The sequence below is a fragment of the Gellertiella hungarica genome, from assembly GCF_014197145.1.
Taxonomy (GTDB): domain Bacteria; phylum Pseudomonadota; class Alphaproteobacteria; order Rhizobiales; family Rhizobiaceae; genus Gellertiella; species Gellertiella hungarica.
Map to the genome: position 1 here is coordinate 112619 of NZ_JACIEZ010000003.1, position 111653 is coordinate 224271.

119 protein-coding genes, 1 tRNA gene and 1 riboswitch (2 of these 121 running past the window's edge) are annotated in these 111653 nt (G+C 62.6%); of the genes, 69 read left to right on the top strand and 51 right to left on the bottom strand.

What is annotated here, in order from left to right; translation table 11 throughout:
• The 4 genes from GGR23_RS09025 to ttcA all read left to right on the top strand — a co-directional run.
• Nucleotides 1-1451 carry the 3' portion of a glycosyltransferase family 39 protein gene (locus tag GGR23_RS09025; protein WP_183365888.1) on the top strand. 37 nt of this gene lie to the left of the window's left edge, so the window shows 1451 of its 1488 coding nt (coding positions 38-1488); its start codon lies off the left edge, out of view; it ends in the stop codon at nucleotides 1449-1451.
• A gap of 96 nt (nucleotides 1452-1547) precedes the next feature.
• Entirely contained in the window at nucleotides 1548-2507 is a 960-nt protein-coding gene (locus GGR23_RS09030; protein ID WP_183365889.1) for a glycosyltransferase family 2 protein, read from the top strand.
• Entirely contained in the window at nucleotides 2504-3319 is an 816-nt protein-coding gene (locus tag GGR23_RS09035; RefSeq protein WP_183365890.1) for a ChbG/HpnK family deacetylase, read from the top strand. The genes GGR23_RS09030 and GGR23_RS09035 overlap by 4 nt, the downstream gene beginning before the upstream one ends.
• Nucleotides 3316-4191 (top strand): tRNA 2-thiocytidine(32) synthetase TtcA, encoded by an 876-nt coding sequence (gene ttcA / locus GGR23_RS09040; protein ID WP_183365891.1) that lies wholly within the window; start codon nucleotides 3316-3318, stop codon nucleotides 4189-4191. Before GGR23_RS09035 ends, ttcA begins: the two co-directional genes overlap by 4 nt.
• 39 nt (nucleotides 4192-4230) lie before the next feature.
• Here ttcA and GGR23_RS09045 read toward each other — a convergent pair whose 3' ends face one another.
• Entirely contained in the window at nucleotides 4231-5478 is a 1248-nt protein-coding gene (locus GGR23_RS09045) for a multidrug effflux MFS transporter (protein WP_382339971.1), read from the bottom strand.
• A 101-nt stretch (nucleotides 5479-5579) separates the two neighbouring features.
• Complete coding sequence (gene grxD / locus GGR23_RS09050; protein WP_183365892.1) at nucleotides 5580-5915, bottom strand: Grx4 family monothiol glutaredoxin; 336 nt, start codon at nucleotides 5913-5915, stop codon at nucleotides 5580-5582.
• A gap of 280 nt (nucleotides 5916-6195) precedes the next feature.
• Between grxD and GGR23_RS09055 the strand changes: the two genes are divergently transcribed.
• Nucleotides 6196-7335: a hypothetical protein gene (locus GGR23_RS09055; protein WP_343066647.1), complete on the top strand. Its 1140-nt coding sequence runs from the start codon at nucleotides 6196-6198 to the stop codon at nucleotides 7333-7335.
• Nucleotides 7336-7368: 33 nt separating this feature from the next.
• On the opposite strand, the gene GGR23_RS09060 is transcribed toward GGR23_RS09055, so the two are convergent.
• The 3 genes from GGR23_RS09060 to GGR23_RS09070 all read right to left on the bottom strand — a co-directional run bounded on the left by GGR23_RS09060 (nucleotide 7369) and on the right by GGR23_RS09070 (nucleotide 11434).
• Nucleotides 7369-7602, bottom strand: coding sequence for a BolA/IbaG family iron-sulfur metabolism protein (locus tag GGR23_RS09060; protein ID WP_183365893.1), 234 nt, complete (start codon nucleotides 7600-7602; stop codon nucleotides 7369-7371).
• 22 nt (nucleotides 7603-7624) lie between these two features.
• A complete protein-coding gene (gene purL, locus GGR23_RS09065) occupies nucleotides 7625-9865 on the bottom strand; it encodes a phosphoribosylformylglycinamidine synthase subunit PurL (RefSeq protein WP_183365894.1) in 2241 nt (746 codons plus the stop codon).
• A 147-nt stretch (nucleotides 9866-10012) separates the two neighbouring features.
• Nucleotides 10013-11434, bottom strand: coding sequence for an aminotransferase-like domain-containing protein (locus GGR23_RS09070; protein WP_183365895.1), 1422 nt, complete (start codon nucleotides 11432-11434; stop codon nucleotides 10013-10015).
• An 82-nt stretch (nucleotides 11435-11516) separates the two neighbouring features.
• Here GGR23_RS09070 and GGR23_RS23185 point away from each other — a divergent pair, with 82 nt between their 5' ends.
• Nucleotides 11517-11774, top strand: a complete 258-nt coding sequence (locus tag GGR23_RS23185) for a DUF1127 domain-containing protein (RefSeq protein ID WP_246365170.1) — start codon at nucleotides 11517-11519, stop codon at nucleotides 11772-11774.
• Between the two features lie 6 nt (nucleotides 11775-11780).
• Here GGR23_RS23185 and GGR23_RS09080 read toward each other — a convergent pair whose 3' ends face one another.
• From GGR23_RS09080 to purC, 5 genes are all read right to left on the bottom strand, one after another.
• Nucleotides 11781-12191, bottom strand: coding sequence for a hypothetical protein (locus GGR23_RS09080; protein WP_183365896.1), 411 nt, complete (start codon nucleotides 12189-12191; stop codon nucleotides 11781-11783).
• 69 nt (nucleotides 12192-12260) lie between these two features.
• On the bottom strand, nucleotides 12261-12932 hold the full coding sequence (gene purQ, locus GGR23_RS09085; protein ID WP_183365897.1) for a phosphoribosylformylglycinamidine synthase subunit PurQ: 672 nt from the start codon (nucleotides 12930-12932) through the stop codon (nucleotides 12261-12263).
• An 82-nt stretch (nucleotides 12933-13014) separates the two neighbouring features.
• The gene (locus GGR23_RS09090) at nucleotides 13015-13272 is read right to left on the bottom strand and encodes a hypothetical protein (protein ID WP_183365898.1); all 258 of its coding nucleotides are present in this window, start codon (nucleotides 13270-13272) and stop codon (nucleotides 13015-13017) included.
• A 12-nt stretch (nucleotides 13273-13284) separates the two neighbouring features.
• Nucleotides 13285-13527 carry a phosphoribosylformylglycinamidine synthase subunit PurS gene (purS, locus tag GGR23_RS09095; protein WP_183365899.1) on the bottom strand — a complete coding sequence of 81 codons (243 nt, stop codon included), beginning with the start codon at nucleotides 13525-13527 and terminating at the stop codon, nucleotides 13285-13287.
• A gap of 16 nt (nucleotides 13528-13543) precedes the next feature.
• Entirely contained in the window at nucleotides 13544-14308 is a 765-nt protein-coding gene (gene purC / locus GGR23_RS09100; protein ID WP_183365900.1) for a phosphoribosylaminoimidazolesuccinocarboxamide synthase, read from the bottom strand.
• Nucleotides 14309-14593: 285 nt separating this feature from the next.
• Between purC and GGR23_RS09105 the strand changes: the two genes are divergently transcribed.
• Nucleotides 14594-14908 (top strand): DUF1476 domain-containing protein, encoded by a 315-nt coding sequence (locus tag GGR23_RS09105; RefSeq protein ID WP_183365901.1) that lies wholly within the window; start codon nucleotides 14594-14596, stop codon nucleotides 14906-14908.
• Nucleotides 14909-14982: 74 nt separating this feature from the next.
• Here GGR23_RS09105 and GGR23_RS09110 read toward each other — a convergent pair whose 3' ends face one another.
• The 7 genes from GGR23_RS09110 to GGR23_RS09140 form a co-directional block, all read right to left on the bottom strand.
• Nucleotides 14983-17529 (bottom strand): sensor domain-containing protein, encoded by a 2547-nt coding sequence (locus GGR23_RS09110; RefSeq protein WP_246365173.1) that lies wholly within the window; start codon nucleotides 17527-17529, stop codon nucleotides 14983-14985.
• 110 nt (nucleotides 17530-17639) lie between these two features.
• A complete protein-coding gene (locus tag GGR23_RS09115) occupies nucleotides 17640-18200 on the bottom strand; it encodes an RBBP9/YdeN family alpha/beta hydrolase (protein ID WP_183365902.1) in 561 nt (186 codons plus the stop codon).
• A gap of 59 nt (nucleotides 18201-18259) precedes the next feature.
• The gene (locus GGR23_RS09120) at nucleotides 18260-18631 is read right to left on the bottom strand and encodes a PilZ domain-containing protein (protein WP_183365903.1); all 372 of its coding nucleotides are present in this window, start codon (nucleotides 18629-18631) and stop codon (nucleotides 18260-18262) included.
• Nucleotides 18632-18775: 144 nt separating this feature from the next.
• Nucleotides 18776-20089, bottom strand: coding sequence for an adenylosuccinate lyase (gene purB, locus GGR23_RS09125; RefSeq protein ID WP_183365904.1), 1314 nt, complete (start codon nucleotides 20087-20089; stop codon nucleotides 18776-18778).
• Between the two features lie 59 nt (nucleotides 20090-20148).
• Nucleotides 20149-20601: a hypothetical protein gene (locus GGR23_RS09130; protein WP_183365905.1), complete on the bottom strand. Its 453-nt coding sequence runs from the start codon at nucleotides 20599-20601 to the stop codon at nucleotides 20149-20151.
• 83 nt (nucleotides 20602-20684) lie between these two features.
• Entirely contained in the window at nucleotides 20685-21353 is a 669-nt protein-coding gene (gene rpe, locus GGR23_RS09135) for a ribulose-phosphate 3-epimerase (protein ID WP_183365906.1), read from the bottom strand.
• Nucleotides 21354-21473: 120 nt separating this feature from the next.
• A complete protein-coding gene (locus GGR23_RS09140; RefSeq protein ID WP_183365907.1) occupies nucleotides 21474-22550 on the bottom strand; it encodes an ABC transporter substrate-binding protein in 1077 nt (358 codons plus the stop codon).
• A gap of 210 nt (nucleotides 22551-22760) precedes the next feature.
• Here GGR23_RS09140 and GGR23_RS09145 point away from each other — a divergent pair, with 210 nt between their 5' ends.
• Genes GGR23_RS09145 through GGR23_RS09175 form a run of 7 tightly spaced genes read left to right on the top strand, consistent with a single transcriptional unit; the run spans nucleotide 22761 to nucleotide 28468 of the window.
• Nucleotides 22761-23252, top strand: coding sequence for a flavin reductase (locus tag GGR23_RS09145; protein WP_382339983.1), 492 nt, complete (start codon nucleotides 22761-22763; stop codon nucleotides 23250-23252).
• 25 nt (nucleotides 23253-23277) lie between these two features.
• On the top strand, nucleotides 23278-24210 hold the full coding sequence (locus GGR23_RS09150; protein WP_183365909.1) for an AAA family ATPase: 933 nt from the start codon (nucleotides 23278-23280) through the stop codon (nucleotides 24208-24210).
• A gap of 1 nt (nucleotide 24211) precedes the next feature.
• The gene (locus GGR23_RS09155; RefSeq protein ID WP_382339986.1) at nucleotides 24212-25474 is read left to right on the top strand and encodes a vWA domain-containing protein; all 1263 of its coding nucleotides are present in this window, start codon (nucleotides 24212-24214) and stop codon (nucleotides 25472-25474) included.
• Between the two features lie 19 nt (nucleotides 25475-25493).
• Nucleotides 25494-25817, top strand: coding sequence for an XdhC family protein (locus GGR23_RS09160; RefSeq protein ID WP_183365910.1), 324 nt, complete (start codon nucleotides 25494-25496; stop codon nucleotides 25815-25817).
• On the top strand, nucleotides 25814-26521 hold the full coding sequence (locus GGR23_RS09165; protein WP_183365911.1) for an XdhC family protein: 708 nt from the start codon (nucleotides 25814-25816) through the stop codon (nucleotides 26519-26521). Before GGR23_RS09160 ends, GGR23_RS09165 begins: the two co-directional genes overlap by 4 nt.
• Nucleotides 26518-28146 carry an NTP transferase domain-containing protein gene (locus tag GGR23_RS09170; RefSeq protein WP_183365912.1) on the top strand — a complete coding sequence of 543 codons (1629 nt, stop codon included), beginning with the start codon at nucleotides 26518-26520 and terminating at the stop codon, nucleotides 28144-28146. Before GGR23_RS09165 ends, GGR23_RS09170 begins: the two co-directional genes overlap by 4 nt.
• Before the next feature lie 4 nt (nucleotides 28147-28150).
• On the top strand, nucleotides 28151-28468 hold the full coding sequence (locus GGR23_RS09175; protein WP_183365913.1) for a TfoX/Sxy family protein: 318 nt from the start codon (nucleotides 28151-28153) through the stop codon (nucleotides 28466-28468).
• Here GGR23_RS09175 and GGR23_RS09180 read toward each other — a convergent pair.
• The 5 genes from GGR23_RS09180 to bcp form a co-directional block, all read right to left on the bottom strand.
• Nucleotides 28441-28911, bottom strand: coding sequence for an NUDIX domain-containing protein (locus GGR23_RS09180; protein WP_183365914.1), 471 nt, complete (start codon nucleotides 28909-28911; stop codon nucleotides 28441-28443). The two genes, GGR23_RS09175 and GGR23_RS09180, sit on opposite strands and share 28 nt — an antisense overlap.
• 8 nt (nucleotides 28912-28919) lie before the next feature.
• Complete coding sequence (locus tag GGR23_RS09185; RefSeq protein WP_183365915.1) at nucleotides 28920-30401, bottom strand: DEAD/DEAH box helicase; 1482 nt, start codon at nucleotides 30399-30401, stop codon at nucleotides 28920-28922.
• A gap of 214 nt (nucleotides 30402-30615) precedes the next feature.
• A complete protein-coding gene (locus GGR23_RS09190) occupies nucleotides 30616-31908 on the bottom strand; it encodes a peptidoglycan DD-metalloendopeptidase family protein (RefSeq protein ID WP_183365916.1) in 1293 nt (430 codons plus the stop codon).
• A 128-nt stretch (nucleotides 31909-32036) separates the two neighbouring features.
• On the bottom strand, nucleotides 32037-32864 hold the full coding sequence (locus GGR23_RS09195) for a ferritin-like domain-containing protein (RefSeq protein WP_183365917.1): 828 nt from the start codon (nucleotides 32862-32864) through the stop codon (nucleotides 32037-32039).
• Between the two features lie 39 nt (nucleotides 32865-32903).
• Nucleotides 32904-33383, bottom strand: coding sequence for a thioredoxin-dependent thiol peroxidase (gene bcp, locus GGR23_RS09200; protein WP_183365918.1), 480 nt, complete (start codon nucleotides 33381-33383; stop codon nucleotides 32904-32906).
• 144 nt (nucleotides 33384-33527) lie between these two features.
• Here bcp and GGR23_RS09205 point away from each other — a divergent pair, with 144 nt between their 5' ends.
• Nucleotides 33528-36896: a YhdP family protein gene (locus tag GGR23_RS09205; protein WP_183365919.1), complete on the top strand. Its 3369-nt coding sequence runs from the start codon at nucleotides 33528-33530 to the stop codon at nucleotides 36894-36896.
• A 225-nt stretch (nucleotides 36897-37121) separates the two neighbouring features.
• Here GGR23_RS09205 and tyrS read toward each other — a convergent pair whose 3' ends face one another.
• On the bottom strand, nucleotides 37122-38375 hold the full coding sequence (tyrS, locus tag GGR23_RS09210) for a tyrosine--tRNA ligase (protein ID WP_183365920.1): 1254 nt from the start codon (nucleotides 38373-38375) through the stop codon (nucleotides 37122-37124).
• 96 nt (nucleotides 38376-38471) lie between these two features.
• On the opposite strand from tyrS, the gene GGR23_RS09215 reads away from it, so the two are divergent.
• Nucleotides 38472-39593, top strand: coding sequence for an anhydro-N-acetylmuramic acid kinase (locus tag GGR23_RS09215; RefSeq protein ID WP_343066654.1), 1122 nt, complete (start codon nucleotides 38472-38474; stop codon nucleotides 39591-39593).
• A gap of 187 nt (nucleotides 39594-39780) precedes the next feature.
• Here the strand turns inward: GGR23_RS09215 and GGR23_RS09220 are convergent, their stop codons facing one another.
• The gene (locus GGR23_RS09220) at nucleotides 39781-40458 is read right to left on the bottom strand and encodes an alpha/beta hydrolase (RefSeq protein WP_183365921.1); all 678 of its coding nucleotides are present in this window, start codon (nucleotides 40456-40458) and stop codon (nucleotides 39781-39783) included.
• Nucleotides 40459-40673: 215 nt separating this feature from the next.
• Here GGR23_RS09220 and GGR23_RS09225 point away from each other — a divergent pair, with 215 nt between their 5' ends.
• The 12 genes from GGR23_RS09225 to GGR23_RS09280 all read left to right on the top strand — a co-directional run bounded on the left by GGR23_RS09225 (nucleotide 40674) and on the right by GGR23_RS09280 (nucleotide 49647).
• Nucleotides 40674-41837 carry a cysteine desulfurase family protein gene (locus GGR23_RS09225; RefSeq protein WP_183365922.1) on the top strand — a complete coding sequence of 388 codons (1164 nt, stop codon included), beginning with the start codon at nucleotides 40674-40676 and terminating at the stop codon, nucleotides 41835-41837.
• A gap of 144 nt (nucleotides 41838-41981) precedes the next feature.
• On the top strand, nucleotides 41982-43451 hold the full coding sequence (gene sufB, locus GGR23_RS09230) for a Fe-S cluster assembly protein SufB (protein WP_183365923.1): 1470 nt from the start codon (nucleotides 41982-41984) through the stop codon (nucleotides 43449-43451).
• A complete protein-coding gene (locus GGR23_RS09235) occupies nucleotides 43451-43828 on the top strand; it encodes a nucleotidyltransferase domain-containing protein (RefSeq protein ID WP_183365924.1) in 378 nt (125 codons plus the stop codon). The genes sufB and GGR23_RS09235 overlap by 1 nt, the downstream gene beginning before the upstream one ends.
• Complete coding sequence (locus GGR23_RS09240; RefSeq protein ID WP_183365925.1) at nucleotides 43825-44256, top strand: HEPN domain-containing protein; 432 nt, start codon at nucleotides 43825-43827, stop codon at nucleotides 44254-44256. The genes GGR23_RS09235 and GGR23_RS09240 overlap by 4 nt, the downstream gene beginning before the upstream one ends.
• 50 nt (nucleotides 44257-44306) lie before the next feature.
• Entirely contained in the window at nucleotides 44307-45062 is a 756-nt protein-coding gene (sufC, locus tag GGR23_RS09245) for a Fe-S cluster assembly ATPase SufC (RefSeq protein WP_183365926.1), read from the top strand.
• Nucleotides 45063-45109: 47 nt separating this feature from the next.
• Entirely contained in the window at nucleotides 45110-46381 is a 1272-nt protein-coding gene (gene sufD, locus GGR23_RS09250; protein WP_183365927.1) for a Fe-S cluster assembly protein SufD, read from the top strand.
• Nucleotide 46382: 1 nt separating this feature from the next.
• Nucleotides 46383-47624, top strand: coding sequence for a cysteine desulfurase (locus tag GGR23_RS09255; protein ID WP_183366371.1), 1242 nt, complete (start codon nucleotides 46383-46385; stop codon nucleotides 47622-47624).
• Nucleotides 47625-47636: 12 nt separating this feature from the next.
• Nucleotides 47637-48011, top strand: coding sequence for an SUF system Fe-S cluster assembly protein (locus GGR23_RS09260; RefSeq protein WP_183365928.1), 375 nt, complete (start codon nucleotides 47637-47639; stop codon nucleotides 48009-48011).
• A gap of 76 nt (nucleotides 48012-48087) precedes the next feature.
• The gene (gene sufA / locus GGR23_RS09265; RefSeq protein WP_183365929.1) at nucleotides 48088-48483 is read left to right on the top strand and encodes a Fe-S cluster assembly scaffold SufA; all 396 of its coding nucleotides are present in this window, start codon (nucleotides 48088-48090) and stop codon (nucleotides 48481-48483) included.
• 57 nt (nucleotides 48484-48540) lie between these two features.
• Entirely contained in the window at nucleotides 48541-48783 is a 243-nt protein-coding gene (locus GGR23_RS09270; RefSeq protein WP_183365930.1) for a BrnT family toxin, read from the top strand.
• Nucleotides 48783-48965, top strand: a complete 183-nt coding sequence (locus GGR23_RS09275) for a hypothetical protein (RefSeq protein WP_183365931.1) — start codon at nucleotides 48783-48785, stop codon at nucleotides 48963-48965. The genes GGR23_RS09270 and GGR23_RS09275 overlap by 1 nt, the downstream gene beginning before the upstream one ends.
• A gap of 52 nt (nucleotides 48966-49017) precedes the next feature.
• Nucleotides 49018-49647, top strand: coding sequence for a LysE family transporter (locus GGR23_RS09280; RefSeq protein ID WP_183365932.1), 630 nt, complete (start codon nucleotides 49018-49020; stop codon nucleotides 49645-49647).
• A 56-nt stretch (nucleotides 49648-49703) separates the two neighbouring features.
• On the opposite strand, the gene gcvP is transcribed toward GGR23_RS09280, so the two are convergent.
• From gcvP to gcvT, 3 genes are read right to left on the bottom strand one after another with little or no spacing between them, the layout of a single operon-like run.
• Nucleotides 49704-52568, bottom strand: a complete 2865-nt coding sequence (gene gcvP / locus GGR23_RS09285) for an aminomethyl-transferring glycine dehydrogenase (protein ID WP_183365933.1) — start codon at nucleotides 52566-52568, stop codon at nucleotides 49704-49706.
• The gene (gcvH, locus tag GGR23_RS09290) at nucleotides 52568-52930 is read right to left on the bottom strand and encodes a glycine cleavage system protein GcvH (protein ID WP_183365934.1); all 363 of its coding nucleotides are present in this window, start codon (nucleotides 52928-52930) and stop codon (nucleotides 52568-52570) included. The genes gcvP and gcvH overlap by 1 nt, the downstream gene beginning before the upstream one ends.
• Nucleotides 52931-52960: 30 nt before the next feature.
• A complete protein-coding gene (gene gcvT, locus GGR23_RS09295; RefSeq protein WP_183365935.1) occupies nucleotides 52961-54100 on the bottom strand; it encodes a glycine cleavage system aminomethyltransferase GcvT in 1140 nt (379 codons plus the stop codon).
• 151 nt (nucleotides 54101-54251) lie between these two features.
• Nucleotides 54252-54339: riboswitch (glycine riboswitch) on the bottom strand.
• A 170-nt stretch (nucleotides 54340-54509) separates the two neighbouring features.
• Here gcvT and GGR23_RS09300 point away from each other — a divergent pair.
• Both GGR23_RS09300 and GGR23_RS09305 read left to right on the top strand, forming a co-directional pair.
• A complete protein-coding gene (locus tag GGR23_RS09300) occupies nucleotides 54510-54887 on the top strand; it encodes a hypothetical protein (RefSeq protein WP_183365936.1) in 378 nt (125 codons plus the stop codon).
• Nucleotides 54888-54969: 82 nt separating this feature from the next.
• Entirely contained in the window at nucleotides 54970-55959 is a 990-nt protein-coding gene (locus GGR23_RS09305; protein WP_183365937.1) for a copper chaperone PCu(A)C domain-containing protein, read from the top strand.
• A gap of 73 nt (nucleotides 55960-56032) precedes the next feature.
• On the opposite strand, the gene GGR23_RS09310 is transcribed toward GGR23_RS09305, so the two are convergent.
• Nucleotides 56033-56305 (bottom strand): hypothetical protein, encoded by a 273-nt coding sequence (locus GGR23_RS09310; RefSeq protein ID WP_183365938.1) that lies wholly within the window; start codon nucleotides 56303-56305, stop codon nucleotides 56033-56035.
• A 168-nt stretch (nucleotides 56306-56473) separates the two neighbouring features.
• Between GGR23_RS09310 and crcB the strand changes: the two genes are divergently transcribed.
• The 14 genes from crcB (at nucleotide 56474) to GGR23_RS09380 (ending at nucleotide 68244) form a co-directional block, all read left to right on the top strand.
• Nucleotides 56474-56851, top strand: a complete 378-nt coding sequence (crcB, locus tag GGR23_RS09315) for a fluoride efflux transporter CrcB (RefSeq protein WP_183365939.1) — start codon at nucleotides 56474-56476, stop codon at nucleotides 56849-56851.
• 110 nt (nucleotides 56852-56961) lie between these two features.
• On the top strand, nucleotides 56962-57951 hold the full coding sequence (locus GGR23_RS09320) for an RluA family pseudouridine synthase (RefSeq protein ID WP_183365940.1): 990 nt from the start codon (nucleotides 56962-56964) through the stop codon (nucleotides 57949-57951).
• Complete coding sequence (locus GGR23_RS09325) at nucleotides 57948-58604, top strand: HAD-IA family hydrolase (protein WP_183365941.1); 657 nt, start codon at nucleotides 57948-57950, stop codon at nucleotides 58602-58604. The genes GGR23_RS09320 and GGR23_RS09325 overlap by 4 nt, the downstream gene beginning before the upstream one ends.
• A gap of 7 nt (nucleotides 58605-58611) precedes the next feature.
• A complete protein-coding gene (locus GGR23_RS09330) occupies nucleotides 58612-59397 on the top strand; it encodes an ATP12 family chaperone protein (protein ID WP_183365942.1) in 786 nt (261 codons plus the stop codon).
• A 168-nt stretch (nucleotides 59398-59565) separates the two neighbouring features.
• Nucleotides 59566-59886 carry an FtsB family cell division protein gene (locus GGR23_RS09335; RefSeq protein ID WP_183366372.1) on the top strand — a complete coding sequence of 107 codons (321 nt, stop codon included), beginning with the start codon at nucleotides 59566-59568 and terminating at the stop codon, nucleotides 59884-59886.
• A gap of 145 nt (nucleotides 59887-60031) precedes the next feature.
• Nucleotides 60032-61078: a pyruvate dehydrogenase (acetyl-transferring) E1 component subunit alpha gene (gene pdhA, locus GGR23_RS09340; protein WP_183365943.1), complete on the top strand. Its 1047-nt coding sequence runs from the start codon at nucleotides 60032-60034 to the stop codon at nucleotides 61076-61078.
• Between the two features lie 21 nt (nucleotides 61079-61099).
• On the top strand, nucleotides 61100-62482 hold the full coding sequence (locus GGR23_RS09345; RefSeq protein WP_183365944.1) for a pyruvate dehydrogenase complex E1 component subunit beta: 1383 nt from the start codon (nucleotides 61100-61102) through the stop codon (nucleotides 62480-62482).
• 16 nt (nucleotides 62483-62498) lie between these two features.
• The gene (locus GGR23_RS09350) at nucleotides 62499-63872 is read left to right on the top strand and encodes a pyruvate dehydrogenase complex dihydrolipoamide acetyltransferase (protein ID WP_183365945.1); all 1374 of its coding nucleotides are present in this window, start codon (nucleotides 62499-62501) and stop codon (nucleotides 63870-63872) included.
• Nucleotides 63873-63875: 3 nt separating this feature from the next.
• Nucleotides 63876-64520, top strand: coding sequence for an SGNH/GDSL hydrolase family protein (locus tag GGR23_RS09355; protein ID WP_183365946.1), 645 nt, complete (start codon nucleotides 63876-63878; stop codon nucleotides 64518-64520).
• 91 nt (nucleotides 64521-64611) lie between these two features.
• Complete coding sequence (locus GGR23_RS09360) at nucleotides 64612-64854, top strand: HP1242/YdcH family protein (RefSeq protein WP_183365947.1); 243 nt, start codon at nucleotides 64612-64614, stop codon at nucleotides 64852-64854.
• Between the two features lie 78 nt (nucleotides 64855-64932).
• Nucleotides 64933-66378, top strand: a complete 1446-nt coding sequence (lpdA, locus tag GGR23_RS09365) for a dihydrolipoyl dehydrogenase (protein ID WP_183365948.1) — start codon at nucleotides 64933-64935, stop codon at nucleotides 66376-66378.
• Nucleotides 66379-66530: 152 nt separating this feature from the next.
• Nucleotides 66531-66776 (top strand): GlsB/YeaQ/YmgE family stress response membrane protein, encoded by a 246-nt coding sequence (locus tag GGR23_RS09370; protein ID WP_183365949.1) that lies wholly within the window; start codon nucleotides 66531-66533, stop codon nucleotides 66774-66776.
• A gap of 16 nt (nucleotides 66777-66792) precedes the next feature.
• Nucleotides 66793-67770: a lipoyl synthase gene (gene lipA, locus GGR23_RS09375; protein WP_183365950.1), complete on the top strand. Its 978-nt coding sequence runs from the start codon at nucleotides 66793-66795 to the stop codon at nucleotides 67768-67770.
• Between the two features lie 21 nt (nucleotides 67771-67791).
• A complete protein-coding gene (locus tag GGR23_RS09380) occupies nucleotides 67792-68244 on the top strand; it encodes a type II toxin-antitoxin system RatA family toxin (RefSeq protein WP_183365951.1) in 453 nt (150 codons plus the stop codon).
• Nucleotides 68245-68523: 279 nt separating this feature from the next.
• On the opposite strand, the gene GGR23_RS09385 is transcribed toward GGR23_RS09380, so the two are convergent.
• Both GGR23_RS09385 and GGR23_RS09390 read right to left on the bottom strand, forming a co-directional pair.
• Nucleotides 68524-69018, bottom strand: a complete 495-nt coding sequence (locus tag GGR23_RS09385) for a CinA family protein (RefSeq protein ID WP_183365952.1) — start codon at nucleotides 69016-69018, stop codon at nucleotides 68524-68526.
• Nucleotides 69015-70220 (bottom strand): bifunctional 2-C-methyl-D-erythritol 4-phosphate cytidylyltransferase/2-C-methyl-D-erythritol 2,4-cyclodiphosphate synthase, encoded by a 1206-nt coding sequence (locus tag GGR23_RS09390; RefSeq protein WP_183365953.1) that lies wholly within the window; start codon nucleotides 70218-70220, stop codon nucleotides 69015-69017. Before GGR23_RS09390 ends, GGR23_RS09385 begins: the two co-directional genes overlap by 4 nt.
• Nucleotides 70221-70379: 159 nt before the next feature.
• On the opposite strand from GGR23_RS09390, the gene dusB reads away from it, so the two are divergent.
• The 9 genes from dusB to GGR23_RS09435 all read left to right on the top strand — a co-directional run bounded on the left by dusB (nucleotide 70380) and on the right by GGR23_RS09435 (nucleotide 80912).
• Nucleotides 70380-71402, top strand: a complete 1023-nt coding sequence (dusB, locus tag GGR23_RS09395) for a tRNA dihydrouridine synthase DusB (RefSeq protein WP_183365954.1) — start codon at nucleotides 70380-70382, stop codon at nucleotides 71400-71402.
• Nucleotides 71399-72562 carry a two-component system sensor histidine kinase NtrB gene (locus GGR23_RS09400; RefSeq protein ID WP_183365955.1) on the top strand — a complete coding sequence of 388 codons (1164 nt, stop codon included), beginning with the start codon at nucleotides 71399-71401 and terminating at the stop codon, nucleotides 72560-72562. The genes dusB and GGR23_RS09400 overlap by 4 nt, the downstream gene beginning before the upstream one ends.
• Entirely contained in the window at nucleotides 72559-74013 is a 1455-nt protein-coding gene (ntrC, locus tag GGR23_RS09405; RefSeq protein ID WP_183365956.1) for a nitrogen regulation protein NR(I), read from the top strand. Before GGR23_RS09400 ends, ntrC begins: the two co-directional genes overlap by 4 nt.
• A 160-nt stretch (nucleotides 74014-74173) precedes the next feature.
• A complete protein-coding gene (locus GGR23_RS09410) occupies nucleotides 74174-76438 on the top strand; it encodes a sensor histidine kinase NtrY-like (protein WP_183366373.1) in 2265 nt (754 codons plus the stop codon).
• Entirely contained in the window at nucleotides 76428-77792 is a 1365-nt protein-coding gene (gene ntrX / locus GGR23_RS09415) for a nitrogen assimilation response regulator NtrX (protein WP_183365957.1), read from the top strand. Before GGR23_RS09410 ends, ntrX begins: the two co-directional genes overlap by 11 nt.
• A gap of 49 nt (nucleotides 77793-77841) precedes the next feature.
• Nucleotides 77842-78705 (top strand): D-amino-acid transaminase, encoded by an 864-nt coding sequence (locus GGR23_RS09420; RefSeq protein WP_183365958.1) that lies wholly within the window; start codon nucleotides 77842-77844, stop codon nucleotides 78703-78705.
• Nucleotides 78706-78818: 113 nt separating this feature from the next.
• A complete protein-coding gene (gene hfq / locus GGR23_RS09425) occupies nucleotides 78819-79061 on the top strand; it encodes an RNA chaperone Hfq (RefSeq protein ID WP_183365959.1) in 243 nt (80 codons plus the stop codon).
• A gap of 212 nt (nucleotides 79062-79273) precedes the next feature.
• A complete protein-coding gene (hflX, locus tag GGR23_RS09430) occupies nucleotides 79274-80608 on the top strand; it encodes a GTPase HflX (RefSeq protein WP_246365255.1) in 1335 nt (444 codons plus the stop codon).
• Nucleotides 80609-80660: 52 nt separating this feature from the next.
• Complete coding sequence (locus tag GGR23_RS09435) at nucleotides 80661-80912, top strand: antitoxin PaaA2 family protein (RefSeq protein ID WP_210296918.1); 252 nt, start codon at nucleotides 80661-80663, stop codon at nucleotides 80910-80912.
• 397 nt (nucleotides 80913-81309) lie between these two features.
• Here the strand turns inward: GGR23_RS09435 and mazG are convergent, their stop codons facing one another.
• On the bottom strand, nucleotides 81310-82137 hold the full coding sequence (mazG, locus tag GGR23_RS09440) for a nucleoside triphosphate pyrophosphohydrolase (protein ID WP_183365960.1): 828 nt from the start codon (nucleotides 82135-82137) through the stop codon (nucleotides 81310-81312).
• 13 nt (nucleotides 82138-82150) lie between these two features.
• Entirely contained in the window at nucleotides 82151-82738 is a 588-nt protein-coding gene (locus tag GGR23_RS09445; protein ID WP_183365961.1) for a deaminase, read from the bottom strand.
• Between the two features lie 249 nt (nucleotides 82739-82987).
• On the opposite strand from GGR23_RS09445, the gene cysG reads away from it, so the two are divergent.
• The 5 genes from cysG (at nucleotide 82988) to GGR23_RS09470 (ending at nucleotide 87995) form a co-directional block, all read left to right on the top strand.
• On the top strand, nucleotides 82988-84436 hold the full coding sequence (gene cysG, locus GGR23_RS09450; RefSeq protein ID WP_246365181.1) for a siroheme synthase CysG: 1449 nt from the start codon (nucleotides 82988-82990) through the stop codon (nucleotides 84434-84436).
• Nucleotides 84429-84743, top strand: coding sequence for a DUF2849 domain-containing protein (locus GGR23_RS09455; protein ID WP_183365963.1), 315 nt, complete (start codon nucleotides 84429-84431; stop codon nucleotides 84741-84743). Before cysG ends, GGR23_RS09455 begins: the two co-directional genes overlap by 8 nt.
• 8 nt (nucleotides 84744-84751) lie before the next feature.
• Nucleotides 84752-86425: a nitrite/sulfite reductase gene (locus GGR23_RS09460; protein WP_183365964.1), complete on the top strand. Its 1674-nt coding sequence runs from the start codon at nucleotides 84752-84754 to the stop codon at nucleotides 86423-86425.
• Between the two features lie 9 nt (nucleotides 86426-86434).
• Nucleotides 86435-86947, top strand: coding sequence for a DUF934 domain-containing protein (locus tag GGR23_RS09465; RefSeq protein ID WP_183365965.1), 513 nt, complete (start codon nucleotides 86435-86437; stop codon nucleotides 86945-86947).
• Nucleotides 86948-87182: 235 nt separating this feature from the next.
• Nucleotides 87183-87995 carry a ferredoxin--NADP reductase gene (locus GGR23_RS09470; RefSeq protein ID WP_183365966.1) on the top strand — a complete coding sequence of 271 codons (813 nt, stop codon included), beginning with the start codon at nucleotides 87183-87185 and terminating at the stop codon, nucleotides 87993-87995.
• 72 nt (nucleotides 87996-88067) lie between these two features.
• Here GGR23_RS09470 and GGR23_RS09475 read toward each other — a convergent pair whose 3' ends face one another.
• Nucleotides 88068-88337, bottom strand: a complete 270-nt coding sequence (locus GGR23_RS09475; RefSeq protein WP_183365967.1) for a hypothetical protein — start codon at nucleotides 88335-88337, stop codon at nucleotides 88068-88070.
• Between the two features lie 303 nt (nucleotides 88338-88640).
• Complete coding sequence (locus GGR23_RS09480) at nucleotides 88641-89264, bottom strand: GntR family transcriptional regulator (RefSeq protein WP_183365968.1); 624 nt, start codon at nucleotides 89262-89264, stop codon at nucleotides 88641-88643.
• Nucleotides 89265-89543: 279 nt separating this feature from the next.
• On the opposite strand from GGR23_RS09480, the gene bioB reads away from it, so the two are divergent.
• Genes bioB through GGR23_RS09505 form a run of 5 tightly spaced genes read left to right on the top strand, consistent with a single transcriptional unit; the run spans nucleotide 89544 to nucleotide 94603 of the window.
• Entirely contained in the window at nucleotides 89544-90551 is a 1008-nt protein-coding gene (gene bioB, locus GGR23_RS09485) for a biotin synthase BioB (RefSeq protein ID WP_183365970.1), read from the top strand.
• The gene (locus tag GGR23_RS09490; protein WP_183365972.1) at nucleotides 90548-91699 is read left to right on the top strand and encodes an 8-amino-7-oxononanoate synthase; all 1152 of its coding nucleotides are present in this window, start codon (nucleotides 90548-90550) and stop codon (nucleotides 91697-91699) included. Before bioB ends, GGR23_RS09490 begins: the two co-directional genes overlap by 4 nt.
• A complete protein-coding gene (gene bioD, locus GGR23_RS09495; protein ID WP_183365974.1) occupies nucleotides 91699-92337 on the top strand; it encodes a dethiobiotin synthase in 639 nt (212 codons plus the stop codon). Before GGR23_RS09490 ends, bioD begins: the two co-directional genes overlap by 1 nt.
• On the top strand, nucleotides 92334-93617 hold the full coding sequence (locus GGR23_RS09500) for an adenosylmethionine--8-amino-7-oxononanoate transaminase (RefSeq protein ID WP_183365976.1): 1284 nt from the start codon (nucleotides 92334-92336) through the stop codon (nucleotides 93615-93617). The genes bioD and GGR23_RS09500 overlap by 4 nt, the downstream gene beginning before the upstream one ends.
• Complete coding sequence (locus tag GGR23_RS09505; RefSeq protein ID WP_183365978.1) at nucleotides 93614-94603, top strand: beta-ketoacyl-ACP synthase III; 990 nt, start codon at nucleotides 93614-93616, stop codon at nucleotides 94601-94603. Before GGR23_RS09500 ends, GGR23_RS09505 begins: the two co-directional genes overlap by 4 nt.
• Before the next feature lie 310 nt (nucleotides 94604-94913).
• On the opposite strand, the gene GGR23_RS09510 is transcribed toward GGR23_RS09505, so the two are convergent.
• The 17 genes from GGR23_RS09510 to GGR23_RS09585 all read right to left on the bottom strand — a co-directional run bounded on the left by GGR23_RS09510 (nucleotide 94914) and on the right by GGR23_RS09585 (nucleotide 108516).
• The gene (locus tag GGR23_RS09510) at nucleotides 94914-95822 is read right to left on the bottom strand and encodes a heparin lyase I family protein (RefSeq protein ID WP_183365980.1); all 909 of its coding nucleotides are present in this window, start codon (nucleotides 95820-95822) and stop codon (nucleotides 94914-94916) included.
• A gap of 6 nt (nucleotides 95823-95828) precedes the next feature.
• On the bottom strand, nucleotides 95829-97616 hold the full coding sequence (locus GGR23_RS09515; RefSeq protein WP_183365982.1) for a hypothetical protein: 1788 nt from the start codon (nucleotides 97614-97616) through the stop codon (nucleotides 95829-95831).
• Nucleotides 97617-97703: 87 nt separating this feature from the next.
• Complete coding sequence (locus GGR23_RS09520) at nucleotides 97704-97982, bottom strand: hypothetical protein (protein WP_183365985.1); 279 nt, start codon at nucleotides 97980-97982, stop codon at nucleotides 97704-97706.
• Nucleotides 97983-99281: 1299 nt separating this feature from the next.
• Nucleotides 99282-100886 (bottom strand): terminase large subunit, encoded by a 1605-nt coding sequence (locus tag GGR23_RS09525; protein ID WP_183365989.1) that lies wholly within the window; start codon nucleotides 100884-100886, stop codon nucleotides 99282-99284.
• Nucleotides 100852-101265, bottom strand: coding sequence for a phage terminase small subunit P27 family (locus GGR23_RS09530; protein ID WP_183365992.1), 414 nt, complete (start codon nucleotides 101263-101265; stop codon nucleotides 100852-100854). Before GGR23_RS09530 ends, GGR23_RS09525 begins: the two co-directional genes overlap by 35 nt.
• Nucleotides 101266-101671: 406 nt before the next feature.
• Nucleotides 101672-102004 carry a hypothetical protein gene (locus tag GGR23_RS09535; RefSeq protein WP_210296919.1) on the bottom strand — a complete coding sequence of 111 codons (333 nt, stop codon included), beginning with the start codon at nucleotides 102002-102004 and terminating at the stop codon, nucleotides 101672-101674.
• Between the two features lie 31 nt (nucleotides 102005-102035).
• Complete coding sequence (locus tag GGR23_RS09540; protein ID WP_183365998.1) at nucleotides 102036-102650, bottom strand: head-tail connector protein; 615 nt, start codon at nucleotides 102648-102650, stop codon at nucleotides 102036-102038.
• Nucleotides 102650-103039: a hypothetical protein gene (locus GGR23_RS09545; protein WP_183366001.1), complete on the bottom strand. Its 390-nt coding sequence runs from the start codon at nucleotides 103037-103039 to the stop codon at nucleotides 102650-102652. The genes GGR23_RS09540 and GGR23_RS09545 overlap by 1 nt, the downstream gene beginning before the upstream one ends.
• Before the next feature lie 12 nt (nucleotides 103040-103051).
• Nucleotides 103052-104218, bottom strand: coding sequence for a phage major capsid protein (locus GGR23_RS09550; RefSeq protein WP_183366005.1), 1167 nt, complete (start codon nucleotides 104216-104218; stop codon nucleotides 103052-103054).
• Nucleotides 104219-104221: 3 nt separating this feature from the next.
• Nucleotides 104222-104725, bottom strand: a complete 504-nt coding sequence (locus tag GGR23_RS09555; RefSeq protein WP_183366008.1) for an HK97 family phage prohead protease — start codon at nucleotides 104723-104725, stop codon at nucleotides 104222-104224.
• Nucleotides 104725-105897, bottom strand: a complete 1173-nt coding sequence (locus GGR23_RS09560) for a phage portal protein (RefSeq protein ID WP_183366011.1) — start codon at nucleotides 105895-105897, stop codon at nucleotides 104725-104727. The genes GGR23_RS09555 and GGR23_RS09560 overlap by 1 nt, the downstream gene beginning before the upstream one ends.
• Before the next feature lie 109 nt (nucleotides 105898-106006).
• Nucleotides 106007-106129 carry a hypothetical protein gene (locus GGR23_RS23430; protein WP_281375700.1) on the bottom strand — a complete coding sequence of 41 codons (123 nt, stop codon included), beginning with the start codon at nucleotides 106127-106129 and terminating at the stop codon, nucleotides 106007-106009.
• A gap of 76 nt (nucleotides 106130-106205) precedes the next feature.
• Nucleotides 106206-106508 carry a hypothetical protein gene (locus tag GGR23_RS09565; protein WP_183366014.1) on the bottom strand — a complete coding sequence of 101 codons (303 nt, stop codon included), beginning with the start codon at nucleotides 106506-106508 and terminating at the stop codon, nucleotides 106206-106208.
• A 113-nt stretch (nucleotides 106509-106621) separates the two neighbouring features.
• A complete protein-coding gene (locus GGR23_RS09570) occupies nucleotides 106622-106849 on the bottom strand; it encodes a hypothetical protein (protein WP_183366017.1) in 228 nt (75 codons plus the stop codon).
• Nucleotides 106830-107672, bottom strand: a complete 843-nt coding sequence (locus GGR23_RS09575) for a hypothetical protein (RefSeq protein WP_183366020.1) — start codon at nucleotides 107670-107672, stop codon at nucleotides 106830-106832. The genes GGR23_RS09570 and GGR23_RS09575 overlap by 20 nt, the downstream gene beginning before the upstream one ends.
• Nucleotides 107673-107946: 274 nt before the next feature.
• On the bottom strand, nucleotides 107947-108270 hold the full coding sequence (locus GGR23_RS09580; protein WP_183366023.1) for a hypothetical protein: 324 nt from the start codon (nucleotides 108268-108270) through the stop codon (nucleotides 107947-107949).
• Nucleotides 108271-108312: 42 nt separating this feature from the next.
• Nucleotides 108313-108516 (bottom strand): DNA-binding protein, encoded by a 204-nt coding sequence (locus GGR23_RS09585; protein ID WP_183366026.1) that lies wholly within the window; start codon nucleotides 108514-108516, stop codon nucleotides 108313-108315.
• A gap of 113 nt (nucleotides 108517-108629) precedes the next feature.
• Between GGR23_RS09585 and GGR23_RS09590 the strand changes: the two genes are divergently transcribed.
• The 6 genes from GGR23_RS09590 to GGR23_RS09615 all read left to right on the top strand — a co-directional run.
• Nucleotides 108630-109076, top strand: coding sequence for a hypothetical protein (locus GGR23_RS09590; protein WP_183366028.1), 447 nt, complete (start codon nucleotides 108630-108632; stop codon nucleotides 109074-109076).
• On the top strand, nucleotides 109073-110239 hold the full coding sequence (locus GGR23_RS09595) for a tyrosine-type recombinase/integrase (protein WP_183366030.1): 1167 nt from the start codon (nucleotides 109073-109075) through the stop codon (nucleotides 110237-110239). Before GGR23_RS09590 ends, GGR23_RS09595 begins: the two co-directional genes overlap by 4 nt.
• Before the next feature lie 73 nt (nucleotides 110240-110312).
• Nucleotides 110313-110402: transfer RNA gene (locus tag GGR23_RS09600), tRNA-Ser, on the top strand.
• Between the two features lie 615 nt (nucleotides 110403-111017).
• Nucleotides 111018-111254, top strand: a complete 237-nt coding sequence (locus tag GGR23_RS09605; RefSeq protein WP_183366032.1) for a hypothetical protein — start codon at nucleotides 111018-111020, stop codon at nucleotides 111252-111254.
• Between the two features lie 22 nt (nucleotides 111255-111276).
• Entirely contained in the window at nucleotides 111277-111567 is a 291-nt protein-coding gene (locus GGR23_RS09610; RefSeq protein ID WP_183366034.1) for a hypothetical protein, read from the top strand.
• 11 nt (nucleotides 111568-111578) lie between these two features.
• Nucleotides 111579-111653, top strand: the 5' portion of a protein-coding gene (locus tag GGR23_RS09615; RefSeq protein WP_183366036.1) for a hypothetical protein. Its footprint extends 180 nt past the window's final position; only the first 75 of its 255 coding nucleotides appear in the window; the start codon lies at nucleotides 111579-111581; its stop codon lies beyond the right edge, outside the window.

Below are 111653 nucleotides of genomic sequence, written 5' to 3' on the forward strand. Positions count from 1 at the left end.
TCCTGCCGCTGATCCTGATCGGCATTTTCGTCCTTGCCCTGACGCTCCACGGCTATCTTTCGCGGCCGAGCCTCGATCGCTACGGCGACATGTACGAGAACTATGCCTGGGGCGTGCTGTGGCAGTGGGGCTACTACAAGCATCCGCCCTTCTTCGGCTGGGAAACGGCTGCCTGGTTCCTGGTCTTTCCGCGAACGGATTTCTTCTATTTCCTGCTGGCGGGGGTGAATGCGGGGGTGGCCCTGGTCGCGCTCTGGCGCATCGCCAACCGGTTCGGCGGGACCGGCTTCCAGGTGCTCGTGCTGGCGCTCGCCATGGTGATGCCGCCCATCTCCTTCCTGGGCCTGAACTTCAATGCCAATTCCGCCATGACGCCCATCTGGGCGCTTCTCTTCCTGTTCTATCTGCGCGGGCTGGAAAAGGGCCGGCTGGGCGATGCGGTGGCGATAGGAGCCTTCGGCGCAATTGCCATGCTGACCAAGTACCATTCGGTTGTCATGCTGGGGGCGCTGCTCATTCATGCGGTCACGGACCGCGAGGCACGGGCTCTTCTCTTCTCGCGTTTCGGGCTCGTGGCCATGCTTGCCTTCGCCGCGGTGATCGGGCCGCATCTTCTCTGGCTCTATGGCAATGATTTCCTGCCGATCACCTATGCAGCCGAACAGGATGACGGCGAAGGTCCGAACTTTCCCGATTCGGCTCTCTTCCTGGTGACGCCGCTGGGATACTGCGCGCTGTCGATGGTCGTTGCGCGGTCCATGCGCGGCTTGCGCGATGCCTTCCCGCTGGTGCCGGTCGGGCAGGTCCGTGATGTTTGGGCGCGAGCCGAGGGCAGGGCGCTCATTCATTTCGCCGTCTGGCCGCTGCTGCTGACCATCCTGCTCGGCTATCTCGCCGATGCGGAGCTGAGCGCGGTCTGGGGCATTCCCTTCTACACGGCCTATGCGGTCATCATCGCGCTTCTGGTTCCGCCCGTATACTACGAGGCGCATATCCGCCGGGCCATCGGTGCGATCCTGATCTTCTCGGCGCTCATCGTGGCGATAGCGCCATTCTGGTATCGTTTCGAAAGCAACGTGGATTCGGGTTACTACAACGCACCGCTCCCGGCCATCTCGGCCGAAGTGGACCGCGTGTGGGAAGAGGCCGGTGGACCGGAGGGCTTCGTCATTTTCGGGCAGGCGGCGCTCGCCAATCCGGTTTCCTTCTATTCGAAGCTCGACCCCATCACCCTGGAGGCGGACAGCTTCGAGGTTGCACGCCACTACATGACGCCCGAGCAGGCCCTGAAGCGCGGCATGCTGGGCCTCTGCAAGGCGGGCGACAAGGCTTGCGAAGACATCGTGCGTTCGATCGTTCCATCCGCCCTCCAGCCGAAGACCTTCACCGTCAAGGGCCGGAACGGGCAGGACTGGACCTTCAACGCCTGGGTCTCGCTGCCCGTCCGCTGAAGGCGGCCCTGCTGCCACGGGCGTTTTTCGGGGCAGGGGCCTTGCCTTTGCCCCAGTGATTGGCCATTGAACCCGCAAGGTCCACGGGAGACATCCATGCCGGTGCTTTCGGTCGTCATACCCTTTCTGAACGAGAGCGGCAGTGCCGCGCGGCTCGCCGATTTCCTGCGTCGCCTGGAGGCCGAGATCGGCTCCCGCTTCGGCCTGTCGCTGGAGACGGTGCTTGTGGACGACGGCAGCCACGACGACAGCATAGACGCCTATCGGCGGCATCTCACCGGCAACTGGAAGATTGCCGAACTCAGCCGCAATTTCGGCAAGGAGATCGCCCTTTTCGCGGGGCTGGAACAGACCAGTGGCGATTATGTGATGATGATCGACGCCGATCTTCAGCATCCGTACGGCGTCTGCATGCAGCTGATCGAGGAACTGGTGGGAAATCCGGCGCTCGACGTCGTCTACACTGTGCGTGACGACCGGAGGCAGGAATCGCTGAAGAAGGATCTCGGCTCCCGGCTTTTCTACTGGCTGATCAATTTCCAGCAGCGCTACCGGGTTCCCGAGAATGCGGGCGACTTCCGCATCATGCGCCGCCGGGTGCGCGATGCGCTGCTGACGGTGCGCGACAAGCGGCGTTTCAACAAGGGTCTCTATGCCTGGACCGGGTTCCGCCAGAAGGGCATACCCTACACGCCCGACGAGCGCATCGGCTCCGCCTCCCGCTGGTCGCGGCTGGCGCTGATCGGTCTTTCGGTGGAGGGCATCACCTCGTTTTCGGTGATTCCGCTGCGCATCTTCTCGATCATGGGGGCGATGACCGGCGTCTTCGGACTGCTCTATGGCCTGAAGATCCTGCTGGAGGTGCTTTTCCACGGCATCGACGTTCCCGGCTATCCCAGCCTGATGGTGGCGGTCGCCGTCTTCGGCGGCTTCAATCTCGCCCTGCTCGGGCTGATCGGGGAGTATCTCTGGGTGGGCGTGAGCGAAGCCAAGAACCGGCCTCTTTACATCCTCCGTGACATTCACACGCCCGACCGGGAGGAGACGCGGCAGTGAGCGGTCGCCTTGTCCTTGTTGCCGATGATTATGGTCTGTCGCCCGCCGTCAGCGAGGGCATCCGGGCGCTGATCGCGACGCGCCGGCTTTCGGGTACGGGTTGCATGACGCTCTTTCCCGAATGGCAGACGGAAGCGGCCCTGCTGCGGGAAGCTCCGGGCATCGAGGACTGCGCTGTCGGCCTTCACCTCACGCTGACGGATTTTGCGGGTCTGACCCGGTGGTCGCTCGATGGCAACGGGCGCATGCCCGCGCTGAAGGGACTGATTGCGGCCGTTTCGGCGTCGCGGGCTCACGATGCCTCCATCGCGGCGGAACTCGATGCGCAGCTTGCCGCCTTCGAAGCGGCGTGGGGTGCACCGCCTGCCTATCTAGACGGGCATCAGCACGTGCATTTCCTGCGCCCCGTGCGGCACTGGCTTGCGGCGCGGGCCGGGCATTTTGCAGCGCTGGCAAGCCGACCGTGGCTGCGCGGTGCTCCGACCATGGCCTATGCCGAAGGTGCTGCGCTGAAGGCAAAGGCCGGCTTTGTCGGCATGCTCGCGCGCGGCTTCGACAAGGCGATGCGCGCGGCGGGATATCCTGTGCGGGGACCGCTCGCCGGCTTTTACGACTGGCGCCAGCCCGAGAGCTTCGCGCCGGCTCTGGACCGCTGGCTGGGGAGCGTTCCCGCCGGTACGCTCGTCATGTGCCATCCCGGAGGCATAGACGATACGCTGCGCGGGCGCGACGGGCTTGTGGAGGCGCGGGAAGTCGAGCGCGACACGCTTCTCGCTCGCGACAGCCTGGCCATGAAGGTAACGGACCGATGACCCTTGCTCTATCCGAAGACGACGCCGATCTCCCGCCGCTGGACGAAGGTCCGGCGGGGCGCCTGTTCCGGGAGGCACCGCGATCGGTCTCCTTCAACAAGCTTAGAAAGCGCCTTCTGCGGCAGGTGCGGCAGGCCTTTGACGACTTTGCGATGCTGAAGGACCATAAGCGTTGGCTGATAGGCCTTTCCGGCGGCAAGGACAGCTACGGCCTGCTTGCCATCCTGCTCGATCTCCAGTGGCGGGGTCTTCTGCCGGTGGACCTGGTTGCCTGCAACCTCGATCAGGGACAGCCCAACTTTCCGAAGCACATTCTGCCCGACTATCTCGCCTCGCTTGGCGTCCGCCACCGGATCGAATATCGGGACACCTATTCGGTGGTGAAGGAAAAGGTGCCGGAAGGGGCGACCTATTGTTCGCTCTGTTCGCGCCTGCGTCGCGGCAATCTTTATCGCATCGCGCGCGAGGAAGGCTGCGACGCGCTGGTGCTGGGGCATCACCGGGAAGATATTCTGGAAACCTTCTTCATGAACCTCTTTCATGGCGGGCGGCTTGCCGCGATGCCGGCCAAGCTTCTGAATGACGAGGGTGACCTGATGGTTCTGCGTCCGCTCGCCTACTGCGCCGAAGACGATCTGGCGAAATTCGCGGATGCCATGCGTTTTCCGATCATTCCCTGCGACCTCTGCGGTTCGCAGGACGGTCTGCAACGCAACGCCATGAAGGCGATGATTGCCGAGATGGAACGGAAGATGCCGGGCCGCAAGGACACGATGCTGCGGGCGCTGGCCCATGCAAACCCGTCCCACCTGCTCGACCCGAAGCTCTTCGACTTCGCGGGTCTCGCGGCAGTGAAAAAGGCCGGCGACTGAGCCGCCGGCCTTTCGCCTTATCCTCTCGTCAACCCGCCTTTACGAGGGCTTGTTCTGTGCCTGGAAGAGCTTGCCCTTTTCGGCGATCAGCACGAACAGCAGGCCCATCAGCGATACGGAAAAGAAGCCGCCGACCATGGGCAGCGCCGTACCATCGAAGGCCTGACCGATGGCAGCGCCGATCAGCGCCCCGCCCACGGTCCCCATGAAACCCAGGACCGAGGATGCCGTACCGGCCACGTGACCGAGCGGCTCCATGGCCAGCGAGTTGAAGTTCGAACCGATCCATCCGAACTGGAACATGGCCAGCCCGAAGAAGACGATGAAGAGCGCGAACGGCATGGGGCCGTCGAAGGTGAGCTGCGCGAGCAGCCACAGCGCATTGACGGTCATGAAGCCGAGCAGGGCGCCATGCGACAGGCGACGCATGCCGAAGCGGCCGACGAGCTTCGAGTTCAGGAAAGAGGAGAGCGACATGAAGGCCGCAACCCCCGCAAAGGCCACCGGGAACCAGAGGCCGAGCCCGTAGATGCCCACATAGACCTGCTGCGCCGAATTGATGAAGCCGAACAGCGCTCCGAAGACGAAGGTGCCGGCGATCGTGTAGCACAGCGCGATGCGGTTCGTGAGAACGATGCGGAAGCCGTCGATGATGGTTCGCGGGTTCAGCGAACGCACATCCTGCGGGTCCAGCGTTTCCGGCAGGCGCATGTAGGCCCACAGGCCGTTGATGACGGCCACCACGGAAATGAAGATGAAGATGAGGTGCCAGTTGCCGAAAAGCATGACCGCCTGACCGGTTGCCGGTGCGATGACCGGGGCGATCATGAAGACCATCATGATCAGCGACATGACTTCCGCCATCTGCCGGCCGCCGAAGACGTCGCGCACGATCGACACGGTGATGACGCGCATGGCCGCCGAGCCGATTCCCTGCACGAAGCGCAGTGCGAGCATGGCGCTGAAGGAAGGCACGGCCACGATGGCAAGGCCCGCGGCAATATAGATGCCGAGACCCGCGAGAAGCGGGACCCGCCGCCCGAAGCGATCGGACAGCGGCCCATAGGCCAGCTGGGCGATGCCGAAGCCGATCAGATAGGCGGTGATGACGTACTGCCTGTGGTTTTCGTTGGCGACGCCGAGACTGGCGCCGATTTCCTGAAGACCGGGCAGCATGATGTCGATGGCCAGCGCGTTGAGCGCCATCATGGCGGCCATCATGGCAATGAATTCATTGCGGCCCATGCCGCCGAGGCGGGCGGCCGCTGTCTGGGAGAGCGTAGACATGGTTCAATAAAAATCCGGACAAAAAAAGGATAAGGCGCCACTTGGGGGTAGCGCCTTCGTTCACTCGATGACGTCAGGCGGCGCGGGCGCCGCGTCCCGCCTCAGGCTGCGCCGCGGACGGCAATGCCCTGGTTCTGGAGATGGGACTGGAGTTCGCCTGCCTGGAACATCTCGCGCACGATGTCACAGCCGCCGATGAACTCGCCCTTGACGTAAAGCTGCGGAATGGTCGGCCAGTTCGAGTAGGTCTTGATGCCTTCGCGCACTTCCTGGTCGGCCAGAACGTTGATGCCCTTGTAGCCCACGCCGAGGTAATCCAGAATCTGCACCACCTGACCGGAGAAGCCGCACTGCGGGAACTGGGGCGTGCCCTTCATGAAAAGGACGACCTCGTTGTTCTTGACTTCGTTGTCGATGAATTCGTGGATACCGCTCATGGAATTGTCCTTTCGCATGCGGGTTCAAGGCCCGCTGGTTCGTGGTCGAGAGCAGTAGATATCATGTCCTCGGGCAAATTCCAGACCGGACGGGGGAAAAAGACCGTTCACGTTCTTGTTGATAAGCCGATAAACCTCAGCTAGCGAAACGGTTCGTCCCGTTGGTTGACGCAATCGGCGGCTCTAAGGATAAGGATGATTGACTGCCTGTCGACTGCAAGTTTTTGCAGTGCGGCAGAAGACCGAAGAGGATGGGTGCTTGCAGGTAACGAAGAGAGTCGTGGTTCACTTTCCCGGTTTCGAGCCGCTGTCGACGGAGGATCACCACAGCCGCTACCAGCGTTCGGCGTCCCAGTCCGCAGCCGTCTGGGATGCGGCCTTCTCCGTGGCGCCCCTTGCCGGAAACCGGGTGACCGTCACCGGGGAAGGCCCGGGCTGGCGGACGGAAACCACGCTTCACATCCTCGATCACAATGCGCTTATCCAGTCGCTCCGCGACTGTGGACCACTGACCGAGATCGTCCGGGGCTTCCGCGCCTTCTTCATCGCCGCCATTCTCGAAGGGGGCTTCCTGGCCTATGCCCGAACGGCCTGGCGGTTCTCGGGCTTCTTCGTCTTTCCTTTTCTCTACATGGCCTTCGGCATCGCCCTCGGGCTGCTCCTGGGTCTTGCCCCCCTGGCCGTCGGGCTTCCCGCGGTGCATCTTCTGTGGAGCCTGCCTCTCGGTGGCCTCATCTTCTGGCGCATCTTCCTGCCCTTTACCGACCGGCTGCACACCCGCGCGCTCTTCGCCAACTGGCAGATGGCCGTGAAGGTCGCCCGCGAGAACGATCCGCTCTTCAACGGTTGGATGAGGGATCAGGTGGGTGCCGTCCGCAGGGCCTTCGCGGAAGATGCGGAGGAATACCTCATCACATCGCATTCCATGGGATCCAATCTGGCGGTTCAGGTGGTGGGGCGTCTTCTAGAGGAGGATCCGGGCTTCTTTCGGGGCAAGCGGGTGGTCTTCGCCACCCTCGGAGGCGCGGCGCTGCAATGCGCGCTCCTTCGCTCGGCCCGGGCCATGCGCAAGCGGGTGCGGCTGATTGCCGAGTGCCCCGACATAGAGTGGATCGATGTCCAGTCCCTGACCGACATCATCAATTTCTACAAGGCGAACATCCCGGCAGCCTGCGGGCATCGCGACGTGAAGCAGCCGCGCCACATCAGGCTTCGCTTCCGGCACGTGCTCACCGACGATCATTACCGCCGGATCAAGCGGGATTTCCTGCGGGTCCATCGCCAGTACGTGCTCGGACCGAGCCGGCGCGGCAATTTCGATTTCACGCTGTTCACCGCAGGGCCATTCCGGGCGGAGGAGTTCGTGGACTTCAGATCCGACCGGCTGCCCGACCTCGGCCGTTTCCAGAGGCCGGAATGAAAAAGGGCGCCGGAGGCGCCCTTTTTCTTGTCGTCAATCCGGGGCGCTGGTTTGCAGCGCGAGGGCGTGCAGCACGCCCCCCATCTTTCCCTGCAGCGCCTGATAGACCATCTGGTGCTGCTGGACGCGGGTCTTGCCCCTGAAGGCTTCCGCCACCACCTCGGCTGCGTAATGATCGCCGTCGCCGGCCAGGTCACGGATGGTGACCCTGGCACCGGGGATGCCTTCCTTGATCATGTCTTCGATATCGCCGGGGTTCATGGGCATGTCTGGTCTCCTCGACTGTCACTCACTCAGCGGCAGCGGGGAAGGATTCGCCGCCGTTCATGTAGTCAGGGAACCACGATTCATGGGCCGAACGCAATTGCTCAATTGAAACCGGACGCGCCTTGCCCAGCGTCACCCAGGAGCCGCCGGTCCGGCCGATCCACGGGCAGAACACGCCTGCCGCTTCGGCGCGGGCGAAGACGCGGTCGAGGCTGCTTTCCTTGACCGTGACCACGTAGCGGCCCTGATCTTCGCCATAGAAGACCGGGATCGGGTCGATGCCTTCCGGCTGGTTGAGATGCGCGCCGATGCCGGAGGCCATGGCCATTTCGGCAACTGCGAGGGCGAGGCCGCCGGACGAGCAGTCGTGGACGGCGGTCGCGATGCCCTCGGCGATGAGGCCGCGCACGAACTCGCCGACGCGCTTCTCGTGGGCGAGGTCGACCGGCGGTGCGGAACCGTCGGTGCGGCCGTGGATGTCGCGCAGATAGACCGACTGGCCGAGATGGGTTCCCCATTCCCCGGGCGCGCCGGCAAGCAGGATGGCCTGGCCCTGTTCGGCGAAGCGGATGCGGGCCATCTTGGACCAGTCCTTGATGAGGCCGACGCCGCCGATGGTCGGGGTCGGCAGGATCGCCTGGCCGTTGGTCTCGTTATAGAGCGAGACGTTGCCCGAAACGATCGGGAACTCCAGCTCCCGGCAGGCTTCCCCGATGCCCTTGATGGCATGAACGAACTGGCTCATGATTTCAGGACGTTCCGGGTTGCCGAAGTTGAGGTTGTCGGTCGCGGCCAGAGGCAGGGCGCCGGTGGCGGTCAGGTTGCGCCAGCACTCGGCAACGGCCTGCTTTCCGCCCTCGTAGGGATCGGCTTCCACATAGCGCGGCGTGACGTCGGAAGAGAAGGCGAGCGCCTTGTGCGCATGGCCTTCGACCCGCACGACGCCGGCATCGCCGCCCGGAAGCTGAAGCGAATTCCCCTGGATCAGCGTGTCATACTGTTCGTAGACCCAGCGGCGGGAGGAGTTGTTGGCGGAACCAACCAGCTTCAGCAGCGCGTCCGCCACATCGGCCTGCGGAATGTCGCCGGCGGCGAGCGGTGCCTTCGGTGCGGCCGGCGTCCACGGGCGATCATATTCGGGTGCCTCGTCGCCAAGCTCCTTGATCGGCAGGTTTGCCACTTTCTCGCCCTGGTGCAGGATGCGGAACCGCAGGTCGTCCGTGGTCTTGCCGACGATCGCGAAATCAAGGCCCCACTTCACGAAGATTGCCTTGGCTTCCTCTTCCTTTTCGGGGCGCAGGACCATGAGCATGCGCTCCTGGCTTTCCGAGAGCATCATCTCGTAGGCCGTCATGCGCTCCTCGCGCACCGGCACGAGATCGAGATTGAGCTCGATGCCGAGATCGCCCTTTGCGCCCATTTCGACGGCCGAGCAGGTGAGGCCGGCGGCGCCCATGTCCTGAATGGCGATCACGGCGCCGGTCGCCATCAGCTCGAGGCAGGCTTCCAGCAGGCATTTTTCGGTGAAGGGGTCGCCGACCTGAACGGTGGGACGCTTTTCTTCGATCGATTCGTCGAATTCCGCCGATGCCATGGTGGCACCGCCCACGCCGTCACGGCCGGTTTTCGCGCCGAGATAGACAACGGGCAGGCCCACACCCTCGGCCTTCGAGTAGAAGATCGCATCGGACTTGGCGAGACCCGCCGCAAAGGCGTTCACCAGGATGTTGCCGTTGTAGCGGGCATCGAACTCCACTTCGCCGCCAACGGTCGGAACGCCGAAGGAATTTCCGTAGCCACCGACGCCGGCAACGACGCCGGAAACGAGATGCCGGGTCTTCGGGTGGTCGGGTGCGCCGAAGCGCAGCGCGTTCATGGCTGCAACGGGGCGGGCGCCCATGGTGAAGACGTCACGCAGAATGCCGCCAACGCCCGTCGCCGCACCCTGGTAAGGCTCGATATAGGACGGGTGGTTGTGGCTCTCCATCTTGAAGACCACGCAGTCGCCGTCATCGATATCGACCACACCGGCATTCTCGCCCGGACCCTGGATCACGCGCGGACCCTTGGTCGGCAGAGTCCGGAGCCACTTCTTCGAGGACTTGTAGGAGCAGTGCTCGTTCCACATGGCGGAGAAGATGCCGAGCTCGGTGAAGGTCGGCTCGCGACCGATGAGCGAGAGGATACGCTCATACTCGTCCGGCTTCAGGCCGTGGGCGGCAATCAGGTCCGGGGTGATCGGGCGGGTGTTGGAAACGCTCATGGCGGGAGGCCCCTCAGACAGGAAGTGAGTTTGGGCGTCTCTTTACCCCAACAGCGCACCCCATGCGACAGGAAATTTCCCCTTCTCCTGCCTATTTCCGGATTTTGTCGCAGACCGGCCGGATGGCCGCCGCAGGGCGGCTTCCCGCTATCCCGCCAGTCGCTCGTAGCCGGTCCGGCCACTGTCCAGCAGGCATGAGAGACGGTTGAAACCGCGATAGACCGTTTCGCGGGTCATCGGCGTCGAGAAGCTGATCCGTACATGCGGATGGGGGCTGCCGCAGCGCCCTGCCTTGAACTCGTCCTCGTCGTCGATGAGGATGTTCTCTTCCTGCGCAGCCTTCTTGAAGGTGCCGGAGAGCCAGGGCTCGGGCAGCTTCATCCACAGGAAGGGAATGCCGGGCCGCGAGCGGAACTCGATGCCGGAGAAGATCTGGCGGGCCATCGCCTCCCGTGCGGAAAGCTCGGCCACCGTCAGCCCCATCAGCCGTTCGGCTTCCCCTGACAGCACCAGCCTCGCCGTGACTTCCGCCAGCAGGAAGGGCAGGCCGCCGGTCATCATCTTGTGAGCGATCCGCACGCGGGGGGCATAGAGCGCGGGGCAGGATACCCAGCCGCCACGCACGCCGGCCGCGACCGATTTCGAAAGGCCGCTTACAAGGAACGTGCGTTCCGGTGCGAAGACCGAAATGGGTGGCGGAGGGTCTGACACGAGAGTGCCGTAGAGATCGTCCTCGATGATCCATACCCCGTACTTGCGCGCGATCTCGGCGATCTGCCGCCGCCTGTCTTCCGACAGCATGGTCAGGGTGGGATTAGCCACATTCGGCATCAGGAAGAGCAGCTTGGGATGCTGCTGGGCGCAGACCCGCTCGAAATCCTCCGGAATCAGGCCGTCATCATCGCTTTCGACAAGCACGCAGCGCCGGCCCGTCAGGCCCGCGGCGCGGCTGACCTGCGAGTAGGTGAGGGGCTCGAAGGCCACCCGATCCCCGGGAACCGTCACCACGGACAGGATGGCCACGACAGCTGCGTGCGCGCCGATGGTTGGCACGATGCTGTCGGGCTGGGGTGCAAAGCCCGCGCGGCTCAGCCAGCGAACGCCTGCTTCCGACCACGAAAGGGGGAAGTTGCGGGTGTAGCTGGCAATCTCCCATGGATGCGCGCGGATGACGGAGGCGGTGATGTCCGCAATCGCCTCGGCCTGGCCGATATCGGGCGCCGATGCGCTGTCGAAGCGCAGCTTGTCCGGTTCGGCGTTCTGTACCCGCGTGCCCGCCAGTGCATTGGCAACCGGGTCAGCTTCCGTGCCGGGAAGAGTACGGCTCCGGTCCAGCACATAGGTGCCGCGGCCCACCTCGCCGGAGACCAGACCCCGCTCGTGCACCAGGGCATAGGCCCGGCTGATGGTGCCGACCGTCAGCCCGAGATCGAAGGCGATGTTGCGCTGGGGCGGCAGCTTCGTGCCGGGCGGCAGGCGCCCATCCTCAATGGCTGCTTCGATCTGGTTGGCGAGCCGGACATAGATGGGTCCGGTTCCGGTGGAGAGGTCAGGCAGCCAATTTGTCATGGGGACAAGATCTCGATTTGCGCCAATTTGGCGGCATTGTATCTCTTTTTTGGCGAAATGCTACAGGAAAGGCAGTTACATCATGGCCCAGGCAAGCGAAAATGTCCTCATTGTCACCCCATCTTCCCGGGGCAAGGCGCGACAGATTGCAGTCCGTCATGATCGCGACGGTCTGTTCCTTGCGGGCTGGATGCGTTTGGTGCTGTTTCTGCGGTCCTGGCAGGAGAAACGGCGCAGCCGCCGCGCGCTTGACCGTCTCACGGCGGACGACCTGCGCGACATAGGGCTCACCCGCGACGAGGCGCGGCGCGAATACAGGAAATCGTTCTTTATCGAGTGACCGGCTTCAGCGGCAACCGTTGCCGCCGCGTGCCCAGCGGTTCACGTCGGCGGTGATGCGGCCGGCGACGGCTTCGCCCATCATGGGCCCGAATGCATCGAGGCGGGCGGGGTTGCCCTCCGCCTGCACCACGAGCAGCGGGCGCGATTCCGGGCTATGCGCCTTGACGACCAGGATGCGCGGGCGACCGGAGAAGGAGTTCAGCTCCGGCGCAAGACGATATCCGGCAAAGGCCGGGTCCCTGGACTTGAACCAGCAGGCATTGGCACCCAGCGCCACGCGCTCCATGACCGGCAGTGCCCCGCGGGCAACGTTGGATGTCGGACGTTCCGCCCGCGGCGTGCAGGCCGAAAGGGCGGCGGCTGCGACGGTAATTGCGGCGACGGAGAGAGCGGCATTGCGGAACGTGCGGAGCATCGGGGAGCCTTCAAGAAGGGATGAAACCGGCGCCGCGGGACCGCGAGCGCCAAGCAGCGGCTGAACTGGTCAGGCCGCGATCACATCGAGAGCCGAAGCGAAGATGCCGCGGCCATCATTGCCGCCATGGGCGGATTCGATGAGGTTTTCCGGATGGGGCATCATGCCGAGCACGTTGCCGCGGGCATTCATGACGCCGGCAATGTCGTTGATCGAGCCGTTCGGGTTGGTGCCGTCGGCGTAGCGGAACACCACCTGGCCATTGCCTTCGATGGACTTCAGCGTCTCGGCATCGGCAAAATAGTTGCCGTCATGATGGGCGACCGGGCAGCGGATGATCTGGCCCTTGGCATAGGCCCGGGTGAATTCCGTCTCGGCATTTGCGACTTCGAGCTTGATTTCCTTGCAGACGAAACGCAGTGAGGCGTTGCGCATCAGGGCGCCGGGCAGCATGCCGGCTTCGAGCAGGATCTGGAAGCCATTGCAGACGCCGAGGACCTTCACGCCCTTTTCAGCCTTCGCCTTGATCGCCTGCATGACGGGCATGCGGGCGGCGATCGCGCCGCAACGCAGGTAATCGCCATAGGAGAAGCCGCCGGGGATGACGATCAGGTCCACATCCGGGATTTCGGTTTCGGTCTGCCAGATGGTGACCGGCGCCTTGCCCGAGATCTTCGTCAGCGCGGCGATCATGTCGCGGTCGCGGTTGAGGCCGGGAAGTTGAACGACGGCGGATTTCATGGGCTGTGGTCTCCGGGTGCTGGTCTGGCTTGGTCCATCCGCCATTTCCTGGCATGGCGGATGGGCGAATATGAGGCAGTTATCAGCCGCTATAATCGAATGGAACGCCGGCTTCCGCAAGCTCACGCAGATCGAGGCGCCACTCGATGCGGTCAAGGCAATCGCCATGCTGGAACAGGATGCCATAGATATCATGGATGTCCTGCTGCATGGAAACCATCGTACCACGCATGGCATTGATCTCCTGCTTCACGTCCCTGATGTCGCTGCGCATGAGGGATAAGTTCCCCTGCATTCCCTTCAGCAGTTCGTACATCAGGTCGCTGGTGATCTCTGCCATGTCCATCGCACCTCAGGAGAGGGCGATAGAGTAGTTCTCGATCACGGTGTTTGCAAGCAACTTCTCACATACGGCCTTCAGGGTTTCCTCGGCCTTTGCCTTGTCGGTCTCTGCGAGTTCGAGGTCGAAGACCTTGCCCTGGCGGACGCCGCCGATGCCGGAGAAACCGAGGCTGCCGAGAGCGCCTTCGATTGCCTTGCCCTGCGGGTCGAGAACGCCGTTCTTGAGCGTGACGGTCACACGTGCCTTGATCACTGGTCTTATCCCCTGCTTACTTGACGAGTACGGGTCCCATGCCGCGCACGGGTTCGTTTTCATTGATGATGCCGAGACGGCGGGCAACTTCCTGATAGGCCTCCAGAAGGCCCCCCAGATCCTCGCGGAAGCGGTCCTTGTCCAGCTTGTTGCGGGTCTCGATATCCCAAAGGCGGCAGCTGTCGGGCGAGATCTCGTCCGCCAGGATGATCCGCATCATGTCGCCCTCGAACAGGCGACCGCATTCGATCTTGAAGTCCACCAGCTGGATGCCGACGCCGAGGAAAAGGCCGGTCATGAAATCGTTGACGCGGATGGCGAGCGCCATGATGTCGTCGAGTTCGGCAGGGTTGGCCCAGCCGAAGGCCGTGATGTGCTCTTCGGAAACCATCGGGTCATCGAGCGCATCGGACTTGTAGTAGAATTCGATAATCGAACGCGGGAGGATGGTGCCTTCTTCGATGCCCAGGCGCTTTGCAAGCGAACCAGCGGCGACGTTGCGCACCACGATCTCGAGCGGGATCATCTCCACTTCCCGGATGAGCTGCTCGCGCATGTTCAGCCGACGCAGGAAATGGGTCGGGATGCCGATGCGGTTCAGGTGCGAGAAGATGTACTCGCAGATCCGGTTGTTGAGCACGCCCTTGCCGTCGATGACTTCGTGCTTCTTTTTGTTGAAGGCCGTGGCGTCATCCTTGAAGAACTGGATGAGCGTGCCCGGCTCGGGACCTTCATAAAGGATCTTGCCCTTGCCTTCGTATATACGGCGGCGACGGTTCATGATGCTGTCTCTGTCAATAGGCGCCATCGGTGGGCGCAGGGAATGTGTTAGCGCGTCCCATAAAGGAAAAGAACACAATTCACAATGCAGCAGCACCTCCTTCGGACGATTATCGAAGCCGAAGGCGAAGCGACAGACCCGGTCGCACGCCGCAATCCTCCTCGATGCCGGAAGATTGCGTTGCCCAATCGGCGAATTTGGTGTTTCGCCGATTGAATTTTGCCACGGGCTTCGATTAATGGAGGTCAGAATTAGCATTCTGGTTCATCTTTAGGAGACTGCCCGATGACTGGCATGAGTGACCGCGAAAAGGCGTTCGAAAACAAGTTCGCCCACGACGAGGAAATGAAGTTCAAGGCCGTTGCCCGCCGCAACAAGCTGCTCGGCCTTTGGGTCGCCGGCCAGATCGGCAAGGCCGATGCGGAAGCCTATGCGAAGGAAGTGGTCGCCGCCGATTTCCAGGAAGCGGGCGATGACGACGTCATCCGCAAGGTGAAGGGCGACTTCGACGCCGCCAACGTGGCGATGACCGAAGAGCAGATCGTCCAGAAGATGACCGAGCTGCATGCTGAGGCAAAGCGCCAGCTGTTCGAGGAATAAGCCTCGGCTTGCCCGCGAATCGAAAAGCCGCCTTCGGGGCGGCTTTTTTCATGCGCGACGAACGGCGAGGCGGGTCAGCCCATCCACCGCTTCTCACGGATGAAATTCGGAATGGCATCCGCCGGCATGGGCCTCGCAAGGCCGTAGCCCTGCAGGATGTCGCATCCCACGTCCTTCAGGATGCGGATGTGCTCGCGGGTTTCCACGCCCTCGGCCAGAACCTTGATGTCGAGCGATTTGCCGATCTCCACGATCGAGGCCACCAGGCGGCGCTGCTCGGTCGAATCGGGCAACGAGCGGACCAGCTCCCGGTCTATCTTGAGAATGTGGGGGTTGATCTTCATCAGGCTGATGATCGACGCGTGTCCGGTTCCGAAGTCGTCGATCTCGATCTGGATTCCGAGCGACCTGAGGGCGGCGAGCGTATCGGCCGTCCCCTTGTCATGATCGTCGAGAAAGATCGATTCCAGCAATTCGAAGGACACCGTTCCGGGGCGGATCTTCAGCGATTTCAGTTTCCGGATCAGCTGCGGGTCGTCCAGTCTCCGGGCGGAGACATTGACCGATATGCGGTCTATGGCAAGCCCGTCGCGCTCCCAGCGGTTGAGGTCGGACAGAGCCTGCTCCAGCACGAAGGCATCAATGGTGGAAACGACATCCAGATCGGTGGCGACCGAGAGGAACTGGTCGGGCGTGATGATGCCGCGTTCCGGATGCTTCCAGCGTACCAGTGTTTCCATTCCAGCCAGACGCAGGTCATCGGCGAAGAACTGGGGCTGGTAGAAGGGGATGAATTCCCGGTTCTCCAGCGCGTGGAGGATTTCGTCCGAGAGGCGCTTGGTTCGGATGATCGCGTCCTGCGTTTCCGGCGAGAAGAACTCGTGACGGTTTCGGCCTCGGCTTTTGGCGCGATAGAGCGCGATGTCGGCGTTCAGCAGCAGCTGTTTTCCGTCGATCTTTTCACCTTCCGCGATCGCGATGCCGATGCTGGCGCCAATGCGGATGGCATGGCCATGATAGGGCACGGGCTTGGAAAGCTCGCGGATGATCTGGTCGGCAAGGGCTGCAAGCCGCCGCGGCGTGTTGAGGGAGCGGGAAACGAAGGCAAATTCGTCGCCACCGATGCGGGCGACGAAATCGTTACCGCGCACCAGGCCGCGCAACACGGTCGTCGCTTCCTTGAGAACGACGTCTCCGGCTTCGTGGCCGAGCGTGTCGTTGATCTGCTTGAAGCGGTTCAGGTCGATGTGAAGGACGGAGAGCGGCCGCCGGTCCTTTGCGCCCAGCGCCGTCTCGCGCTCGAGGATTTCCTCGAGATAGCGGCGGTTCGGCAGGCCGGTCAGGTAGTCGTGCAGCGCATTGTGCCGGATGCGGGCGTGAACCTCTTCGAGCTCCTTGTTGCGGGCTTCCGCAAGGTCCTTGGCGGCGGCGAGCTCCTGGCGCAGGAGCACGTCTTCGGTTACGTCCCAGTTCGCGCCGATCATGCGGTTTACACCGGACGAGGTCCGGAAAGGGGCAGCGCGGGCGCGGATATAGCGAACGCTGCCATCGGGCCGGCGAATGCGGTATTCGTTGCGGAAGGGCTTCTTGTCCTCGGCGCCGGTGTCGGCGACATCCACGGCCCGGGCGCGATCCTCCGGCAGGATCATGCTTTCCCAGACGCTGAAGGGCTTCAGGTGCTCGGTGCCTTCCAGACCGAAGATCTTGAGGACGTTGTCGTCCCAATCCGCAGGCCCGGTCTCCAGATCGGCCTCGAACACGCCGATCTGCGAGACGTCGAGCGCCATTTCGAGGCGCTGGGAGAGCTTCTCCAGCCGCGCTTCGTCTTCCTTGCGCTTGGTGATGTCGGTGTCCGTTCCGACAACACGCAGCGGCGTGCCGTCCTGGTCCCACTCCACCACGGAGCCACGGCACTCGATCCAGATGAAATGGCCTTCGCGATGCCGCTCGCGATACTCGAAAACCTGATAGCGCTCGTCGCCCGCATTCTGCCCTGCGACGGCCTCGATCACCCGCGCCTGGTCATCCGGGTGGATGTTCCGGATCCAGTCGTCGAAATTCGGATTGACCTCTTCCTCGACGGGAATGCCGCGCAGGCTCTTCCACACGTCGGAATAATAATAGCTGCCGGTGCGGAAATTATGGTCCCACACGCCCAGGTCCGATCCCACGAGCGCGTGGTTCCAGCGGCTTTCCCGCTCAACGAGATCATCAAGCACATCCGAAGGGGTGCGGGTCGGGACAAGCTGGACCTCTACGCGGTCCGACGAACCGGAGGCGCGCGCGCCGAAAATCACCAGCACCCAATGGTGCAAGTCGCGCGTGCCGAAGCGCACCTGCGCATGAAAGGGCACATCCGGCCGGCGGGCGCTTTCGGAAATCATCCTTAACAGGACCGGCTGGTCATGCGGGTGTATCAGTTCCGCAAGCGGACGGCCGATGGCCGCTCCCTGGTCAATCGCGAAGGGGCAGTTGTCGCTGCTGAGGACGCCCAGCACCCGCGCATCCGTGCCGAGGGTGACCAGGCAGTATTCGAACTGGTAGTCGCGCCACCGCTCCTCCGCCTCTGCAGGGGTCGGATCTGCCTGATTTCCCTTGAAAAAGAGCGGCTTCGGAGACAAGATTTCAGTCCGTTGGCGTGATTATGTCGAACTATCGCTGTCACGACTTAATTTCATCTTAAATCGTAACAGAAGATACAACATATGTCACAGAACTAAAGTTTGATGTCTCAAACTGACATGGGAAGGCGCGAAAGGAACTGGGCGAAGACCATTGTTCCTTCCGGCCACGGACCATGGCCGGATTCGGCGTTGATGTGGCCGGATTCCCCTGCGTCGATGAAGAGCGAGCCCCATGCCTTTGCCATCTTCTCGGCATGTGCGAAGCTGCCGAACGGATCGTTGCGGCTTGCGATGGTGATCGACGGGAAGGGAAGGGGCATCTCGGGGTAAGGCCCGAAGGTCATCAGATGCTTCGGGCGGATGGCGGGATTGGTGACTTCCGGCGGAGCGACGAGAAAGGCGCCGGCCACACGCTTGCGAAACTCGGGTATGGCGTGCAGCGCCGTCGGAACGCCGAGCGAGTGCGCGACGAGGACGACCGGCTTGGTCGCGGCATTCACCTCTTCCGCAACCCGGGCGACCCAGTCTTCGCGCACCGGTTTCGACCATTCGGCCTGCTCCACGCGGCGCGCGCTCTTCAACCGCGACTGCCAGCGGGTCTGCCAGTGGTGTTCGCCCGAATTGGTGTAACCGGGGATGATCAGGATGTCTGCGTCTGCTGCTTTCATGCGGCCTATGTGCGTGCGGAGCGTCCTTGCGTCAAGAGGCAAGCGGCCTGCCGAAGGCTTCAGGAGCGCTTCTTGAGAAAGCCGAAATAGGCCTTCAGACGGGCCTTCGTATTCGTCATGCGGTCGAACTGTACGCCGATCTCGTCGCCGCGCTGCCAGCGGGCGGTTCCGGCCAGCACGCCCACTTCGGGTCCCGTCACGGTGATGCGGGCACCGGGGAGGTGCGGCGTCTTTTCGGACGTGCGCAGCGCCATGCCGGACCGAGACATGTTGACGATCTCCGCCTCTCCGGAAAACTCCTGGGCATTGATTTCCACCGTGAAGGCGCAGGTTTCCCGCTCCTCGCGAACGACCTGCTCGCGCTGCTTCAGCTTTCCGAATGCCTGTCCACCGATGACAGGTGCGTAATGCCTGATGCCGTTCTTGTGCATGTGCTGTTCCCGTCTGGAATAAGCATGTCCTTGACGGGCGACGATATAGGCGAAAAATTGATGACGAATTATAAAATCAATACATAAAAATGCTCCGCCAAAACGGCGGAGCACAGATTAGCCCGGTCCAGCGTCGTGGCGGTGTCAGGCCGTCGCCGAGCCGAAAACGCGGGTGAAGATCGTGTCCACGTGCTTCGTGTGATAGCCGAGGTCGAACTTCTCGCGGATTTCCTCTTCGGAAAGGGCCGCGCGCACTTCCTGGTCGGCCAGAAGCTCTTCGAGGAAGTCCTTGCCTTCTTCCCACACCTTCATCGCGTTGCGCTGCACGAGACGGTAGGAATCCTCGCGCGAGAGGCCCGCCTGCGTGAGTGCCAGCAGCACGCGCTGCGAATGCACGAGGCCGCGGAACTTGTTGAGGTTCTTCATCATGTTGTCGGGGTAGACGAGCAGCTTGTCGATCACGCCCGTCAGGCGGGCGAGGGCGAAGTCGAGCGTCACGGTCGCGTCGGGGCCGATCATGCGCTCTACGGAGGAGTGGGAGATGTCACGCTCGTGCCAGAGCGCCACGTTTTCCATCGCGGGCATGGCGTAGGAGCGGACCATGCGGGCGAGACCGGTCAGGTTTTCCGTCAGCACCGGGTTACGCTTGTGCGGCATGGCCGACGAGCCCTTCTGGCCCGGGGAGAAATACTCCTCCGCTTCCAGTACCTCGGTGCGCTGCAGGTGGCGGATTTCGGTCGCGAGACGCTCGATCGAGGAGGCGATCACGCCCAGCGTTGCGAAGTACATGGCGTGACGATCGCGCGGAATGACCTGCGTGGAGACCGGCTCGGCCTTGAGGCCCATCGCCTCGGCCACATGCTCCTCGACGCGCGGATCGATGTTGGCGAAGGTGCCGACGGCGCCGGAGATCGCGCAGGTCGCAACCTCTTCGCGCGCGGCGACGAGGCGGGTGCGGCAGCGTTCGAATTCGGCATAGGCAAGCGCCATCTTGACGCCGAAGGTGGTGGGCTCTGCATGGATGCCGTGCGAGCGGCCGATGGTGACCGTGTCCTTGTGCTCGAAGGCGCGGCGCTTGAGGGCGGCAAGCAGCTTGTCGAGATCGGCGAGCAGCAGATCCGTGGCGCGCACCAGCTGGACGTTGAAGCAGGTATCGAGAACGTCGGACGACGTCATGCCCTGATGCACGAAGCGCGCGTCGGGGCCGACGATTTCGGCGAGGTGGGTGAGGAAAGCGATGACGTCATGCTTGGTGACCGCCTCGATTTCGTCGATGCGCGCGACGTCGAAGGTGGCAGCCCCGCCCTTTTCCCATATGGTGCGCGCGGCGTCTGCCGGGATCACACCCAGTTTCGCCAGCGCATCGCAGGCATGGGCTTCGATTTCGAACCAGATGCGGAACTTGGTTTCCGGGGACCAGATGGAAACCATTTCGGGCCGGGAATAGCGCGGGATCATGGGAGGAGCCTTCTTTCAAGCGTAGGATGGCGCCGCTTTAGCAAATGGCGCCGGCGATCTCAACGAATCCATTTCGCAAGCGCGAAACTGACGACGAGCAACAGGGGAAATGCGATTGGCAGGTACTGGGGCAGGCCGAGCACGAGGAACTGATAGCAGGCACCGAGCGTGGTCGCGACCAGCTGGATGCCCCACGTGAGCGTGAAGACCGGGTCGTGCCAGCGGGCATAGAAGGATCTGTACTCGATGGCAAAGACAAGGGCCGTGAAGCCGAGCGTGCCGAGCGTCAGGCCAAGCATGCAGGCTGCAAGGCGGGTCTCCCGGCTCCGCCGCCTGCCGATCCACCGGGCGATCGGCAGACTGACCGTCCATCCGAGGAACCCTCCGGCAAAATAGAAGCGGCAGAGGGAAGCCAGATGAAACGTGTTGAGGCCGAAATGCTGCCACTGGTAGACGAGCATGCTGGCAACCATGGCGAGGCCCCAGAGGATGCCGCCGACGAGCATGATCATCGGAAAGGAGCGGGAGGCACCGCCGGGGCGCGGGGCCTTGCCCCTTGCCGGTAGCTCGCCTGCGCCGCCCGCCGCCAACCCGGTCAGGCCCCGACCGACTGGCGCAGCAGCGCGATGGTCTTGCGGTAGTCTTCCGCGCCATCGCCCTTGAAGACGGCAGAGCCCGCAACCAGCGCGTTGGCTCCGGCACCAAAGGCAAGCGGCGCCGTTTCGGCGGTGATGCCGCCATCCACCTCGAGCTCGATCGGGCGGTCGCCGATAAGCGCGCGTGCGGCGCGGATCTTGTCGGTCATCGCATGGATGTATTTCTGTCCACCGAAACCGGGGTTGACCGTCATGATCAGCACCAGATCGATTTCGGAGATGACGTGTTCGAGTACGGAGAGCGGTGTTGCCGGGTTGAGCGAAACGCCGGCCTTGCGGCCCATGGCCCTGATCGACTGGACGGAGCGATGGAGATGCGGCCCCGCCTCGGCATGCACGGTGATGATGTCGCAGCCCGCCTTGGCAAAAGCCTCCAGGTAGGGATCGGCCGGCGAGATCATCAGATGGCAGTCGAAGATGGCATCGGTGTGCGGCCGCAATGCCTTGATCACGTCGGGACCGAAGGAAATGTTCGGCACGAAATGACCGTCCATGACGTCCAGGTGGATCCAGTCTGCACCGGCAGCCGTCACGTCGGCGACTTCCTGGCCAAGCTTGGCATAGTTGGCAGCGAGGATGGAGGGGGCGATCCGGAGGGGCAGCGTCATGACGGTTTCCTGCAAACACGGTTTCAGAGCGCGGGCTCTTGCCGCGGCACATAGCACCGCGCCTGCCGGCTTCGCAACTGGCATGCGCTGAAAAAGCCCGCAATCCCTGGGACAGACCCGCTATTGCGCCGGTGGCGCGACAAAGGCCTTTCCGTTCCATTGCTGGATCACGAAGGGATTTTCCGTCAGCTCGTGCCTGTCGGTGAAGCGCACCGGCCCGACGGGCGTGTCGAAGGCACGTCCGGTCAGCACCTCGATAAGCGGCTTGCCCTCGCTCCCGGCTGCGGCAAGGGCCTGATCGGCGACAATCTGCGCGGCAAGGGCCGGCAGGACGTAACCCTCCGGTTCGACGCCCTTTACGCGCATGTCCTTGACGAGATCGGCATTGGCAGGATCCTGCGCGGGGTCCTTGACCACGAGGCCCTGCACCCCGGCAGGGAGGGGGATCGCCTCCGGCGTCGTCTCTATGGTCGATCCCGCCAGGACGCTGATCGGGGCCGCCTGTTCGATCAGGTCGCGGGCAAGCACGGCGATATCGTCCCGGTCTGCGGCGACGAAGACACGCAGCACGCCCGCCGACGACAGATGCCGCACCAGCGTCAGCTGCTGGTCCTGCCCGGGCCGCAGCGTGTCCATCAGCACCGGCTTCACGCCGCTTTCCTCAAGCGCCACGCGCAGCCGCTCCACCAGGTCGTGATTGCCGATGGCACCATCATCCACCAGCGCGAAGGGCTCGGCGCTCCAGACTGTACCGATCACGGAAGCGAGCTTTTGCACCTCCGCTGCCTGCGACGGGCCGAGCCTGAAGAGGGGCCAGCCGTTCTTGAGCGCATCTTCCATGAGGATATCGGAGCGGACACCGAGAGCGATCGCCGGAATCCCGGCCTCTTTCAGCGCGGGAAGAGCCGCCTCAAGCGATTCCGTGCAGAGAAATCCGGTGGCGACCTGTGCCTTTGCCTCGATGAGCTGGCGCGCAATTTCCGCGCCGTCGGCCGCTTCGCACCCGTCGGGCACCCTCACGACCCGATTGCCGTGCAACGCCGCGCCGATGCCGGCGCCGGCATCGATCTGCGTCCCGAGAACCGCATAGGGTCCTTTCTGCGGGGAAACGACGCCGATGGTGAAATCGTCCGCGGCAACGGTCGTTGCCGCCAGCAGGCAGAGCAGGGTGGCGATGCAATGTCGTGCAGAAGCCATCGGCTGCGGCGTCCTCGGATTATCTCGTTGCATACCTATTAACCTCGGCGGCGAAACCGTCAAAGGAAAAGCGTTGGCGCGGGCCCCGACGGCCTGCGTTGTGGAAAATGTAATATATCAATCCCATATTGGCGCGAACCGGTCCATGAGAGGGACCCGGTCGCCGGGGGAATGCCCTCGCGGGCGAGATCATCTTGGAGGCACAGGGTGTTGGACAAGCACAAGGTCGATGCACAGATCTATCGGGATGCCATGGCGCGCTATGCCGGCCATGTGCAGATCGTCACGACCGCGATGGGAGAGGCCCGCCGGGGTGTCACCATCACCGCTGCCTGCTCGGTTTCCGACAATCCGCCGACGGTCCTCGTCTGCCTCAACAACGGCAACCCGAACAACGAGATCTTCTTCGAAAGCGGCATCTTCTGCCTGAATTCGCTCGGCGCGGGCATGCAGTCGCTGGCGGAGGCCTTTTCCGGACGCAATCCGCTGACGGCCGAGGAGCGGTTTGCGCTGGGGCAGTGGAAAACGCTGGTAACGGGTGCCCCCGTACTCGAGACGGCCAATGTCGCCTTCGATTGCCGTGTGGTCGACCGCAAGGTCACATCCACGCACACGGTTCTCTTCGGCGAGGTCATGGCAGTACACGCCGGCGCTGCGGATGCGGCGCTGATCTATCTGGACCGGGGCTATCGCACGCTATAAGCTTCTCCTCAACAAGGGAGGAGACATGACCGCGGATCCCGTATCCCGCTTGCCCGGAAGCATCGAGGAAACCGTTTCGCTGCTGGGCGGCGAAAACTATCTGGCAGGCCGTTCGCTGGCCACCGTGGTGTTCCTCGCCCTCAAGATGAAGCGGCCGCTCTTCCTCGAAGGCGAGGCAGGCGTGGGCAAGACCGAGATTGCCAAGGTGCTTTCCCGGGCGCTCGGCCGCGATCTCATCCGCCTCCAGTGCTACGAGGGGCTCGACATTTCCACTGCCGTCTACGAATGGAACTATCCGGCGCAGATGCTCGACATCCGCCTGTCGGAGGCCACGGGCGAAAGGGACCGGGACCAGATCGAGGCGGGCCTGTTTTCCGAGCGGCACCTCATACGGCGGCCCGTGCTGCAGGCGCTTTCCCCGACGCTTGGAAAGGGACCCCCGGTGTTCCTCATCGACGAGCTGGACCGCGCGGACGAGGCTTTCGAGGCCTTCCTGCTGGAAGTCCTGTCCGATTTTCAGGTGACCATTCCAGAGCTCGGAACCATCAGGGCCGATGCGCCGCCGATCGTGATCATCACCACCAATCGCACCCGCGAGGTGCATGATGCGCTGAAGCGCCGCTGCCTGTATCATTGGGTGGATTACCCCTCCGCCAAGCTCGAGCTCGAGATTGTCCGGCAGAAGGTGCCGGGCTGTCGGGAGAGCCTGTCCCGCGAGATCGTCTCCTATGTCCAGGGGCTTCGCCGGCTCGACCTCTTCAAGAATCCCGGCGTGGCCGAAACAATCGACTGGGCGACGGCGCTGACCGAGCTGGACCGGGTGGCGCTGGACCCCGAGACCATTTCCGACACCATCGGCACGCTCCTCAAGTATCAGGACGACATCGCCCGCCTTGCCGGGAGCGAGGGTGCGAAACTGCTGGCCGAGGTGAAGGCCTCGCTCAGTGCGGAGGCCTGAGATGATGCCCCCGCGGGAGGAGAAGGAGCCGCATCAGGGTCTCGTACTCCCCGCCCTTTCCGAAGGCGACGGCAGCTTTGCCGACAACATCGTTTATTTTGCCCGCGCACTTCGCAAGGCAGGTCTGCGCGTCGGACCGGCATCCGTGACGGAGGCCATCGAGGCCGTGCTGGCCCTTGGCATCGGCTCCCGGGAGGAGTTTCATGCGGCCCTCTCCGCCGTCTTCGTCAAGAGACGCGAGGATCAGCAGGTTTTCGACGAGGCGTTTCAGCTCTTCTGGCGGGCGCGCGACTACATCTCGCAGATGATGTCGATGATGCTGCCGACCGGAGCCCGGAAGGAGCCGGAGAAGCAGAGGGCCGGCGCCGCCCGCATCGGCGACGCCTTCAACAATCGCCGCCAGAACCCGGCGGCGGAAGACGCGCCGCCGGAGGTCGTAACCGATGCCCGCTTCACGGCCTCCGGAAACGAGGTTCTGCGCAAGATGGATTTCGCCCAGATGACGGCAACCGAACTTGCAGCAGCCCGAAAGGCGATCGAGGCGCTTCGCATGCCCGACGACCGGGTGAAGCTCCGCCGTTTTCGCCCGGCACTGCGCGGCAAGCTCGACGCACGAGCGACGTTGCGCGCCAGTCTGCGGAGCGGCGGTGACATCCTGCTGCCGCGCTTCCGCAAGCGGCGCGAGGCGCAGCCGCCGCTTGTGGTCCTTGCCGATATCTCCGGGTCGATGAGCCAGTACAGCCGGGTGTTCCTGCATTTTCTTCATGTACTCGCTTCCCGGCGGAAGCGGGTGCATGTTTTCCTTTTCGGCACGCGGCTGACGAACGTGTCCCGCCAGATTGCCAATCGCGATCCGGATCTCGCGGTAGAGGCGTGCACGGCCATGGTTACCGATTGGTCCGGCGGCACCCGCATCGGCGAGACGCTCAAGGAATTCAACCGGCTTTGGGGCCGGCGCGTGCTGGGACAGGGGGCTATCGTGCTGCTTCTGACCGATGGGCTCGAGCGCGAGGGCGTCGATGTGCTGGAGCACGAGATCGACCGGCTGCATCGCTCCTGCCGGCGGCTGATCTGGCTCAATCCGCTTTTGCGTTTCGAAGGCTTCGAGGCGCGTGCAAGGGGGGTGAAGGCCATGATGCCCCATGTGGACGAGTTCCGCGCGGTGCATAATCTCGATTCGCTGGATGCGCTGGTGGAGGCGCTTGCAGGCCATGGCAACCGCACCGATCGCCGGTTCGCCTTCGGTGATGCCGGTGCCGCCTGACCGAGGAAGGAGCTTTGCGATGCAGGATGTACAGGATCCGCTGATTGCCGCCGAAGTGTGGCTTGCCGAGGGACGGGGCGTGGCGCTCGCAACCGTGATCGAGACCTGGGGGTCGGCGCCGCGGCCGGTCGGCAGCCATCTGGTGGTCGATTCCGACGGCAACTTCCTCGGCTCTGTCTCGGGCGGTTGCGTCGAGGGCGCCGTCATCACCGAGGCCGCCGAGGTGATTGCCTCTAGGGAGCCCCGCATGCTCGAATTCGGGGTGGCGGATGAAACGGCCTGGCGCGTCGGCCTCTCCTGCGGCGGTCGCATCCGGGTGCAGCTCGAAAGGATTGGCGGATGAAGCGCGAGGTCCTGCACGCGATCAACCGCGCCCGCGTCAACCGGAAGGCCGTCGCGACGCTGACGGGGCCGGCGGGAGAGACGGACCGGGTTTTCCACGAGAACGATCTGCCCGACGGACCATTGGGCGAGGCGCTTGCCCGCGCTTTCCGTACGGGCAAGCCCGGCCCGGTGGAGCTCGAAAGCGGCAACGCCTTCGTGAATGTCTACCTGCCGCCGGTCCGGATCGTGGTGATCGGGGCCGTACACATCAGCCAGGCGCTGGCGCCTATGGCACGGATCGCGGGCTACGACCTCTCGGTCATCGACCCGCGCACCGCATTTGCCACGCCGGAACGTTTCGATGGGGTGGATCTCCGGGCGGATTGGCCGGAGGATGTGCTTGCGGAGCGGCCGCTCGATGCCCACACAGCGCTCGCGGCCCTGACCCATGATCCCAAGATCGACGATTTCCCGCTGTCGGCGGCGCTATCTGCCGGCTGTTTCTACGTGGGGGCTCTTGGCAGCCGCAAGACCCATGTGAAGCGCGTCGAGCGGCTCCTCGCCCTGGGGCATACGGAGAGCGAAATTGCCCGTATCTCGGCTCCCATCGGGCTCGATATCGGAGCGGCCACGCCGGCGGAAATTGCCGTTGCCGTGCTGGGCGACATCATCGCGGCCTATCGCCGGCGCGGTCTTGCGTCACCGGCAGGTGACGGAGCATGAGGTTCGGTTCGTTTTCGCTGACGGAAGGCGAGGGGCTGGTGCTGGCCCATTCGGTGCGCGTCGCGGACCTGAGCTTCCCCAAGGGGCATCGCCTTACGCAAGGGGAGGCGGAGCGCCTGCAGGCCTGCGGGGTGAACGAGGTGATCGCCGTCCGGCTCGAGCCCGGCGATCTTGGCGAGGATGCTGCTGCACAACGGATTGCATCTGCCTTTCCGGGCAGTCACCATCGGGTGACACAGGCGGCAACCGGGCGCGTGAACGTGCATGCCACCGCAAACGGCCTGTTCATCGCCGATCGGGAGGCGGTCCATCGTCTCAACCGCATCGATCCTGCCATCACCTTTGCCTGTCTCGAAAGCCACGTGCCGGTCGCGGATGGCGAGATGGTGGGAACGGTGAAGATCATCCCGCTTGCGGTTGCAGAATCGAGGGTTGCCGAGGCGGAGGGTCTGCTCGCGGGTTCCCGGCCCTTCGACGTGCTGCCCTTCAGACCGCATGCGGTTACGCTGATTGCGACCGAGCTTCCGGGCCTCAAGCCTTCCGTCATGGACAAGACGGCCCGGGTGCTTGCCCGCAGGCTTCATCCGTCGGGCAGCAGCATCGTGCGGGAGATCCGCGTTCCGCATCGTGCCGAGGCCGTTGCAGCCGTGATCCGCACGCCCGTCGGCGAGCGGGAGAGGGATCGCCTTGTCGTCATTTTCGGCGCTTCGGCCCTGACCGATTTCGACGACGTCATTCCGGCGGCGGTCCGGGCGGCGGGTGGAAGGGTCATTCACGCGGGGCTGCCCGTCGATCCCGGCAACCTGCTCGTGCTCGGCGAGGTCGCGGGCGTGCCGGTCATCGGTGCGCCGGGCTGTGCCCGCAGTCCTGCGGAGAACGGCTTCGACTGGGTGCTGAACCGCATCCTTGCAGGCAGGATGCCTGAACCGGACGATCTCACCGGCTGGGGCGTCGGCGGGCTGCTGAAGGAAATCCCGATACGGCCAAGCCCGCGCGAGGCGACGGAACCGCCTCCCGAGAAGCTCCGCGTCGCCGGACTTGTGCTTGCAGCCGGCAGGGCAAGCCGCATGGGCAATGGCGGACACAAGTTGCTGGCGGAGTTTTCCGGAGAACCGCTGGTCAGGCGATCGACCCGGATCGTGCAGCAGGGACGGGTAGACTGCGTCGCGGTGGTCACGGGGTTTCGTGCGGAGGAGATCCGGGCCGCGCTGGGGGGTCTCGGTGCCGTGATCGCGCACAATCCCGATTATACGAGCGGGATGGCAAGCTCGCTTGCGACGGGGCTCGACCTCCCTGCCGTGGCCGATGCCGATGGTGTCCTGGTCATGCTGGCGGACATGCCCGGCGTTTCGGCGAATGACATCGGGACGCTGGTCGATACGTTCCGGGCGGAGGGAGGACGGGCCGTCGTGCGTGCCGTCTCTGCCGGCAAACGGGGCAATCCGGTGGTGCTGCCGAAGGCGCTTTTTCCGGCGCTTCGCCGGCTGGAGGGCGATAGCGGTGCAAGAACCATCATCGAGACATCCGGTCTTCCTGTCGTGGATGTCGAAATCGGCGAGGCTGCGCATCTGGACGTGGATACGCCCGAGGCGGTGCTCGAGGCTGGCGGGATCCTGAAGGGGTAGGGCAGTGGATAACGATCACATCGAGGAGATCTTCACGGCGCTCGGGCCGGTCACCATCCGCCGGATGTTCGGCGGCAAGGGTGTCTACTGCGATGGCCACATCCTCGCGGTCGTCTACAAGGGCGAACTGCTGCTGAAGGCGGATGAGGAAACAGCACCCCTGTTTGCCGATGCGGGGGCCGTGCAATGGGCCTATCTCAGCAAGACCGGCAAGACCGCACACATGCCCTACTGGTCCATTCCCGACGAGGCTCTGGATGATCCCGACGAGATGACGGTCTGGGCTCGGCGCGCTTACGAGGCGGCGCTGCGGGCGAAGTAACCCCTTTCCGACAATGCCGTGACCGCATCCGCTGCAAAGCGGGAAAGCGGAGCCGGAAGTTCATCCGGCCCGAACCATCCGAAGCCGTGAAACTTGTCCGGCTCGGGCATGCCCGGCTCGCCGGAAAAATCCGTCGTGACAAAGATGAGTGAGAGCCAGTGCTGCCCGTCCTCCGGGATGATCTGTTCCGACAGACACAGGAAACCGATTTCGCCGATGGCAAGCGCGCTTTCCTCCTCGGCCTCGCGGCGGGCAGCCTGCGCGGCCGGTTCCATGTGGTCCACCTTCCCGCCGAGAATGTTCCAGCTGCCGGCCTCCGGCGCCTTGACGCGGCGATAGAGCAGCAGCTTGCCGTTTCTCATGACGGCAAGGCCTGCACCCACCCCGGGAAAGGAAAGCCCCGGCAGGCCGGGGCTTGGTTGTGCGGGACTATCGGCAGCCATGGCTGGCATCAGCCCTTCGCGGCAAGGCCTGCAATGAGCATGAACGCCGGAATGTCGTCGCCGAAGCCGACCGGGGTCGGACCGTCGTCGTGATCGCGATGACGGTTGCGGCGCTCGCGGCGGCCGTCGTCATTGGCGGGGCTCGGCCGGCTGTTGCGCACCGGGGCCGGCTGCTGCTGGGGCCGCGCCTCCGGCTGACGCTCGGCACGGGTTTCTGCAACGGGTTCCACGGCTTCGATCATCTCTTCCTCGACCTGCTTCTCGTTCTTGTTGCGGCGGTCGCTACGGCGCTTGGAGCCGTCGCGGCTTTCCTTGCCCTTGCGGGGCCGCTCGACGGTTTCCATCGGCGCGGGCAGCGAGGAGAGGTCGCCATTCAGCCATTCAATCTTCTGGCCGATGAGCTTTTCGATGGCTTCCGCATACTTCAGGTCGCTCTTGGTGACCAGGGTAAAGGCGGCGCCGCTGCGTCCTGCGCGGCCCGTGCGGCCGATGCGGTGGACATAGTCTTCCGCGTGGATCGGCACATCGAAATTGAAGACGTGGCTGACATCGGGGATGTCGAGGCCGCGGGCTGCCACATCCGAGGCGACGAGCAGCGTGATGTTGTTGTCCTTGAAGTTCTGCAGCATGGTCGTGCGCGAACGCTGGTCCATGTCGCCATGCAGGGCACCGACGGAGAAGCCGTGGCGGTCGAGCGAGCGGAAGAGGTCTGCGACATCCTTCTTGCGATTGCAGAAGATGATCGCGTTCTTCAGGTCGTCCTGCGCGCGGATGATGTCACGCAGGGCGGCACGCTTCTCGTAATCCTTGTTGTGGCAGGCAATGAGCTTCTGCGTCACGGTCTTGGCAGTAGAGGAGGGCTTTGCCACCTCGATCCGCTCGGGGTTCTGCAGGAAGCGGTCGGCCAGCTTCTGGATCTCCGGCGGCATCGTGGCCGAGAAGAACAGCGTCTGGCGGGTAAAGGGGATGAGCTTGGCGATCCGCTCGATGTCGGGAATGAAGCCCATGTCCAGCATGCGGTCGGCTTCGTCGATGACGAGGATTTCCACGCCGGTCATGAGCAGCTTGCCGCGCTCGCAATGGTCCAGCAGGCGGCCGGGGGTGCAGATCAGCACGTCGGCGCCGCGCTCCAGCTTGCGGTCCTGCTCGTCAAAGGACACGCCGCCGATCAGCAGCGCGATGTTCAGCTTGTGATTCTTGCCGTACTTCTCGAAGTTTTCGGCGACCTGCGCGGCGAGCTCACGGGTGGGTTCCAGAATGAGCGTGCGCGGCATGCGTGCCCGGGCGCGGCCCTTCTCCAGAAGCGTCAGCATCGGCAGCACGAAGGAGGCCGTCTTGCCCGTTCCCGTCTGCGCGATGCCGCAGATGTCGCGGCGCTGAAGGGCGGGCGGGATCGCTCCTGCCTGGATCGGGGTCGGGATTGTGTAGCCCGCGTCGGTAACAGCGGAGAGGACTTTCGGGCTCAGGCCAAGGTCAGCAAATGTGGTCAAAGGGAATTGTTTTCCGTTACGGTTCAGAGGAAACCACGTGTTGAATCGAGCCGCGCTACAGCACGGACGCAGGGCGGAATAGTCCGAATGAGGCTCAAAGTCAAGGAAATGCAGGCTTTTCAGCCGCTCGCACGGGTTGAAACTGGCTTAAAGAGTAAATTTCCGGCGAAATTAAGGTGGCCGTCATAGCAAAGCGGCGGCTTGGGGGTGCCAATCAGCGCAGGAAGGTGTTGAGCTTGGCTGCGGCGTTGATGAAGCGCATGGGGTTTTCCGGCTCGCCCTGATAGCGCACTTCATAATGCAGGTGCGGACCGGTGGATCGTCCGGTGCTGCCGGCGCGGCCGATCAGCGAACCGTTTTCCACCGCGTCTCCCACGGACACGAGAATGCGGGAAAGATGGCCGTAGCGAGTCGTGATGCCATTGCCATGGTCGATTTCAACCATGTTGCCGTAACCGCCGACAGCGCCCGCCACGGTCACCTTGCCGGCGCCGGTGCTGACCACCTCTTCTCCGGTCTCGAAGCGGAAGTCGACGCCCGTGTGCATGGCGAGCTTTCCGAGAAAGGGATCGGTGCGGTTGCCGAAGGTGCTGGTGATGTCGCGACCGGGTGCGGGATTGGTAAAGGGCAGGCGCTTGGCGGTTGCCTTGACCTCTTCGAGCCGGTTCAGGGCCGAGTCCAGCCTCGAAAGCGAAAGATCGAAATTGTCCTGGCTCATCGGGTCCACATAGGGGCCGCCCTCTGCACCAGCCGCTTCCGCCGGTGCCGTGGCCTGGGTTTCGATCGGAATGCCGGTCCGCTGCATGATGGTTTCCATCTCGTCCGCGGTCTGGGTCGCGCCTGCGGTGAGCGATTCGACCTTTTCCAGCTGATCCTGCTCGATGGACTTGAGGGAAAGCGTCATCCGCGAGAAGAGCTTGTCCGCGCGGTCACCCGCCGTTTCGTGTCCGTCACCGGCGGAGGCCTGGTAGCCGAGCGCGGCAACGGGGGCCGAAGCATCCTCGGCCTTGCCCATCAGGGCGTCGATGGCCTTCAGCCCGCCGCCGGCAGAGGCCGTCTTTGCAGGTTCTGCCTGGAAAGCGGTTTCGGGTGCGGAAATGCCGGAGGCTTCGGCGCGCTCGAGGAGAGGGCCTATCTTGCCGTGACGGGAGGCAAGGGCATTCTGCTGTTCAAGCAGCTTTTCCACCTTGTCCTCGACAACCTGCTGGTCGAGCATCTGCCGGGAAGTGACGCGATCCACCTGCGCCCGGAGCGCTGCGATGCGATCTTCATATTCGAACTGCATACGCGCCTGGCGCGCCATGGTGGCACCGATCAGGTCGTCGCGGAGCACGAGATAGGCGGTTGCGGCAAGATAGCCGACGCTGACGGCGCCAAGAAGTGTCAGGCCAAGGCCGGTCATCCAGGGGCGGATGCGCATGTGGCGCACCTTCTCTCCACTGGCGAGGATCAGAAAGTGGTCCGGGCGGCGCTTGCCGAATACGCGGCTTTCCTGATGCTGGCTCACGGTCTAACTCCCTCGGAAGCAGGTCCCGCGAAGGGTCTGCCTATTGAGGTAATTAGAAACTATTAAGGTTAATAATCTCTTTAATCTTCGCTTCCGGGCGCCCGCAACGCCCGCATTACCGGGCTTCTTCAGGCATTGCTGATCGAGGGAAGCGAGCGGTAGAAGGAGGGCGTGAGACCCGCTTCCGCACGCGCGATGTCGTTGAACGGAGGCTTCAACGGACCGCGGAAATTGGCCCGTACCAGATCCTTGAAGGTGGCGGCGGGATCTTTCCGTTCCCGGGCGCAGAGGAAACGGAACCACTTTGCCCCGATCGCCACATGCCCCTTTTCATCGTTGTAGATGACGGACAATACGGCTGCGCTTTCGAGATCGCCTGTCTCCACCATCTTCTCCTGCAGCGATGGCGTGACGTCGAGGCCGCGGGCCTCGAGAATCAGCGGCACGACGGCGAGGCGTGCGCTGAGCGAGTTTCTCGTGGCATGGGCTGCCTGCCAGAGGCCGTCATGAGCCGGAAGATCACCATAATCGGCTCCAAGTGCCCGCAGCCTCTCGCGTACCATGCCGAAATGCTTGGCCTCCTCGAAGGCGACCTGCATCCAGCCATCGAAAAAGGAGTGGGGCACGGGCTCGCTTGCGAAACGGGCGACGATATCGAGGGCGAGGTCGACGGCGTTCAGTTCGATATGGGCGAGCGCGTGCAGCGTTGCGATGCGGCCCGCCAGCGTGTGCAGCGAGCGCTTCTTCATTTCCCTCGGCGGCACCAGTGGCGGCCTTTCCGGGCGGCCGGGCCGGTCGGGAAGGGGCGGATCCAGCGGCGAGCGGAGCGAGATCGCCCGGTTGAACCACCGGGTCGCCGTTTCACTGGCGATCCGTGTCTTTTCGTCGAGATCGGCCGAGCGGATTGCCACGATGCATCCCGCCCTCAGCGAGTCGATGGTCCGTTCTGCGCTCATGCCCGTCCGCCTGCCTGGTATGGTTCGATCTTACCCGCCTCAGAGGGCGCGTGCGGCGGCTAGCACGTCTTCGGCGTGTCCATCAACCTTCACCTTTTCCCAGATGCGGGCGATCTTGCCGTTGCCGTCGATGAGGAATGTCGTGCGCTCGATGCCCATGTAGGTCTTGCCATACATGCTCTTTTCCTTCCACACGCCGTAGGCTTCCAGTACGGAATGTGTCTCGTCGGAACCGAGAATCACCCTGAGATTGTGTTTCTTGACGAACTTGTCGTGACTTTTGACGTTATCGGCCGATATTCCAATGACCGCTGCGTTGATGGCGGCAAACTGATCGGAAAGGGCGGAAAAGCCGATCGCCTCGTTGGTGCAGGCCGGCGTGTTGTCCTTGGGATAGAAGAAGAGGACCACCGGGCGGCCGCTGTAATGCGACAGCGCCACCGTGTCGCCGCCATCGCGCGGCAGAGAAAAATCGGGGGCGAGAGAACCGACCGAAAGAGAAGGATGCTCGGCTGACATGTGGATACCTTTCCATCGACTGAAGAGACTGGATTGTGGCGTCGCGCCATCTGGTTATAGCATTTGCGAATATAGGGTGGCCGGCGCAGACGTCCATGAGGAAACGGAGGGGAGTTTGCAGGCCGGGAGGACAGGACGAGACCGATGAGGGAACGGCGTGCCGAGAGTGAAAGACGGCCGAAGGCCGGCGCTGGCCGAACGAAGCCGGCCCGTGCGCGCCGTTCGTTCGGGGCGCGCATTGCGTGGTTTCTCGTCAAGGCGACGCTGACCCTGGCCATGCTGCTGGTGCTGCTCGCCGGCGCGGCCTTCATGGCGATAGAGGCTGGTGCGCTCGACAAGACACTGACCGCAAGGGCCGAAGGGGCGCTGAACGGCGCCGTCGGGCCGCGCTACGTCGCCAAGGTCGGGCGCACCGCGATCCGTTTTTCCCACAATCGGCAGCTTGCCATCGAGGCGCGCAATGTCGTCATGGTCGACAGGGAAACGGGGCGCACCGTATCGGAAACGGGGGCCATCCGCATGGCGCTCGATCCCTTCAAGCTGATCGACGGCGAGATCATCGTGACCCGGATCGAAGCGGATACGGTGCGGTTCGATACGGCACTCTTCTCGACCGGAAAGGGTCTCGATCTCACTCGGGTGCGCGTGGACCAGATTCCGGCGCTCGTCGACTCGGGCTTTGCGCAGCTCGATCTCTTTGGCGGCTTCATCGACCGCGCACGCACGGATGCGCTCGAGGTGCGGGGCATGGAATTGCTCGCACAGCAGCCGGACGGCAAGGTGGCCCCGCTCGGAAGGGCCCACTTCATGCTGGAGCGCCGGGAGGACGGCGCGCTGGCGATGGACGGGGCACTGGAACTCGAGGGAGATGCCATTCCCTTTGCCATCACGGCGGACCGCAAGCTGGGAAAGGCGACAGCGTTCCGCGCCTCGCTGTCGGACATTCCGCTCGGTCGGTTCGGGCCCGGCCCCAACGCGCAGGGAAAGGTGGTGGAGCGCTTCGATGCGAGTGCCAATGCGGAGATCAGCGCCACCAGGCGCAGCGCGGAACTCGATCCGGACATCCGCCTTTCCGCCCGGCTCAATCCCGGCACGCTGACGCTCCATGCCATCGACCAGCCATTCGATGGTGCCAACATCGATGCGGTTTACGACTTTGCCAAGAATTCCGTCGAGTTTCTGCCTTCGGCTATGCGTTTCGGTGCGACGAACCTGCCATTTACGGGCGGTCTGATCGATCTGGACCGGATCAATCCCGACGCAGGGAAGGGGTTCGGGATCGATTTTCTCGTGCGCGGCGGCAAGGTGTTCACCGAGGCCTCCGGTGCTCCGCCATCCGATATGGATGCCCAGGCTTCCGGCTACTATCAGGCGGAAACGAAGGAGCTGATCTTCAACCAGATGGCAGCCTCCACGCGCGCCGGTTCGCTGATCGGGTCCATGAAGCTGAAATTCGGCGGTCCGGAACCGGAGATCAGTTTTGCCGCGCAGACGCCGAGCGCACAGATGCAGGCGGTCAAACAGCTCTGGCCGTTCTGGATCGCACCGGTGGCCCGTAAGTGGGTATCCAGCAATCTCTTTGCCGGATCGGTCTCCAACGGTTCGATTGCCGTTTTCGTGCCGGCCGTGCGCCAGCGCAATCCCGATGGAAGCCTTCGCCTCGACCCCGAACAGCTGAACATCAATTTCGACGTCACCAATGCGCGGGTCAACATTGCGGGCGACATTCCCCCCGTGCGGGGCACGACCGGGCGGATCCAGCTCAAGGGGCCGACGCTGTCCGTGGACATCAAGTCCGGCACCTCCTATTTCCCCACGGATCGTTCGGTGAACATCGACGGGGGTACCTTCACGATCCCCGACATTTACGAGCATCCCCTCACGGCCGACATGGCCATAACGGTATCGGGCGCCGCCGACGCGGTGGCGGAACTGATCACCTATCGGCCAATCAAGTTCCTGGGCCGGACCGGCCTCAAGCCGGAGGACATGGCCGGCAACATTCGGGCAGATGTAAAGGCCCATTTCGGGCTGAACTCGGCCGATGACATCGAGCCGGAATGGACGGCTGCGATGACCCTGACGAATGTCGATCTCATGAAGCCGGTACAGGGGCGGCAGTTGACGGGGCTGACCGGCACCGTCGATGTCGATCCCCGGCGTGCCGTGCTCAAGGCCAAGGGCAAGGTGGATGACGTTCCCATGGAACTCACCGCCACCGAACCCTTTGACGACGAGTCGAAGACGACGCGCGAGCGGCTGCTTACCCTGGCGCTCGGAACCAAGGACATCGCGAGGCTTTTTCCGAACCTCGAGCAGGTAGTGGGTGGCACGGTGAAGGCCAAGGTATCGCTGATGCCCGATGACCTGCAGAAGGTCGAGGCCGATCTTTCCGCCGCCACGCTGAAGGTGCCGGGCAGCGGCTGGACGAAGGGGGCCGGCATTCCGGCTCGGGCGAGTTTCGATGTGGCGCGCCAGGAGGAGAATGTCGAAGTTCGCAACCTGTCCATCGACGGGGAAGGCTTTGGCGTCACCGGCCGTATCGAGGCGCGGGGCGGCAAGCTCGTCGTTGCTGCCTTCGACAAGGTGAAGCTCGCCGCCAACGACAATTTTTCAATCCGGGTCAAGCCGATCCGCTCGGGTTACGACGTATCGCTGAGCGGCGTCTCCGCCGACGGCAGGGCGGCGCTGACGCGGTTGAGAAGCGTGGGGACCGATACCGATCCCACGCCGCGCACCTTCACCCTGGTGCTTCGTGCCAAGCTGGACAAAGTCTATGGATTTGGTGACGAAACCCTGCGCAACGTCGATCTTGCCTATGCTCCGATCACGGCAGATGGCGGAAAGCTGCAGCTTTCCGCGCTCACCGGAAACGGGCAGCCCGTGGTCGGGCAGATGGTCGAGGACAATCGCGGGCGCTTCGTGCAGATAACGAGCGCCGATGCGGGCGCCACCTTCCGCTTTCTCGGCCTCTACAGCCGCTTGCAGAAGGGGCTTCTCAACACCCGCATCCGCCCCGGACGCGACGGCAGCTGGAACGGCAACATGGACATTCGCGATTTCCAGCTCGCCAACGAAGAGCGCCTCCAGACCATCGTCTCCACGCCTGCCGGCAAGGATGGCCGCAGTCTCAACAAGGCAGTCAAACGCGATATCGACGTCCGCTCGGAGAAATTCCAGCGGGGCTTTGCCTATTTCCGCTACGCCAGCGGTGCGCTGATGATCGAGAACGGCATCCTCCGCGGTACGCAGGTGGGCGCGACCTTCCAGGGCACGCTGAGGGATGCGGCGGGCAACATGGACGTTACCGGCACCTTCATGCCGGCTTATGGCCTGAACCGCCTTTTTGCAGAGCTGCCGGTCATCGGCATCCTGCTTGGCAACGGCCGCGACCGCGGGCTTCTCGGCATCACCTTCAAGCTCACCGGCCCCTTCGAGAAGCCCAATCTGACCATCAACCCGCTCTCGATCATCGCGCCCGGTATCTTCAGGCAGATCTTCGAGTTCCAGTGAGGCATAGTCGGATTGGGCTTCGACCCGGCTCTGCCGGGCCTCTTTCCCGGAGGCGGAGACAGGGTAGCGTTGGTGATGGCAGCCTGGCGGGTGACCCTGCGAATGAAGCGGTCTCGGGATGAGCTATCCAGAACCTGGGAGATCTGTCTCCCGCCCCCGATAGGCTGATAGCGGGAAGGCCAGTGGAGGCGGTGCGGCAGGAACCGCAGCCGCCTCCAGATCGGATCAGACCGGGCGAACCAGGATGTGCTTCTTCTTGCCCAGCGAGAGCTTGATGACGTTGTCGCCGGTGACGTCTGCGGTGCCCACGATCTGGCGCTCGTCGGAGACGGCCTTGTCGTTCACCTTCACCGCGCCGCCTTTCACATGCCGGCGGGCTTCGCCGTTCGATTCGGCAAGCCCGGCACGCACAAAGAGGGCGAGAACGCCTATGCCGGCTTCGAGCTCGGCCGACGGCACCTCGATGGAGGGAAGGTTATCGGCAAGCGCACCTTCCTCAAAGGTCTTGCGGGCGGTTTCCGCAGCCTGTTCGGCGGCTGCGCGGCCGTGCAGGATGGCGGTTACTTCGGTCGCGAGGATCTTCTTCACCTCGTTGATTTCCGAGCCACCCAGGGCCGAAAGCCGGGCGATCTCGTCCATCGGCAGCTTGGTATATAGCTTGAGGAAGCGGGAGACGTCCGCATCCTCGGTGTTGCGCCAGTACTGCCAGAAATCATAGGCGGACAGCATGTCGGCGTTGAGCCAAACCGCGCCATTGGCCGATTTGCCCATCTTGGCGCCGGAAGATGTGGTCAGCAGCGGCGAGGTGAGCGCGTAAAGCTGTTTCGTCCCCATGCGGTGACCGAGATCGATACCGTTGACGATGTTGCCCCACTGGTCGGAGCCGCCCATCTGCAGCCGGCAGTCATAGTTATTCGCCAGCTCCACGAAGTCGTAGGCCTGCAGGATCATGTAGTTGAATTCAAGGAAGGAGAGCGACTGCTCGCGGTCGAGGCGGGTCTTGACGCTGTCGAAGGAGAGCATGCGGTTGACCGAGAAGTGGCGGCCCACATCGCGCAGGAACTCCAGGTAATTGATCTTCCGCAGCCAATCGGCATTGTTGATCATCAGCGCGTCCTTGGGACCGTCGCCGTAGTTGAGGTAATTCGAGAAGACCTTCTTGATCGAGGCGATGTTGCTCTCGATAGTATCCAGCGTCATCAGCTGGCGGGCTTCGTCCTTGAAGGACGGATCGCCCACCATGCCGGTACCGCCGCCCATCAGCGAGATGGCGCGATGCCCGGTTTCCTGGAACCAGTGCAGCATCATGATCTGGATCAGGGAGCCCGCGTGCAGCGAGGGTGCGGTGGGATCGAAACCGATATAGGCGGTCACCGTTTCCTTCTGTAGAAGAGAATCGAGGCCCGATTCATCGGAAATCTGATGAATGTAGCCGCGCTCGGAAAGCGTGCGAAGGAAATCGGATTTGAACTCGGTCATGACCTCAAACTCTGTTAGCCGGTAGATCTGCTGGCCGCGCTTTAGCATTGTTTTTTCCGCCATGCACCAGTTTCATGGCCATTCGGGGGAGACGTCGTGACGCAAGACCTACTCACAGCCATCGGCCTGATGAGCGGAACCTCGATGGACGGTATCGACGTGGCGATCATGCGCACCGACGGCGAGCGCATCGTGGAGCGTGGGCCCTTTCTCGGCATTCCCTTTGACCCGGCCTTTCGCCAGCGGCTGAAGCGGGCGCTCGAGGATGCAAAAACAATCCGCGATCGGAGGGAGAGGCCCGGCACGATTGCAGCCGTCGAGCGTGAGCTGACCTTGCGTCATGCGGCTGCCGTAAAGGAATTCCTGGACGCTCAGGGGCTCTCGGCAGAAGAAATCGATGTTGTCGGTTTTCACGGGCAGACGGTGCTCCACCGTCCGGATGAGGGGCTGACGGTCCAGATCGGCGACGGGTCGCTGCTCGCGCGTGAAATGGGGATACCCGTCGTCTACGACATGCGCGCGAACGACATGGTGCACGGCGGGCAGGGAGCGCCGCTGGTGCCTGCCTATCATGCCGCGCTGGCCGCAGGCTCCGGCAGGCCGGAAGAGACGGTCTGCTTCGTGAACATCGGCGGTATCTCGAACCTCACCGCCATCGCGCCCGATGGTTCCATCCGCGCCTATGACAGCGGTCCCGGCAACACGCTGATCGATCAGTGGGTGGAGCGGGAGGCGGGCATTCCCTATGATCAGGGCGGACGGATCGCGAGCGAGGGCAGGGTCCTCGAGGAGTTGGCACGCCGTTATCTGGAGCACCCCTTCTTTTCGGCAGAGAAGCGCCGCTCGCTCGATCGCAACGATTTCGCCCCGCCCGCTCCCGGAGAGGCGGACCTCGCGGACGGTGCCCGAACCCTTGCCCATGTTGCTGCGGCTTCCATCCTGCAGTCGGCCGGACATCTCGAACCCTTTCCGGGCCTGTTCATCATCTGCGGGGGCGGCCGGCTCAACGGCATCATCATGGACGATTTCCGGAGCATGGCCGGCAGACGCGGCGCCCGGGTGCTATCGGCCGAAGAAGCGGGCTTTGACGGCGATGCCATGGAGGCGGAGGCCTGGGCCTATCTCGCAGTCCGCTCTTTGAAAGGCCTGCCTCTGACCTTCCCGGGTACGACAGGGGTGCGCAAGCCAGTGTCAGGTGGCGTGCTTGCCCGGGATTGAGAAGAGAACTTTTGCCGGGGCGTCGGCGACGCGGCGGATGGTCAGTTCGTTGTGGTCCAGGCGGTAGAAGAACGCATGCTACTTATTCAGGAGCAGGAAGGTGTCGCTCTGGTGCTTCCCGAATGTAAAAACGGACCATATCCAAGGATATGATCCGTCTTCATCCGTTTCATAAGAAATATCTGAATTACCGAATGCGCTTGGCAGCGGGCTCCGGTGTCAGCTCGCCGTTCAGGCGCCGGTCGACATAGTCCTCGCATGCCGCAGTCAGCGCGTCCACCTGTCCGGAGAAGAAGTGGTTGGCTCCGGGAATGGTCTTGTGGGTGATCAGGATACCCTTCTGCGTCTTCAGCTTCTCGACGAGTGCATTCACGTCCTTTTCCGGAGCCACCTTGTCCTGATCGCCGTTGATGATGAGGCCGGAGGACGGGCAGGGCGCAAGGAAGGAGAAGTCATAGGTGTTCGGCTGCGGGGCAACCGAGATGAAGCCCTCGATTTCCGGACGGCGCATCAGGAGCTGCATGCCTATCCAGGCGCCGAACGAATAACCGGCGACCCAGCAGCTCTTGCTGTCCGGATGCAGGCTCTGCACCCAGTCGAGAGCGGAAGCCGCATCGGAAAGCTCGCCGGCGCCATGGTCGAATTCGCCTTGGCTGCGGCCGATGGAGCGGAAATTGAAACGGAGTGTGGTGAAGCCGCGCTTCTGGAAGAGATAGAAGAGCTGGTAGACGATCTGGTTGTTCATCGTCCCGCCAAATTGCGGGTGCGGATGAAGGATGATGGCGATCGGGGCGCTCTTTTCCTTGGAGGGCTGGTAACGTCCTTCCAGGCGGCCGGCGGGGCCGTTGAAAATCACTTCAGGCATCGGTACTCCGGTGTCTCGTTTTTCGGCTCTTCTCCCGCGCCCGGACCCTCCGAGATGACTTGACTCGCAGTGTCAGGTTTTCTAAAACGCAGTTTAGAACCATTAAAAACTGTCTGTGCGGCTGCACTTGGGTGCTTTGTGTCTTAAGGCATGCAAGACAGCAAATTCAAGAAAAATGAACCACCTGTTTCTCGCAGGGGAGAAAAACGGAAGCGATGAGCGCCTCTCGCCTTTATCTTGACTGGAACGCCACGGCACCGCTTTCCGAAGCGGCGCGCGCGGCTTTCGTCGAGGCGCTCGATCTTTCCGGCAATCCGTCATCCGTACATGCGGAAGGCAGGCAGGCGCGGGCAGCGCTGGAAAAGGCGCGGCGCCAGGTTGCCGCCCTTGCGGGGCGCGAACCGGCGCATGTGTGGTTCACGAGCGGGGCAACAGAGGCTGCTAATCTGGTTCTGACGCCCGATTTTCGCATGGGCCGTTCGGCCCTGAGGATCGGGGCCCTTTATGTTTCGGCGATCGAGCATCCGGCGGTGCGCGAAGGGGGGCGCTTCCCTGCCGGTGCGGTTTTCGAGCTTCCGGTCCTGCCTTCGGGTGTGATCGACATCGACGCGCTGAGGCAGCGCCTTTCCACCCATGATGCAGAAAGCGGCATGCCGATGGTTGCGGTCATGCTCGTCAACAACGAGACGGGGATCGTGCAGCCCGTGGCAGCGGTGGCCGAGGTGGTCCGCGCGGCAGGCGGGCTTCTTGTGGTGGATGCCGTGCAGGCGGCCGGCCGTCTGGACCTTTCGCAACATGCTTCCGAGGCGGATTTCCTCATTCTCTCCTCGCACAAGATCGGTGGGCCGAAAGGTGTGGGTGCCATGATAGCGCGGGGCGAGACCCTGATGCCGGCGCCGCTTCTGCGCGGCGGCGGACAGGAAAAGGGTCACCGCTCAGGGACCGAGAACCTTGCGGCCATCATCGGCTTCGGCGCCGCCGCCGAGGAAGCCCTGGTGGATCTCGAGGCGCGCAATGCCTCCATCGGTGTGCTCCGTGACCGTCTGGAGGCGGGCATGATGGATGCTGCGCCGGATGTCATTCTCCACGGAAAGAATGGCCCGCGGGTATCGAACACCACCTTTTTCTCCCTTCCCGGGCTGAAGTCCGAGACGGGGCAGATCGCCTTCGATCTGGAGGGGATCGCGCTTTCGGCCGGTTCGGCCTGCTCGTCGGGCCGCGTGGGGGAAAGCCATGTGCTGGCCGCCATGGGCTTCGATCCCAAGCTGGGCGGCTTGAGGATTTCGATCGGCCCTGGAACCACGGCGGCGGATATCGATCGGGCTCTCGCGGCCTTTTCGAAGATCGCCGGCCGGCGGCGGCTCGCGGGCGCTGCCTGAGCGCCGACAAAATTGAGGAAATGCAAATTTCCTCTGGACAAAAGGGGGTGAAAACACCCTTTTGCAGAACTACATGAGGGCGGTGATGAACCGTCACGTTGACAAGCTGCCGGGCCTTGGCCCCGGCGAGATTGGAGAACGAGAATGGCTGCCGTGCAGGAAACGATCGATCAGGTCCGCCAGATCGATGTCGACCAGTACAAATACGGTTTCGAAACGGAAATCGAAGTGGACAAGGCTCCGAAGGGCCTGAACGAAGATATCATCCGCCTGATTTCGTCGAAGAAGCAGGAACCGGAATGGATGCTGGAATGGCGCCTTGACGCCTATCGCCGGTGGCTGACGATGGAAGAGCCCACCTGGGCGCGCGTCGACTACCCGAAGATCGATTTCAACGACATCCATTATTATGCGGCCCCCAAGAGCACCGCTGGCCCGAAGTCGCTGGACGAGGTCGATCCGGAGCTCCTGAAGGTTTACGAGAAGCTCGGCATCCCTCTGCGCGAGCAGGAAGTGCTGGCCGGCGTACAGACCTCGAAGATCGCCGTCGATGCGGTGTTCGATTCCGTATCCGTCGTCACCACCTTCAAGGACGAGCTGAAGAAGGCCGGCGTGATCTTCATGTCGATCTCCGAGGCCATCCGCGAGCATCCGGAGCTGGTGCAGAAGTATCTCGGTTCCGTCGTCCCGACGACCGACAACTATTATGCGACGCTGAACTCGGCGGTCTTCACCGACGGTTCCTTCGTCTTCGTTCCCAAGGGCGTTCGCTGCCCCATGGAGCTTTCGACCTATTTCCGCATCAACGAGAAGAACACCGGCCAGTTCGAACGGACCCTGATCATCGCCGAGGAAGGGGCTTATGTCTCCTATCTTGAGGGCTGCACCGCACCCCAGCGCGACGAGAACCAGCTTCACGCCGCCGTGGTCGAGCTCGTGGCGCTCGACGATGCCGAAATCAAGTATTCCACTGTCCAGAACTGGTATCCGGGCGACAAGGAAGGCAAGGGCGGCATCTACAACTTCGTCACCAAGCGTGGCGATTGCCGCGGCCACAATTCGAAGATCTCGTGGACGCAGGTGGAAACGGGTTCGGCGATCACCTGGAAATACCCGTCCTGCATTCTGCGCGGCGACAATTCCCGCGGCGAGTTCTACTCGATTGCGGTCTCCAACGGTTATCAGCAGGTCGACAGCGGCACCAAGATGATCCACCTCGGCAAGAACACGTCGAGCCGGATCATCTCCAAGGGTATTTCGGCCGGCCGGTCGAACAATACCTATCGCGGACAGGTCTCCATCCACCGCAAGGCTGAAGGCGCGCGCAACTTCACCAACTGCGACTCGCTCCTGATCGGCGACCGCTGCGGCGCCCATACCGTGCCCTACATCGAGGTGAAGAACCCCCGGGCCAAGGTGGAGCACGAAGCGACTACCTCGAAGATCTCCGAGGACCAGAAGTTCTACGTCATGCAGCGCGGCATCCCGGAAGAGGAAGCCATCGCGCTCATCGTGAACGGTTTCGTCCGCGAAGTCATTCAGGAACTGCCGATGGAATTCGCCGTCGAGGCCCAGAAGCTCATCAACATCTCGCTGGAAGGCAGCGTGGGCTGATGAAGGGGGGGCGTTCAACTTCCCTGGCGGTTGCACCAAATTTCGGGCCTCACGGCTCGGAAGCGGAAGCGCTTGGGGAGCTGGTGCGCCGGTTAAGCGATGCACTTGACCCGCAGATGATCTGGCTTTTCGGCAGCCGCGCCCGTGGTACGGCGCGTCCCGACAGCGATTTCGACCTGCTGGTGGTAGCGAAGGAAGATGGTGGTTTCGGCTGCGATGATTACGAGCGCGTCGATGCGCCGCTGAAAGGATGCTGGATCGGAACGGATGTCATTCCCTGCGATCTGGAGACTTTTCGCGCCAGCCTCGGGCTCAACACGTCGATCGTACGTCAGATCGTCGATCATGGCAGGCTTCTTTACGGGGAGATGCCGTGAGCAGCGCGGAGACGATCAGGGCGGCGCGGGTCAGGTCGTTCGTTCAGCTTGCGCGCGAGGAGCTCGCGGTATCGGCGGACCTGATGCAGGCACACAGGCGACAATCCGCCTATTTCCTGCAACAGGCCGTAGAGAAGGCCCTTCGCGGCGTTCTGGAGGTGGAAGGGATCGCGGCGGGACCGATGCATAGCATTCGCGGGCTATCGGATCTTCTGCCGAAGGATCATCCGATGCGGGAACGCTTCATCGAGCTCGAGCCGCTCTCCTCTGCGTCCACCCGTTACCGTTATCCGACGGCGAATGGCACGCTGATGGATATCGGAGAGAACCATCTGAGGGAACTCAAGCTTCTGGCCGATGCAGTCATCACGGAAGCTATTGTGATTATGGAAACCTATCTTGAAGGTCCGGCCAAGAGCCGGCTTTGAGGAAAGAAGAATTCGGCGGGCCTTGACCCCGCTTATGGAAGGACGGAAACATGCTTGAAATCAGAGACCTGCACGCCAAGATCGCCGATACGGACACCGAGATCATCCGTGGCCTGAACCTTACCGTGAAGGCGGGCGAGGTGGCTGCCATCATGGGGCCGAACGGTTCCGGCAAGTCCACGCTTTCCTACATCCTGTCCGGCCGTGACGATTACGAAGTCACATCCGGGGACATTCTCTACAATGGCGAGAGCATCCTGGAGCTCGATCCGGCCGAGCGTGCGGCGAAGGGCATCTTCCTGGCCTTCCAGTATCCGGTCGAAATTCCCGGCGTTGCCACCATGCAGTTCCTGAAAGTGGCGATGAACTCGCAGCGCAAGGCGCGCGGTGAAGCCGAACTCACCACGCCCGATTTCATGCGCCGCGTGAAGGAGGCCGCCAGCCACCTGAAGATCGATCCCGACATGCTGAAGCGTCCGCTGAACGTCGGCTTCTCCGGCGGCGAGAAGAAGCGCGCCGAAATCCTCCAGATGGCGCTGCTTGAGCCGAAGCTCTGCATTCTCGACGAAACCGACTCGGGCCTCGATATCGACGCGCTGAAGATCGTGGCCGATGGCGTGAATGCACTTCGCTCGCCCGATCGCGCCGTCGTGGTCATCACCCACTATCAGCGTCTGCTGGATTACATCGTTCCGGACACGGTTCACGTGCTCTACAAGGGCCAGGTGATCAAGACCGGCGACAAGACGCTTGCCCATGAACTCGAAGCCAATGGCTATGCCGACATCATCGGTGCCGCGGCCTGAGGCGTTTCCTTCGGGAAAAACGCCTTCGAACTGAGAGGACGACGTTCATGAATGTAACGCAACTCAACCGCCAGACCGCTGCCGAGGCCCAGCTCCTCGAAGCCTATCAGACGGCTCTTTCCGAGCTTCCGGGCGATGGTGCGGTCATGGTCGCACGTGACCGGCTGCTGCACGCGCTGAAGACGCAGGGTCTTCCGACCCGGCGCATCGAGAGCTGGCACTACACGGACCTGCGCACCCTGCTGAAGGCCGTTCCGACGGCCGCCACCGAACTTGCCCCGGCAGTTGATCCTGTCGTCGCGGGCTCGACCGTGCTTGCCCTTTCCGGCGGTAAGCCCACCGGCTCCGCGGCTGTCGACGGCGTTGCCGTCAGCGGCTTCGCTGGCCAGCTGCTCAGCGGCGAGGCGGCGTCCGGTCTTGCCGAGCGCGGTGCGGACGATGCCATCGGCCGGATCAACGGTGCCTTCGTGCGGGACGGCTATGTGCTTGATGTGCCGGCGGGTGCTGATCTCGCCGATGTCATCGAGCTGCAGGCCAATCAGGCCGGCGGCCAGTCGCATAGCCGCTTTCCGGTTCGGTTCGGCGCGGGTTCGAAGGCCGTGATCATGGAGCGTCACCGCGCGGTGACCGAGAATGCGGCCTTTGTTTCTTCGGTATCCGATCTGGTTCTGGAAGATGGTGCCGAAATCACCTGGATCATCCTGCAGCAGCAGGGCGCCGGCGATACCCATTTGGGCCAGATCAAGATCGTGCTGAATGCGGATGCCAAGCTGAAGCTCTATGTCATCAATGCCGGTGGCAAGCTGGTACGGCAGGAAATCCATGTGGTGACCGCAGGCGGCGGCGCCGACCTGACGCTGCGTGGCGTGAACCTGCTCGGCGGCGACAGCCATACCGACGTGACGTTGACGCTCGGCCATGACGTGCCCAATACGACCTCTACGGAGATCATCCGCAACGTGGTCTTCGACCGCGCCAAGGGTGTGTTCCAGGGGCAGATCCGGGTGGCGCAGGACGCGCAGAGGACCGATGCGCGCATGGCCTGCAACACGCTGCTGCTCTCCGACGAGGCCGAATTCTCGGTGAAGCCGGAGCTCGAGATCTTTGCCGACGACGTGCAGTGCGCCCATGGCGCCACGGTTGCCGACATCGACAAGGTGCATCTCTACTATCTGATGGCTCGCGGCATTCCGAAGAAGGAGGCGCGCGCGCTGCTCGTCAATGCCTTCGTTGCCGAGATCGTCGAGGAACTGGAAGAGGAAGCCCTGGTCGAGGCGCTGGAAGGCGTCATCGCCGGCTGGCTGGAGAAGCATGGCTGAGATGGACAGGATCACGCCCGCGACCCCCTATGATGTCGAAGCCATCCGCAAGGATTTCCCGATCCTTTCGCGAGAGGTTTACGGCAAGCCGCTCGTCTATCTCGACAATGGCGCATCGGCCCAGAAGCCGCAGGTCGTGATCGATGCGGTCGCGCATGCTTATTCGCAAGAATATGCGAATGTGCATCGCGGCCTGCATTTCCTCTCCAACGCGGCCACCGATGCCTATGAAGGGGCGCGCGAGAAGGCGCGCCGCTTCCTGAATGCGGGTTCGGTGGACGAGATCATCTTCACCAAGTCCTCCACCGAGGCGATCAACACGGTTGCCTATGGCTACGGCATGCCGAAGATCGGAGAGGGCGACGAGATCGTGCTCACGATCATGGAGCACCACTCCAACATCGTTCCCTGGCATTTCATCCGCGAACGTCAGGGCGCGAAGCTGGTCTGGGTGCCTGTTGATGATGAGGGCGCTTTCCACATCGAGGCTTTCGAGAAGAGCCTGACGGAAAAGACGAAGCTCATCGCCATTACCCACATGTCGAACGCGCTCGGCACCATCGTGCCTGTCAAGGAAGTCTGCCGCATCGCCCGCGAGCGCGGCATTCCCGTGCTCGTCGACGGAAGCCAGGGTGTGGTCCACATGCCGGTCGATGTCCGCGACATCGATTGCGACTGGTACGTGATGACCGGCCACAAGCTCTACGGTCCCTCGGGCATCGGCGTGCTCTACGGCAAGATGGACCGGCTGAAGGAAATGCGGCCTTTCATGGGCGGCGGCGAGATGATCGTCGACGTGTCCGAAGACGGCGTCAGCTACAACGATCCGCCGCACCGTTTCGAAGCGGGTACGCCGCCGATCGTGCAGGCAATCGGTCTCGGCTATGCGCTCGACTACATGGAAAAGATCGGGCGCGCTGCGATTGCCGCCCACGAGGCGGATCTGGCAGCCTATGCCGCCGATCAGCTGCGTTCGGTCAACTCGCTGCGGATCATCGGCAATGCACCGCAGAAGGGCAGCATCTTCTCCTTCGAGCTTCAGGGCATTCACGCCCATGACGTTTCGATGGTGATCGATCGCCGCGGCGTCGCAGTGCGGGCCGGCACCCATTGCGCCCAGCCGCTCTTGAAACGCTTCGGCGTGACCTCCACATGCCGGGCATCCTTCGGCCTCTACAACACGCGCGCCGAAGTGGATGCGCTGGTGGAAGCGCTGGATTACGCCCGCACCTTCTTTGCGTAAGGAGAATAGACCATGACCACGACCGAGGAAAATGCCGATCCGCGCGAGGGGCTGGTAAATTCTGCCATTCCGCCGGAAGAGCTGGCACGGCTTTCTGACGATATCGTCGCGGCGCTGAAGACAGTCTATGATCCCGAAATCCCCGCCGATATTTTCGAGCTCGGGCTGATCTACAAGATCGATATCGAAGACGACCGGATGGTGAAGATCGTCATGACGCTCACCGCTCCGGGCTGCCCGGTGGCCGGCGAGATGCCCGGATGGGTGGAGAATGCCGTCGGTGCCGTCGAAGGCGTCTCCGGCGTTCAGGTGGAACTCACCTTCGATCCGCCGTGGTCGGCCGACCGCATGTCGGAAGAGGCGCAGGTCGCCGTCGGCTGGTATTGAAGCCTTTACCAGCGGCGCTTACATTATGTTTCGAAGCATCGGGCCTTGAACCCGGTTGTGGAAAGGGACTGAAGACATGGGCTTTGCCATCATGACCATCAACGAGGCCGCCGCACAGCGGGTAAAGGCCATCGTTGAAAAATCCGGACCTGACGCCAAGGGCATCCGTGTCGGCGTCAAGAAGGGCGGCTGCGCCGGCATGGAATATACGGTCGACCTCGTGACCGAGCCCGACCCCAAGGATGACCTCGTGGAGCGCGACGGCGCCCGCGTATGGGTCGCGCCCCATGCCACCCTTTACCTTCTCGGCACCGAGATGGGTTTCGAGCAGACCACGCTCCGCTCCGGCTTTACCTTCAACAATCCGAACCAGACCTCTGCCTGCGGCTGCGGCGAATCCGTCGAGCTGAAGCCCGCCGATCTTGCGGCGCTGGCCGCACAGGGCAATCCGGTGGTTCAGGCTGATCGGTAAAATATAAATCACTAATATTTAGAATGACGCATCTTGCCTTCCGGGTAAGATGCGCGCATGATCATATTATGGGACGAGCCGAAACGGCTCAGCAACCTGCAAAAACATGGCCTCGATTTTGCCGAGCTTGATGAGAGCTTTCTGGAGCGCAGCAACATCGTGGGCGCACGGGCGGGCCGTTTGATGGCAATAGGGCAGCTCGGGGTTGAGCCGATCACCGTTATCTTTCGCTGGGTCGGGAGTGAGGCCGTTGAGATCATATCAATGCGCAAGTCCAGCCGGAAGGAAAGGAATCCGTAATGACGAAATGGCCAGAGAGGCGTCAACTGACGGACGAAGAAGAAGAGGAAATCCAGCGCGCTATTGCGAGCGATCCCGATACATGGGAGGCAAGCGAAGAAGACCTCAAGAACGCCCGGCCTTTCCGTGAGGTCTTCCCTGAGATCTATGCGAAAATGAAGGCAGGTGTTGCGGCCAAATAGAGCGTGCTAGACAGGGCGCAGTGTTGCACAATTCCGGTCTGAAACGCGCGCCATGACATTCTATCTATTCCTCAAGGGCATCCTGCTTGGCCTGGCGATCGCGGCTCCGGTGGGGCCAATAGGCGCCCTGTGCATCAACAGAACGCTGGCGCGCGGTTTCTGGGCGGGAGTTGCCGGCGGGCTGGGTACGGCCCTTGCGGATGGCGTCTATGCGCTTCTGGCGGCTTCCGGTTTCGCGGCCTTTTCAGCTATACTCGCCCGCGTGTCCGTCCCTCTGGGGCTGCTTGGCGGGCTATTCATGCTCTGGCTTGGATGGCAGTCCTTGCGCTCTGCGGGTGTGCCGAAAGCTGCGGCAGCTGAAAGCGGGATGGGTGATCTTTTCCGGGTGACCGCGACCACCTTCCTGCTCACGCTTTCCAATCCGGCGACCATTCTGTCCTTTGCGGCGATTTTTGCCGGGCTCGGACTGGCGAGCGATGGCACAGGTGCCTTCACCACCACGGCCGGTGTGTTCACGGGATCGCTTCTCTGGTGGTTCTTTCTCTGCGGGCTGGTAACCGCGCTCAAGAATCGGCTGCCCACTGGCTTTACGCTCTGGGTATCCCGCATATCGGGGCTGATCCTGCTTGCGTTCGGGATTGTCGCGATCAGCTCCGCGCTGCTCTCGCTGACCCGAAGCTGAGAAAAAAAAGGCCGCCCCGGCCTCCCGGGACGGCCTTTCAGTGCTTGATTTCGTCCTTACTCGGCTGCCTGCGCGTATTCCTCAACCGGCGGGCAGGTGCAGATGAGGTTGCGGTCGCCGTAGACATTGTCGATGCGGTTGACCGGTGCCCAATACTTGTCGACGCGGAAAGAGCCGGGCGGGAAGCAGGCCTGCTCGCGGCTGTAGGGGCGGTTCCACTCGCCGACGAGATCTTCCACCGTGTGCGGCGCGTTCTTCAGCGGATTGTTCGCCTTGTCCATCCGGCCATCTTCGACCGCGCGGACTTCCTCGCGAATGGCAAGCATCGCATCGCAGAAGCGATCGATTTCCGCCTTTGTCTCCGACTCCGTCGGCTCGATCATCAGCGTGCCGGCAACCGGCCAGCTCATGGTCGGAGCGTGGAAGCCGCAGTCGATCAGGCGCTTGGCGATATCGTCGACCGTGATGCCCGCGCTATCGGCCAGCGGACGGGTATCGATGATGCATTCATGGGCAACACGTCCGCTCTTCGAGGTGTAGAGCACGTTGTAGGCGCCCTTTAGCCGGGCGGCGATGTAGTTGGCATTGAGGATTGCCACCTTCGTTGCCTGCGTCAGCCCTTCGCCACCCATCATCAGGCAGTAGCTCCAGGAGATCGGCAGGATCGAGGCGGAGCCGAAAGGCGCTGCCGATACTGCACCACCCTCGCCATTCCGCTCCGGATGACCGGGCAAATGCGGAGCGAGATGCGCCTTGACGCCGATCGGACCCATGCCGGGGCCGCCGCCGCCATGCGGAATGCAGAAGGTCTTGTGCAGGTTCAGATGGCTGACGTCCGAACCAATGTCACCGGGACGGGACAGGCCGACCATGGCGTTCATGTTGGCGCCGTCCAGATAGACCTGGCCACCATGCCTGTGCGTGATCTCGCAGACCTCGCGCACCGTCTCCTCGAACACCCCGTGGGTCGAGGGGTAGGTAATCATGCAGCAGGAAAGCTGGGCAGAATACTGTTCCGCCTTGGCGCGGAAATCGTCCATGTCGATGTCGCCGTTTTCGCGGGACTTCACGGGAACGACCTTCATGCCGACCATCTGCGCGGAGGCGGGGTTCGTGCCGTGCGCCGAGGTCGGGATGAGGCAGATGTCGCGGTGACCTTCGCCCCGGGCAATGTGGTAGTTGCGGATCGTCAGCAGGCCCGCATATTCCCCTTGCGCACCGGAATTCGGCTGCATGGAGAAGGCGTCGTAGCCGGTGACCTGGCAAAGCTTGTCGGCCAGATCGTCGATCATCTCCCGATATCCGGCGGACTGGCTGTCGGGCACGAACGGGTGAAGCTCGGCAAATTCCGGCCATGTGATCGGCAGCATTTCCGCCGTGGCATTGAGCTTCATCGTGCAGGATCCGAGCGGGATCATCGCCCGGTCAAGCGCAAGGTCCCGATCCGACAGACGGCGGATGTAGCGGGTCATTTCGCTTTCCGCGCGGTTCATGTGGAAGATCGGGTGCGTCATGTAGGGCGTGTTGCGCAGCGCCTCGTCGGGCAGGCGATAGGACGGCTCGAACTCCGCGATCCGGAAATCCGCACCGAAGGCCTTCCACACAGCCTCGAGTGTCGCCGGGCGCGAACGCTCGTCCAGCGAGATGCCGATCCGGTCGGACCCGATCTTGCGAAGGTTGACGCCCTCCGCCACGGCCGCATTCATGATGGCGCCCTGGAGGGGGCCGACATGGACGGTGATCGTGTCGAAGAACACCTTGGGCTCCACGGCAAAGCCGAGCTTCTCGAGTCCCATGGCCAGCCGAACGGCCTTCAGGTGCACACTCTGTGCGATGGCCTTGATGCCTTCGGGACCATGGAAAACGCCATACATCGAGGCCATGACGGCGAGCAGCACCTGTGCCGTGCAGATGTTCGACGTCGCCTTCTCGCGGCGGATGTGCTGTTCGCGGGTCTGGAGCGAAAGGCGATAGGCGCGGTTGCCGCGGGCGTCGACCGAAACACCCACGAGTCGGCCGGGCATCGAACGCTTGTAGGCGTCCTTGACGGCCATGTAGGCCGCATGCGGACCGCCGTAGCCCATGGGGACGCCGAAGCGCTGGGTGCAGCCGACGGCGATATCGGCACCCATTTCACCCGGAGACTTCAGGAGGGCCAGCGCCAGCGGATCGGCGGCAACGGTGGCAATCGCGCCGGCCGCATGCAGCGAGGCAATGATCTTCGTGAAGTCGCGAACATGGCCATAGGTGCCCGGATACTGGAACAGGGCGCCGAATACCTGAGCGGGATCCAGATCCTGGTCAGGATCGCCAACGATGACGTCCCAGCCGAGCGGTTCGGCGCGCGTATGGATGAGCGCGATCGTCTGCGGGTGGCAGTTTTCATCGACGAAGAAGGCATTCGCCTTGGAGGAAGCCACGCGCTGCGACATCGCCATGGCTTCCGCCGCAGCGGTCGCTTCATCGAGCAGAGAGGCGTTCGCCACGTCGAGGCCCGTGAGGTCGCAGACCATCGTCTGGTAGTTCAGCAGCGCCTCGAGGCGACCCTGGGAAATTTCGGGCTGATAGGGCGTGTAGGCCGTGTACCAGGCGGGATTTTCCAGAATGCAGCGCTGGATGACCGGCGGCGTTATGGTGCCGTAATAGCCCTGGCCGATCAGCGAGACCAGGTTGGTATTCTTGTTCGCGATCTCGCGCAGCCGGTCCAGCGCCTCGCGTTCGGTCATTGGCGCGCCCCAGGAAAGCGGCTGCTTCTGACGGATGGAAGCGGGGACGGTATCGTCGATGAGCGCGTCGAGCGAGGGATAGCCCACCACCTTGAGCATTTCTTCCATCTCGCGCGGCGAGGGGCCGATGTGCCGCCGGTTGGCGAAATCATACGGCTGGTAGTCCGTGAAGGAGAATTCGACCGGGGAAGACATCAGGCAATCAGCTCCTTGTAGGCGGCCTCGTCCAGCAGGCCATCGGCATCGGAGGGGTTGGCGAGCTTCAGCTTGAAGAACCAGCCTGCACCCTGCGGATCGGAATTGACCAGCGACGGATCGGCAACGATCGCATCGTTGACCTCGGTGATCTCGCCATCCAGCGGACAATAGACTTCGGATGCTGCCTTGACCGATTCGACGGTGGCGGCATCTGCGCCTTTCGAGAAGCTCTTTCCGACAGCAGGAAGCTCGACGAAGACCAGGTCGCCGAGCTGCTCGGCAGCGTGGTTCGTGATCCCGACGGTTGCAACGCCGTTCTCGATGTTCAGCCATTCATGTTCGGAGGTGAATTTCAGCATGGATTTTCCTCTTGTCCAGTCTGGAGGCGCTCAGCGCTTGTAGGTTTGGGTGATGAAGGGAAGGGCGGTCACGACAACCGGCAGGTACTTTCCGCGCACTTCGGCAAAGACGGTCGTGCCGTTCGCGGCATGGCTCTTCGGCAGATAACCCATGGCAACAGGGCCTTCGACCGTAGGACCGAAAGTGCCTGAGGTGACCTCGCCAAGCTCGGTCTTGCCCTCGGCATCGGCAAAGAGCTTCGTATGGGCGCGCACCGGGGCCTTGCCTTCGGGCTTCAGGCCGACGCGCCGCCGGGCGGCGCCATTCTGGAGTTCGGCCAGAATGCGTGCCGCTCCGGGGAAGCCGCCTTCGCGCGCACCATCCTTCCGGCGCACCTTCTGGATCGCCCATTCGATGGCGCCCTCCACCGGGGTGGTCGTGGTGTCGATGTCGTTGCCGTAAAGGCAGAGGCCCGCTTCGAGGCGGAGGGAATCGCGGGCGCCAAGCCCGATGGGCTGCACGCCCTCGATAGCGAGAAGCGCTCTTGCCAGCTCTTCGGCCTTGTCTTCAGGAACCGATATTTCGTAGCCGTCTTCGCCCGAGTAACCCGATCGGGAAACGATGCATTCCGCGCCGACGAGCGTGGTGGAGATCACGTCCATGAAGCGCATGGAAGCCACGTCGGGAGACAGGATGGAAAGTGCCTTCTCCGAAAGCGGCCCCTGAAGCGCGAGAAGGGCGCGGTCGCGGATGGGCGTCACCACACAGGCGCCGCCGAGGTGCTTTTCCAGATGGGCGAAATCGGCTTCCTTGCAGGCGGCATTGACGACAAGGAAAAGGTGGTCGCCGCGATTGGTGATCATCAGGTCATCGGTGATGCCGCCGTCGTCATTGGTGAAAACGGCATAGCGCTGCCGGCCCGCACCAAGGCCTGCCACATCGACCGGTACCAGGGCTTCCAGTGCCAGTGCTGCATCGGCATTGTTGCCGGAGCGGGCACGGACGGTCACCTGGCCCATGTGGGACACGTCGAAAAGGCCAGCGGCGGAGCGGGTGTGGAGATGTTCCTTCAGCACGCCCGCGGGATACTGCACGGGCATGTCGTATCCGGCAAAGGGAACCATCTTCGCACCGAGCGAGAGATGCAACCCGTGCAGGGGCGTCTTGAGAAGGGGAGTCTGGTCGTCCAAAAGGGGCCTCCGGGATCAGGGCGCATGGCTGCGCCGGGCTCGAATTTCGGCATGACTGCCGCGGTTTGAGCCCCCTCTGTCCCTTTCGCCTGAGATTGTTATCCCTTCGGCGCACCGTGCCTTGCGGCCGGCGTCTCTCCAGAGTTCCGTTCGGCTTCCGTTGGTCCTTTTGCCTGAGAGTTTCCGGGGCGGTTGCTCCTTCGGCACCGCATCGAAGCGGCTTCTCCCAACAGAATGCGGCAATTATCGTCCTGATATCGCCGTTGGCAAGTTGAAAATGTCGTTCTCCGAAAAAAATCCGCGCTGGTTGCGCCCGGTCAAATTGCCGCGCCCGGACCTGTCCTAGGGTGTCCGGGACTAGACAGGCCATGAGCACCTGTTCTAACGAAAGCGGCATTCGGAGACGACGATGAAACGGAAAAACCAGAAGCCGGGCATGACCGTGCGCATACTGTGCGCGCTGGCCCTGCTGTTTCTGGGGTTTGCGCACCGTCCGGCCGTCGAGGCCGAAGTGCGGGATGTGGCGGCACTCGCCTACCAGCTTCCCGACGGAACCCAGCCCGATCTGTGCGTGCCTCAGGGGCCGGAAAAGCTCAAGTTCTCCTATCCCGCCTGCGACGCCTGCAGGCTGACTGCTGCCGTTATCCTGCCGGATGCCCCTGACGTGGCCGCCTATCCGGCCGGTAGCACCGTTGTCCTGTTCGCAGCATTTGCGGAGGAGGGCGCCGCACTGACGCTCCTCCGCGCGCAGACCGCCAGAGGACCGCCTTCCTTCCTGTTCGCCTGACAGAATTGCAGATCGAACAACGGCCCTTGCGGGCACTCGTGACGGCGTGCGGCACAAGCCCCCGTCCAGGAAGGAATACATCATGAAGAAGACCATCATCACCGCTGCGCTTTCGGCCGGCATCGCCTCGCTTCTTGCGACGTCTGCCCTTGCCCATGCGGGCTTTTCCGTCGCCGAAGCGCAGGGGGACGGCTACTACAATGGCGAGCTGCGCATTCCGCACGGATGCGACGGCAAGGCGACCACCGAGGTGTCGGTGAAGATCCCGGAAGGCTTCATCAATGCCAAGCCGAAGGTAAAGACCGGCTGGAAAGTCGAAATCATCAAGGGCGACTACCAGAAGACCTACGAACTGCATGGCAAGAAGGTCAGCTCGGGCGCTCTGGAATTTCGCTGGACCGGCGGCGAGATTCCCGACGACATGTTCGATGGCTTCGAAATCAGCGGTAAGCTTTCCGGCGTGGAGGCCGGTGCATCGCTGCCGTTCGTGACAACGCAGAAATGCGGACAGGACGCCTCCGTCACCTGGGGCGACATTCCCGCTGCCGGTCAGAACCCGCACGACCTCGAGCATCCTGTCCCCGCGATTGCAGTCATTGCTGCGGAAGGCGGACATGCGCACGGACACGACGCCATGGCGATGGCCATGCCTGCGGAAGAGGGAGCCGGCAAGATTGGCGACATCGCCCTCTCCGGGGGCTTCCTCAAGGGCATGCTGCCCGGCCAGCCGGTCGGAGGCGGGTTCGTGACGCTCGCCAATGGCGGCACCGCCGACGACCGCCTCGTCTCCGTCTCCACACCGGGCGCGGATCACGTGGAAATGCACGAGATGACGATGGAGAACGACGTCATGAAGATGCGCAAGCTTGCCGATGGCATTCCGGTTGCGGCGGGTTCGACCGTCGAACTGAAGCCGGGCGGCCTGCACCTGATGTTCATGGGCGTCGCCAAGCCCTTCCGCGAAGGGGACAAGGTGAAGGTCACCTTCACGTTCGAAAAGGCCGGCGCAGTGGAGCTGACCCTGCCCGTTGTCGATCCCGCGAAGGTCAAGGCGGGTCATCAGCACAACTGACCGAAGCTGAATGCGATAACGGCGCCGGAGCGAAAGCCCGGCGCCGTTCTCGTTTGCGCTTGTTGAACCGTTCTCAGCCGCCGGAGCGGAGATAGGCTTCCACAGCCTGATTGAGCGTTGCCTGCTGGTTGTTGTAGCCGTTGTCCAGCATGGAGAGGCGTGCTGAGACTGCCGTGATGCTTTCCGATGGAGGCAGGATGGAATCGACATTGCGCTCGGTATCGCCGAGCCGCGCCGTGCGTTCGTTTTCCTGAATGGCTGTCTTGGCACTCTTGCGCTGGGTCGGCCGGAGCATCTCCATCGCAAGGGCAGCCGTGTTCGCCGATATGGTTACAACCTGAGTCATTGTCGTTCACTGGAAACCATGTCTTTCGACGACCCTAGAGGCCGGCTCTTCAGCCTTTGTTGCGAAAATCGTTAGGATTTGAACGGTTTCGCCCTTTTCATGGGGATGAATTGCGCCCAAACTTCCGGTCATGTGCTTTGGGTTAATCAAATCCTCGGATGACGGCAGATGGTGAACATGCTTCTCGTGGCAGTGGGTGGTGCGGCCGGTTCGGTGCTGCGCTACATGACCGGTCTTGGCGCGACCCGTCTCCTGGGGCCGTTCTTTCCCTGGGGTACGCTGATCGTGAATGTCGCGGGTTCCTTTGTGATCGGCGTCTTCGTGGAGGCCATCGCGCGCAGGTTCGGGGCTTCGGAGCCGGCACGGCTCCTGCTCGTTACGGGTTTTCTGGGTGGCTTCACCACCTTCTCTTCCTTCTCGCTCGACGCCGCTGCCCTGATGGAGAGGGGCGCGCTTGGCCTTGCGGCGGCCTATGTATTGGCAAGCGTCGTCGTTTCTCTTGGGGCCCTCTTTGCAGGGCTGGCGCTGGTCAGGGCACTGGCTTGAGGCATTTTTCGCGGAAGCGGGGCGATTTCCGCTTTCCCATGGCACGCGAAATATTCTAAAGCCAGCCTTTGAATTCAGGGCTTCCGGCCCGCAGACGGTGGAAAGCGGACATGGCAGGGATAGAACACATCAAGGTGGATGCGGACGAAGCGGGCATGCGCGTCGACCGCTGGTTCAAGATCCACTATCCCGGCCTCGGTTTCGGGGCGCTTCAGAAGCTGCTGCGCTCCGGCCAGATCCGCGTCGACGGCGGGCGCGTGAAGTCCGACAGCCGGGTTCAGCCCGGTCAGGTAGTGCGCGTGCCACCGCTCGACGTCGACAAGGCAAAGACCGGACCCATCGCCGGCAAGGAGCTGAAGCACGCGGGTGATCACGAGCTGCTCTCGCGCATGCTGCTGCACGAGGATGACAAGGTGATCGTGCTGAACAAGCCTGCCGGCCTTGCGGTCCAGGGCGGCTCCGGCGTCAACCGGCATATCGACCAGATGCTCGAAGCATGGACGAACCAGCGCGGCGAAAAGCCCCGCCTCGTCCACCGCCTGGACCGCGACACGTCGGGCGTTCTGGTGATTGCCCGCACCCGCGGCGCGGCACAGAAGCTCACCGCCGCCTTCCGCGAGCGCGATACCAAGAAAACCTACTGGTCGCTGGTAAAGGGCGTGCCGCGCAAGAAGGAAGACAAGATTTCGACCTGGCTCGTCAAGGAGCAGACGCCAGACGGCGACCGGATGCGGATTGCCAAGCACGGCGAGGAGGGGGCGGATCACGCCGTGTCCTTCTATCGCATCATCGATACGGTCGCCCAGCGGCTCGCCTGGCTGGAAATGGAACCCTATACCGGCCGCACCCATCAGCTTCGCGTCCACGCGCTGCATATCGGCCACCCGATCATCGGGGATCCGAAGTACTTCATCGACGATCCCAACTGGGACTTCCCCGGCGGCGTGCAGAAGCGGCTGCATCTCCATGCGCGCCATATCGATATTCCCCATCCGAACGGCGGGCGTCTGAAGGTCACGGCGCCGCTTCCGCCGCACATGGAGCAGAGCTGGAACCTGCTCGGCCTCAACATCGAGGACGGGGATCGGGACTCGGAATGAAGCTGGTTCTCTTCGATTGCGACGGCACGCTGGTGGACAGCGCGGGCCTCATCCACGACGTGATGGAACGGACCTTCGTGCATTTCGGCTTCGACAAGCCGAGCTTTGCCGCCACGAAATCCATCATCGGGCTGACGCTCGACATTGCCATTGCCCGCATTCAGGGAAAGACCCATGCGGATGACGAGGCGGTGGCCATGATGGCCTATTACAAATCCATCTACGCCGACGTGCGTGGCGAGACGGGCTTCAAGGAGCCGCTTTTCCCGGGCATTCGGGCGATGCTCGACCATGTGATTGTCGACGAGCGCCTGACGCTCGGTGCGGTTACGGGAAAATCCCGCGCCGGCCTCAACATGATCATGGACAGCCACGATCTCCGACCCCATATCCAGGTTTCCCGAACGGCGGACGATTGCCCCTCCAAGCCGCATCCGGCCATGGTTTCGGAATGTTGCGACGAGGCAGGGATCGATCCGGCCCGCACCGTGGTTATCGGGGACGCGGTTTATGACATGCAGATGGCAAAGGCCGCAGGCGCCCGGGCCATCGGTGTTGCCTGGGGCTATGCGACCGTGCCCGAACTGGTCGCCGCCGGAGCCGACGGCATCGCCCGGATACCGGCCGACCTGATTGAACTGATTGGCGAGTAAGAAGACCATGCGCGACCTCCTGAACGATCTTTCCGAGGGCCTCAGCCACCCGGACCCCATCCGCCGTGCCCAGATCCAGATGAAGAAGCCGCTGCCCAAGCGTTTCTACCAGGCCGTCTCGGTCGAGCCGGAGGAGGGCGGTTTCGGCATCCGTCTCGACGGACGCACGCTGAAGACACCGGCAAAGCAGGCTCTGACCCTGCCGACACGGGCGCTCGCCGAGCTGATCGCCCGCGAATGGGATGCGCAGAAGGACGTGATCGACCCCGCCTCCATGCCGGTTACCAAGCTGGTCAATACCGCGATCGACGGCATCGCTCCCGATATGGGAGCCGTTGCCGGCGATATCGTGCGCTATGCCGGCAATGATATGCTCTGCTACCGCGCATCGGAACCTGTCGCCCTCGTCGAGCGGCAGGCGGAACGCTGGAACCCGATCCTGGAATGGGCCGCCGAAGCGCTCGGCGCCCGTCTCATTCTCGCCGAGGGCGTGATGCATCAGGAGCAGCCGCAGGAGGCGCTTGACGCCGTGTCTGCTGCCGTCGCCCGCTTTGCCGATCCGGTGGCGCTGGCAGCACTTCATACCATTACCACCATCTCAGGCTCGGCCATCCTCACGCTCGCCTATGCCTTGGGTCGCATCGATCTCGCCACGCTCTGGTCGCTTGCCCATCTCGAGGAAGACTGGACCATCGAGCAGTGGGGCGAAGATGAGGAGGCGACCGCCCGCCGCGCCAAGCGCTTCGACGAGACCTCCGCTGCCGCGGACGCGCTGGCGGCCCTTTCGAGCTGACGGGGCGGCGTTTGCCGGTGCCGTCCGTTCACGCGGCACCTCGCACAGGCAGGGCCAGCGGATGGAAATCCGCCGGCCGGCACCGAATGCCCCCGCATGGTCAACGGTCGGTTAAGGACTAGCCGCTAATCTGAATCGCAGGTGTCGCGTTCGGGTTAGTGAATGAGTATGTGGACCAAGCATCACAAGAAGCGGAAACTGGGGCGGTTTGTCATGCCGCTCATTACCGTCGCCTTCCTCTCCTACTTCGGGTATCATTCCATCCATGGCGATTTCGGTCTGATCGCCACGGAGGAGTTCGAGCGCCAGCGGGGAGAGCGCCAGGCAGAGCTCGATCAGCTTACGGAGAGGCGCAAGGCCCTGGAGCTGCAGGTCAGCCTGCTCAGTGACGGCTCCATGGAAAAGGACATCCTGGACGAGAAGGCGCGTTACGAACTCAACGTCTCGCGGGCGGACGAGATCGTGATCTTCAACTCCTACTTCGATTAACCGAAATCTGGTTAATCTAAATTTCCCTTTGTTTTACAGTGCGTTAATTAGAATAGAAGGCATGCATTAAAGGCATTGCTGAGAACAGGATTCTCCCATAAGCTTGCACCACTTTTGGTTCGAGGAAACCCGAGGAGGATCCTGCATGGCGACGCGTAAATCCGCGCCCGCAACCGCTCGCAAGACGACGGTGAAATCCGGAAAGAAAGACTTCAACGGCGGCACGTTCCTGGACTTCGACCGGGACACCGAGCTCAAGGCCTATCGGGAAATGATGCTGATTCGCCGGTTCGAGGAAAAGGCCGGCCAGCTTTATGGCATGGGCTTCATCGGTGGCTTCTGTCATCTATACATCGGCCAGGAAGCGGTCGTCGTGGGCATGCAGATGGCGCTGAAGGACGGCGACCAGGTCATCACCGGCTACCGTGACCACGGCCACATGCTGGCCTGCGGCATGAGCGCCCGCGGCGTGATGGCCGAGCTGACCGGACGTCGGGGCGGCCTTTCCAAGGGGAAGGGCGGCTCGATGCACATGTTCTCCAAGGAAAAGAACTTCTATGGTGGCCATGGCATCGTCGGCGCACAGGTGTCGCTCGGCACCGGGCTTGCCTTCGCCAACCGCTACCGCGGCAATGACAATGTCTCGCTCGCCTATTTCGGCGATGGCGCGGCCAACCAGGGCCAGGTCTACGAAAGCTTCAACATGGCGGCGCTCTGGAAGCTGCCGGTCATCTACATCATCGAGAACAACCGCTACGCCATGGGCACCGCCGTTTCGCGCGCCTCGGCGCAGACGGACTTCTCGATGCGCGGCGCCTCCTTCGGCATCCCCGGCTATCAGGTGGACGGCATGGACGTGCGCGCGGTTGCCGCCGCTGCGGAAGAGGCTGTTGCCCATTGCCGTGCCGGCAAGGGTCCGCTGATCCTTGAAATGCTGACCTACCGCTATCGCGGCCACTCCATGTCGGACCCCGCGAAGTACCGCTCCAAGGATGAAGTGCAGAAGATGCGCTCCGAGCACGACCCGATCGAACAGGTGCGCGCGCGCCTGCTGGAAAAGGGCTGGGCCACGGAAGACGAGCTGCGCGCCATCGACAAGGACGTCCGCGACATCGTCGCCGACAGTGCCGATTTCGCCCAGTCCGATCCGGAACCGGATGTCTCCGAACTCTACACCGACATTCTGCTCTGATCCCCGGGGAGGTTTTAAGACATGCCGATTGATATCCTGATGCCTGCACTCTCCCCGACGATGGAAGAGGGCAAACTGTCCAAGTGGCTGAAGAACGAGGGTGACGCCGTGAAGGCGGGCGACGTGATCGCCGAAATCGAGACCGACAAGGCGACCATGGAAGTGGAAGCCGTCGACGAGGGCACCATCGGCAAGCTGCTGGTGGCCGCCGGAACCGAAGGCGTGAAGGTGAATACGCCGATAGCCGTGCTGCTGCAGGAAGGCGAAAGCGCCGATGCCGCCGCGAAGGCCCCGGCGCCTGCCGCTGCCCAGCAGCCCGCAGCTGCCGAAACCGTCTCGGCCCAGCCGCAGATCGCCCAGCCGGTTCCTGCCGCGCCGAAGAGCGAGCCCGCCGCCGATCCGGATATCCCGGCCGGTACGGAAATGGTGACGATGACGGTGCGCGAAGCACTGCGCGACGCCATGGCCGAGGAAATGCGCGCCAATGACGACGTCTTCATCATGGGTGAGGAAGTCGCCGAATATCAGGGCGCCTACAAGATCACGCAGGGGCTTCTGCAGGAATTCGGCGCACGCCGCGTGGTCGATACACCGATCACCGAGCACGGTTTTGCCGGCATCGGCGTCGGTGCGGCCATGGCTGGCCTCCGTCCCATCGTCGAGTTCATGACCTTCAACTTCGCCATGCAGGCGATCGACCAGATCATCAACTCGGCAGCCAAGACGCTCTACATGTCCGGCGGCCAGATGGGCGCGCCGATTGTCTTCCGCGGCCCGAACGGGGCGGCTGCCCGCGTGGCGGCCCAGCACAGCCAGGATTATGCCGCCTGGTACAGCCACATTCCGGGCCTCAAGGTCATCCAGCCCTACACTGCTGCCGATGCCAAGGGCCTGCTGAAGGCTGCCATCCGCGATCCGAACCCGATCATCTTCCTCGAGAACGAAATCCTCTACGGCCAGTCGTTCGAAGTGCCGAAGATGGACGATTTCGTGCTGCCCATCGGCAAGGCACGCATCCACCGCAAGGGCAATGATGCCACCATCGTCTCCTTCGGCATCGGCATGACCTATGCGGTCAAGGCCGCGGACGAACTGGCGAAGGAAGGTATCGACGTCGAGGTCATCGACCTGCGCACCATTCGCCCGATGGACCTGCCGACCGTCATCGAATCCGTCAAGAAGACCGGCCGTTTGGTCACCGTGGAAGAAGGCTATCCGCAGTCTTCCGTCGGCACGGAAATCGCCACCCGCGTGATGCAGCAGGCGTTCGACTATCTCGATGCGCCGATCCTGACGATTGCGGGCAAGGATGTGCCGATGCCTTATGCGGCAAATCTCGAGAAGCTGGCTCTGCCGAATGTCGGCGAAGTCGTTCAGGCGGTGAAGACCGTCTGCTATCGCTAAGGGGAGGGAAGGCAAGATGCCGATCAACATTACCATGCCCGCCCTTTCGCCGACGATGGAGGAGGGCAAGCTTTCCAAGTGGCTGAAGAAGGAAGGCGATGCCATCCGTTCCGGCGACGTGATCGCCGAGATCGAGACCGACAAGGCCACCATGGAAGTGGAAGCCGTGGACGAAGGCACGCTGGCCAAGATCCTCGTGCCCGCCGGCTCCGAAGGCGTGAAGGTCAACACCGTGATCGCGGTTCTCGCCGGTGAAGGCGAGGATGCGAGTGCGGTGACGGCGCCTGCCGCTCCCGCAGCGCAAGCCGCCCCGACCTCCCCCCTTGCGGGGGAGGATGTCGCGAAGCGACAGGAGGGGGGTGCGCCGGCCCCGAACGCGGCGCCAGTACCCCCCTCTGCCCCTGCCGGGGCATCCCCCCCTCAAGGGGGGAGATCGGGCGAAGGCAACCGCGTCTTCGCCTCGCCGCTGGCGCGGCGTCTGGCGAAGGAAGCGGGCGTCGACCTCTCCGCCGTTTCGGGTTCCGGTCCGCATGGCCGCGTGGTGAAGTCGGACATCGAAAAGGCCGTGGCCGGTGGAACGGCGAAGGCTGCTCCGGCAGGCACCTCGGCTGCACCGGCTGCTGCTGCATCCGCTGCACCGCTTGCCACGGGCATGTCGTCCGATCAGGTGCTGAAGCTCTTTGCCGAAGGCTCCTACGAGCTCGTGCCGCATGACGGCATGCGCAAGACGATTGCCAAGCGCCTGCAGGAATCCAAGCAGACGATCCCGCATTTCTACGTTTCCGTCGATTGCGAACTCGATGCGCTGCTGGCGCTGCGCACCCAAATCAACGACGCGGCCCCGGTACGCGACGGCAAGCCGGCCTACAAGCTCTCGGTCAACGACATGGTGATCAAGGCCATGGCGCTGGCGCTGCGCGACGTGCCGGACGCCAATGTCTCCTGGACCGATCAGGCCATGGTGAAGCACAAGCACGCCGACGTGGGCGTGGCGGTTTCGATCCCCGGCGGCCTCATCACCCCGATCATCCGCAAGGCGGAGGAGAAGAGCCTTTCGGCCATCTCCAACGAGATGAAGGATCTCGGCAAGCGCGCCAAGGACCGCAAGCTGAAGCCCGAGGAATACCAGGGCGGCACGACTGCCGTGTCCAACATGGGCATGATGGGCGTGAAGAACTTCGCCGCCGTGGTAAACCCGCCGCATGCGACGATCCTCGCGGTCGGCGCGGGCGAACAGCGCCCGGTGGTGAAGAACGGCCAGCTGGCAATTGCCACCGTCATGACGGTGACGCTTTCCACCGACCATCGCTGCGTCGATGGCGCGCTGGGTGCCGAACTGCTCGCCGCCTTCAAGGGCTATATCGAAAACCCGATGGGCATGCTGGTGTAAGCCATGGCGAAAACCGTGCTCTGCTACGGCGACAGCCTGACCTGGGGATACGACGCCGAAACCATGGGGCGTCACCGGTTCGAGGACCGGTGGCCCTCGGTCCTGCAAAAGGCGCTCGGATCCGATGTGCAGGTGATTGCGGAGGGTCTGAACGGCCGTACCACGGCCTATGACGACCATCTGTCCGATTCCGATCGCAACGGGGCGCGGGTCCTGCCGACGCTTCTGCAAAGCCATGCGCCGCTCGATCTCGTGATCATCATGCTCGGCACCAATGACATGAAGCGCGGGATTGCCGGCAATGCCTTCCTCGCACGGCAGGGCATGGAGCGGCTCGTGAGCCTCATTCGCCACCATGACTGGCCGATGGAGGGCATGGAAGCACCGGAGGTGCTGCTTGTCTCGCCGCCGCCCTGCCGCGAAACGGCCAACACCGTGTTTGCGGCGATGTTTGCCGGCGCCGTCGAGGAATCGGCGATGCTCGCGACATTCTATCGGGATCTGGCGGACGAGCTGGAATGCGGCTTCTTCGACGCCGGATCGGTTGCCGAGACCACACCGCTCGATGGTGTCCATCTGGATGCGGAAAACACCCGGGCCATCGGGCGCGGGCTGGAGCCCGTCGTCCGGATGATGCTTGGCATTTGACAGGCGCTTTCGAGGGGGCTTGATCAAGATCAAGGCCCTTCGGGATCAGGGGCTTAGGCTGAACCTATCGAATCCAGACAAGGAGATAGGAATGTCGAACACCCCCCACGAGCTCGCGGAAGAGTTTCCTGAGTATGTCGCGAAGATGCATGATCTGAAGGTCAGCGACGCGCATTTCGCCAAGCTCTTCGAGGAGTATCACGAGGTCAATCGCGCCATTCACCGCGCGGAGACAAACATCGAGCCGGTAGGCGACGTGCACATGGAAACCATGCGCAAGACCCGGATGGCTCTGAAGGACAAGATTTACGGGATGCTGTCCAAGGCGGCCTGACGGCGCTGGCCTTCATCCCGAACCGGACCGGGCAGGGGAACTGCCCGGCTTCCGGCACCAGAGAGGAGATGAAGGCCCGTGGCGAATTCCTACGACGTGATCATTATCGGCTCCGGCCCCGGCGGATATGTCGCCGCCATCCGCTCCGCGCAGCTGGGCCTGAAGACGGCCATCGTCGAGCGCGAGCATCTGGGCGGCATCTGCCTGAACTGGGGCTGCATTCCGACCAAGGCGCTCTTGCGCTCGGCGGATGTCCTCGACAATGCCAACCATGCCAAGGCCTACGGCCTGGTGCTCAACGGTTCGATCAGCGCCGACGTGACGGCGGTCGTCAACCGCTCGCGCGGCGTGTCGCAGCGGCTGAACGGCGGCGTCGGCTTCCTCATGAAGAAGAACAAGATCGACGTCATCTGGGGCGAGGCGAAGCTCTCGAAGCCCAACGAGATCGTCGTCTCCAAGCCCTCCAAGCCGGCCGTTCAGCCGCAGAATCCGGTTCCGAAGAACGTGCTGGGCGAGGGCACCTATACGGCAAAGCACATCATCGTCGCGACCGGCGCGCGCCCGCGGGCGCTCCCCGGCATCGAGCCGGACGGCAAGCTGATCTGGACCTATTTCGAGGCCATGGTGCCGAAGGAACTGCCGAAGAGCCTGCTCGTCATGGGCTCGGGCGCCATCGGCATCGAATTTGCGAGCTTCTACCGCTCCATGGGTGTCGACGTGACCGTCGTGGAAGTCATGGATCGCATCATGCCGGTGGAAGATGCGGAAATCTCGGGCATCGCCCGCAAGGCGCTGGAAAAGCGCGGGCTCAAGATCATCACCTCCGCCAAGGTGGCGAAGGTCGAGAAGGCTGCCAATTCCATCACCGCAACCGTCGAGACGGCGGACGGCAAGAGCCAGCAGATCGTGGCCGACCGGATGATCTCCGCCGTCGGCGTGCAGGGCAACATCGAGAACCTCGGCCTCGAGGCGCTGGGCGTGAAGACCGATCGCGGCTGCATCGTCATCGACGGCTATGGAAAGACCAACGTGCCCGGCCTCTACGCCATCGGCGATGTCGCGGGTCCCCCGATGCTGGCCCACAAGGCCGAGCATGAGGGCGTGGTCTGCATCGAGAAGATCGCGGGCCTGCCGAATGTCCATCCGATGGACAAGGGCAAGATCCCCGGCTGCACCTACTGCAATCCGCAGGTCGCCTCGGTCGGCCTCACGGAAGCCAAGGCCAAGGAGCTCGGCCGCGACATCCGTGTCGGCCGCTTCTCCTTCGGCGCAAACGGCAAGGCGATCGCGCTCGGCGAGGACAACGGGCTGGTCAAGGTCATCTTCGACAAGAAGACCGGGGAGCTGCTCGGCGCACACATGGTCGGCACCGAAGTGACCGAACTCATCCAGGGCTTCGTCGTCGCCATGAACCTCGAGACCACCGAAGAAGAGCTGATGCACACCATCTTCCCGCATCCGACGCTGTCGGAAATGATGAAGGAAGCGGTGCTGGATGCTTACGGACGGGTACTGAACGCTTGAGGGCGGTTGACGCTTCGGATGGCCCGGCAGGGACAGAGGGGGGTGCTGTGCGGCAATCTATCAACGCGTCGCACCCCGACGAATGAAACATTGCCCTTCGGCTTGCCTGTCATTATCTAGGGCGGAACGGGGCTTGAGCGGACGAGGACAGCATGGCAGTCGGTTGGTTCATGGCAATCATCATCGGTGGTCTGGCGGGCTGGCTCGCCGGCAAGTTCATGGACATGCGCTACGGCATCTTCATGAACATCATCATCGGCATCGTGGGCTCGGCGGTTGCAACCGCGATCCTGCAGCGGTTCGGCATTTTCGTGGCGGAAGACAAGCTCGGCTATCTCATCACCAGCTTCCTTGGCGCCTGCATCCTGCTTTTTGTCGTCAAGCTCGTACGGCGCTAGACAAGGTCACAGCATCATGGTCACCATCCTCGATACCATTGGCACCGAAACCGCGGAAAAGCGCGTTCGCCATCCGGAAAAGGCGCACCGGCCCGATACGGAGGTGATGCGCAAGCCGGAATGGATCCGGGTCAAGGCGCCGACCTCGAAGGGCTATGCGGAAACCCGTTCCATCGTGAAGGAGCACAAGCTCGTCACGGTGTGCGAGGAGGCGGGCTGCCCCAATATCGGCGAGTGCTGGGACAAGAAGCACGCGACCTTCATGATCATGGGCGAAATCTGCACCCGTGCCTGCGCCTTCTGCAACGTGGCCACCGGCAAGCCGAACCCGCTGGATCTGGACGAGCCGGAAAACGTCGCCAAGGCCGTGAAGCAGATGGGCCTCTCCCACGTGGTCATCACCTCGGTCGACCGAGACGATCTGGAAGATGGCGGGGCCGAGCATTTCGAGAAGGTGATCTTCGCCATCCGCGCGGCATCGCCCACGACGACAATCGAAATCCTGACACCCGATTTCCTCAAGAAGCCCGGTGCGCTCGAGCGCGTCGTGGCCGCCAAGCCGGATGTCTTCAACCACAATCTCGAAACCGTGCCGGGCAATTACCTGACGGTTCGTCCCGGCGCGCGCTACTTCCACTCGATCCGCCTGCTGCAGCGCGTGAAGGAGCTGGATCCGACCATGTTCACCAAGTCGGGTATCATGGTCGGCCTCGGCGAGGAGCGCAACGAAGTGCTCCAGCTCATGGACGACCTCCGGACGGCGGACGTGGATTTCCTCACCATTGGCCAGTATCTCCAGCCCACCCGCAAGCATCACCGCGTCGTCTCCTTCGTCACGCCGGACGAGTTCAAATCCTACGAGACGGTTGCCTATACGAAAGGCTTCCTGATGGTGTCGGCGAGCCCGCTGACGCGCTCCTCCCACCACGCCGGTGACGATTTCGCCCGGCTGAAGGCGGCGCGCGAGAAGAAACTGGCCGGAGCTGCCGCCTGAGGGCGGCGGACGGAAGAAACCATGCCGAAATTCGAAAGCCAGCGTAAGGTGCCCCATACGCCCGACCAGATGTTCGATCTGGTGGCGGATGTGGAACGTTATCCGGAGTTCCTGCCGCTCTGCGAGGCGCTCGCCGTCCGTTCCCGCAAGGAGCGGGACGGCAAGCAGCTTCTCGTCGCCGACATGACCGTCGGCTACAAGGCGATACGCGAAACCTTTACCACGCAGGTGCTGCTGAACCGCGAGCAGCATAGCATCGACGTCCAGTACATCGACGGGCCGTTCAAGTACCTGAACAACAAGTGGACGTTCCTGCCCGACGGCGAGGGCGGCTGCACGGTGAACTTCTTCATCGACTACGAATTCAAGAGCCGCATCCTCGGCGCCCTCATGGGCTCCATGTTCGACCGCGCCTTCCGCATGTTCGCCGAAGCCTTCGAGGCAAGGGCGGCAAAGGTCTATGCCACGATCTGAGTGGCAGGACATCAGCATGATGTTGCGGCAGGCTGCACACGCGTCGAATTCGGAGCACCGCTACCCCCCTCTGTCCCTGCCGGGACATCTCCCCCTCAAGGCGGGAGATCGGGCTGGGGTTTCTTGGGCAAGTCCCTCGCATCCGCTTCTGCGGATCAGACGCTTTTTATTGGGGAAGTCAGAAAAGAGAAGTCGATCTCCCCCCTTGAGGGGGAGATGTCCCGGCAGGGACAGAGGGGGGTGCGCGTCCCCCGGACCAACACTCTGCACCGCCCGCAGTCAGCCCAGTTCGGCAAGCATCTCCAGGGCGGTTTTCACCGTCGCCAGGCGGATGCCGTCGCGGCCGAGGTCACCGTAGCGCATTTCGCGATGGAGGAGCCTGCCGTCACGGCAGCGGGCGGCAAGGTGGACGAGGCCGACGGGCTTTTCGTCCGAGCCCCCGCCGGGGCCGGCGATGCCCGTCACGGCAACCGAGACATGGGCGCGGGAGCGGCGAAGTGCGCCGGCGGCCATCTGCAGCGCAGTCTGGCGCGAAACGGCGCCGTATTGCGCCAGCACCTCGGGCTGGACGCCGATGAGGTCCATCTTCGCTTCGTTGGTGTAGGTGACAAAGCCACGATCGACGACGGCCGAGGAGCCCGGCACATCCGTGAGCGCGCCTGCGATCAGCCCGCCCGTGCAGCTTTCCGCCGTGGCGATCATCCATGCCTTGCCGGCATAGTCAGCGATGATCGCGCGCGCCGCAGAGGCTATATCTTCAGGAAAGAGGCTCATGCGCCGCCCCTCCCGTAAACGACGGTGGCGGTGGCGATGGCCGCAATTCCTTCCCGCCGGCCGATGAAGCCGATCTTCTCGTTGGTCGTTGCCTTCACGGAGCAACGGTCGAGCGAAATGCCGAGGATTTCCGCAAGCTTCTCGCGCATGGCCTGGCGATGCGGCCCCACCTTCGGCGCCTCGGCGATCAGCGAGATGTCGGCATTCATGATGGTGCCGCCGTGCTCGCGGACGATACGAACGGCATGTTCGAGGAAGATGCGCGAGGGTGCGCCTTTCCACTGCATGTCGGAGGGAGGGAAATGATCGCCAATGTCGCCCGCCCCGCAGGTGGCGAGCAAGGCATCGGTAAGGGCGTGAAGTGCCACATCCGCATCCGAATGGCCCTTCAGCTTCTGGTCGTGGGGAATGAAGATGCCGCAGAGCGTCACGCCGTCGCCGGGCTCGAGCTGGTGCACGTCATAGCCGTTTCCGGTACGCACGTCGGGAAGCGCTGCCCGCGCCAGTTTTTCGTCCGCCATGGCGATATCCCTTTTCACGGTAAGCTTGATGTTATCCGGCGTGCCCTCGACGAGCCGCACCGGTATGCCCGCCCATTCGGCAATCGAGGCGTCGTCGGTGAAATCGCCGATCCCGCTTGCGGCCGCGCGCCGGTGCGCATCGAGGATGGCATCGAGGGCGAAGACCTGCGGCGTCTGGGCGGCAAAGAGGCCAGCGCGGGGGACCGTCTCCACCACCACGCCATCCGGCGAACCGCGCTTCAGGGTGTCGGATACCGGCATGACCGGCAGCACGCCGCTGGCTCCATCCGCAAGGCTTGCCTCGATCCGGTCAAACAGCGCCGCATCCACGAAGGGGCGGACGGCATCCTGTATCCAGGCGTGCGTGACGCCGCGGCCGGCGAGCGCCTCCAGCCCCTTCAGCACGCTTTGCTGGCGGGTTGCCCCGCCGTGCACCACGATGCAGTCCCGCCTGCCGGCGATCGAAGCCGTCGCGACATCGAGAAGGGCCTCGTCGTCTGGATGAATGACCAGGACGACGGGTCCCGTGCCCGGCCATGACAGGAACGCCTCCAGCGAGTGCGCAATGACCGCCTTGCCGCCGATCCGCCGGTACTGTTTGGGACCCTCATGGGACGATCCGGCCCGCTCTCCGCGCCCTGCTGCGACGATGACGATGCCGTTGGAATGCTTCTGCGACATGGGAGCCTTGCGGTGCCGGTTGCTTGTGGTTCGCTTGCCGCGGGTTTAACCGCTCGGGAAGCATTTGACCAGCGGCTCGGCCGGTGGGCGGATTTTCACTTGGCAGCGCGCGGCTTTGATGATTAAAAATAATGCAGCGCAAATCACTGCCTCAAGAATATGCAAAGCGAGCGTCCCTTGAGCCTACCGAACCTTTCCGATCCCTTTGCCATCGGCTCCGTGCCGATCCGCAACCGGGTCATTCTGGCGCCCATGTCGGGTGTCACGGACCTGCCGTTCCGCGAGATCGCGTGGAAATGGGGCGCGGGTCTGGTCGTGACCGAGATGGTCGCGAGCCGGGAGCTTGCACATAACCATGGGGAAAGCTGGGCGCGGCTCAAGGGCGCCGGCATCCGTCCGCACATGGTGCAGCTTGCCGGTCGCGAGGCGCACTGGATGGCGGAAGCGGCCCGGATTGCTGAGGCGAACGGCGCGGATATCATCGGCATCAACATGGGTTGTCCGGCCAAGAAGGTGACCGGCGGCTATTCCGGCTCGGCGCTGATGCGCGATCCCGATCATGCGCTGGGCCTGATAGAGGCGACCGTTAAGGCGGTCAAAGTGCCGGTAACGGTGAAGATGCGTCTCGGATGGGACGAAAACTCGATCAACGCGCCGCTGATCGCAAGGCGGGCGGAAGAGGCGGGCGTCCGGCTCGTCACCGTCCATGGCCGAACTCGGATGCAGTTTTACGAAGGCAGGGCGGACTGGGCGGCGATCCGCGCCGTGCGGGAGGCGGTGCGCATTCCGCTGATTGCCAATGGCGATGTGGAGAGCATCGAGGATGCCCGGACGATCCTGGCGCTCTCGGGGGCCGATGCGGTAATGGTCGGGCGCGCCTGTCAGGGCAGGCCCTGGCATGCCGGTGCGCTTGCCGGAGCCGCAGCACCCGAACGGCAGGCCATTCCGGATCTGGCGCTGGCGCATTACGAGGCGATGCTGGATTTCTACGGCCGCGAGGTGGCGGTGCGCCATGCCCGCAAGCATCTCGGCTGGTATCTGGAGCGCCATGCGCCCGCTCTGCCGCCGGCGGAGAAGGCGCGGCTGATGACCGAGCGGGACGCTGCCCTTGCCGCACGGCTTTTCCACGCCGCGCTTTCCAATCCCGATCATCACAGAGAACCGAGACCGGAGGCCGCATGAGCGATCCGAAAACGTCGAACGACATGATGGCCGCGACCGTTCTCAACGCCATCCGCAACCCCGTGATCATGGTCGACGCGGATGGCATCGTGCGTTTTGCCAATGGCGAGGCGGAAGCCTTCTTTGCGGCCAGCGCCGCCCATCTCGCGCGCCACCACATCGCGGCCTTCGTGCCCTTCGGCAGTCCGCTGCTGTCGTTGCTCGATCAGGTGCGGGAGCGGCGTTCGCCGGTCAACGAATACCGGGTGGATCTCAGCTCTCCGCGCATCGGCCAGGACAAGCTGGTCGACATCTATGCCGCGCCCGTTCCCGGCGAGCCGGGTTCGGTGGTTGTGGTGGTGCAGGAGCGCACCATGGCCGACAAGATAGACCGCCAGCTGACCCATCGCGGCGCGGCACGTTCGGTTTCCGGCCTTGCATCCATGCTGGCCCACGAGATCAAGAACCCGCTTTCCGGAATCCGCGGGGCAGCCCAGCTTCTGGAAATGTCCGTCTCCTCCGAGGACCGGGCGCTGACGCGGCTGATCTGCGACGAGACGGACCGGATCGTTTCACTGGTCGATCGCATGGAGGTGTTTTCCGACGAGAGGCCCGTGGATCGCGCGCCGGTCAACATCCATTCGGTGCTGGAACATGTGAAGGCGCTGGCACAGGCCGGCTTTGCCCGGCACATCCGCATAGCCGAGGTCTACGATCCCTCGCTGCCGCCGGTTTTTGCCAACCGCGACCAGCTCATTCAGGTGTTTCTGAACCTGGTGAAGAATGCCGCAGAGGCCATCGGCAACCGCCCGAATGGTGAAATCATGCTCACGACTGCCTATAAACCGGGCATCCGCCTCTCGGTTGCGGGCAGTCAGGAGAAGGTGTCGCTTCCGCTGGAATTCTGCGTGCAGGACAACGGGCCCGGCGTGCCGGCAGACCTGCTCCCGCATCTTTTCGATCCCTTCATCACCACAAAGACCAACGGGTCTGGCCTGGGTCTTGCATTGGTCGCGAAGATCATCGGCGATCACGGCGGGATCATCGAATGCGACAGCCATGCGAACAAGACGGTGTTCCGGGTGCTGATGCCGATGTCCCGCGGCGGCATGGCTGACGAACCGCCGCTCAAGACCGCAGAGAACAGCATGACAGACATGTCCGAGGGAGCTTCCCGATGAGTGCCACCATTCTAGTCGCCGACGACGACGCCGCCATCCGGACGGTGCTGAACCAGGCGCTTTCCCGCGCGGGCTACGAGGTGCGGGTCACCTCCAATGCCTCCACGCTTTGGCGCTGGGTGGCCGCAGGCGAAGGCAATCTGGTGGTGACCGATGTGGTGATGCCGGACGAAAACGCCTTCGACCTGCTGCCGCGCATCAAGAAGGCGCGACCCGATCTGCCGGTGGTGGTGATGAGTGCCCAGAACACCTTCATGACCGCCATCAAGGCGTCTGAAAAGGGGGCCTATGACTACCTGCCGAAGCCCTTCGACCTCACAGAACTGATCGCCATCATCGGCCGCGCGCTGGCCGAACCGAAGAAGGTGCAGAAAGCACCGGAAGAGGACAATCAGGACGGCATGCCGCTGGTCGGCCGTTCGGCCGCCATGCAGGAGGTCTATCGCGTGCTCGCGCGCATGATGCAGACCGACCTCACGCTGATGATCACCGGGGAATCCGGCACCGGCAAGGAGCTGGTCGCGCGCGCCCTCCATGATTACGGCAAGCGCCGCAAGGGCCCCTTCGTCGCGATCAACATGGCCGCCATCCCGCGGGACCTGATCGAGTCGGAGCTTTTCGGCCACGAGAAGGGCGCCTTCACCGGCGCGCAGGCACGCTCGAGCGGCCGCTTCGAACAGGCCGAGGGCGGCACGCTCTTCCTCGATGAAATCGGCGACATGCCGATGGATGCACAGACGCGCCTGCTGCGCGTGCTGCAGCAGGGCGAGTACATGACGGTGGGCGGCCGCACGCCGATCCGCACCAACGTGCGCATCGTGGCGGCAACGAACAAGGACCTCAAGCAATCCATCCAGCAGGGGCTTTTCCGCGAGGACCTCTATTACCGCCTGAACGTGGTACCGCTCCGGCTGCCGCCGCTACGCGACCGGCGCGAGGACATCCCCGATCTCGTGCGCCATTTCGCGCTTGTCGCCGAACGCGAAGGCCTGGGCTCGAAACGCTTCGACATCTCTGCACTCGAAGCGATGAAGGCCTATGACTGGCCTGGCAACGTGCGAGAGCTGGAGAACCTCGTCCGGCGTCTGGTGGCACTGTACCCGCAGGACATCATCACCCGCGAGATCGTGGATGCGGAAATCCACCCGCCGCAGAGCTCCCCCGTTCAGGCGGAGCGCGCGCCGGAAAAGGAAGGCCAGCTTTCTATCCGCCAGGGCATAGAGCAGGCGGTGGGCAAGTACTTCGCCAGCTTCGGCCACGACCTGCCGCCTCCGGGGCTATACGACCGTGTGCTTGTCGAGGTCGAGCACCCGCTCATCATGGCGGCGCTGGCCGCCACCGGCGGCAACCAGATCCGTGCCGCCGACCTTCTCGGCATGAACCGCAACACGCTGCGCAAGAAGATCCGCGATCTCGGCATATCCGTGTACCGAGATGCCCGCAACGCTTGACAGGCCGGGCGGAGGCGTTGCATTTTCGCCACAATGCGTTGCTTGAAAGCAACGGTCGCGCAGGCTGATTCATCCGGAAAGGGTGGGTCACGCTGCGTGACGTAATGACCGTAACGTCAGGGGCGCATCTCGCATGCTGCCGCATGACCGCGGCTGGGGGATGAGAATGCTGACGCCATTGGTTGAGGACGAAGCGGGGGGATCGGCCCAGGACCGGCGCGCCCGTTTTGCCATTCCTGGCCTCGGGCTTGCCGCCGGCGCGCTGATCTGCGCGGTGCTGACGCTTTTCGTGCTGCTCGGCCTCACGCCTCTTGCACCCACCCGTCCCGTGGTCATTGCCTCGGCTGGCCTCAACTCGCTGTTCATCATCGGCCTCATCTTCCTGATCGTCCGGGAGATCGGGCGGCTCTGGAAGGCGCGGCTCAAGGGGCGGGCGGCTGCGCGGCTGCACGTGCGGATCGTTGCGCTTTTCTCCATCGTCGCGATCACGCCCGCCATTCTGGTCGCGATCTTTGCCAGCATCTTTCTGAATGTCGGGCTCGACCGCTGGTTCTCGATCCGCACCCAGTCGATCGTGAACAACTCCATGAACGTGGCCCAGGCCTATGTGATGGAGAATGCGGCCTATCTGCAGGGGCAGACGCTTTCGATGGCGAACGATCTCGAGCGGAACCGCGTGCTTTTCAGCCTTGACCGGAACGGCTTCGTCGAACTGCTGACACGGCAGGCGAGGGGCCGCGGCATGCTCGGCGCCTTCCTTCTGCGGGATGACGGCTCGGTGATGGTTCAGGCCAACATCAAGACGGAAAGCCCCCTGCCACCGGTTCCCAAGGATGCGCTCGCTTCCTCCGTCGCCGGACAGCCGACGCTCATTCCTCCGGGCGGAACCAACCTTGTGGGTGCCATCCTGCAATTGAAGGATATCACCGGCGCCCATCTCTACACCATCCGGGCCGTCGATCCGAAAGTGATGCGCGCCATGCGCGAGGTGGAGGACAACTCCGCCGAATACAAGTCCATGGAGGCAAACCGCACGTCGCTGCAGGTCGCCTTCGCCGTCGTCTATCTGGGTTTTGCGCTGATCGTGCTTCTCGCCGCGATCTGGACCGCGATCGCGATTGCGGACCGCATCGTTCGGCCGATCCGCCTTCTCATCAGTGCCGCGGACAGCGTGGCGAGCGGCAACCTGAATGTCGTGGTGCCGGTGCGGGCAGCCGATGGCGATGTCGGCAGCCTCTCGCGCACCTTCAACAAGATGATCAGCGAAATCCGGACCCAGCGCGACGAGATTCTCGAGGCAAAGGACGAGGTGGACGACCGGCGCCGCTTCATCGAGGCCGTGCTGTCCGGCGTCACCGCCGCTGTCATCGGCGTGGAGGAAGACCGGCGGATCACGATCGTCAATCCGTCTGCCGAAATCCTTCTTGGGCGAAAGGCCGAAGATCTGATTGGCAGCCGTCTGCCGGACATCGCGCCCGAAGTGGATGCCGTACTCACCGAAGCCGCGCTGCGGGCGCGCGCGGATTACCGCAAGCAGATCGATCTCATCCGCTCCGGCAAGGAACGGACGCTATCGGTGCAGGTGACCCGCGAGGAAGCGCACGACAAATCGGATTCCTACGTCATCACGCTGGACGATATCACCGACCTCGTGATCGCCCAGCGCTCCACCGCGTGGTCGGATGTCGCGCGGCGCATTGCCCATGAAATCAAGAACCCGCTCACTCCCATCCAGCTTTCCGCCGAACGCATCAAGCGTCGGTTCGGCAAGCTGGTGTCCGAGGAGGATCGCCCCGTTTTCGACCAGTGCACCGACACGATCGTTCGCCAGGTGGGCGATATCGGCCGCATGGTCGACGAGTTCTCCGCCTTTGCCCGGATGCCGAAGCCCACGAAGCAGGAATCTGACCTGCGCGAAATCCTGCGCGACTCGGTGTTCCTGCGCGAGGTGGGGGCAAGCCAGATCGATTTCATACAGCAGTTCGGGGATACGCCTCAGCTCGGTCTTTTCGACGGGCGGATGCTGGGCCAGGCCTTTGGCAACCTGATCAAGAACGCGGTGGAATCCATCGAATCCGTTCTCGGCGAGGATGGCCGCGACAAGGGCAAGGTGCTGGTGCGCTCCAGCTTCGATGCGGAGCACGATCTCTACACCGTCGATATCATCGACAATGGACGCGGGCTGCCGGTCGAGAACCGGCACCGCATCCTCGAACCCTACATGACGATGCGCGAGAAGGGCACCGGCCTTGGCCTCGCCATCGTGAAGAAGATCATCGAGGAGCATGGCGGGCAGCTGGAGCTGCACGACGCTCCCCCCGAATTCGATCATGGCCGCGGTGCCATGATCCGTGTCCTCCTGCCGCGCCGCGAGGCGGCCGGAACGGAGGAAGCAAGACACAAGGAAGTGGCCGATGGCGTCTGATATTCTGGTCGTGGATGACGAAGAAGACATCCGTGAGATCGTATCTGGGATTCTCTCCGACGAGGGGCACGAGACACGCACCGCCCATGACAGCGACAGCGCGCTGGCGGCCATTTCCGACCGCGTGCCGCGTCTCGTGTTTCTAGACATCTGGATGCAGGGATCCAAGCTTGACGGGCTTGCCCTGCTGGACGAAATCAAGGCGCGCCACCCGGACCTGCCGGTGGTGATGATCTCAGGACACGGCAACATCGAGACGGCTGTCTCCGCCATCCGGCGCGGTGCTTTCGATTTCATCGAGAAGCCCTTCAAGGCGGACCGCCTCATCCTGGTCGCGGAACGGGCGCTCGAAACCTCCAAGCTGCGCAAGGAAGTGACAGAACTGAAGCGGCGCACCGGCGACCACGCGGAGCTGATCGGCACTTCGGTTGCGGTGTCCCAGCTGCGCCAGACCATCGAGAAGGTTTCGCCCACCAACAGCCGCATCATGATCCTCGGGCCCTCCGGCTCTGGCAAGGAGCTGGTGGCACGGCTGATCCACCGCAAGTCGTCCCGTGCAGCCGGACCGTTCGTGGCCCTGAATGCGGCCGCCATCACGCCCGAGCGCATGGAAATTGCCCTGTTCGGCACCGAGGGCGGACCCGGACAGCCGCGCAAGATCGGGGCGCTGGAAGAGGCGCATCGCGGCATCCTCTATCTCGACGAAGTGGGCGAGATGCCGCGCGAGACGCAGAACAAGATCCTGCGCGTTCTTGTTGACCAGCAGTTCGAGCGCGTCGGCGGCTCCAAGCGCGTGAAGGTGGATGTGCGCATCATCTCGTCCACCGCCTACAATCTCGAGAGCAAGATCGCCGAAGGCACGTTCCGGGAAGACCTGTTCCACCGGCTCGCGGTTGTGCCGGTCAAGGTGCCGCCGCTTGCCGAACGGCGCGAGGACATTCCGTTCCTTGTCGACCAGTTCATGCGGCAGATATCGGAACAGGCCGGCATCCGCGCCCGCAAGATCGGCGACGACGCCATGGCGGTGCTGCAGGCCCATGACTGGCCGGGCAACATCCGCCAGCTGCGCAACAACATCGAACGGCTGATGATTCTTGCGCAGACCGATGGTCCCGACACGCCGATCACGGCGGACATGCTGCCCACCGATCTCGGCGACATGCTGCCAAAGGTCTCCGGCAACAACGACTACCACATCATGACGCTGCCGCTGCGCGAGGCGCGGGAAATGTTCGAGCGGGATTACCTGATCGCCCAGATCAACCGCTTCGGCGGCAACATCTCCCGCACCGCCGAGTTCGTCGGCATGGAGCGCTCCGCGCTGCACCGCAAGCTGAAGTCGCTGGGCGTCTGACCGGACGCCCGCCATCCCATTCCCCGATATCCATCTTCGAGAGGCCACAATGCCCAGGATTGCCTATGTGAACGGACGCTACCAGCCCCATGACGAGGCGGCGGTGCATGTGGAGGATCGCGGCTTCCAGTTCGCGGACGGCGTTTACGAGGTCTGCGAAGTCCGTCACGGGATGATCGTGGACCTGACCCGCCACCTGAACCGGCTGGAGCGGTCGCTGGGCGAGCTGTCGATGCCGATGCCGATGAGCCGGGCGGCGCTGACCCTAGTGATCCGGGAGGTTCTGAGGCGGAACCGCGTGCGCAACGGGCTGTTCTACCTGCAGGTGACGCGCGGCAGGGCGCGGCGCGACCATGTTTATCCCAGCCCCGATACGCCGATGACCGTGGTCGTGACGGCCAAGAGCACCGATCCCTCCATCATCGCCCGGAAGAACGCCAACGGCATCGCCGCCATCACCGTGCCCGATAACCGCTGGGAGCGGGTCGACATCAAGACCGTCGGGCTGCTGCCGAACTGCATGGCCCGGCAGGCCGCAAAGGAGGCGGGCGCGCAGGAAGCGATCTATGTGGACAGCCAGGGCCGCGTGACCGAGGGCGCCGCAACCAATGTCTGGATTGTCGACAAGGAAGGCCGTCTCGTCACCCGCCCCGCCGAGCAGGGCATCCTGCGCGGCGTGACCCGCACCACGCTGATGGACATAACGGCCCGGCTCGGCATCGAGGTGAGGGAGGACTACTTCACCGTGGACGACATGCTGAACGCACGCGAGGTTTTCATCACCGCAGCCACAAGTATATGTTTTCCCGTGGTTTCTCTCGATGGAAAGACCATTGCGAACGGCCATCCCGGAAGCGTCTCACAGAAAATCCGCGAGGCCTTTTTCGACATTGCGGAAAAGACGGCGATTTGATACTCAGATCGCGGGGACCGAAAAAAGCGCGGGGGGCTTCGCGCGGTCCAAGGGATGGACATCGAAAGTCACCGGTCTGACGACCGGCAAGAACGAAAGAAAGAATCGGCGCTATGGCGGAACGTTCTCAGAACTTGCAGGACCTTTTTCTCAACACGGTTCGCAAGCAGAAGATCTCCCTTACCATTTTCCTCATCAACGGTGTGAAGCTGACGGGTGTCGTGACCTCGTTCGACAACTTCTGCGTCCTGCTTCGCCGTGACGGCCATTCGCAGCTTGTCTACAAGCATGCGATCTCGACCATCATGCCCGGTCAGCCGATGCAGATGTTCGAGTCGGAAGAACAATCCGCCTGATATTCGGGATCTCGACTGCCTGAAGCCGCGTTGCTATCGTGAAGCAGCGCGGCTTGGCTATTGCGCATGGCTTGCCGCACTCCCATCTCTGTTTCGCAAGCCGCCCGCCACCGATTGGCGCGGCACACCATTCTGACAGGACAAGACCCATAACCATTCGCGACACCAAGACCGAATCGATCATCCCCGAGGGCGAGAAGCATCGCGACGACATGCGCGCCATCGTGGTGGTGCCTGTGCTGAAGCAGCCGGCAAGGCCGCAGCGCGGCCTTCCCGCCGCGGATGCCGCTCCTCAGCCGCCGCAACGTTCCAACGAAAGCCGGCTCGAGGAAGCGATCGGCCTTGCCCGCGCCATCGATCTGACCATCGCGGACGGCACGATCGTCACGGTCGCCGCGCCGCGACCGGCAACTTTGCTCGGTACGGGCAAGATCGAGGAGATCAAGCAGGCGCTCGACGAGCACAATGCCGGTCTTGTCATTGTCGACCATCCGCTGACACCGGTTCAGCAGCGGAACCTCGAAAAGGAATGGAACGCCAAGGTAATCGACCGGACGGGCCTCATCCTGGAAATCTTCGGCCGGCGCGCTTCCACCAAGGAAGGCACGCTGCAGGTCGATCTCGCCCATCTCAATTACCAGAAAGGCCGCCTCGTCCGGTCCTGGACCCACCTCGAGCGGCAGCGCGGCGGCGCGGGCTTCATGGGCGGTCCCGGTGAAACCCAGATCGAGGCCGACCGCCGACTGCTGCAGGAGCGCATCGTTCGGCTGGAGCGCGAGCTCGAACAGGTCGTACGCACCCGCCAGCTGCACCGTGCCAAGCGCCGCAAGGTTCCCCATCCCATCGTGGCACTTGTCGGCTACACCAATGCCGGAAAGTCGACGCTCTTCAACCGGATCACCGGGGCAGGGGTGCTGGCCGAGGACATGCTGTTCGCCACGCTCGATCCGACGCTGCGCCGCATGAAGCTGCCCCATGGCCGCACCGTCATCCTGTCCGACACCGTGGGCTTCATTTCCGACCTTCCCACCCACCTGGTCGCCGCCTTCCGCGCGACGCTGGAAGAGGTGCTCGAGGCCAACATCATCCTGCATGTCCGCGACATGTCCGACCCCGACAACGGTGCGCAGGCGGCGGACGTCTACCGCATCCTCGGGGATCTCGGCATCGACGAGAAGGATCGGGCCGAACGGCTGATCGAGGTCTGGAACAAGATCGACAAGCTGGAGCCGGAAGCGGCCGAAGCCCTGACCCAGAAGGCCGCCGCAACGCCCAATACCATGGCCGTCTCCGCCATTACCGGCACCGGCATCGATGCGCTGCTGGAAGACGTTCAGGAGCGGCTTTCCGGCGTGATGACGGAAACCACCGTCATCCTGCCTCCGGAGAAGATGAAGCTCCTGCCCTGGATCTATTCCAACGCCGTCGTCGACGAGCGCGAGGACCTGGAAGACGGTTCCGTCCGGCTCGATCTTCGCCTGACCGAGAGCCAGGCCGAAGAACTCGACGGACGCCTCGGCAACGCCAAGCCCAAGCCGGAATGGTAAGGCTTGAACGCTTTCCATGCCGTGCTAATATACCGGTAACGGAGTGATGGCGATGTCGAAGGCAGCAGCAAAGCCGGACGGTACAGGCGAGGGTGGTGACACGTTTGCCGAGCCTGAAACGCTGTCCTGGGACGAGGAGCGTCAAGTCGGCGATGACTGGCTGAATGATGCAGACTATGCGGCCCATGTGAGAGCTGCCATCGAGAAAGCCCTTGATGATCCGAGGCCAACCATTCCCCTGGACGAAGTTCGCAGACGGATGGAGGCAAAGCTCCTTGAGGTCCGACGGACCTGGCGCCCATGAGAAATTTGCCCGTCTCCTTTACCGAGGAGGCGTTGGCGGATCTGGATGGGTTTTTTGATCATGTTTTATATGTAGTTAGAAGGCCGAACTTTGCCGGGGAATACACCACGGGCTCATCCGCTTCTGTGAGGCTACGGGTTCCCTGCCGCGCATCGGTCTTCCGATACGCCTGAACGAACGGGATCTTCGTAGACGGCTCTTCGAGAAAACACTCCTCGTCATCTATGAGATCAAGGATGACAGGGTAGACATCCTGCGCATCGTTTCCGGGCGGCTGGTCAAAAACAAGCATGACATGATGAGACGATAAAGAAAGGCTTTATCCCATCTCGAACGAGATACGGAAGCAACCCGCTCGTTTCTGCGAGGTTCAGGCAGGTTTCCAGGGGGTATCCCGTTACTCCCGCTCGCCTTTCTTCGCGTCCTGCCAGAGCTCTTCCATCCGGTCGAGACTCGCGGCTTCGAGCGTTTCGCCGGCCTCGGTAAGCTTCTGCTCGATATGGGCGAAGCGCCGGCGGAACTTGGTGTTCGTACCGCGAAGCGCCATTTCCGGATCGGCCTTCACGTGTCGGCCGATATTGACGGTGGCGAATATGAGATCGCCGAGTTCGTCCGCGACCTTGTCCTTGCAGCCCTCCTTCAGCGCCTGTCGCAATTCGCCGATCTCTTCCTCGATCTTGTCGAGGATCGGTTCTGCGTCCGACCAGTCGAAGCCGACTTTTGCCGCCTGCTCCTGCAGCTTCAGAGCCTCCATGAGCGCCGGAAAGCTGCGCTGGACAGTGCCGAGATGGCCGGCCTTGAAATCCTCAGTAATGCCGCGCCGGGCCCGGCGTTCTGCGCGCTCCGCCTTTTCCGCCTTCTTGATCGCATCCCACTGGAGCTTCACCGCCTCCGGCGTATCCGCATCCGATCGGGCGAAGACGTGCGGATGGCGGCGGATCATCTTGGATGTCACGGCACACACCACGTCCTCGAAGTTAAATTCGCCCGCTTCCTCGGCCATGCGTGCGTGGAAGACCACCTGCAGCAGCAGGTCGCCGAGTTCCTCGCACAGATCGTCCATGTCGCCCCGTTCGATGGCGTCGGCCACCTCGTAGGCTTCTTCGATCGTGTAGGGCTTGATGGTCTCGAAGGTCTGCTCGATGTCCCAGGGGCAGCCGGTTTCGCGGTTACGCAAGGCTGCCATGATTTCGAGCAGGCGCCTGATGTCGCCGGACGGTTCCATGCTGTCGATCCGATCAGTTCAGGGGAATGGAGTTGCCGGATTTCGAAACCTGGTAGGTTTCGGAGAGGCGGGCATATTCCTCGTTGATCCGGCCCCACTGCGCCTGCATCCTTGCCTTTTCGGCCTCCGGTGAGGCGGCGACCATCTCCCGCAGGGAGCCGGAGCGCCAGAAGGCATTCGACTTCCTGTAGCCGCCGGGCTCCAGCCCGAAAACCTCCTTGAGGATCTTCAGGTCGTGCGGAATGGCGAAGGCGTCGCGGCTGTCTTCGTAGGAGAAGAAATAATAGAAATTGTCGAAGCCGGCCCAGGTGATCGCCGACATGCACATGGTGCAGGGCTCGTGGGTGGACAGGAAAATGAGATCCTTCGTGTCGGGCCGCTCGCCCATATCATAGAAACGCTTCAGCGTATGCACTTCGCCGTGCCAGAGCGGGTTTTCGAGCTCGTTGTTGGTTTCGGCGATGACAAGCGAAAGATCGGACTTCCGGAGGATTGCCGCGCCGAACACCTTGTTGCCGGCGGCGACCCCTTTGCGGGTGAGGGGAATGATGTCCCGTTCGATGACGTCAAGCAGGCGGGCGGCAAGGGCGGTTTCAGACACGGATGGGCTTCCTGTAAGGGTATGATTTTTGCAGCACCACAGAGGAAAACCGACGGCGAGTCAATGTCGGCGTTCCGGTATCCCCGAATCCCGCAGAAAGCAGGCAAACGCCCCTGCCGGAGATATTTGCTCCAAAATGTCGCGCCCCGAGCAAAGAAATACCGCGCCTGAGGAGCGGGCGGATTTCTGTTTCTTCAATAAACTGGCTCTAGAGGCGATATTCAGGGCCTCATGAAACAGGATTCCCCGATGCGCGAGACGGCAGACCAGCTCACCGTTTTCCCAGCGTTTTTCCGCGTTGCCGGAAAGACGGTGGCTGTGTTCGGCAACGGTGACGAAGCCTATGCCAAGGCGCGCCTGCTGCGCAACACGCAGGCCGTGATCATCGCATACGGGGCCGACCCGGAGCCCGCCTATGCCGCCTTCCTGAAGGCCGAGGGCATCGCCCATGTGGCTGCTGATTTCGAGGTAAGCCAGGTTCGAGGCATGACGCTCGTCTTTGCCGCCACGGGCGACGAGCATCTCGACCAGCAGATCGTGGCCGCCGCGCGGGCGGAGAAAATACCGGCCAATGCGGTCGATCAGCCGGAGTTCTGCGATTTCATCACGCCTGCGCTGGTCAACCGGGCTCCCGTTGCCGTTGCCATCGGGACGGAAGGAGCGGGGCCTGTTCTCGCCCAGATGATCCGGGCGCAGGTGGACCAGCTGCTCGCTCCTTCTCTCGGGCGCCTTGCCCAGCTCGCCATGCCCTACCGCCGTGCAGTGGACCATCTGTTGCCGAAGGGCTCTGCGCGCCGCATCTTCTGGCGCCGCTTCTTCTCGGGCGAGGTGGCCGATGCCGTGCTTCAGGGCGATCTGTCGGATGCGCGCCGCAAGGCCACGCGGCTCCTGCGCTCCATCGACCGCCCGGAAGGCCATGTCTGGCTCGTCGGCGCCGGTCCCGGAGCGGAAGACCTGCTGACGCTTCGTGCACAGCGCGTGATGATGGAAGCGGACGTGATCGTCTTCGATGCACTGGTTCCGCAGGAAATCGTCGACATGGGCCGTCGGGATGCCGAGCGCATCTCGGTCGGCAAGCGCAAGGGCTGCCATTCCAAGAAGCAGGAAGAGATCAGCGAACTGCTGGTCGAGCTCGGCCGCGCGGGCAAGCGCGTCGTGCGGCTGAAATCCGGCGATCCGCTGGTCTATGGCCGGGCCATGGAAGAAATGCAGGCGCTGCGCGATGCGGGCATTTCCTATGAGATCGTGCCGGGCATTACCTCCGCCTTTGCCGCTGCTGCCGATTTCGAACTGCCGCTGACGCTCCGGGGCGTTGCCTCCTCGCTGATCTTCACGACCGGCCATGACCTTGCCGGTGACGTGCTGCCGGACTGGGCAAGCCTTGCCGTCTCGGGCGCTACGGTGGCGGTTTACATGGGCCGGACCGTTGCCGCCTCCGTTGCGGAGCGGCTGATGCAGGCCGGCCTTTCGCCCGACACGACGGTCGCCGTCATCGAGAACGCCAGCCGCCGCAATCGCCGGCTGCTGCACGGAACGCTGAAGGATCTGCCCGATCTCGAACATCGCGACGAACTGACGGGTCCCGTCATGGTCATCATCGGCGATGCCGTGGCGGGTGCGAACTTCGAACAGTCTCAATCGCTGGTCGGCCAATCGGTCGAGACCCGCGAACTGGTAAGGAACGGAAGCCATGGCTGACAAGGTTTTGACGGGTAATCGACTGGGTGACGGCATCGCCGTATGGCTGGATGCCGCAGGCAACTGGACGGAAAACCTGCAGGATGCGCTGGTGGCGCGCCATGCGGAGGCCGTGCAGTCGCTGGAAGAAATCGGCAAGCGCGATTTCGCCGCCAATCTCGTGCTCGATGTGAATGTCATCGATGTCGCCGAGGTCAACGGCAAGATCCGGCCTCTGCGTCTTCGCGAACGCATTCGCGCCGAAGGCCCGACCATGGTATATGCCGACGGCTACAAGGCCGCCGATCCCGATTTCATTGCCGCCTGAGAGATAAGATGTACCGTTACGACGAATTCGACCACGCCTTTGTCAACGCGCGCGTTGCCCAGTTCCGCGACCAGGTGGAGCGCCGCCTTTCGGGCGAGCTGGCCGAGGATGCCTTCCGCCCGCTGCGCCTGATGAACGGCGTCTATCTCCAGCTGCACGCCTACATGCTGCGCGTCGCCATTCCCTACGGCACGCTGAATTCGAAGCAGATGCGGATGCTGGCCCATATCGCCCGGAAGTATGACCGCGGCTACGGTCATTTCACCACCCGCCAGAACATCCAGTACAACTGGCCGAAGCTCTCGGATACGCCCGATATCCTCGCCGAACTCGCAACCGTCGAGATGCATGCGCTCCAGACCTCGGGCAACTGCATTCGCAACGTGACGGCGGACCATTTCGCCGGGGCGGCACAGGACGAGGTGGCCGATCCGCGTCCCTATGCGGAAATCCTCCGCCAGTGGTCTTCGGTGCATCCGGAATTCTCGTTCCTGCCGCGCAAGTTCAAGATCGCCGTCACCGGTGCCGAGCGCGACCGCGCGGCCATCCAGGTGCACGATATCGGCCTGCATCTGAAGAAGAACGAGGCGGGCGAGCTTGGCTTTGCCGTCTATGTCGGCGGCGGGCAGGGCCGTACGCCGATGATCGCGAAGAAGATCAAGGACTTCCTGCCGGAAGAAGACCTGCTTTCCTACATCACCGCCATCATGCGCGTGTACAACCTGCATGGCCGCCGCGACAACAAGTACAAGGCGCGCATCAAGATCCTCGTGCACGAGACCGGCACCGAGGAGCTGACCCGTCAGGTGGAGGCGGAATTCGCCGAGCTGAAGAACACGGAGCTGAAGCTGCCGGAAGCCGACGTGAAGGCGATTGCCGCCTATTTCGCGCCGCCGGAGCTGCCGGCCCGCGCCGAAGGCTGGGCAAGCCTGGCCGAGTGGAAGAAGCGCGACGAAGAGTTCGCCCGCTGGGTGAACAACAACGTCAAGCCGCACAAGCATCCCGATTACGGCATGGTCACGATCTCGCTGAAGCCGATCGGCGGTATTCCGGGCGATGCGACTGACGCGCAGATGGAAGCGGTGGCCGATATCGCCGCCGAATATGCGCAGGACGAGATCCGCATCAGCCACGAGCAGAACATCGTTCTGCCGCATGTGGCGCTGGCCGATCTGGAGCCGGTCTATCGCGCACTGGTGGCAGCCGGGCTTGCAACGGCCAACTCCAACCTCATCACCGATATCATCGCCTGCCCGGGCCTCGATTACTGCGCGCTCGCCAATGCGCGCTCCATCCCGGTGGCACAGGAAATCTCCTCCCGCTTCGGCGCGCCCGAGCGGCAGGAAGAAATCGGCGAGCTGAAGATCAAGATCTCCGGCTGCATCAATGCCTGCGGCCATCACCATGTCGGCCATATCGGTCTTCTGGGCGTGGAGAAGAAGGGCGCGGAGCTCTACCAGATCACGCTTGGCGGCTCCGGCGATGAAAACACCTCCATCGGCGAGATCATCGGCCGCGGCTTCGAGCCCGAAAAGGTGACCGATGCGGTGGAAACCATCGTGGACACCTATCTCGGCCTCAGGCTGTCGAAGGAAGAGACCTTCCTCGACGCCTATCGCCGCGTGGGGCCGCAGCCCTTCAAGGATGCGCTTTACGGCGCAACGGCCGAAGCTGCCGAATAAGGATCGATCATGACCAGGCTCTGGACCGAAACGGGTTTCGTCGAGAACGATCCCTTTGTCATCGAAACGGAAGACCGCAAGGCGGGCGAGGGCGAGCAGCCCATCCGTCCGCTCGCCGATTTCCTCGCCCATGCCGAAGCCAGCAACGAGAGCGGCCTTGCCGTTCTCGTCAAGCCGGCGGACGATGTGCGCAAGCTGCAGCCCTATCTCGACCGCATCGCGCTGGTGGCGGTGGAATTCCCGGCCTTCAACGACGGCCGCGCCTTCAGCCATGCCTCGCTCCTGCGCGACCGTCTGCATTACAAGGGCGATATCCGCGCTGTCGGCGACGTGCTGATCGACCCGCTGCCACTCATGCTTCGGTGCGGCATCACCAGCTTTGCGGTGAAGAATGCCACGGCACTGAAGCGCCTCGCCGAGGGCCGCCTGCCGGGCATCGACGTGCACTACCAGCCGGCTGCGCGCGAAAGCGCCAATCCCGGTTCCTACAGCTGGCGGCGCAAGGCAAAGCCTGCCGCCTGAAGGATCGCATGCCCCTCCATGCGGCGCGATGACGTGCCGCATGGCCTTTTGATCAATGTCAATGTAGCGCTTCCCGGCATCGGCCATAACGGATGCCGTCGGCCAGGGGCCGGAATATTCTCCATCGGTGCGACACCGGGGAACGCTTTACCTTTATTTGCAGCGCAACATGTAATATCAGCCTAGCCGTGCCCGAAAAGGCTGAGAACCGGAAGACCACAGGACTCGACCGCTGATGAACGCTCCCGCAAAGACCGAAGATTTCGCTGAATCCATCCCTGCCGGCGTCTATGCCGAGAAGGTGCTGAGCGTCACGCACTATACGGATCGCCTGTTCCGATTCCGCATGACCCGCCCCGAAGGCTTCCGCTTCCGCTCGGGCGAGTTTGCCATGATCGGCCTCATGGTCGAGGGTAAGCCGATCTATCGCGCCTATTCCATCGCAAGCCCCGCCTGGGACGAAGAGCTCGAGTTCTTCTCGATCAAGGTTCCGGACGGTCCGCTGACCCAGCATCTCCAGAAGATCCAGCCGGGCGATACCGTCCTGATGCGCAAGAAGCCGACCGGCACGCTGGTGCTCGATGCGCTGACACCCGGCAAGCGGCTCTACATGTTTTCCACCGGCACCGGCATCGCGCCCTTCGCAAGCCTGATCCGCGATCCGGAAACCTACGAAAAGTTCGAGGAAGTCATCCTCACCCACACCTGCCGCGAGGTGGCCGAGCTGAAATACGGCTTCGACCTGATCGAGGAAATCCGCTCCAACGAGCTGCTTTCCGAAATCGTCGGCGACAAGCTGAAGCACTACGCGACGGTGACCCGTGAGGACTATCCCTTCCAGGGCCGCATCACGGACCTCATCGCCAATGGCAAGCTCTTCTCCGACCTCGGCGTCCCCGCCCTCGACCCCGCCGTCGACCGCGGCATGATCTGCGGTTCTTCGGCCATGCTGAAGGACACCAAGGAGCTTCTGGAAAAGGCTGGCCTGACCGAAGGCGCCAACAACAAGCCTGCCGAATTCGTCATCGAACGCGCTTTCGTCGGCTGATCCTTTACGCCAGACCGAACAACTGACGCCGTTCTCCAGCCGGGGAGCGGCGTTTTCCGTTTCCGGGACGTTTCAGTTTTCGCGCGTCAGCCGGTCTCTCTCCTGTACCTCCAGTTCCTGAAGGTTGGTGCCGACCCTTGGGGGAGCGGCGAGAACCTCGACCACGGGACCGGACATGCTGCGCGGCGCTGGGGCAGGGGCAGGGGCAGCCACAGGAAAAGGAGCGGGAGCGGGGCGTCTGATAACCAGCCAGGCAATGCCCAGAAGGGTCGCATGCGGCAGGATCAGCATCAGCGCTTTGATCCAGTCGGGTGATGATGTGTAGAAGACAGCAAGATCCATGGTGGCTTACTCCCGGCAAGGTGGAGCCACCGGCGGCCATGAATAGCCACCGGTGACCGGGGAGTAGAAAAACCGTGCAAGAACGGCCGCCCCGGTTTTTAAACCGAAGTTCTGGACATGACCGGGGCCTCCCGGCCGCTGGGCTGGAAAGCTAATGGTTTCGGGAGGCGCCGATCAAGCGCCGCCGCTTCCTGCAAGGGGTTTTCTAAGCCCCGGGACACGGGATTTTGCCCGCATCCTGAAGGGAAGGTTAGCAGGACCGTATATTTAGTCAACGCTTGTTTAGGCGGCCCTCAATATGCGTCAGCGCTTGAGCAGGTAATCCATCAGGCCCGTCATGGCCCGCGACGCGCCGGGGACGTCGCCCTGCTGGATGGCGCGAATGACGGCGACGTGGAGGGAGATGGAGCGATCCATTCGTTCATGCGAGGCAACGGAAAACCAGAGGCGCCGGGCGTGGGTTTGCAGGGGCGCCAGCGCTGCGGTCAGGAAGCGGTTGGGGCAGGCGTCTTCCATGATCTCGTCGAACATCTTGTCGGCGGCAAGGAAGGCCGCCATGTCGCCCGAGACGGCGCAGGCGGTCATGGTTTGCGCACAGGCGAGAAGGCGCGCGCGCTGGTCCGCTGTCGCGTGCTCGGCGACGAGGGCAGCGGCGAGGGGCTCCAGCTTCGCCCGCACCTGCATGATCTCGGCATAGTCGTCCGGTTCGATCTCCGCGATCTGAAGCCCCACCCGGGGCCTCACCACGATCAATCCCTGCCAGGCGAGTTTCTGGATCGCCTCGCGCACCGGCGTGCGTCCCTGTCCGGCCAGATCGATGAGCTGCCGTTCCGTCACCAGCGACCCCGGCTTCAGCCTGAGCGTGACGATCAGGGTTTCCAGCGCGAGATAGGCCTGGTGGCTGAGGGAATCGGCGGATACGCTCATGAATATAATCCTATCTGATATATCAGACTGCGCCAATCCGGATCCGGCTGCGCCATGGAAGTGATATATCAGATCTTCTCGCATTTCGAGGCGGGCAACGGCGCTTTCCGGCCTTTCCTTTGCCCTTTGTCCATGCGAATTTTGCAGCGGCTCTTGCTCTCCGCCCTTGGTATGAAGCCCGGGGAGAAATTATAGATAATTCTTGAAACTATCTACGAAAGCGGGCAAGGGTTGAGAGAAAGCGCTTCCGATCATCCAGTAGAAGGACTGCGACACGCGATGCTCGACAAGATCTCCGCCGAAAACACCTCCTCCTCCGTATCCGGCACATCCACCGGCCGCGTGACCGCCGAGGAGGCACGGCGCATCTACAACCAGCCCTTCAATGATCTGATGTTCGAGGCGCAGACCGTTCATCGCCGGCATTTCGATGCCAATGCGATCCAGATGAGCCGCCTGCTGTCGATCAAGACCGGCGGGTGTCCGGAGGATTGCGGCTATTGCAGCCAGTCCGCCCATGCTCCGACCGGCCTGAAGGCCTCCAAGCTGATGGAAGTGGAGCGCGTGCTCGCCGAAGCCCGCAAGGCCAAGGAACAGGGTTCGACCCGCTATTGCATGGGTGCCGCCTGGCGCAGCCCCAAGGAACGCGACATGGACATGGTGATCGCCATGGTATCCGGCGTGAAGGCGATGGGCATGGAAACCTGCATGACGCTGGGCATGCTGACGCCCGAACAGGCGCTGCGGCTGAAGGATGCCGGTCTCGACTACTACAACCACAACGTGGATACGTCCGAGCGCTATTACAGCGAGATCATCACCAGCCGCACCTTCGCCGATCGCCTGGAAACGCTGGATAACGTCCGCAACGCCGGCATGAAGGTCTGCTCCGGCGGCATTCTCGGCATGGGCGAGACCACCGAGGACCGCATCGACATGCTGGTCACGCTCGCAAACCTGCCTGAGCCGCCGGAAAGCGTTCCGATCAACATGCTGATCCCGATCCCGGGCACGCGGCTTGAAAATGCCGATCCGGTCGATCCGATCGAGTTCGTGCGCGTGATCGCGCTTGCCCGCATCCTGATGCCCACCAGCCATGTGCGCCTCTCGGCCGGCCGCACCGAAATGACCGATGAACTGCAGGCCATGTGCTTCCTGGCGGGCGCCAACTCCATTTTCACCGGCGACGTGCTGCTCACCGCCGACAATCCGGGCGAAAGCCACGATGAGGCTCTCTTCCGCCGACTCGGCCTGAAGCCGGAGCCGATGGAGCCCGATGCGGCATGAGCGACCGGCTTGCCCGGTATCGGCGAACGCTCGCCGGCCTTGAACGCAAGGGCCGGCGCCGGGCGCTCCTGCCGGAAGCGGGCAGGGATTTCACCTCCAACGACTTTCTCGGTCTTGCCAACTCCGATGCCCTGAAGGATGCCGTGGCGAACGCTCTTGCGCGTGGCGTTCCCGTAGGGTCGGGGGGCTCCCGGCTGCTGCGTGGCAACCATCCGGAACACGAGGCGCTTGAGGCCGAGGCTGCCGCCTTCTTCGGCGTCGGTCGCTGCCTCTTCTTCGGCAACGGCTTTACCGCCAATCTGGCGCTGTTCTCCACGCTGCCGCAGCGCGAGGACCGCATCTTTCATGACGAGCTGGTGCATGCCAGCGCACTGGACGGGATCGGCCAGAGCAAGGCGACTGCCGTCAGCTTCCCGCATAACGACGTGACTGCACTTGAGGATCTGCTCCGCGCGTGGCGAAACGAGGGGGGAAGGGGCCAGGCCTGGATTGCGGTCGAAAGCCTCTATTCGATGGATGGCGATTTTGCGCCTCTGGCCGACCTTGCCAGTCTCGCCGATCGCCATGACGCCTTCCTTGTGATTGACGAGGCCCATGCGACCGGCGTCCATGGCGCCGGCGGGCGCGGCGCAGGGCACTGGCTGGAAGGCCGGGAAAACGTCGTGTCGCTGCACACCTGCGGCAAGGCGCTGGGTGCCTCCGGCGCACTCATCGGTGCCGCCCCCGCATTGTGCGATTTCCTTGTCAATCGGGGGCGGCCTTTCATCTATTCCACCTCGCCCTCACCGCTGATGGCGGCGACGGTACGCCAGTCGCTGAAAATCGTGGAGGACGAGCCGCAACGGCGCGAGGCCCTGCTTGGCCTTGTGTCGCTTGCCGGTGACATGCTGCGCCAAAGGCTGGGCATCGACCCCGGCCCGTCGCAGATCGTCCCCGTTCCGATCGGCGACAACGCCCGGGCTGTGCGTATTGCGGAAGCCATGCGCGCCGCCGGTTTCGACATCCGGGCTATCCGTCCTCCCACCGTTCCCGAAGGAACAGCCCGTCTTCGCCTTTCGCTGACGCTGAACGTGACACCGGAGGATATCGCCGAAATGGTGGAGTGCCTTTCCGAGATCATGCAAACCGAAATGCCTGGAGTAATGTGATGAGCAGACCGATCGTCGTGACTGGTACCGATACGGGTATTGGAAAGACCGTCTTTTCTGCCGCCCTCTCGGGGGCGCTGAAAGCCCGTTACTGGAAGCCCGTGCAATCGGGGCTGGAAGAGGAGACCGACAGCCAACTGGTGGCGCGTCTGGGCGGACTGCCGGCGGGCCGCGTGCTGCCGGAACTCTATCGCCTGAACACGCCCGCATCTCCCCATTACGCCGCGCGCCTGGATGGCGTCGAGATCGACATCGACAGGCTTGTCGCGCCCGAAGGCGAAGGCCCGCTGGTCATCGAGGGGGCGGGCGGGCTCATGGTGCCGCTCAACGAAACCGTCACCTATATCGACGTCTTCGCCCGCTGGAAGAACCCCGTTGTGCTTTGCGCCCGCACCATGCTGGGCACCATCAACCACACGCTGCTATCGCTCGAGGCACTCCGTGCGCGGGGCGTTCCGGTGCTGGGTGTTGCTTTCGTCGGCGATGAGATGGAAGAGACCCAGCGCATCATCGGCGTGATGGGCAAGGTGAAGATCCTCGGCCGCCTGCCGAGGCTCGATACGCTCGACCAGCCTTCGCTTGCGGCAGCCTTTGCCGCGAACTTCCACCTTGCGGATTTTCAGGAGGCGTTGAAGTGAGCGTCCATTCCTCGCCTGTCTGGCATCCCTTTACCCAGCACGCGCTGGAACCCGAAATGCGCAAGGCCGTGCGGACCGAGGGCGCGACCATCTTCGATGCGGACGGCAACGCCATTCTCGACGGCATTTCCTCCTGGTGGGTGATTACCCACGGCCATCGCTATCCACCGATCATGGAGGCGATCCGCAAGGCATCCGAAAGCCTCGACCAGGTCATTTTCGCCGAGTTCACCCACGAGCCGGCCGAAGCGCTTGCCCGCGCACTCGTCGGGGTCGCGCCGCAGGGGCTGACCCGCGTCTTCTATTCCGACAGTGGATCCACCTGTGTGGAGGTCGCGCTGAAGATGGCGCTCGGCCATTTCCACAACCAGGGCATCGATCGCCGGCGCATTGCGGTACTCGAGGATGGCTATCACGGCGACACGATCGGCACCATGTCTGCCGGAGAGCGCGGCGTGTTCAATGCCCCCTATGACCCGCTTCTCTTTTCGGTGGAGAGGCTGCCGTTTCCCGGGCCTTCGCCCGAGCAGGAACAGGAAACGCTCGACAGCTTCGAAAAGCTCTGCCGCGAGGGAGGCATGGCGGCACTTCTGGTCGAGCCGCTGGTGCTCGGGGCAGGCGGCATGCGCTTCTATCGCGCGGAGGTGCTGAGGGAACTGCACCGCATCGCCCGCGCCCATGGCGTGCTCGTGATCTTCGACGAGGTCATGACCGGCTGGGGGCGGACCGGCACGCGATTAGCCTGCGAGCAGGCGGGCGTGGCACCCGATATCCTTTGCACATCCAAGGGGCTGACGGGCGGGGCGATCCCGCTCGCCGTAACCATGGCGACGGAGGAGATCTTCGCTTCCCATCTTTCCACAGACCGGCGGAAGACCTTCTTCCACTCAAGCTCGTTCACCGCAAACCCCATTGCCTGCGCTGCCGGCCTCGCCAACATGGAGGTCTGGCGGAACGAACCCGTTCAGCAGCGTATCGATGCCCTGGGACGGGCACATGACGAAAGGCTGGAGCGATTCCGGGCGGACGAACGCTTTGCCAACATACGCCGCATCGGCACCATTGCGGCCATGGATCTCGTCTTTCCCGGTGGTGGCTATCTCGCCGAATGCGGGCCGAAGCTGCGCGCCTTCTTCCGCAGCCGGCATCTGCTGGTGCGTCCTCTGGGCAACGTCCTCTACCTGATGACGCCTTATTGCGTGACGGAGGCGGAGCTCGACCGCTTCTATGACGGAATCGAGGAAGGGGTCACCCATGTGCTGAAGGAATTTGCCCGTTGAACGCGCTCCACACCAGCCGTCTTGCAGGATTCGGCCATGCCGCACCCGAGCGGGTGGTTCCGAATGCGGAGATCGAGGCAAGCCTCGGCCTCGAACCGGGCTGGATCGAACGCCGTACCGGCATCCGCACTCGACGATGGGCGAGGGACGGGGAGACGCTGAGCAGCCTGGCAGCGGAAGCCGGCCGTCGTGCACTCGTTTCAAGCGGCCTGAAGCCAGCGGACGTCTCTCTGGTGCTGCTGGCTACCTCCACACCAGACCACCTGCTTCCGCCGAGCGCACCGCTTGTGGCCCGCAAGATCGGCCTGCCGCGTGCCGGCGGAATTGACCTGGCTGGGGCCTGTGCCGGCTTCGTGTACGCGCTGGCGCTGGCCGATGGTCTTGTGCGGACACAGGGAAAGGCGGTGATGGTGATCGCTGCCAACATCCTTTCCCGCCGGATCAACCCGCAGGAGCGCGCAAGCGCCGTGCTCTTCGCCGATGCAGCGGGAGCCGTCGTCCTGTCACCGGACGGTGAGACGGGAACAGGGCTGCTCGGAACAGATCTGCACGCCGACGGCGAGCTCTACGATCTCATCTCCATACCGGCGGGTGGCTCTTCCCGCCCGTTCGTGCCGACCCTTGAAGCATCCGAAGTGCTGATGACCATGCGCGATGGGCGCGCTGTCTACGAGAAGGCCGTTCGGATGATGGAGGATACCGGTCGGCGCGCGCTTGCCGCCGCAGAAGTGGGTGCCTCCGAGATTACGCGCTTCATACCGCACCAGGCCAATACGCGCATCTTCGATACAGTGGCCGATCATCTCGGCGTGGCCCGGGACCGCACGGAACGCTCCGTATCCGACTACGGCAATTCCTCGGCCGCCACCATTCCGCTAACCCTTTCGCTGGCCCACGCCGCAGGGCGCATCGCGCCGGGAGACCTCCTCCTGATGACCGCCGCCGGCGCCGGCATGACCGGCGGAGCGGCCGTCTGGCGTGTCTGATCGTGGCTTGCAATTTCGGATCAGTCGGGCAATAAGCCCCTCAGGGAAGAGTGTCCGAGTGGTTTAAGGAACCGGTCTTGAAATTCGCTCTCGCCCGGTTCCACTTATGCCAATCCGTACCTAATAAACCCTAGTTTTCAATGCTTCTGCTGGGTATGTGTCCTTCTTCATGCGGAACTATCGCAGAACGTGCTAGGCTGTTTAGTTGCAAAAAGCGTAGCAAGTTGTTCTCTGCATGTTCTTCGCTGTACGCGCCGCCTTAAGCTGTCCGCCCAGACAGCCGCCACGCCTCAGGGCGTGGCGGCTGTCTTCAGTTCGGTATCGAGAGAGGGGCACTGATGCGCGCGGAGCGGTCGGTTGTGCCCCACTCCATATTGGCGATGCGGGCGACAGGCGTGTCGGGAGCTTGCCGGGCGTAAATGCCCCACTGCGGATAAGTGCCGTTCGTGTCGTTGTAATAGCCGATTGGCCCGGTGTAGTTGACGATCTGCGTGCCGTTCATCCACACGCGCAGGAAGCCTGACGAGGCGAACTTCACGTTGATCACGAAGTTCGTGTAAACGTCCCGTGCTGGGCTTGCAGCGCTGTATTGAAGAACATCAGTGCCCCAGAGTGTCACTGGGTCGATACTTGCATCCGACCTGCTCCAGATTCGGAACTGGTTGTTCCCGTAGTCGAATGACAATGGCGGGGCTCGACCATATCCCACCTCGCTATCGTACCCGTGCCACTGGTTGATATAGCACTGTCCGTTGACCGAGAACGGGTTCCCGGGCTCGAGCATGACCGAGTAGGCCTGCCACAGCTCCGTCCCCTTTGCGGGGACGTCCATGGCAACTATCTCGCATCGATGCAACCTATGTGGGCTGGCTTCAACGCCCCCTTGGTCGCCTTGCCTCAACTCAAAGCGGTGGACATTCGGCGCGACCACAGTGAACGCCCAGGGTACCCGGTCGATCTGTAGAAACATCGTCTTTCCATCGACGATGATACCAGCGCGCGTGTCGGCCACGAAATCGCTGCTGGAGAGATCGGCAATCGTTCCAGCGATGAGGACAGACCGCTTAGGCGCAAGGGTAGGCTCGTTGAGAAGGCTCTCCGGAACGGCATACCTGCCGTCAGTCATCAGCCTTGGCTCGATGATGCGGGACCGATCGCCGGTATACCAAGACCAGTTACGCAACTCGAAGGCTTGTGCTTGTGTCAGGATAATAGCCATCGTGGATCAGCCTTTCTGGCTGCTGAAGCGGGTCTGCACCTGGCTGAAGCCACCACGCCTTTGCTGTTCGTTGTGGGTATGCAGAGCGGTCTGCACCCCCTCGTTTACCAGCGACCGGACGTGGTCATCGCCGGACGCACCCTGGATGACGACCTGCAACATGGTCGGCCTTGCATTCTGGTTGGCCTGGCCTGCAGCTCCGCGCGCAAGCAGGCTTTCGGTTTGATGGCTCGGGATGACCTGAGCGCCTCGAGGGAGATTGACCAACTCCCTGCCCCGCTCGCCGACAACTGCCAAGCCGCCGGGAGCCGACGGCGTGCCATCTGCGAAAAGCCCGACCCCGGTTCCCGCGATGGAGAACAGGCTCTTTGCCTGAGGAGACACCGAGAACGGGTTTGCCCCGCCTCCGAAAAGCCCGCCAAGCCAAGACAACAAGCCGCCCCCACCTCCGCCGGCAGGCGGAGCTGCCGGGAATGCACCGCCAAGGGACTGCCCGATTTTGCCTAACCCGCTCCCGAACCCCGCAAGGTTCGTCGAGGCAGACTTCAGGGAGTCGTTAAACTTCTCGACGTAGGCGTTCCCGGACGTGCCGAGGACATCCGTCCAAGCGCCGCCCTTCCCGACGGAACCTGGACCGCCGAACCATGCTTGTGCCGCTCCTGACGGCCCAAACTTGTCGACGTACCCGCCGAAACGGTGCTGGAAGATCTTGTCCTGCAGCGCAGGGTTCGCAAGGAACTCCTTCGCCGAGATAGACCGGCCAAGCGCCTCTTTTGACCACGGGCCGATGTTGTTGCCCATGACCTGGAAGGCCCCGTAGGCGCGATCACCATTCTTTGTGATCGGGCCAAGAGCACCGTAGTTCCCGCCGCTTTCAATCGACTGGATCGCCTTGGCATAGACAGTCATGTCCCCGAGCGGCGCGCGCTCGACGGGGGTGACAGGTGCAGCGCCATTGAATTGCCGGGAGACAGCGTCCATGCCAGCCGATCCGACAGAACCCCCACCTTTGCCAGAACCTCCGGCCCCTTTGAACAGAGCCCCGACGAGGGCATTCCCGAGATTTGTGAGAGACTCGTCGAGCATTTTGGCGAGGAGGTTGCCCATCGAGCTCTTGAGCGCCTTCGAGAAAGCGTCACCGACATCACCGCCGCTAGCGACGAGCTCCGCTTGAAACGACGTCAGGAAGCCTTTGGCGGCTTCCTGTGCGTCCATCTGCCGGTAGATGTTGCGGATGTCCGATGCCTGCTGGCTGCCAAGGTCTTCGGGCTGGCCGTATTGCCGCAGGGTCTGCACTGTTCGCTTGTCGATATTCGAGAGGCCCGAGTCCGAGAGCTGGCGCCCCAGATCGAACTGCATTTTAGCAAGCCCCATCTGTTCGGCGAGCCGGCCATACTCTTCCGTCTTCCGCTTGATCAGGTCGATTTCCTGCTCGTCCACCGCAAGGCCAGACTTGGCAGCGTCGGCCTTCAGGTTCGCAATCAGTTCGTACTGCTTGCGAAGACTTTCGACCTCAGTGCTCGTCTTGCCAATGAGCGTCATCTCAAACTGCTGACGCTCAAGATCCGCCTCGAGGCCCCGTGCCCGCTCCCGCCGAGTTTCCGTGAGCTGGTGCTCAGCCTGGGCAAGCGCGATTACGCCCGCCTGCTCAATACGGAAACGCCGGGCCGCGGGGCTCTCCTGCTCGTTGTACTGGGCGGCTTCAGCCGCGCGAGCCGCCGAGGCGCGCTCGGCAGGCGTGCGGGCACTCACGCCGGCAAGCTGAGCGTCTAACGCCTGCTGGCGCCGGCGCATCTCGACTTCTTCGCGGCTGCGGTGTACTGGTCGTTGAGCTGCGCATCGACGCGCAGGGATCGGACTTCTGTGACCATGGCTGCCTCCTCAGTTCATTGGGCCGATGGAAGAGCAGCGCTCAATCCACGCTGCAATCGTCTGGTCAAATACGAACCAGAAGAACCCGCAGAGACGAGCGGCATCTTCGCCCGCTATGCCGATCTCGAGAAGAGCGACCCAGAGCTTGAAACAGTGGGCCTGAAGCGTTTGTTCGATGCTCTGGCGGACATTTATTGCGGCGGTGCCATCAGCAGCTAGAACGCCGCTTTCAATCACCATGTTTGCCACAGAATTCGCCTCCTGCTGCATAATTTCACGTATTTCCATCATGGCCTCCTTTCAGGCTCACGTCGGGCTTTTCTGATGTTCGGATAGGTGATCGACGCGCGGTTTCCCCTGCAGGGCTTCGCCCTGATGGAAATCTTCTCTTTACGCTGGAGCGCGCTGTTGCCCATTAGCTCCGCACCTCAGAACACCGCAGGTTCGAAGCGGAGATCTTCCCAATAGGTCTGCATCGATCAGAGCAGTACGTCTTTCGACCACTTTTGACGCCGCGTCTGAATTGTGTCTTGCACGTCGGGCAGGAGATGACCGCCTTCTGCGAAGCCTTATGGTCGTGGTAGCAGGGCTTGGAGCAGAATTTGTACGCTTCCGATCTCGCAGTGAAGATCGCCCCGCAGCTGAGGCATGGCTTGTCGACCATTGATTTGCGGTTCGCCCGGAAGCGACAATCTCTCGAGCAAAAGCTCTCGTCCTTAACTGACGGTTGGAAGGTCTTGCTGCAGTGCCGGCATTCCTTAGGGGCGCGCCGCGCCGCCGCAACGTAGGACTGAGCTACGCAAGTTCGGCTGCAAAACTTCACCGCCTTCGTCTTTGGCAAGAACGAAACCTGGCACTGCGGGCATGGGATGGGAGCAATAGGCTTCCGAGGGTTTTTCATGACGGCACTGCGGTATTCGCTGGAGCAGTATTTCCGCTCGCGGTAGCTGTTTTTCACCGGGAACATTTTCCCGCATCGCTCGCAGGTGCTTTCGCTCGGTGAAAAATTCTCCCGCTTCGCTACCCAGGCCGCAATGAGCTCCATTCTGGTGCGCTGCCGCCCGAATATTGCAGCCATCCGGCCATGATGGGCCTGCACACATCTGGGTTCGCAATAGTCCCTGGGTCTTTCAGAATCTTGCTCGGGGATCTTGACGCCGCATCCCTTGCAGAACACCCGCTCGACAACCTTTATTCCGTCTAGCGCATATTCTGGTTGGCCCTCCTGCCAGGTCGGCCGAACTGCTCCGATGGCCTTTAGGGCCGCAGCAGTAATCCCCGCCGCAATGATATCCGCGTCTGACCAACCCCAACCATCAGAGCACAGGGCTGAGCGAAGCCCTGACCTGCAAGCGCCTTCATGCTCAAACTTGCTGAACGTACCAGCGCCAAGAATGATCGAGGCCTCTTTCACATGCCGCCTGAATAATTCGTCCCCCATCTTACGGGTAAGCGCCTTCAGAGGGGTCCCTTCCGCCTTCAGCCTTGTGTTGGCCACCGATATCCGCCCGGCCTGCTTTAGCAGTGCCCCAGGAAACGGGATTTTTTCGCCACTTATGCCTCCTTCAGTGCATACGATCTGGAGCATCAGAACCACCCCATTTCTTCGCTGAAGTCATCACTTGCATATGCAGATCGGCCGACATCGGCCGCAGCGCACCGCGCAACGGCCATCGCCGTTGCGACGGCGCCGTCGATGCGATCTTTCGATTTCCCCTTGTGGAAAGATTTGTTCCCAGCTTTGTCATTCTCGACGACAACATTGCTGAAATTCCACCGAAGTACTGGGTTTCCTCCATGACGAAACGAGCGCCCAAGGATAGCGCGCTCGAGCTCCTTGATTGCAGGCCCCATAGTCACCCAGCCCTGCCGCATCGTCGCGGTAGGGAACCCGTCATCGGTGAGTGGGCCCATTACCGCCTGAGCATAGGCCGGGTCGAAGGCGATCTCCTGAACATCGAACTGGTCGCATAGCCCTCGGATGTGGTCAGTGACGACACGATAGTCGGTCACGTTCCCGGGGGTCGGGATGATGAAGCCCTGCTGCGCCCAAAGCGGATAGGGAACTCCGTCGCGTTCGGCCCGGCCGCGGAGATTGTCCGCTGGCACGAAGAACCAAGCATAGACCTGGAATCCGTCGTCGCCGTCTCGCCAGCAGGCGACGACGGCAGTCAAGTCGGTGGTCAAGCCCATGTCCACGGCAATCCAGCAAGGCTCACCCCGAAGATCGTCGAGATTTACGTGGTCGGCGCCTTCGTCATAGACCGCCATCTCCACGAACGGCGAAGCGCTATAGTCGAGCCAAACATTCAGATGGTACTGACGGAAGTCATCGCGCTCCGAAGGCCGCTCTTCGGCCTCCCGCGCGAACTGGCGGAGACCTTCCAGATCAGGGAACCCCTCAGAGAGGCCGGGATTGACGAAATGCCAGAGGTCCTCGTCGCGCCAATCCGCATGCTGGTCCGCCTCGAAAAGAACCGGGAGGAAACCGGGATCTTTGACTTCGCCGTCGGCGACCTTGCGCGCATACTCCAAGACCTCAAAGGCCAGATTGTCCTGACCGCGCCCGGCTTGCGTGATGATGACCATCAGCGTGCCGGGAGTCTTCGCGAGACCCGTTCTCAACGCCTTCCATAGCTCTCTGTTGCGCCAGACGATCAGTTCATCAGCCAGTACGAAAGACGGCGTCGTACCGAGCTTAGCCTTGCCGTCCGACGACAGCGCGCGGAATGTCGCTTTCGATTTCGGATGCTCTATGAGCAGCTCCGAGGCTGTCGGCCGCGCGACCTTGTCTAGCCATGGCGTGGCCTCGGCAATGGCTAGCGCCTCGTCGAAGGCAATCTTGGCCTGCTCTTCCGCGCTCGCGCCTACCATCGCCTGTCCGGCTGGCGTGCGCTCGTGGCCGAACGTATGGAGCAACGACAGGGCCGCGCCCATCGTGGTCTTGCGCGCCCCGCGAGGAAGCAGGCAGAACACCGTTCGAACCTTTCGCCTGCCGTCGGGGTGGCGGGGGCCATAGATGCGGCGAATAATTCGCTCCCAGAAGAATGGCAGATCAAACTCCTTGTTCAGGTGTGGAGACTTTGGATGCTTGAGGCGTCGTATGAAGTCGACAGCACGTTCGCCATCGCCGAACGTGTCCTCGATTTCACTTCCGTCAAAGATCCAGTCCGGGCGGCGCGCCATCATCATTCGGGTCTCCTCGTCGGTTGAAGCCCTGCTTTGAGCGGGCGGCTGGGGTGAGCCCCAGCTCGGCGGATAGTCGCGAAACCTGCTCGAGTGCCTTGGAGAGGATCCCTGAGGCCGGATTGGGCTTCAGGTTTCCGTGGGCAGTTGCGGTCAGTAGGCCATGCTCGGCAATCGCCTGCTGCGCTTGCCGCACGGTCCAGAGGGCAATCATGTACGTCGCCAGGACGCCCACCATGGATTCTGTGAGGATCTCGCGCTTGACCATGTCAGAAGCCACGGAATTCCACTCAGGGCGCATGTCTGCGGGAACGGAAGCGGGCATTCGGGGAACGCCTTTCATGCCGCCATCGATGGATCGAAGATCAGCTTTGCGCCCTTTCATCGGGTGCCCTTTTCAAAAGAAGGGCCAAATCGAGAATTTCCCGCGTTGCTGACCCCAGCGGTCCCACCCCTTGCCTCCGAAAATTCACGACCACCCCCCGTCCTCTCGTGGTGCAGGTCCTTGGCATTGCAGGACCGGCAACCGGGCAGCCAGTTGCTCTTGTCCATGCGGAGATCCGGACGCTTGCGGATGCTGACCCGATGCCTCACGAGAACCGCCGGCTTGCCGCAAGTGCATGTCGGGTGAGAGACGAGGAAGGCTGCAGCCTCTTGCTGCCAGGCGCTGTCGTAGCCTCGCTGCCGGGCGCCCGGGCGCTGCTTCTCGGCAGCATGCCGGCACTGGCAACGCGCGCCGGCCTGAACCCTTCGGCCACATGCGCAGATGCGGGCTGCTTTGGTCGACATCGTCAGCCTCCCGCTCGCAACTCGAGGCGAACAGGCTTGCCGTCAACGAAGATAGGTACCGCCGCAAGGATCTGGCGCTGCTTGCCCTGAACGACGACGAAGTCGTTCGCTCTCGGCCACAAGCCGCCTCCGTTCGGACCGGGCCACTGCGCCGGGTTGGCCTCCAAGATGGGCGAGACGGAAGCGATGATCTTGCATTGCTGCTGTGTGACCGTGCCGATAAGGACTTCTGGATCCAGGCCGCGCACGGAGGCGCGTGCGGTCACAGTTGCGTCAGGTTGACCGTTCTTGCCCTTCCTGATGAAGACAACGTCTTCGCCCTTCGAAGTCAGCATGCGGTCAAGCTTGGAGCGCTCTGGGTGCATGTCAGAACCCCACGCTGTCGCGGTAGCGCGCCAGCAGGCCCTGCACTTCGGGAGGTAGATCATTCCCGTTGCCCAGTCCATTGAGGCCGTAGCTCGTTGCTCCAACACCGGATGATTCCTCACTTCGGATTGAGGGGTCTCGCCTGCGGGCGAAGTAGGCCTGCTTTACAAGGAGCGTGGCCGCGCGCGTGATATCCTGCGGCAAGGTGCATCCACTCGTGTCGGGCAAGGTGAAGCCAGCCTTGTACTGGATCACCGCGCGGCCAGCCTCCCAGAGCGTCCGGACGCCGCTCCGAGTAAGAAAGAGCGCGCCGCCATCTCCTTGCTCCAGGTCTGAGATGCTGATCGCTCGCCCATTAAGGGAGACCGACCGCACCTCTGTGACCGGGAAGCAGGAGACGACGACGCATTCGGTGGATCGTTCAATGCGGATCGTCTCGCGGTAGGTCTCTTCGGCGAACCGACGCCCGCACCATGTCTCGATTGCTGCACTGGCCTGCGCAATGAGCATCTCAATGGTCTGCATTTCCTCTGGATAGGAAACACCAAGATCTGCTGACACGGCGCCATAGCTCGCGAGGTTGCGCGACAAAGAGGGCGAGACGATCTCAAGCATCACGCCACCGGTCGGCTGTTTGCGTGGCCGAGAATGGCCACCGCGCCGGCAGCAATCGAGGTGCCGCTGTTCTTTGTGAGCACGACTCGAGAGTAGCGCTTGTGTCCGCGGTAGCCGATCTTGAATGCGGCATCCGCCGACAGCGGGTTCACCAAGTTGGAGCCGATCACGTCGCCGGCAGCTGCGTCGGTGAAATCACCATCGGTCGTGGTGTCGGATTCCTGAACCGTAACCGTGAAATTGCCCGATCCGACGATAGCGCCCGTGCTGATTACGAAGGTCACGCTCTCGAAGCCTTTCCGGTCGATTGCGTTGCCCTTGGAGGTGGCGGCCAGGACTGCGGGAGAGAGCGCCAAGATGGCGCCAATATTCCGAACGAGATCTCGCATGGGTGTCCCTCCTTAGCTGGTGGCCATCTTGAGGCGCTTGAACTTGGCCGGCTGGATCACGCCGCCGCCAACGCGCCGGGTAGCGTGAATGCGCGTAAGGCCGTTTGTGGCCAGGAGGTACGGGTTGACCAGGATGGAAAGCGAGAGGCGGTCGACGATCCGGTAGCCGCTGAAATCGCCGAAGATGATCGGGAAAGCATCAGAGGCGACATCCGGCATATCGGGCATTTCCACGACAGGACGGCCGAGGATGGTCTCGGGCTGGCCCGCCTGGTAGGACGGCTGCCACAGGTAGTTGCTCTGCCCGTCCTTGAGCTTGCGGATGACTCCGAGCGTGGTGCCGTTCATGGCCCAGGTGCCAGCGGACCGATACTGCGCCGGGAGCGCGTACATCATGCCGATCAGGGCATCAGCGGAAAGATTGGTCGCGTGTCCGTTGGCCACGGAGCCAATGCCGCTGGTTGTCATGAACCCTTCCGGCTGCAGCACGCCATCGCCTTTGACGAAGGCTGCTCCCTCCTTGGCGCCGAAATCTTCGGCCAGTGCCATGCGGACTTCCGCTTCAGCCTCGCCAGCGGAGTCGGCCAGAAGCTGGTTGGAGATATCGACGAAAGTGTTGACTTCCCGGATCGGGATCTCGACCTGGCCGAACGACGGCTCCGAGCCTTCCTGCGCCTGGCCTTCGCCCTTCCACTTCGCATTCGTGATACCGGTGCGCTTGGGATAGGCGATAGAAGGCGACGAGGTCGTTCGGACAGAGGCGATAGCGCGCACGGGCGATATCAGGGTCAGATCGCGGACAAACTCCGTTGCCATCTCCTTCGGGGCGAGATAGCCGCCCTGCGTATCGCTGGAGACCGTGAGGGTCTTCAACTCGTCGGCGGGAGCGGCGTTGCCGTAGCGGAGATACGTGCCGAAGGACTTGCGCTCGGCTTCGTCAGCCTCCTTGTCAGTCTTGCCATCGCCGGCAGAAGGACGGTTCGCCTTGGTTTCGAGCGCCTTGATACGCTCGTCGAGCTTCGGATCGATGGACTTGCCTTCGACTGCCTTCAGCCGCTCGTCCACGGTCTTGGAGAGCTCGTCGAGCGCCTTGGTGACGACGTTGACCGGGTCATCCTCTTCGCCCTTCAGGACGATCAGGGAGGCGCCGGCGAGTGCATGCTTCGCGATATGTCGCATGGTTCAGCCTTTTGCGAGCGCCGAAGCGGCGCGGTTGAGGGATTCGGCAAGGCGCAGTGCCAAGACCGATGATTTCGCGCTGGTAACCCGGGCGCCGGGATTCATGCCGATTGTGACGAGGCTCACCTCGAGAAGCTCAAGGTCGGATATTGTGCGGCCGCCGCCCTTTCGCGGCGCCGCTTTCTTCGAACGAAATCCGACACTCAGCCCGCGCACGGCGCCGGACTTAACGAGGGCGAAAATCTCATCGGCGCGCTTCACCTGGCCCACCAAGAGGTTCCCGGAAACCTTGAAGCCATCGGCGTCTTCGACAGCAGAGGTCCAAGTCCCGATTGGGTCGTTGAGGTCGTGGCCGAAGAGCATCGGCAATGGGAGCGACACGTTCTTGAACGCGCCTTTCTCGATCACGTCGCCGATCCGATCGGGTTTGCCGAAGGGCCAAGCAACGCCGGAAATCTCTCCGGCATCCGATGCCGCCAGTTTGGTCTCGAAGAAGAGGCGGTCCATCACTGCGGCTCCCTAGTCGACGACGACGGATTGATGTGCGGGTTGGCGAACTCTTCGCCTCCGGGATACGGGGGGAGGTCGAGCCAGTCGCGGCCCTCGTTAGGGTTCATGACCTTCGCGGCGATCAGGCTGGAAATAGCGGTCGCGCGAGCGCCGAGATCGGCGCGTGTGAGGTCGTCACGGTCGAAGCGTATCCGATAGATTCCTCGCTCCTCCGGAAGAAAAAGCGCCCAACGCATCGCCGCTTCAAGGCTAAGCAGCCACGGCTCAAGGGAGTAGCTCAGAAACTCCTGACCCTGCTGCTCCCCATTCGCCCAAGTGGCGCGTCCTAGTTCGTAGATCATCGACGGAGGAACACGGAACGCGCGGCAAATTTCGAGGATCTGGAATTTTCGGTTCTCCAGAAATTGCGCGTCGGTGGAGTTCAAGGCTAGCTGCTTGAACGTGGCTCCGTCGAACAGAAATGCCGTGCGCCCCGCACTGTCCGCGCCTTCGTGCGCGGCGCGCCAGGCTGCCTTCATTCGCGAGAATGTTTCCTTGCCCAACGGCTTCGGAGACTCGATAACGCCGCCCGGCCTCGCTCCTCGTTCAAAAAGGTTTCGAGCGTGTTGCTCCATTGCCTTGGCGGCACCGATAGCGTCGGCAGCGAGCGAGAGAGGGCACTTCGAAAATGGGCTCCTGATGAAGATGACGTCGCTGGGTTTCTGCAGCTCGTTGTTGATCCGGAAACTTGGCTCCTGCCGGCCGTCGCCCGAGTAATCCACCTGGAAATGCGCCGTATCGTACCGAACGATTTCGCGAACCTCTCCGCCGACGCGGTTGACGAAGGCCAGCGCGCCCTTGTCGTGGCAGAGCGCGGTTGCAACGAGATCTCGGATCAGCTCGAACGTGGAAGTCCAATCGTTCGGCTGGCCAGCCAAGAGAACGGCAACGGGATGGAGGCTGTCCACGGTCCAAGCGCCGTCAACTTTCCGCTCCACACGGATGTCAAGGCTGGCAGCCGCTTCCGCGACAAGACGAACGGCCGATTGCACCGCAGGGACGCTAAGCGCCTGTGCAGCGGAAATCGTTCCGGCGCCGGATGGTGCGCCCGTCAGGATCGCGATTTCCTCGTCGGCGGGGTTGCCGAGCGATTTCGTTTCAGTTCGGGGGAAAGGCCATGGCAGCTTCATGTGTCATGGTATGGCGGATGTCGGGCTCTCAGCGTTAACGGTTAAATCTGGCAAATCATGGCTGAAAAGGGTTTGTGCTTGGAGAGTGCAGGCTGTCGGGTGTCGTTCGCTATCGATGCCGCCGCATGAACATCATCAGCTCGTCTTCGAAGCAGTAGTAGCGTCCGCCGAGCTGGCGGACTGGAGTGTTTTCGATCTGGAGTAGCGTGTCGCGGACAAAGTCCGCGCTCACGCCGATCCGCTGACCGATTGCGGGAAGGGTCCAAATGATGCGAGAATCGTTGCCAGCGGGGCGAGACAGTTGGGGGCTACCGCTCAAATTTTCCTCCCCGAGAAACAACCAGCGGAATATGATATCGCGCATATTCCTCGCACTTACGCTTTGCCTCGTCGGGAAGGTATTCCTGAGGCTCGCCGTCTTTACCGTCTCGGTCCACTGGAATCAAAATGTACCGACGCGCAAAACCGTCTGGGCCGATGTCACGCCTCTGGACTTTAATCCGGATCGGAGGGCCTTTGAACGGCTTGTTCGTCGGCAACATCGGCCGCTCTTTCGCCTCCGGTATCAGGCCCCATTTCGCCCGCAGCCTGTTTTCGTCATCGCTATCCATAGCCTGCCTCGTTCGTAGGTTTCGTTTTTGCCCCGGACACGAAATGTCCGGCAATGTCCGGCAATGTCCGGTCTTTGACGAGAAATGTCCGGCTGAGTGTCCGGCAAGACATGTCAGGCAGCCTTTCCACGCGTTCCCGGCCCAGGGCCGAGGCGTCTGACATCGTCCAGAACAATCAGAATGCCCGCCTTCCGGATTGAAGGTATACCCACGACGCGGCCGGATATCGCCCTGATCATCAGGACCTCGAAAGTCAATCGAGCGTCGATGATGTTGGATTCTCCATGGGAAGCGTCCATGGCCGCCGCGTGTTCGAAAATGTCAAGCTGTTGATCTTTCATTTCGACGCCCCCTGTTAATGTTGTCAATGGCAGCTTTAACGATGTCTTTACTGAAGTCGGTGCCTAAAGGCATGGCCTCAAGGCTAGTTAGGAGAGCCGGCGCAATCGCCGGGTCGAAACTTGCATCGCGCATTGCTTTTTCAACACGTTGCTTATGCCGGCGCTGAGGCGACGAACCCACATTGCGTTGTTGGGTGTCATCCACGGTTGAGCCATTAGGTTGCGCTACCTTTAGGGTAGGCGCCTCCCTTTCCGGCGGCTCACCTGGATCCCATCCTTCGAGAGGAACGGGATCAAAATCTGAGTACGGATCATAAGAAGCATCCGAGCCGGAGCGCTCCTCAAGAGCGCGCACGCGTGCGTAGGATATATTATTATCTGTATTATTAGATGACGGGTAAGACCCTGAAGGGGTCTTACCCTCTCTAATCTCCCCTTCTTTTTCTGGGATCGATTTGCATTGATTTTGCTGATTTTTTCCCCACCGCTTTCGAGAAACATTTCCATTTCTTTTGGAAATGTTTCTCGATTTCTCTTCTCGGTGCTGGGTCTCACGCTCCGCGACGTCGCACCAAAAACCACTGTCGGTGACATAGATCAGGTCCGCTTCAACAAGCGTGGAAACCATCTTTTCAAGAGTCCGCTTGTTGATCCCGCGCTGCCGCGTCATGCGCTTCAGAGCATCTTCATTCACCGGCAGCATACGCTCGATCATCGTGTCGCGGAGTTCGCGTAGAAATCCCAACGTAGCGTAATCGAGCGCAAGCTCTGCCTCCGATCTGCCATCCTCGAAAAACGTCCGGTACCATTCCCAGGTGCTCATGCCTGGCACCTCTCGCCGCAGCGTGAGCATTTCAGGCTACGGCCGCGCCACGACGTCGGTATCGTCACCGCAGCTTTGTGCCCGCACTGGCAATGAACGAGCCGCGTGACCTGCGCCACTGCGGCGGCCGCCTCGGCGCGCTGGTCGGCTTTCGAGGGGCGCTTCCGGGGCGGCGTCAGGCCGCCCGGAAGGCCGAAGTCGACAACGCTGTCGGTGCCCTGGCGAGCGGCGCGATCCGCCGCCCGGGCTTTCGTGAAGTCGCGGGCCCGGGCCATCAGGCTGCTCCTATGGCCTGCAGGCCGAGCATGTCCGGCAGACCGAGCAGCCGCTGAGCATGGTCTCTGAGGATCTCGGGAGCCTGATCTGTCAGCCCCTCGCCATCGCTTAGCAGCACCGCAACCATTGCCGCGAGATCTGCAAAGCTCTGAGGCTGGGCTTCCTGAAGCCGGTCGATGATCCCGTCGCGCTCTCGATAGAGCAGTTCCGACGGTTCCTCGAACTCGGCAACGCGCTCGATTTCTGCTGTCACGTCGGCCCAAGAGCGGATAGCATTTTCGATGCCCGTGGAGAGGGTGGTAGATGTGGTCTGAATAGTCATATTAGCCTCTTTGATGATAGGTTTTTCGTCAACGCTCGCACTTTATGCGCTTCCAATGCTGGCCTTGAGGCCGAGCTTTGCGGCTAACGGGGCTACCGGCACCATCAGACGTCCACCGATCTCAATGGTTTCGAAATCACCACGCTTAGCAGCGGCATATGCGGAGTTTCGGCTGATGCCGAAAAATAGGCGGCCAGCATCCACGACTGAGATTGTCGGGCGGGCAAGGGCTTCGTCGAGAGTCATCAACCGTGCTCCAGTGAATATACGTAGGTTGCGCAATATGTGTAACGCACTCCAAGACACTTGCAACAAATTTGTGCGCAAGTTACGTATGTTGTGAGAATTGAGGATAGGATATGACGAAAAGCACCGGCCCCGAAGAGCAAAAAACTGAGCGATTCAATATGTTTATGTCGCCGTCCGAGATGGAGGCAATCGATGCGTGGGCTTGGAAGAATCGGATCAGATCGAAGTCAGAAGCGGTAAGACGGCTTTGTTACATCGCACTGCAGACCGAGCCTCTGATCGATAAACTGGGGGACGCAGCCCTAGCCTACATCAAGAAATCAAACGAGCGCGACACCGACGTGGAGTTCGGAACTGCAGGGGGAGAGCAATGGCTTTTGTCCAACATTGGAGACATGTTGGACCTCTCGCTTCGGGCTGGCTTGCTCGGAGATCTTCTCAACGGAATGCGTGAGGGATCAAGTTTCGAAGACGCGATGAAAACCGCACAGCATCGCCTTTCCCAGTACCAACCTCTCATTGAGGCAGCCCAAAAAATAAAGGAGGTGCGAAAATGAAGGGCCATATCCGCGAACGATCTCCGGGCAAGTGGGCTATCGTCCTGGACGTGGGCGAGCCCGACCCAATTACCGGCAAGAAGAAGCGCAAGTGGCATTCCTTCGCCGGCACGAAGCGCCAGGCTCAGGCCGAGTGCGCACGCCTGATCACGGAGATTTCCTCAGGGGCATACGTTGAGCCGACCAAGCAGACCGTCGGGGAGTTCTTGAGGGAGTGGATGGCCTTTGTACGTCCGACTGTCACGCCGAAGACGCATCAACGGTATGCTGAGATCTGCGAGAAGAACCTGGGGCCGCTGATCGGTGATGTCGCGCTCGCCAAGCTGAAGACGGACAAGATTGATGCGGCCTTCGCAAAGGCGCTGACAGAGGGCCGCAGAAGGGCAGGGGGAGGCTTGGCGCCTCGGACCGTCCACCATATGCGCCGTGTGCTGATCAAGGCTCTCGGGCAGGCTGTGACATGGGACCGACTATCCAAGAACCCCGCGGCCGCCACCACGCCGCCGAAGGTCGAGCGGACAAAGATGCTGGCCTATGACGTCGCTCAGACCGCCGAGCTACTTGAGGCCTTCCGTCCTACGCGTATGTTCATGCCGGTGATGCTGGCGGTTATGTGCGGGATGAGGCGAGGGGAGATCCTGGCGCTCCGATGGAAAGACGTTGATTTCGCAAACGGCTCCATTTCGGTCAGGGAGAGCGCCGAGCAGGTCGGGACCGAAGTCCGTTACAAGGAGACCAAATCCGGCAAGACGCGCAACGTAGCCATGTCTGTGACCGTTCTGGAGGAACTCAAGCGGCACAGGCTCGCGCAGGCTGAGGAGCAACTGAGGATAGGGCTACGGCCTGACGAGGAGTCGTTCGTTGTGGCGCAAGCTGATGGCCGGCCGCTCAAGCCGGTATCGCTCACCCATGAATGGACAAGGCTGCTCGCAAGGACGGGCCTTCCGCGGATCCGCTTCCATGACCTTCGCCACACCCACGCATCACAGATGCTTTCTGCTGGCGTCCATCCAAAGGTGGCGAGCGAGCGCCTGGGGCATTCAACGATCGGGATCACACTCGATCTTTACTCGCATGTGATGCCGGGAATGCAGGCAGATGCAGCGGCACAGGTTGACGCCGCGTTGCAAGCAGCTATAAGCGCAAGTCGGAAATCGAAATAGTTGCAAAGTGCGTAGCAAACCACGGCTCGCACTTTAGATCCTGAAGCTGATAAGCTTTTGCGATCAACGGCTTGGAAGAGTGTCCGAGTGGTTTAAGGAACCGGTCTTGAAAACCGGCGTGCGGGAAACCGTACCGTGGGTTCGAATCCCACCTCTTCCGCCACAACTGTATGATTGCGTTTAGCAAATTCTGTTGACGAGTTTTTCGAAAAACCCAGCGCTCCCGCAACATTGTCAACATTTTCTGCAACAATGCTGCAACTGTTTTTCTGTTGCAGCGAGAGTTGATTCCTGTCGCAGGCGCCCGGATGGCCAGAGAATGCCTTGCCGGGGGCGGTCGGTCCCGATTCCCCGCCGTCAGCGGCGGCGCTATGCTGACGGCTCCGATGCGCTCTTCCTTTACCCCGGCAGGGGTTCCCCTCAGCTTCCCCACGACGAATCTCCCTCGCTTCGGATCGAGCCGCTTGTCTCGATCCGATCGCCTACGGCGACCGCTCCTCCCGATTAGTCGCGTGGCCCCGCGCTTCGGTGACTGTCCCATGGGCCGCTCAGAAACGGCCTTCGGCCTGCGGCATCCCCCTGGGAGGGGCATGCCTCTTCCGAGCATGGCGACCCATGCGACAGTCAACCCCTGCCTGGTCGGTGTGCCATCCTGACTCACCGTTAACACCATCGACGTCACCTTTCCGGAAACCCTTAATCCCTTCCGGTACCCCTGGGTTCAGCTCTCAAAATCTGCTATAAATTCCTTGTTATCAATGGCTTAGGAGATTTCGGGATGAAGACGACGACGACAACAATCAGAGGACTCGCGATTGACGTGCTGGTCATCGAAACGACCCATACCGACGCGCAGGGCACTCTGTTTTACCGCGCCGAAATCGTGATCCGGGAACGCAAGACGGGCGCGCAGCGCCTTGTCCGCCGGAGCCGCATCCCAAGTGCCGGGCAGACCATCGCCCACGACGTCCAGCAGCGCGGCCTCCGGGCATTGAGAACGATCGCTGCAACATGAACAACAACGGGAGGACACCGCCATGAACACCATAGGCAGGCAGCTCGCAAGGTTCGAAGGTTGGGAACGCGACGACAGGATCGCAGAAGGAACGCGGAGCACCTGGACTAACTTCCTCATGATCGAGAATGACGACATCGATATGCTTATCATCGGTGAGACGGACAGCGAGGGGCCCACGCATTTCAGCGTCACAGGCAGTCGCGGCAAGGATGCCGTGACATTTGCAGAAGGAACCGTATCCTCATGGAATGAAGCATGCCGCCGCGCCGAGACCGAGGCCCGCCGCGCCTTGATGCGGCCTGTTGAGTGAAAGGAATAGAAATGCTCAAGTTCGACGACCCGCAGTTCCTCGCTCAGCTCCAAAAGCTGAGCGAGGAACTGAAAACCGAACAGGTA

Coding starts and splice junctions, on each gene's coding strand:
- GGR23_RS09030 (WP_183365889.1), top strand. CDS start 1,548: ATGCCGGTGCTTTCGGTCGTCATACCCTTTCTGAACGAGAGCGGCAGT.
- ttcA (WP_183365891.1), top strand. CDS start 3,316: ATGACCCTTGCTCTATCCGAAGACGACGCCGATCTCCCGCCGCTGGAC.
- GGR23_RS09045 (WP_382339971.1), bottom strand. CDS start 5,478: ATGTCTACGCTCTCCCAGACAGCGGCCGCCCGCCTCGGCGGCATGGGC.
- grxD (WP_183365892.1), bottom strand. CDS start 5,915: ATGAGCGGTATCCACGAATTCATCGACAACGAAGTCAAGAACAACGAG.
- GGR23_RS09060 (WP_183365893.1), bottom strand. CDS start 7,602: ATGCCCATGAACCCCGGCGATATCGAAGACATGATCAAGGAAGGCATC.
- purL (WP_183365894.1), bottom strand. CDS start 9,865: ATGAGCGTTTCCAACACCCGCCCGATCACCCCGGACCTGATTGCCGCC.
- GGR23_RS09070 (WP_183365895.1), bottom strand. CDS start 11,434: ATGACAAATTGGCTGCCTGACCTCTCCACCGGAACCGGACCCATCTAT.
- GGR23_RS23185 (WP_246365170.1), top strand. CDS start 11,517: ATGGCCCAGGCAAGCGAAAATGTCCTCATTGTCACCCCATCTTCCCGG.
- GGR23_RS09080 (WP_183365896.1), bottom strand. CDS start 12,191: ATGCTCCGCACGTTCCGCAATGCCGCTCTCTCCGTCGCCGCAATTACC.
- purQ (WP_183365897.1), bottom strand. CDS start 12,932: ATGAAATCCGCCGTCGTTCAACTTCCCGGCCTCAACCGCGACCGCGAC.
- GGR23_RS09090 (WP_183365898.1), bottom strand. CDS start 13,272: ATGGCAGAGATCACCAGCGACCTGATGTACGAACTGCTGAAGGGAATG.
- purC (WP_183365900.1), bottom strand. CDS start 14,308: ATGAACCGTCGCCGCCGTATATACGAAGGCAAGGGCAAGATCCTTTAT.
- GGR23_RS09105 (WP_183365901.1), top strand. CDS start 14,594: ATGACTGGCATGAGTGACCGCGAAAAGGCGTTCGAAAACAAGTTCGCC.
- GGR23_RS09115 (WP_183365902.1), bottom strand. CDS start 18,200: ATGAAAGCAGCAGACGCAGACATCCTGATCATCCCCGGTTACACCAAT.
- GGR23_RS09120 (WP_183365903.1), bottom strand. CDS start 18,631: ATGCACAAGAACGGCATCAGGCATTACGCACCTGTCATCGGTGGACAG.
- purB (WP_183365904.1), bottom strand. CDS start 20,089: ATGATCCCGCGCTATTCCCGGCCCGAAATGGTTTCCATCTGGTCCCCG.
- GGR23_RS09130 (WP_183365905.1), bottom strand. CDS start 20,601: ATGATCATGCTCGTCGGCGGCATCCTCTGGGGCCTCGCCATGGTTGCC.
- rpe (WP_183365906.1), bottom strand. CDS start 21,353: ATGACGCTGCCCCTCCGGATCGCCCCCTCCATCCTCGCTGCCAACTAT.
- GGR23_RS09140 (WP_183365907.1), bottom strand. CDS start 22,550: ATGGCTTCTGCACGACATTGCATCGCCACCCTGCTCTGCCTGCTGGCG.
- GGR23_RS09150 (WP_183365909.1), top strand. CDS start 23,278: ATGACCGCGGATCCCGTATCCCGCTTGCCCGGAAGCATCGAGGAAACC.
- GGR23_RS09155 (WP_382339986.1), top strand. CDS start 24,212: ATGATGCCCCCGCGGGAGGAGAAGGAGCCGCATCAGGGTCTCGTACTC.
- GGR23_RS09160 (WP_183365910.1), top strand. CDS start 25,494: ATGCAGGATGTACAGGATCCGCTGATTGCCGCCGAAGTGTGGCTTGCC.
- GGR23_RS09165 (WP_183365911.1), top strand. CDS start 25,814: ATGAAGCGCGAGGTCCTGCACGCGATCAACCGCGCCCGCGTCAACCGG.
- GGR23_RS09170 (WP_183365912.1), top strand. CDS start 26,518: ATGAGGTTCGGTTCGTTTTCGCTGACGGAAGGCGAGGGGCTGGTGCTG.
- GGR23_RS09180 (WP_183365914.1), bottom strand. CDS start 28,911: ATGGCTGCCGATAGTCCCGCACAACCAAGCCCCGGCCTGCCGGGGCTT.
- GGR23_RS09195 (WP_183365917.1), bottom strand. CDS start 32,864: ATGAGCGCAGAACGGACCATCGACTCGCTGAGGGCGGGATGCATCGTG.
- bcp (WP_183365918.1), bottom strand. CDS start 33,383: ATGTCAGCCGAGCATCCTTCTCTTTCGGTCGGTTCTCTCGCCCCCGAT.
- GGR23_RS09205 (WP_183365919.1), top strand. CDS start 33,528: ATGAGGGAACGGCGTGCCGAGAGTGAAAGACGGCCGAAGGCCGGCGCT.
- tyrS (WP_183365920.1), bottom strand. CDS start 38,375: ATGACCGAGTTCAAATCCGATTTCCTTCGCACGCTTTCCGAGCGCGGC.
- GGR23_RS09220 (WP_183365921.1), bottom strand. CDS start 40,458: ATGCCTGAAGTGATTTTCAACGGCCCCGCCGGCCGCCTGGAAGGACGT.
- GGR23_RS09225 (WP_183365922.1), top strand. CDS start 40,674: ATGAGCGCCTCTCGCCTTTATCTTGACTGGAACGCCACGGCACCGCTT.
- sufB (WP_183365923.1), top strand. CDS start 41,982: ATGGCTGCCGTGCAGGAAACGATCGATCAGGTCCGCCAGATCGATGTC.
- GGR23_RS09235 (WP_183365924.1), top strand. CDS start 43,451: ATGAAGGGGGGGCGTTCAACTTCCCTGGCGGTTGCACCAAATTTCGGG.
- sufC (WP_183365926.1), top strand. CDS start 44,307: ATGCTTGAAATCAGAGACCTGCACGCCAAGATCGCCGATACGGACACC.
- sufD (WP_183365927.1), top strand. CDS start 45,110: ATGAATGTAACGCAACTCAACCGCCAGACCGCTGCCGAGGCCCAGCTC.
- GGR23_RS09255 (WP_183366371.1), top strand. CDS start 46,383: ATGGACAGGATCACGCCCGCGACCCCCTATGATGTCGAAGCCATCCGC.
- GGR23_RS09260 (WP_183365928.1), top strand. CDS start 47,637: ATGACCACGACCGAGGAAAATGCCGATCCGCGCGAGGGGCTGGTAAAT.
- sufA (WP_183365929.1), top strand. CDS start 48,088: ATGGGCTTTGCCATCATGACCATCAACGAGGCCGCCGCACAGCGGGTA.
- GGR23_RS09270 (WP_183365930.1), top strand. CDS start 48,541: ATGATCATATTATGGGACGAGCCGAAACGGCTCAGCAACCTGCAAAAA.
- GGR23_RS09275 (WP_183365931.1), top strand. CDS start 48,783: ATGACGAAATGGCCAGAGAGGCGTCAACTGACGGACGAAGAAGAAGAG.
- GGR23_RS09280 (WP_183365932.1), top strand. CDS start 49,018: ATGACATTCTATCTATTCCTCAAGGGCATCCTGCTTGGCCTGGCGATC.
- gcvP (WP_183365933.1), bottom strand. CDS start 52,568: ATGTCTTCCCCGGTCGAATTCTCCTTCACGGACTACCAGCCGTATGAT.
- gcvH (WP_183365934.1), bottom strand. CDS start 52,930: ATGCTGAAATTCACCTCCGAACATGAATGGCTGAACATCGAGAACGGC.
- GGR23_RS09300 (WP_183365936.1), top strand. CDS start 54,510: ATGAAACGGAAAAACCAGAAGCCGGGCATGACCGTGCGCATACTGTGC.
- GGR23_RS09305 (WP_183365937.1), top strand. CDS start 54,970: ATGAAGAAGACCATCATCACCGCTGCGCTTTCGGCCGGCATCGCCTCG.
- GGR23_RS09310 (WP_183365938.1), bottom strand. CDS start 56,305: ATGACTCAGGTTGTAACCATATCGGCGAACACGGCTGCCCTTGCGATG.
- crcB (WP_183365939.1), top strand. CDS start 56,474: ATGGTGAACATGCTTCTCGTGGCAGTGGGTGGTGCGGCCGGTTCGGTG.
- GGR23_RS09320 (WP_183365940.1), top strand. CDS start 56,962: ATGGCAGGGATAGAACACATCAAGGTGGATGCGGACGAAGCGGGCATG.
- GGR23_RS09325 (WP_183365941.1), top strand. CDS start 57,948: ATGAAGCTGGTTCTCTTCGATTGCGACGGCACGCTGGTGGACAGCGCG.
- GGR23_RS09330 (WP_183365942.1), top strand. CDS start 58,612: ATGCGCGACCTCCTGAACGATCTTTCCGAGGGCCTCAGCCACCCGGAC.
- GGR23_RS09335 (WP_183366372.1), top strand. CDS start 59,566: ATGTGGACCAAGCATCACAAGAAGCGGAAACTGGGGCGGTTTGTCATG.
- pdhA (WP_183365943.1), top strand. CDS start 60,032: ATGGCGACGCGTAAATCCGCGCCCGCAACCGCTCGCAAGACGACGGTG.
- GGR23_RS09345 (WP_183365944.1), top strand. CDS start 61,100: ATGCCGATTGATATCCTGATGCCTGCACTCTCCCCGACGATGGAAGAG.
- GGR23_RS09350 (WP_183365945.1), top strand. CDS start 62,499: ATGCCGATCAACATTACCATGCCCGCCCTTTCGCCGACGATGGAGGAG.
- GGR23_RS09355 (WP_183365946.1), top strand. CDS start 63,876: ATGGCGAAAACCGTGCTCTGCTACGGCGACAGCCTGACCTGGGGATAC.
- GGR23_RS09360 (WP_183365947.1), top strand. CDS start 64,612: ATGTCGAACACCCCCCACGAGCTCGCGGAAGAGTTTCCTGAGTATGTC.
- GGR23_RS09370 (WP_183365949.1), top strand. CDS start 66,531: ATGGCAGTCGGTTGGTTCATGGCAATCATCATCGGTGGTCTGGCGGGC.
- lipA (WP_183365950.1), top strand. CDS start 66,793: ATGGTCACCATCCTCGATACCATTGGCACCGAAACCGCGGAAAAGCGC.
- GGR23_RS09380 (WP_183365951.1), top strand. CDS start 67,792: ATGCCGAAATTCGAAAGCCAGCGTAAGGTGCCCCATACGCCCGACCAG.
- GGR23_RS09385 (WP_183365952.1), bottom strand. CDS start 69,018: ATGAGCCTCTTTCCTGAAGATATAGCCTCTGCGGCGCGCGCGATCATC.
- GGR23_RS09390 (WP_183365953.1), bottom strand. CDS start 70,220: ATGTCGCAGAAGCATTCCAACGGCATCGTCATCGTCGCAGCAGGGCGC.
- dusB (WP_183365954.1), top strand. CDS start 70,380: ATGCAAAGCGAGCGTCCCTTGAGCCTACCGAACCTTTCCGATCCCTTT.
- GGR23_RS09400 (WP_183365955.1), top strand. CDS start 71,399: ATGAGCGATCCGAAAACGTCGAACGACATGATGGCCGCGACCGTTCTC.
- ntrC (WP_183365956.1), top strand. CDS start 72,559: ATGAGTGCCACCATTCTAGTCGCCGACGACGACGCCGCCATCCGGACG.
- GGR23_RS09410 (WP_183366373.1), top strand. CDS start 74,174: ATGAGAATGCTGACGCCATTGGTTGAGGACGAAGCGGGGGGATCGGCC.
- ntrX (WP_183365957.1), top strand. CDS start 76,428: ATGGCGTCTGATATTCTGGTCGTGGATGACGAAGAAGACATCCGTGAG.
- GGR23_RS09420 (WP_183365958.1), top strand. CDS start 77,842: ATGCCCAGGATTGCCTATGTGAACGGACGCTACCAGCCCCATGACGAG.
- hfq (WP_183365959.1), top strand. CDS start 78,819: ATGGCGGAACGTTCTCAGAACTTGCAGGACCTTTTTCTCAACACGGTT.
- hflX (WP_246365255.1), top strand. CDS start 79,274: ATGCGCGCCATCGTGGTGGTGCCTGTGCTGAAGCAGCCGGCAAGGCCG.
- GGR23_RS09435 (WP_210296918.1), top strand. CDS start 80,661: ATGTCGAAGGCAGCAGCAAAGCCGGACGGTACAGGCGAGGGTGGTGAC.
- mazG (WP_183365960.1), bottom strand. CDS start 82,137: ATGGAACCGTCCGGCGACATCAGGCGCCTGCTCGAAATCATGGCAGCC.
- cysG (WP_246365181.1), top strand. CDS start 82,988: ATGCGCGAGACGGCAGACCAGCTCACCGTTTTCCCAGCGTTTTTCCGC.
- GGR23_RS09455 (WP_183365963.1), top strand. CDS start 84,429: ATGGCTGACAAGGTTTTGACGGGTAATCGACTGGGTGACGGCATCGCC.
- GGR23_RS09460 (WP_183365964.1), top strand. CDS start 84,752: ATGTACCGTTACGACGAATTCGACCACGCCTTTGTCAACGCGCGCGTT.
- GGR23_RS09465 (WP_183365965.1), top strand. CDS start 86,435: ATGACCAGGCTCTGGACCGAAACGGGTTTCGTCGAGAACGATCCCTTT.
- GGR23_RS09470 (WP_183365966.1), top strand. CDS start 87,183: ATGAACGCTCCCGCAAAGACCGAAGATTTCGCTGAATCCATCCCTGCC.
- GGR23_RS09475 (WP_183365967.1), bottom strand. CDS start 88,337: ATGGATCTTGCTGTCTTCTACACATCATCACCCGACTGGATCAAAGCG.
- GGR23_RS09480 (WP_183365968.1), bottom strand. CDS start 89,264: ATGAGCGTATCCGCCGATTCCCTCAGCCACCAGGCCTATCTCGCGCTG.
- bioB (WP_183365970.1), top strand. CDS start 89,544: ATGCTCGACAAGATCTCCGCCGAAAACACCTCCTCCTCCGTATCCGGC.
- GGR23_RS09490 (WP_183365972.1), top strand. CDS start 90,548: ATGAGCGACCGGCTTGCCCGGTATCGGCGAACGCTCGCCGGCCTTGAA.
- bioD (WP_183365974.1), top strand. CDS start 91,699: ATGAGCAGACCGATCGTCGTGACTGGTACCGATACGGGTATTGGAAAG.
- GGR23_RS09510 (WP_183365980.1), bottom strand. CDS start 95,822: ATGGCTATTATCCTGACACAAGCACAAGCCTTCGAGTTGCGTAACTGG.
- GGR23_RS09515 (WP_183365982.1), bottom strand. CDS start 97,616: ATGCGCCGGCGCCAGCAGGCGTTAGACGCTCAGCTTGCCGGCGTGAGT.
- GGR23_RS09520 (WP_183365985.1), bottom strand. CDS start 97,982: ATGGAAATACGTGAAATTATGCAGCAGGAGGCGAATTCTGTGGCAAAC.
- GGR23_RS09525 (WP_183365989.1), bottom strand. CDS start 100,886: ATGATGATGGCGCGCCGCCCGGACTGGATCTTTGACGGAAGTGAAATC.
- GGR23_RS09530 (WP_183365992.1), bottom strand. CDS start 101,265: ATGAAAGGGCGCAAAGCTGATCTTCGATCCATCGATGGCGGCATGAAA.
- GGR23_RS09535 (WP_210296919.1), bottom strand. CDS start 102,004: ATGCTGACTTCGAAGGGCGAAGACGTTGTCTTCATCAGGAAGGGCAAG.
- GGR23_RS09540 (WP_183365998.1), bottom strand. CDS start 102,650: ATGCTTGAGATCGTCTCGCCCTCTTTGTCGCGCAACCTCGCGAGCTAT.
- GGR23_RS09545 (WP_183366001.1), bottom strand. CDS start 103,039: ATGCGAGATCTCGTTCGGAATATTGGCGCCATCTTGGCGCTCTCTCCC.
- GGR23_RS09550 (WP_183366005.1), bottom strand. CDS start 104,218: ATGCGACATATCGCGAAGCATGCACTCGCCGGCGCCTCCCTGATCGTC.
- GGR23_RS09555 (WP_183366008.1), bottom strand. CDS start 104,725: ATGGACCGCCTCTTCTTCGAGACCAAACTGGCGGCATCGGATGCCGGA.
- GGR23_RS09560 (WP_183366011.1), bottom strand. CDS start 105,897: ATGAAGCTGCCATGGCCTTTCCCCCGAACTGAAACGAAATCGCTCGGC.
- GGR23_RS09565 (WP_183366014.1), bottom strand. CDS start 106,508: ATGGATAGCGATGACGAAAACAGGCTGCGGGCGAAATGGGGCCTGATA.
- GGR23_RS09570 (WP_183366017.1), bottom strand. CDS start 106,849: ATGAAAGATCAACAGCTTGACATTTTCGAACACGCGGCGGCCATGGAC.
- GGR23_RS09575 (WP_183366020.1), bottom strand. CDS start 107,672: ATGAGCACCTGGGAATGGTACCGGACGTTTTTCGAGGATGGCAGATCG.
- GGR23_RS09580 (WP_183366023.1), bottom strand. CDS start 108,270: ATGACTATTCAGACCACATCTACCACCCTCTCCACGGGCATCGAAAAT.
- GGR23_RS09585 (WP_183366026.1), bottom strand. CDS start 108,516: ATGACTCTCGACGAAGCCCTTGCCCGCCCGACAATCTCAGTCGTGGAT.
- GGR23_RS09590 (WP_183366028.1), top strand. CDS start 108,630: ATGACGAAAAGCACCGGCCCCGAAGAGCAAAAAACTGAGCGATTCAAT.
- GGR23_RS09595 (WP_183366030.1), top strand. CDS start 109,073: ATGAAGGGCCATATCCGCGAACGATCTCCGGGCAAGTGGGCTATCGTC.
- GGR23_RS09605 (WP_183366032.1), top strand. CDS start 111,018: ATGAAGACGACGACGACAACAATCAGAGGACTCGCGATTGACGTGCTG.
- GGR23_RS09610 (WP_183366034.1), top strand. CDS start 111,277: ATGAACACCATAGGCAGGCAGCTCGCAAGGTTCGAAGGTTGGGAACGC.